Genomic DNA, 112,599 nt, shown 5'->3' with positions numbered 1-112,599 from the left:
TCGTTATGTGGAAAATGTGATCCCTTACGACCTTGTGTGGAACATATCCGCTGTGCTTATGATTGCTGCCGGTCTTTTCCTTCTGAAACGTACCAGCAAAAAAGGAGCACCATCCCATGCATGAGCAACATTCAAGCGGGGGTGGACTCCTTTTTGATTTGGTTCTGTCGTTACCATTCCTGCTTGCCATCCTTTTGTACATAGGGGCAGGCATCGTTTCTAATCGTTCCCGTCATCTGCAGGAATGGCCGGTTTGGCGACATGTTTTTTGGTCCATCGGAGTGTTATGTGCAGGTATAGCTGTCATCGGCCCGCTAGCAGACCAAGCGCGCATCGACTTTCGCGCCCATATGATGGGGCATCTGCTTTTAGGCATGCTCGCCCCACTCCTGCTCGTTCTTGCTGCACCGATGACCCTGTTGTTAAGAACACTTCCCGTTTCTGCTGCCAAAAAGATATCTTCTCTCATGAGAAGTTCTTATGTACGTGTCATCAGTCACCCCATCACAGCTTCCATTCTCAACATCGGCGGGTTGTGGGTGCTTTACACAACAGATTTATATCACATGATGCACGACAACCTATGGATTCACATTCTCGTCCATCTGCACGTGTTCCTGGCCGGGTACCTTTTTACAATGGCTATGATTTACATTGACCCTGTCGCTCACCGCTACAGTTATTTGTATCGGGCAATCGTATTCATCTTCGCTCTTGCAGGACACGGAATCCTGTCGAAATACTTGTATGCCTCCCCGCCAGAAGGAGTCAGTCAAAGCCAGGCAGAGGCAGGATCCATGCTTATGTACTACGGGGGCGATGCGATCGATGCCATTCTTATTTTCATCCTTTGTTGGCAGTGGTACAAAGCTACTCAACCAAATAAGAGGCTGGCAGCAAGTCCATGAAAAGAAACCCCTACCAAGTTTGATCTAGTTGAGCCGCATAAAAGGAAATGGCTTTTTTATACTTTTCAATCCAGGGACTGTCTGCATGAGAACCCAGCACCGCCAGCAATTGTTCCACCGCTTGGGGGGACTGCTTCAAGTTGTATAAGGTCATCGCGTGAAACACCTGAATCGCGGGATTCCCTGGAAATTCCTGCGCTCCCTTTTCCAGGACCTCCCTCGCTTCATGATACTTCCCGATGCACCTTAGACTGCTTCCCCACTGAATATAGGTCTGAGTTCTACGGTCGCCTTGTATTCCATGGTCAATGGCTTTTTCATAAAAGGGGATGGCTTCCCGCTCCATCCCTTGCGCATCATGCGATACCGCACACAAATAATTCAAATCTGCGTTTTCCTCGTCCCGTTTCAAGTGGTTCAATGCTTCAACTCTAGCTTTCTCGCTCTCTCCTTCATCCAACAAGAACTGGATTTGATTCATAAAATCCCCCTTCCTCCCTTGATTAATTGATATATTCTTCATTTGGTTGATATCTTTAGATTTTAATTGATATATTTTCAATTCAGCCGATAAAATTTCATTTTGGCCCATATCCCAACAATTGACTCAAAGCTTCTGCAAATGATCAATCCAGGCATCCAGCCGCCTGCGATCCCCCGGCCCTTCCAGCAGCTTATCGTAAATCCGGTACCCTTCCACATCGTGCTCACGTAACCAGTTCAGCGACTTTTTCGGACCGAGGTACCAGCGTCCGATCATCTCAAAATAAATTTCAAGACTTTCCTTCACTAGCCAGTGAAAGCGATAGCGGCCCTCCATATCCCCTTTTCTCGAGCGTATTTTCATCTTAATCAGCCAATCTTTCAAAAACTGCTTCTCCTTCGGCTGCAAAGACGACGGTCCCTCGTTGAAAATAGAATCAATCTCTGTCATCCATTTTTGGGCAAGGTCATGATCATCGACGAGGACCTCGGCACGATGGACTTTCAAAAAGTTGGCCGGCTCTTTCATATCATCCGTCTTGTGGACCCACACATCCAAAAGCTTGCCACTGAACGTTTCCACTTTATTCTGTGTTTCCAGCTCATCGGAAAAACCAATCAAATCGACATCACTTTCATTCGTAGAGTCCCCGGTTTGATAGGAACCGTACAAGAATACGGTATGACACTTATAGGTCTCTCTCATATGTTCGGTTGCTTTTTCTATAAATGCTTCTCTTTCCATCACTTCATTTCCCCTTTTCTTCTCCAATCAGGATGAACTTCTTAGCCTTACAAACTTCCGTTTCCCGACTTGAACCACTACCCCGTCTGTCACTTGCACCGTTTGATTGACATCCGTCACTTTCTCCTGGTCGATCCGGACCCCGCCATTTTTGATCATCCTTCTCCCTTCACTCTTGGAAGGTAAAAGTCCGAGTTCCTTGACGAGGTCGACAATGAGAAGCTCCTCTTCTCCTTTCCACATCACTTCAGGAATCTCATCCGGCATCGCTTTTTTCTGAAAAACATTGATGAACTGTTCTCGGCTATGACGAGCTGCCTCTTTTCCATGAAGCATTTCGACAAAAGAAGCGGCAAGCTTCATTTTGGCATCCCGCGGGTGAAGCGTACCTTCATCAAGCTTCCGTTTCATTTCCTGCACTTCTTCTATGGATAACGGAGACACGAGTTCAAAATATTTCATGAGCAACGCATCAGGAATCGACATCGTTTTTCCAAAAATGTCCTGCGGCCGCTCATCCACACCGATGTAATTGCCTTTCGACTTCGACATTTTCTCCACACCGTCAAGCCCTTCAATCAAAGGCATCAGCAGGACGACTTGCTTTTCCCTGCCGTAGTGCTCCTGAACTTGCCTTCCGAACAATACATTGAATTCTTGATCGGTCCCTCCGAGTTCGATGTCTGACTCCAAAGCATACGAATCATATCCTTGCATGACGGGGTAGAAAAACTCATGGAGGTGGATCGGCTTATTCGCTTCGTACCGGTTATGAAAGTCATTGCGCTCGAGCATCCTTGCCACCGTCACCGTACTCGCCAGTTTCAACACTTCTGAGAACCCAACTTTGGAAAGCCATTTCGAGTTGTAATGGAGCTCTACTTTTTCCATGTCGATTACTTTGCCGAACTGTTCAAAGTAAGTTTTTGCATTGTGCTCCACTTCTTCATCCGTCAAAGCAGTACGGGCGATTGACTTACCCGTCGGATCACCAATCTTCCCTGTGAAATCGCCGATGATCAGCTGAACTGTGTGCCCGAATTCCTGAAACTGTTTCAATTTATTCAACACAACCGTATGGCCGAGGTGGACATCAGGAGCAGTCGGATCGAGCCCCAACTTCACTTTCAGTGGCTTCTCATTTTTAATCGACTTCGCAATTTTCTCTTTGAACTCATCTTCCGGAATGATCGAGGAGACACCATAAGATAGAACCTCCCTTTGCTTTTCCAGTTCTCTTTTTTGCACATCATTCAATTGTTCGATCATCTTACAGCCCTCCATTTTTTAGAATATAAAAAAGACACGCCCCATCATGGGACGTGTCTTCTACACGCGTTACCACCCAAGTTGAAGATGAATGTCTTCATCCTCCCCTCAAAAAGATAACGGATTTACCGTCTTCCACTACTCACATGAGTTTTCGTAAAAGAAGCTCCAGAAGGTAATTCATGAAGAGGTGTGTATCGACTCGCAGCAACCGTCGACTCTCTGACGACAGGGATCTCTTCACTACTGGGTTTCTGTCATTGCCGTAGGTATTAAAGTTAGGATTATGTTACGCGGAAAGGAAGAAGATGTCAACGTTTTTCTGAATATTTTATTTCTTATGAAACACACTCCCTACGTTTTTTCTTTGGAGGAAAAACATACCTCCAAGATTGACCGCACCTACGAGGAAAAGGATGCTTGTAGAAGAAGTAGAGTCTTCAGACACGGGAGTTCTCTTTTCTTTAGATGGATGTTCCTTCATAAATTCAGTATAGAAAGTTTTGTCTTCACCCTCATCTTGAACCGAGTCACCCATTAATTGGACCATCCCATTTGCAGCCACCACTGGTGTTAGGAAATCAGTCTCCGGGATATTTTCCAAAAGAAGCATGAACCTGCCGCCTTTCTCTTGAAAATCTTTCGCCCAGCTGACATCAAACCGATCGATTCCGGCTGTAATTTCCTCTCCAACCTTTCCCTTAAGTACTGCTTCCACATCAAAAGGATAACCATCAAAGACAAATTCACTACCTTCAGATCGATGACCAAAATCGTAAGTCCCGATAACGATGACTTCCGCCCGGTCAACAACCTCTTGAGCATCAAGTTTTTCGTAACTGGTGGCAGAGACCTGCAAAGGAAGGCTGCATAGAAAAACAACGATAAGTAATCCTATGAAATGTCTCATCATACCCTCCTTCATTCATTTATAGTTTAGATTCATGACTGTTTCCTGCATTTCCCCCTATATGGTTGAATAGTAGCTGTACAGAGATCACCGACAAAAGGAAAACAATTTCCGGTGCCGAAGAATCCCAAATGGACGTCACAATAATAAACAAAAGTGATGAAACAAGAGCGATTAAAAATATGTATAAAAACAAGCTGATGATGTAATTCATTCTAAATCCTTTCTCTACGATTTCCGTCATAAAAATACAGGAATGGAACAGATGAAAACTACCTTTTTTCCATCTTAACCCAACCACCACTACATTCACCCTATCATATTTTCATGTAAAAAAGGAAAACGCCCGTAAAAACACGCACTCAACGAGCTTTTTTTTCTACGGGCACTTCCTAAGGAGAGCTGGTCAACATTTAAAATGTCCGGGCTGCGTCTTTCGCCCTTGCCATCGCATGTTCTCTAATGTCATCCGCCTGACCCGGATTCGCCGCATGTCCTTCGACAAAAAGACCATCGAAGGACGGTACGCCGAAAAATTGCATAATGATGTTCAAATACCGGTGCCCCATTTCCATTCCAGCTGCAGGTCCTTCCGAATAAATCCCGCCACATGCCTGGATGTGGAAAGCTTTTTTATCCGTCAATAGACCGACCGGACCCTCTTCTGTATATTTAAATGCTTTGCCCGCCACGGCCACCGCATCAATATAGGCCTTCATTACAGGAGGAAAAGAGAAGTTCCACATCGGGGTGACAAAAACGTACTTGTCTGCGGAAATGAATTGATCACTCAACTCTCTCAGTCGTTCGACCTTCCTATTTTCTTCGTCTGAAAGGTTATCTCCCGACTGCAATTTCCCCCACCCGCTGAAAATATCAGCATCTATGTGCGGAATATCTTCTCTATACAAGTCGATATGAATGATTTCATCGCCTGCATTCACTTCTTTGTATGTGTCAATAAAAGTCTTCGCCACCCTCATGCTGTAAGAGGCCGTTTCATCGTGTGGATGTGCCGTGATGTATAAAACCTTCGCCATAGGATCCTACCTTTCCATTCAAGATAGTATAGTTTGTATAGAAACGACCATTCTTACTAATAAATGCAGATAAAAAATAGAATCCATCTTGGTTGAGATGGATTCTTATCATTTTCCATTATTCCTGCTCCGTAGTAACATCATACTGATAAGGGTTTGCCGCTATATTTATTCTTGCTTCATCTGTAAGGACAAACACTTCGTCCGACGCAACTTCTTGGTTCACAGGGGAACGTCCATCGTAGTGGAATGGGGTGTCTTTCATTCTGCCGCCTCCTTCACGCCTTTTTCATTAGCATCCGCTTACGAATTGCGATTATTCCATACTCTTGTTAAAAAGAGCTTCAATTCGGTCCTCAAGCCTCCCCTAATCTGGATGGTGAAGGGGTTTGTTGAAACATTCCTTAACTATTATACCGCATCCAATTCGCCTCTCACTCCTACATCTATTCAGATATTACACTGTATAATACTCATTTGAAGAAGTGACTACCATGATTCGTTTGAAGCAAAAAGGAAGGATGTGGATTATGAAAAAGTGGCTCAAGTATATGCTTCTTAGTCTCCTGGCCCTGATCAGTGTTGGAGTTCTCTTCTTTTTCATCTGGACTCAACAAACCTACGAACCATCGGAAGAGATGACCCGTCTGGTGAAAGAGCCCAATCAAACAGACAGTTGGGTTGTCCATGAACCCAGAGGTAATGCTAAGGGTGGAATCATCATATATCCTGGAGCAAAAGTCGAGCCAGAAGCCTACAGCTATCTAGCTCAACAACTAGCAAGCAACGGGTACATCACAGGGATTCCTAATGTAACTTTGAACTTACCCATATTGAACACGAACAAAGCTAAGGAAATGATGGACCGCTATCCTGAAGCTGGAGAATGGTATGTGGGAGGTCATTCACTCGGCGGGGTCGCCGCTGCCTCTTTTGTAAAAGAACATCCTGACAAAACAGACGGTTTGATACTCCTCGCTTCCTATCCGACTGAAGGAAAAAGCTTCGCAGATACTGAAACTCCGATCCTATCGATTTATGCGGAGAATGATGGGTTAACGACAGAATCAAAAATTAAAGAAACGAAGCCATTGCTTTCGAAGGAAACGACTCTTCATAAAATTGAAGGAGGCAACCATGCCCAATTCGGTATGTACGGCTCACAAAAAGGGGATCAGCCTGCTGAAATCCCAGCGAAAACACAGCAAGAAATCATTGTCCGTACCATCCATAAGTGGTTGGAAGATCAATCCTGACAGGAAAAACCCGGGGCTCCCTCGGAAGAAATCCCGGGCTTTCTTCTTTATTTCACACGGATGGTTGAACCGATTTGGAGATTTCTCGCATCAATTCCAGGATTCAATTCGTACAAATCCTCCACGGTTACGCCCTGGTGGATACCAGCTATTCCATATAGAGTATCGTAAGGAGCGATCGTATGGTAGTGGACATTCACATCTTCAGCCGGTGAAACCCGGACTTCCTGACCTGGTTGCAAGTTCCAAGGGTCGATGCCTGGATTTAATTCAAACAGTTCTGTGAGCGTCACCCCTTCATGAAGATTTGCGATGCTGTACAACGTACTTCCTGGTGTAACGGTATGAAATTCTTCATTCGGATATTCATCTTCATGAAATGTTTCCTCTGTTTTCACTGTAATTCGAGACCCTGGTTGAATGATGTCTGCATCAATCCCTGGATTCCATTTGTATAAATCATCAACGGTCACATCATCATATTGTTCTGCAAGGCTCCAAAGCGTGTCCCCTTTTTCGAAGGTCACTTGATAAGTTTCCGCCGAAACACTATAAGCTCCAGCCCCAAGCGTCATCCCTAAAGCGAGTACAGGTGCCAAAATCTTCTTTTTGTTCATCCATGGACCCTCCTTAAGGTTAAAAATGCTTTCAGTATTTGTGTTTCGGTTTCGCTTGTCATCTAAACGTAATATTTTGAAAAAAATAAAGTTTTCAATGACCCCCTGATCTACGTAGGACAAAACAAGAACCTGTAAAAAAAAGTACGTTATATTGTTGAAGGAGGAAATCAATGTTGTGGTTGATTTTCACTGATCCAGGTAATCGCTTCCACTCCCGTGATACTCGTTGATTTACTCTCTTTACTTCAGTTCCATAGTGCACCGAAGCCAACTCTCTTTTTCTATTTATTTCCCCTTCCTATCCATACAAATACAATCTTCCAAGTTTAGAAAAAACAATCATTACCATGAAAAAAGCCAGCACTCCTGCTGGCTTTATAACCTTCATCTTTCAGCAAGGTTTCTATTTTATTAATGAAACCCTCCGAACCCTCCGTGGTTACCCTGATTTCTAGCTTGCTGATGAACTTTCCCCTTCCGAATTTCTGCTTTATCATACCGTTTTTCAACAGAAGTACGCTTTTGTTTATTCATTTCATCTCCGTAAAATTTGTTCCTGTTCCATCCGAAAGCATCGCGCAAAAATCCGTACAATAGTGGCACAACCAACAAACCGACAAGGCCGAGAAAAAACCACATGTGCGAAACCCTCCTTTTCGTCTTATTACATGTACGTAAAGCCATCAGGATAAGTTTCATAATTCTTCTAGAGCCGTAGCTTCAGCCTATGTTACAGTGGGAGGGCATGTCGTTTTGTTAGGAGGTTTAGGAATGAACATTCAGAACCCTGCAGGTCTATGGGTCCGTGTTTTTGCAAGAGTCATTGACGGAATTCTCATCACCGTAACTTTAGGTATTCTTTTCTATCTCTTTTATGGAGATTTCTTCTATCAAGGATTAACATGGGTGGATATCGTTGGCATTGCTTACGTTGTAGGCTTACCTGTCCTATGGTCCGGATATACCCTTGGAAAACGGGCGGCCGACAATCGGATTGTCCGTGTGGATGCTAGTAAAAACGTACATATTGGAACTATGCTTCTGAGAGAAGTCGTCGGAGGCATAATCTATTCCTTCACGTTTGGCATCGCCTTGGTGGTCAGTGCCGTTATGGTCGGGGCACGCAAGGATAAGCGAGCGATCCACGACTTCCTTGCTGGTACCTATGTAACCGAAAATAAACCGGAACAGGCCTAATGTCCAAAGCCCTCCTTATTATGAGGGCTTTTTTCTATTCATCATCCGGATTAATGATTGCAAGAACTTGATGATCCTCCCACTTTCCATTGATTTTCACATTCTTTTTCGCCATTCCTTCTTTATGAAAACCTGCTTTTTCTAACACACGGATGGATGCTTTATTTTGAGGCATGACTCCTGCTTCAATCCTATGTAAATGGAGATCAACAAAGGCATGATTAACAAGAAGCCTTACCGCCTCTGTCGTAAAGCCTCTTCCATTGTAGTCTTTATCGAGAAAATAACCGATGAACGCACTTTGCAATGAACCACGGAGGACTTGGAACAGATGGACTGTTCCAATAAGCTCATCTGTGTCTTTATGAAAAATACCGAAAAAGTACTCCGTGTCCTCGGCAGCTCCTTTTTTAAAGGTTTCCATACGCTCCCTCTGTCCTTCCACCGTATAAAAGCCATCCGCCCTTCCCATAGAATACTGTTCAAAAAATGAGCGGTTCTTCTCTTCAAAAAGTAGCAAATCTCGGGCATTGAGATTTGCTACTGTTTTAATATAAATAGACGTTCCGATCATCACATGCCTTCTCCTCCCCCTGGTCCGCCACGCCAGCCTTTTTCCCGTGCCACCGCGCGCTCCACTTCTTTTTCCTGTTCCGTCTTTTGCACGGGAGGCTGCCCTTTGCGTTTTTTTCTCTTTCTCCGGTCCATGTAAACCATAAAAGCAATGAACAAAACAAGAAACAATCCCCATAAAATGTTCGCAAGCATGGAACCTCTCCTTTCTTGTTCTGATCTTAGGAAAATACTACCTTTTTCTATTATTTCAAAACGTATCCATCCCTTCAATAAATAGACGCCACCATCATGGTGACGCCTGTATCATTGGATGTTCTTCTTGTCCTTACTAAGAACATAAACCTCATATTCATCTTCTCTAATCGGAGCGGTTTTCTCTCCGGTTTGAATAAAGAGGTCAATCTCTTCTCTAATTTCTTCAGCAATCTCCTTCGAGCTTTTATCAGAACGATCAAGGGAAGTTTTAATTTTGATTTGCAGCGGATACGGATGGAAAGAAAAAGCAAAGCCTGTGACTGGATATTGTTCAGACTCCATCATTGCCTGGGCAATATCATGGATAGCTCCCGTTTCTCCCCAACGAATTTCCTGTTCCCTTGCTTTCTTTTCTACTTGCCGAATATCAAGTTCAGGTTCTTCGTTATATACATGCCCTTCTTCCAACATGATTTCTTCCAATAGGCTTAATCGCGTTTCTGTTTTTGGAACGATCACATTGATATACACTCCCCGAGTCGGGTTCATCTGGACTTGGACAGGGAACATGAGCTCAAAATTTTCCTCTTTCAATCGTGTTGTTAGCTTCTCTTCCAGCTCTTTCGTATTTTTATAGTACTGTTCCATTTCCTCTTCGGTCACATCCGACTGCTGGACTCTTTCTTCAAAAGGCTGCACGGAGACCTCATAGTCATGAAAGCCGTTCTTTTCTAAATGTTCTTCAACAATGGTTTGGACCTTCTGTTTCCCATCCTCCATCTCGATCAGTTCAACAATCACTTCCTTGTCATCCCTGCTGACCTGCATGTTCCCGATCTGATATCCTTCTTTTTCAACCGTTTGAGTGGCTTCACTGAAAAACGTCTCCATCTGTTCCATTCGATCTTCTTCCTGCTCGATAAACTGACTGATGTAAGGAATTTTAGCAACGACGTGTTCCATCGCAGGTGTGAACAACAATCCACCTAACAAAAGAACAACGACAGCAGCCGCCATCCACAAACGCCCGATTGTTCTCTTCTGTTGGGGTGTAGAACTCTGCAAATGGTGGAACACCTGGCTCTGATGCTCTTCTTTGAACTTCATCTGCTGGACCTTTTCAGGATACTTCCATCGGTTACTCAAATGCCTCTCCTCCTTTCAACATTCTTTTCAAACTGTTCCGCGCCCTGTGCAGCCTTGTTTTGACTGTATTCACATTGATTTCTAACAACTCAGCGACTTCCTCCACGATAACTCTTCGTAATAATAAAAGATGATGACTTCTCTCAACTTCACGGTAAGTTTCAACACTTTTTGAAAAAGAACCTCATTTTCCTCTTCTTTTAACACTTGTTCAATAATACTGTTAGCTTCCTCTCCTTTTTCCATCTTCATCGGTTCAAATGGAATCAGGTTCCGAAACGACCAGCTTCTGACGTGGTCTTTGCAATGATTGACCGTTATGCGATACACCCAAGTCTTGTAGCTCGATTGATGTTCAAATGTATGTAAATGTTGATAGCAGCGGATAAATACTTCCTGCGCCAAATCCTCTGCTAGTTGCTTCTCCTTCACATATGTAAAAGCAATTCTCACGACCATGTCCCCATAGGATTCCATTAAGCCGGCTAACATCTCTTTATCTGTTCTTCGCTTCATGTGTTCCTCATTCATAAACGTTCTCCCCCCTTTTTCATTATCTTTGACGAAATCGGACGTCACGAGGTTCCATAAAATTCTTATGTGCTCATCTGAAGGTTATTCTTTTTACATACATGCGGAAATTTCTTACTATGAAAGTCATAAGGAGTGATAAGGATGAAAGAACAAGCGTGGACAAAAGAAGACATTCCTTCTTTGAAAGGTCAAACGGTAATTGTAACCGGAGGGAACAGCGGTTTAGGATATGAATCAGTGAAAGTTCTTTCCAAACGGGGAGCGACCGTCATTCTTGGCTCAAGGTCGATGGAGCGTGGACAGGAAGCCTATCTGTCCATTCAAAAGGAAAACCCGAACGCAGATATTGACGTCATGGCACTAGACTTAAGCGATTTACAATCAATAAAGACATTTACAGACGCCTTTAAAGAAAAGTATGACAGACTGGATCTTCTGCTTAACAATGCTGGTGTGATGACCACCCCTTATGGAAAAACAAAAGATGGTTTTGAACAGCAGCTGGGCATCAATCACCTCGGGCATTTCGCACTGACAGGGCAATTGTTCGAAACGTTAAAGAAAACGCCAAACGCTAGAATCGTCAATATCTCAAGCAATGCCCATAAATCCGGAAAAGTGAATTTCGATAACCTCATGTTTGAAGGTGGAAAAGGCTACACACCAATGAAGGCTTATGCCCAGTCTAAGCTTGCCAATCTATTATTCACTCAAGAACTGCAGCGGAAAATCGATGAGAACGGTTTAGACATGACCGTAACGGCCGCCCATCCCGGCATTGCTAGCACCAATCTCATGAGACATATTGAAGATAAATTCCTTTACAAAATCCTGGGGCGTTTGCTTGCACCGATGACTCAGGGAGCTTCAGAAGGAGCGCTTCCTGGTTTAAGAGCAGCAACAGACCCTGACGTCCAAGGAGGAGAATACTTCGGCCCAGGAGGCAGATGGGAAATGAAAGGTAGTCCAATCGCCGTCTCTCCAATTACAAAGTCGTACGATGTCATGGACGCCGATCAATTGTGGAAAATATCCGAAGAGCTTACCGGAGTTACCTACCCTCTTAATAAATAATCATAGATGTTCAAAGCTGAAGAAGCCGTCCTCTTCAGCTTTTTATTTGTTAAAAATACAGACTTTCAGTTGAACACTCTTCCTATATTTGGAATAATAAAAGGTATATAAATCCACGGAGAGGAGCATCAGCATGGCTAAGAAAAAGGTTTGGGGTCTCGCTTTTTCTATTAGTCTCCTATCCATGCTTGCCATCTACGGACTGGCGATGGACTTCGAATTTTTGAAATATGAAGTCAATGAAAAGAATCAATTGGTTATGTACGATGGCTTAAACGGACCAAATCCGATCATCAACTCTGATGTAAGCGAGGAACAGGAAAGCCTGTCTGTTTTAGGTTCCTATATGAGTCAATTTAATCGTTGGTTTCTTGCAGGAATACTGATCGCCCCGTTTTTCATCGCCTCTTATTATCTGCTGTTCAGTGAAAAATGGATGGGGAACCACCCGAAGAAAAAGAAGTACCTTTCTTGGACACTCTCGGCGAATGGAGTGGTCATTGCAGTGGCAGTTCTTGTGTGGAACCGGTATATCGAACTCGTGAACGAAGCTTATCATCAAGTTTTATTTTGAATCACCTGTGAAAGGCGTAAGATGACTGTTCGATCGTTGATTTTAATATTAAAAAAACGGAAGAACTTATATAAGTCTTCCGTTTTTTCCTGTTTAACCCGTCAGAATATCTTCCTCCGGATGTTTCACAAGATCAGGCGATTGTTTAGCAAAGGCAAAGGCGAACGTCAGCGGCCCGAGCTTACCGATCAGCATGGTGCCTATAATAGTTATTTTCCCAATAAGACTCAAATCCCCTGTAAGCCCCATAGAAAGACCGACGGTTCCAAAGGCAGAAACACTCTCAAACAAGATCATTAAAAACGGAGCTTCCTCCGTTAAATTCAAAAGAAATGTCGTAAAAATAACCACACATATTCCTGCAATCGTCAGTGCCAGTGCTTTAAGAATAATGTGGGCGGAAAGACTTCTGTTATAAATGGACGTTTGCTCTCTTCCTTTAAAGAAGGAGAACGTGGCGAGTAAAATCGCCAAAGCTGTCGTAAGCTTGATTCCTCCAGCAGTTGAGGCACTTCCTCCCCCAATGAACATCAGGGTAATCATATAAAACAAAGAAGATTCTTCCATCTGCCCTATATCCAGTGTGTTGAACCCTGCCGTTCTAGGAGTCACTGCTTGAAAATAAGCGGCTTGAAGCTTTCCGAATGTCGAAAAGTCTGCAATGGTTGCCGGATTATTAAATTCCAGAACAAGAATCACAAGGAAACTAACAGTGTTCAGAATCAACGTACCGACTATCATTAACTTGGTCTGTAAAGCCAAGCGATTGAACTCTTTCGTCCTCCACATATCAAAAACAACAGTGAACCCAATTCCGCCTACAATAAACAAAAACGTAATGATTATATTGACAGCAGGATCGATGACATGGGCAGATAAGCTGTCTGACCAGATGGAAAAACCGGCATTATTAAAGGCAGAAATGGAATGAAAGACACTAGCATAAATGCCTTGAAACCATCCGTACTCGGGAACCCATCTTACGGACAGGAACACAACAGCTATGAATTCTACTATCAATGAAAAAACCAGCAGCCGCTTCGCCAGCCTCACCACTCCACCAATTGCCGATTGATTTAATGCTTGTTTAATAATCAGGCGATGCTTTAATCCAATTTTCTTACCGACCGTGATATAGATGAGAACGGCGAATGTCATAATGCCAAGTCCTCCTAGCTGGATGAGAAGCATGATGACAACCTGTCCAAAAAGCGTGAATGCTGTCGCCGTATCGACTACGATCAGACCGGTCACTGTCATTGCAGAAGTGGATGTGAAAAGCGCATCAACAAAGCTTATGCCACCTGTTGTTGCGACGGGGAGCATAAGTAACCCCGCTCCTAATAAAATAAGGGTGACAAACGTCACAATTAAAATTTGTGGTGGGCTCCATGAATCACGTTTCATTTTTCCGACCGCCATTTCTTTTATAGATGATACTTATTGTATAGCGGGTCCCTTGTTTTTTAAACACTTTTCTTGCAAGTTTTACAATCCACTCTCTTTAGAATCGACGATATAAGCCCTTCATTCCTTTGTTTCTAGGCTCGAACGGGTGAAATCACATGGACCTGATCATCACTTTCCGCACTCCGAATAACCAGCGGACTCATCTTTCCATTATAGAAAAGATGAATATGATTTCCCTGTGTCGCTTTTAATGCTTCTGACAGAAACTGACTATCAACATAGACATCCATCGATCCCTCACCTGACACTCTTTCTACTCCTTCTAGAGGGATATTTTCTTCAATCGTTCCTACTTGTTGTGAAAAAGAAGATATGTTTAGTTTCTTTTCTTCCGAAAAACGTAACTTCACTTGATGATTGCTGGTATCTTTCGCAAACAAACCAGCTCTGTCTACACTATTTATCAAACGCTTTTTATCTATGAGCAATTCTGCCTTTGATGATTTTGGTAAGAGAGCTTCCATTTTGGGAAATACTCCTTCAAGCAACTTGGAAACCAATGTTGATTCACTCGATTCTACTTTGAATAGTTGGTCGGTCATAGATATCCTCAAAGGACCCTTTACATTCTTAAAAAGTTTTATCAGCTTACTCAACGTTTTCATTGGCACCGTACAGGAATGATTCTTCCCACTCCTTAACCTTTTCCTCACGAAAGCTAAGCGGTGGGAGTCCGTAGCCACAGCTTGCACATCGTCCTCTGAAAATTCGAAGTGAACACCTGTTAACACGGGCCGACTTCCTTCTTTTGCTGCAGCGAAAAGTGTTTGGCGTACCAACTCCACCAAGTCCTTACTATCCATTAAAATAGATCCATTCGATTCAATATCCGGGATCCGCGGATATTCATCGGTTGAAAGCGCGGATAAGGAACTTTTCACTTCACCGGATTCGATCAGCATACGGCTTCCATCTTTCATCATGTGGATGGGTCCAGGCATTTTCTTTACTAAATCATGAAGAAAAGCTGCTGGCAGTACACAAGCACCTGTTTCCATCGATTCGAACCCACCTTGTTGGACAGGTATGACTTTCTTTGTCATGAGCTCCCCATCACTTCCCACCAGGACAAGCCCCTGTTCCCTCACTTCCATCTTTATTCCATTCAGGACCGGAAGCAGCGTTTTTTTGCCAAAAACAGAGGCTGCTTCAGACACAGCTTCTTCCAAACTCCCTTTATGTATTCGTAATTCCACGGAATGAACCTCCTTTTTTTCTACTCTGTTAATTCGACACGAACACACGTTTGTCCTCCTTCACAAAAAAAGAACTCTCTATTTTGTATAGAAAGTTCTTCTGAATCCCGTTTTTTTACTTAAATCACTATCCTACAACAGGCGTTTCTCGTTGATTCTTTACATCGTCGATAACTTGCTGATGATCTTGAAATATGTAATCAGGGAGATCATCGAGATCAAAGAAACGATTACTCAGAGATTCTTCATTCTCATTAACCAATTCCCCTTCATAAGACTGACAACTAAAACAAATTTCTACAACCGCGGCCTGGTCTCCATTTCCAAAGACTTTATGCTTTTGAGGACCAGAGTAGATGCCGAATAGTTCCATTTCCTTTAAAATCAATCCTGTTTCTTCAAAAACCTCTCGCCGTGCTGTATCCTGAACCGACTCATCCAGTTCCATAAAACCGCCAGGCACTCCCCAGCTTTCTGAATCTGTCCGCAATTGCAGCAATAATTGGTTCTTTTCGTTAAAAACAAGCGCGCCTGCGACGACCATCAGCACCTTCTCATGGCCGACCATGGAGCGCAAATGACGAATATAATTCATAGCTTTCTCCTTTTTTATGAAGATTCTCTTAATGCCCTATGCACCACATCGACCTTCTGCATCCGTCCGGATACACGATAATCATTCGTATTTAAGCGGAAATAATGGCGGGCACCAGTATAAGTGGTGTACCAGAGATTGTTAATGATGACCATTTCTTTTCTTTTCTCATCCGCCTGAATGGGATGATAGGAAGACCCAAACCGTTCGTCTTTCCGTTCAATGACGCCAAGCATGCCTTTTTCATCTAACCACATCGCTAATATATCCTTCATCATTTCCGCCCCCTTATTTAAGCTTGAACGACTGTTAACCGACCATGTTTATCAACTGTGATGGTTCCTATGTTTTTAACGACCACTTCAAGGGGATGAACCTCAGAAACTTGAGTAGAAAAAATCCACCGTCTTTCTGGTTCAACGAGAAGGAGATAAGAATCACTTCCATCATCTCCCATAAAATTCAGATATGCCCTGTTTATCGGATCGTTGTCTCTGGATGTTAAACCGATGCGCTGCAATTCTTCACTAGCTTTTAAAACATGGCTCACCGTCAAACTCATTTCACTAATGTTCAAAAGCGTTTCTGTACAAAATGGACCTGAGTGAAGAGGGGATTGCTCTCTGGAAATGAACTCCACAATGTTCCCCCCTGGGTCATTAAAATAAAAAGAACGGCCACCAAGCCTCTCAAATACGATTTCATCCTTATCGCCTTCCGTATTCAGGCATACTTTATCCCTCACCCAGTCCTTTGCTTCTTTAAACTGGTTGGAAGGAATATTGAATGCAAAGTGATAAAAAGGCTTACGCGCTTCTTTTTCTTCCAAGAACTGAAGGACACTATGGCCAACCTTGATAGATAAACATCCTTCTTGTCGTTCGATTTCTGTGAAATTTAAAAGGTCAATATAGAAACGTCTCATTGAATCTATATCTCTCGCTTTCAGTATTACAGATTCGATCTCCACATCGCTCACCTTCCTTATACATCAAGGATAGCGATTCTTCGCAAAAATCACCTCAGGTAGCAGAATGATTTCATCTACGACTTCAGATGGATAAAAGTTCCTCTGGTAGAATTGTCCAGGTACACATGGGGTCCAGTGATGGCCAGTATGACTCAATTCAAAAACTTTCAGGAGAAGAAGCAGTTCGATGCCGCTATTTCTTGAAACTTCATTCCATCTGTGTCCGTAACTATAAAAGAGAGGAGGGAATCAGGATGTATTTCCCATCAAAAAAAGATGTCTTTTACACCATCACCATCTGGGGCGTCGTCCTTTTTATTGTTTTCATCTACGTCTTCGGAGAAGAGCCCATCGGTTTTCAACTCGTTTCTTACCGTGATCCTTTAGGTTATGTATTGGCAGGGCTGACCATTGGTGTTTTATTGTGGATCTGGTTCCATACAGGATACAAAGTGAAAGATGGGTGCCTTTTCATCCACTCCGGCCCCTTAAGAAAGCGTATTAAAATCGAGGACATCACCAAAATCAAACCAACCAAAAGTCCGATGTCTGCGCCATCCTTATCTTTAGATAAACTCGAAATCTTTCACGGAAATTATAAATCCACCTTAATTTCACCACAGAATGAACAAAAGTTTGTTGAGGTTTTATCAAAAGAGAATCATCAATTAGAAATTGATTGTACACTAAAAAAATGAAGTCACCTTTTTCTTCTTTTCATATGGATAGGAATGTTCCAAGAAAATCTTCATACAAAGAAACTTAATTTTCTAGGCCCTAAAAGCTTTGCCGTGATAAACGAGAGAAGCACAGAGCCCCCCTTACCGGATGACCATCTTTCCGCTCGATTCCTGCAAGATGGATAATTCGATATATGTCCATAGTCGATTCAACCAATAAAACAGCATCATCGCATACGCGATATGCTTCCTAGCGAAAGGTCTTCCAGCTTCGTATATGTATTCGGACTCCTTTCCTCATAAACTCTAACCCGATTGACCTCAAACGCTGGAAAAGGACGAAATTCCTTATCCGCAGCCGGCGCCATATCGATCAGATCTTGTTTAGACAAACCATGGCTCGTCTTCGCCAGTGTCATATGAGGGACGAAATGATTCAACTCAAAATAAGCGTCGATTTGCTCCTGTGTCGGGGCAGCGACTCGTACCATTTGTTTATGTAGACCATAAAGTTTGTCCGAGCGCACACTCAAATAAAGCACCTCTTCACCAAAAAAAGCGGGTGCGCCTAATTGAATCCGGAAAGGTTTCGTTCTCCGACACGTTTCTCTCACATGATCCAGCCATTTCCGGTCTCGAGTTAAGCCTCCTTGAGCCTTCAAGGTGATATGAGGTTCAACCACTTCTGTGATCGTATTTCCGGTCCACCTCTTTTGAAAGTGGATGACCTTTTCTTTAAAATCTTCCGGTGGTACCAAACCGATGATGTGCTGCATTTCCGATCCCCCCCCTAATCAGGTACATACTTATTTTATGCAACAAACGGTTATTCCTAGCACTTTCCCGTACCCCTATGATTACGATGGAGTGACCTACAAAGTTTCACCAATTAAAAACAAGTAAACTTATGGAGAATACCCCATGTGTTTAAAATCCTCAATATCTCCAAAGGTCCTCCTCTGCTTTTCACTCCCATTTCCCATCCGTTTATAAAGGGTATTCATACATTCCTATCCTACTTTCAAATCGCCTGAGCTCGTCTCAGCCGTTAAATGGAACTCACCTTCTGCTTTCGTCCCCCGCACTTCATTTTCCTTTTTCACTTCATAAACAAGGCCCGTCCAATTAATCTGCGCTTCCCCCGAATTCGATTGGTAAAGAAGTTTACAAGAGACCGGTTCTTCCTCATAGAAAAAGCGGATGTCCCCGCTTGAAGTAGAAGCTTTCACATCTCCAAGCATTTTTGTTGCTTGGATGCGGATTTCCCCCGACGAGGAACCAAACACACCTGTGCCGTAATCAAACTTCTCCCCAAACATTTCCCCACTGCTTGTATGGATTTCCGTGTTCCCGCTACGGACCTTTTTCAGTAAAACATCACCACTGGACGTTTGAATTTTCAAATTCTCGTGAACCACATCTGCAATCGTCACATCCCCGGAACTCACGGTAAGCGTGGAATGATTGATTGCTATGCCTTTGATGTCGATGTCACCGGAAGACGTTTCTACCATTAAAGATCCTATGGTTTCCACTGGAACTTCTATTAAAAGTTTCATATCTTTCCGCATTTGAATGCCGAACCGCTTTTTTTCTTCCATCAACTTTACGGTCAAGTTCTCCCCTTGTTGATCATGGGAAAGGGTGAAGTGCTCTTTGTCCTTTTCAAAAACGGAACCAGATAATATGACACTCCACTCCTCACGGTCCACTTTCACGACTTCCACGTCCACAGACGTCGATTCCACCTGAAGATTCTTAATACCTCCAGAAAACCTTTCCTGTTTATGTATCTGGTAGGTCTTCCCTCCATTCGAGCGCTGGTAGAGAAGCGCTACACCAACAATGGCAATAATTAAAATAAGTAGAAATTCCATAAAAATGACTCCTTTATCTATTAGATTGACTCCTACCCCCTCCTAAAAATTCGACAAAACTTTCCAATTCCCTCCCAACTCCAGTAAAAATCCCTGGTCCATAACGACCAGGGATTCATATTCTATGATTCTGCTTCCGTATGTTGTTTCAACGTGCTCTAACGCATAAACACACGATTTTTCACCCTCATCATCCGGACGCGGTTATACCTTTGCACGATTATAAAAGGAAGGTTGAACAAAATCGCATAAACAACCATGATCCATCCAGCCCACGGCGGGTTGAACAAAAAGAAAAAAGGGGCAGCGAGCATCTGGACCCAATGAGACAGCTCCGAACGATTCGTCTGCTTTTCAAAACGATCCCATTGCGAAGGGTTGCGCAAATGTGCTGCTGTTTTCCCTCTTCGAAACCACTTCCGCGCTTCAGGAAGCCGATCTTTCCACTTTTTCACCCCCAGACGCTCATAAACCTTCGCCTGCGTTTCCCACCTTCGAACACGATATATTCTTGCGAAGGCATTCACAAAAGCCTCCGGAGCAACAGACACAAAACCGCTGACACCAAGATGGATGCACAGCCAGGCGACTATATTGACGACCATTAAGAGGAACTCCTTTTCTTATCAACGATCGCTCGGCCTTTCCATGTCGTTTCCTTCATGAAAAAGGTCTTCCACAACGAGTAAGCAAAAACGAATACAAAAAAGAAGAAGTGTAGCGGAAACAACAGGGCATCATACCACTTGAAGTTGCCAATCCCGCTCCAAGTTCTATGCAACAGGACAACTAAGGCCACATACCCTGCAGCCCCCCACCACCCGAGAGCAGTAAGGTTTACCAAAAAAGATAAAACGGCGGTGAGCCACACGACGTTCGCCATCGTCATAATCGGTGACGCTGTTTTTGCCCCTGTCGAAAAACTTTTCGCCCAGCCCTCAATCACTTGTTTCAGATCCGCATCATACATCCGCATCTTCAAAACACCACGCCCACTATAAGCTTTCGCTTCTATCCCCTTGGAGGATGCTAATCTGGTAAATGCCAGGTGTTCGACAATCTCTCCTCGTATCGCCTCATGACCTCCAAGCTTCCAATAGGTATCAGCAGCTATGACGAGACAGGGACCGAAACCGCCTTGGGTCCCGAGTTTATCTTTAAACACCGTCGTCAGACCGGAGGATGCCATAACGACCAGATGAAAAACACCGGATAACTTTTCCCAAAACGAGCGCATTTCATGATAAGGGTGAACGGTCAGGACGAAACCTTCGCCGTCAAAAGCATTCACCAGACGATCCGCCCCTCCATCAGAAAACCATGTATCTGCATCCAAGAACACAAGTGCCTTTCCTTTCGCCACTTTCGCTCCGTTATAGCAGGCCCATGATTTCCCCATCCACCCGGAAGGTAAAGGGGGATTGTCCACCACTTTTACGCCAAAAATTTCAGCGACATTTCTCGTCTCATCCTCTGAATCATCGTCGACGACAATGATTTCCCGTTGTGGATCTGCAGACACTAAACTCGGCAGCAGACGTTTCAAGTTTTCCGCTTCATTACGGGCTGGAATAATCAATGTGTACATCTCTGTATTCTTACGTTTTCCTTTAGGAAACGATAATTTATGCCAAAAAAGGAGCAGGGTTGATAAAACTGCCAGGATCATCACCCACATTCCGACCACCTCCCGATGTACTTCCATTGTCACCTCATGAACTCTTGATTATACAAGGACAAGAGCGGGTACAATGGTTATTAAAAAAAGAGGGTTCAATGATGCTTAAATTATGGATGGCACGATTACTGCGACTTTTCCCCAATCAGGCGGAAAGAAACCTGATGGTCCCGTTTCAATATGTACATAAGAAAGTAGACTTGATTGTCGATACCGGGGTGAAACCGACGCCCATCAGCTTGTACTATCCTGCTGTACCTGATGGGAAGCGATTCCCCGTTTATATGAACATGCACGGAGGTGCCTTCATTATGAATGAAAAAAGAATGGACGACCCTTACTGCCGTTTTCTTGCGAATGAAACGGGGTGCGTCATCGTCAATGTAGATTATGCAAAAGCGCCCGAGTATCCTTTTCCAAAACCTGTCGAGCAGTGTTACGAAATTTACCAATGGCTCAAAGCCCATGCAGAAGAGCTCCATCTTGATCACGGCCAAATGATGGTCGGCGGGCAAAGTTCAGGCGGGAATATGGCCGCTGCCCTTTGCCTTCTATTGAAAGAGCGCTCCGAACGACAGCCGCTTCTGCAAGTGCTGTCCTATCCGATGCTCGACTTCGTCACACCGCACGGCGATAAACCAGAACCGGATAAATGGCGGGCGAAGTACCCGGAGGCGGCCCATTTTCTCAACTATTGTTATGTCCCAGAAAAAAATCAAGCGGAGCACCCGCTCGCATCCCCTGTAAAAGCAGAAAAGGTTGGTGGTCTGGCTCGAGCGCTTTTCATCATCCCTGAATATGATGCTTTTACAATGGAAGGAAAAGCCTACGCGGAAAAGTTGAAACAAGCGGGTGTCGATGTAGACGTACATGTATTTGAAGGCTGCTCCCACGCATTCACCCACCAGGGGCCGCGGGATCAAGCAGAGGAAGCCTGGCGTATGATTGCTAAAACAATACGCCAGGTCACAGAATTGTAACAAAACCAGACCGATTATCCTTTGCCACCCCCTGCTTTTTGACTTATAATGACCGTTAGTGTCGTATTGAGTTTTATTAAAGCAGGTGATCCATTGTTAGAATATAAAGTGTTAGGCTCCGACCCGTCCAAGGAGTATGTCATCTTCCTCCATGGCATCGGTGGAAGCGTCAACATCTTTTTCCCACAAATGAAAGCATTCCGAAAGTCTTTCAATATCATCGTTGTCAATCTACCCGGTCACAAAAATTCACCAAGCGTGTCCAGTTACAAAGAGACGTTTTCCTTTGAAACCGTGACAGACGAAGTTCTTGGTGTCCTAGATGACCTTGGAGTGGAAAAGGCACATTTCGTAGGGATTTCTCTAGGTTCCGTCGTCATTCAGCACGTCTTGTCCACCGCCCCTCACCGCGTCCAAACCGCTGTGTTAGGCGGAGCGATCACAAGAATCAACCTTTTAGCGAAATTCCTTCTTGTATTGGGGACGATGCTGAAAAATGTCACGCCACACTTGTATTTGTATTCGTTGTGCGCACGCATTTTAATGCCGAGAAAGAACCATAAAGAGTCAAGAGACGCCTTTATCCATGAAGCCTCCCAAATGAAAAGGGAAGATTTCTTAGGGTGGTACAACATCGTTTATTCGGTTCCGGACACGTTTACACACGTGAATGAGAACGCCGCCTCCGTCCCGAAATTGTATATTACAGGGGAAGGCGACCACATGTTCAGAGATGATGTGATGAAAGATACACGGCACATGCCGAACACATCCTTCCTCCTTTTATCTGAGAGCGGACACGTCGTGAACTTAGATAAAACCGAGTCCTTCAACAAACTGGCCATTTCCTTCATTCAGTCGGAAGGTCAGATGGATCTGACGGACGTAACGGAAGAAGTCATAAACTCCAATCACTAAGAAAAGCGCCGGCATCACGCCTGGCGCTTTTCTTTTATTTGGACTCTAAATGCTTGACCCATCGAATCGCCCAGTACAAAACAATCCAGGGAAGGATGAACTTTGTTACCCATTCCACAATCGTCATCAAGGTGAGCAAAACAAAATAAGGGTTCACTCCAAATTGCGGGAGCGTAAAATAAAGGACGACTATGAAAGCCAGACCAATGATTATATCTTTCCACTCTATTCTCTTGCTCCCTATTTGCATCAACTCCCACCTCTTTCCTAGTTAAATATTCTTCCAATATCTTAGCGACGTGTATTTTTCTGCTTCTTCACTTCCATAGCCTTTTTGTTTATGAGAAAAAGCGAACCCTTTGGCTTCATAAAAAGGAATACCCTCATGGTTTCCTTCCTGAACAGAAACCCACAGCTTCTTTGCTCCATACTCTACTTGTTGCTTTGTAAAAGCTTCCAGAAGTTTAGTCCCGATCCCTTCATTTTTTCTGACTGGATCCAAATACATGACGTAAAGCTCAGAGGCATCTTTTGCAATCATCCCGCCCCCACACGCTCCGACAACCTCATCACCGTCAACGGCGACGATATATCCGCCCCATTCTTTCCCTGTATGTGTGACCTCACCCAGAATCCTTTCCTTTGTGTAAAACTGTTGGATGATCTGCTCTATGTAATCGGCGGGGTATAAATCCGCGTATGTGGTTCGGTTGCCTTCTGAACAGACACGAACGATTCCTTCAACATGCGCCTGTTCGGCTTTTAAGATTCTCATGATATTCTATCTCCTTTCTATTTAATGAATAGCAGAATCGTTCACTCATCCATTGCTCTGTATTGAACATTACCTTTCCGAATAAATGGTAAAAACTTATTTCAAATATGATAAAAACTACAACAAGACTTCTCAAATATGGAGAGGGAGAGTCGATGGCTAAGAAAACAATGAAACACAAAACAAAAGTAACCAAACCTGTAAGTAGTGAAACCTTCATATATTTACACACCACGCATCCCCCTTTAGTAGGTATGATGAACAATTTCTCTATGAATATTTTCATAAAGTTACTGCCAATGATTAAGGCAAGACCTAATAAGGTCAGCGTCCACCCTAAATAACCAAAATGATAATCCACTAAATTGATTACTTCTATAACACCAAATGCGAAAATAAAAATACCAATGGCCCTCCATCGAGGCCTATTCAAAACATTCCCCCACAACTTTTATGTCTCTTATTATTGGATACGATTATGGTGGGGGTTAAGTTCCATACAAAGCCAATCACCCAGAAAAAATGGCGTTTCCTCTGCATGATAATTATGTAATGAATAAAAGCCCAATATCTCAAAAAAATTGAGCTATCGAGCTTCCGTTCGTTTAAATTCTGCATTAATGGTAGGATATACAGCCACAAGCTAGTCTTAAATTAATCCTCAAAATATGATGACTGTCGATCCAACTACACCCTCTACTTCCATTATACAGCCAATAAAAAAAGATTTATAGACTACTCTTTCTGCCTTTCATCTCCTATACTGTTATATACAAAATCTGAATAAGAGGTGTTTCTGTATGAATGATAAACAAGAGGTCATCGATCGTGGTCCTTTCTTTCATGGTACTAAAGCGGAACTGAAAATCGGAGACCTATTAAAGCCACAGCACTTATCCAATTATCAAGACAAAAAATCCAACTATATATACTTCACAGCTACATTGGATGCGGCTAAATGGGGGGCTGAATTAGCGCAGTCTCCCTCTAAAGAGCGAATTTACATTGTAGAACCATTAGGGGAGTTTGAAAATGATCCGAACCTGACGGATAAAAAATTCCCCGGAAACCCAACACGTTCTTATCGATCAAAATCATCTTTGAAAATAACAGCTGAGTTGAAATCATGGGAACGACATTCCGATGATGAAATAAATCAAATGCTTACCTTCTTACAAAAGTTACGTGAACAAGGAGAAGATGTGATCTACGATTAATATTGATCTTTATAATTCCGGGGAAGACCTACTGCTGAAATGACTGCCCCCACCTTCCCCGATTTCCTCTCTTACCTTCCTAAGAGGTACTTCTGAATTCTTCCTCCTCTTCGAAGTACCCGGCTTTGCTTGGCATAAGAACCAACTTGATCTGCCAAAAGCTCAGCACCAGCAATAACATCGAAGCAGCAATAATACTGTATCGAACCGGAATCATCTCACCCGTAAATCCAATCAATAAAATAAACATGACTTGAAGAAAACTTTGAAAGATTCCGTATATGCTGGAGATCCTCCCCATCATTTTCACCGGAACGTTATTTTGATAAAAAGTCATAAACCCAGTACCAGAAAAGGAGTTGAAAAATCCTAACACCATAAATCCAATGGCTACGGTCCAGAATGATACGGAAAAAGCATAGACTAAATAGCCAACCGATACCAGCAAATACCCGCTTGTCATTAGAGCTTTTATAGACAATTTTTCAGCCACAAGCGAAACAGTGGCCGCTCCTAAAATAGAACCTACTCCTGTGAGACTTATGAGCAAGCCGTAGTCTGTTTCAGATAGGTGTAATACCTGTTGAGTAAAGACCACCTCTTGAGCATCCATGCCAAGGGCAACAATCATAAATAGTTGAGCTAAGAAGTACACTTTTACAACAAAGAGGTTGCTCTGACTGAAGCTAAACACTTCTTTCCAATCGCTTCTCAACATGGTCAAACTAAATTTATGTACAGTTTGTTCATCCTCCGTCTTCACGTTTGGTAATAAATACATCATAATACCAGAAACAACAAAAGAAAAAGCATTCAGCCAAATGGATATATGTACAGTGGTTATGAGCAGTAGTGCTCCAGAGACAGCCGGGCCGATCAAAAAGGCACTTGAAGTAATCAAACTTCTAAAAGAATTGAATTGTTTCCGCCCCTTCTCAGGAACAACATTTGTAATATAGGTAATGGCTGCCGGTTCAAAGAACGCTTTTGAAATGGAGAGGAAAAATAGGCACACATAGATCGGCCAAATCAAGTTGAAGAAAGGAATGATCGCAACTAAAACTGCACGAATGAGGTCTGTGCCAATCATTATTCTTCGAATGTTCAAACGGTCGATCATACTTCCAGACCAAAATTTCGTGACCATCGAAGCGATCGGTCCGATAATCCATAATCCAGCTACTGCAGCAGCTGACCCTGTTAGTTTTAAAACTAAAACATTTATGGCAACGAGATAAATAAAGTCCCCTAGAGTAGATATGCCCAATCCAAACAGTAGCAAAAACGAATTCTTCTTTTGGGAGAAGCTTGGTTGACTAATAATAACACCCCGCTTAAGAATTCCTTCTACAAAAATTGGAAATAACCTGCGGATATGAATAGTTGTCACAAAACCTTCATAACTAAAAAAAGTACACCTCCGTTCAGCAAGCTTCCGTACTCCTGGTCTGAAGATGAATCTCCTGAAAAATTGTATATTTTTTATTTTTCCACTTGTATAACAGGTAAATGACCTGCTAAAATTAGGGAACATTTGTTAATGATTACCAAACAAAAGTGTATGAGGATGCTAGTATGGATTGATCTTTCTAAAAGGAAGCAGTCTTCTCGTTATACTTCTATCAGTCTCATCTTTTATGGTTTTATCATGAACCTCTGCACGCAAAGCTCCGTATTCTATGAAACTATCATTTCCCATTGATGTTGAACGTTAAATCTATAGGAACTCTTTTATGCCTCTTTATAAATATATTTGATTAGCAACGAACAGAAAATGTTTCGGCTCTTGAACTTCCGTCATTATTAAGCCCTTTTAAATTTTAACCAAGGGATTAAAAGTTGCATCATCACTATTTTAAGGAGGCATACAAAAGATGAGATCTGTAGGTGTAAGCTTAGTTATTCTTGCAGCTATATGCTGGGGAGTTAGTGGAGGAATTGCAGATATCTTAATGAATAAGGGGTGGGATCCTATTGTGATCTCACTCTATCGTGGGGCTGTTGGCTTTGTATGTTTTTTTGTATGGTTTCTTTTAAGCATTAAACAAAACTGGAGCTCCTCCACTCCAATATACATATGGTCCTTATTGGCTGGCGTAGGTGTGGCCGGGAATTTCACTTTTTATTTTCTTACCATCCAGGCTTCAAGTGTGGCTGTTGCTTCTACTTTAATGTACACAGCACCGGTTTTCGTCCTTGTCATCTCTTTTTTATTACGAATTGAACGTTCGACTTGGTTTAAATGGGGATGCATATTAGGAGTGCTTATGGGGATTATTCTGCTTACAGGTGCTTACAACACCGATTCGATATCCGTGGGTATTCTAGGGGTGGCATTCGGGCTTGCTGCTGGCCTTTCCTATGCATTATTTATCTTCGGATTTAAAAACGCCTCTTCCATCGGCAAGCCACAAACCACTTTAACCACCGCATTCTTCTCATTCTGTCTTATCCTTTTGCTTATCGCGGACATGGGTGAAGTCGCTAGAGTGATGACCTCAAACGACATAGGCTGGTTTCTTTTATTGGGGATATTGGGTGCTGGGATTTCGTTCATCTTCTATGTAATCGGCATTCAGTGGACGGCTCCAACGACAGCTTCAATGGTCGCTATGGTTGAGCCGGTTACCGCTTCATTATTTGGCTTTCTGCTAATCGGAGACCACTTGACCCTCATTCAACTTATTGGAATGGTGCTCATCCTGTTTACGGTTATCGTGCTTAGTTTAAGAAAACCTCCTCAACCTTCAGAGGAAAAAATAGCGGTAAATCAACATTAAATATGCCACCCTATCATTACTGACACAACCTCATTGACGGCCATGTTCCTTCAGATGAACGAACCCCTTCTTTTTTCATAGCACCAACTTACCATTTTACATAAAAATCCAATTTTTACATTCTATTTACTGAACATTCACATAACCATCAAACTTCTCCTCTACTCTTTGGACAGTGTATTCAAAAGGAGGATCTAAATGAAGAGGAGAAATAAGAACATGGTTAGAAGTTTTGTGATGTCGAGTTTGCTTTTAGGCGCAGCACTAATAGGTGATCACTCCGTCATAAAGGCAGAAGAGACTCAAAGTTTACTGGTGACTGAAATAGCTCCAAATATTGAAGGGCCTGAGGATTACGAGTATTTTGAAGTATATAATTCCTCTACAGAAAAAATCAATCTGGAAGATTACTCTTTCCAATATGTCTACACAGATGGAAGCTATGATGATATTACTCTTTCAGTTCCCGACTACACGGTCGCATCGAAGGAAACGGTCGTTTTATGGTTTAACAAAACGGGAGCGACCACCGAATCCTTCCGAGAGCATTTCCCTTCTACACGTGAAGACGTGACGATTTTAGAGTTTAGTGGAGAAGGATTCACCGGAATGTCGAACGGTGGGAACAGGGGGATTACGATTACTGACGCCAATCAAGGACTTGTGAGTTCTGCCGTTTATTCGAAAGAGGAAGTTTCCGAAGATCTCTCTAAACACTTCCAAATTCAATCAGGAAATGCAGAAATGAATACATATCAAACGTCCTCACATGCTACGCCGGGAGACATTCATGCAGAACAGGTAGTCATCCCATCTGAGGATAATTCTGCACCCGTCATCACTCATACTCCAGTCAACACTGTCGATGGTGGCCAGAATTTAACCATCCAAACGAAAATAGAGGATGATCAGGATGTCATCACTGCAACGTTGCACTACCAGACTCATCCGCAAATGAACTGGCAGTCTGTTTCGCTTACAACAGAAGACCAAACCAACTTTGCAGCCGAAATTCCTTATGAGCAGTTTTTAGGAGAGTCACTTACTTATTTTATTGAAGTGACAGATGGGTCAAACACCGTTACCTACCCTGAAGATCGAACAAAACCCTTTTCAGTAGCGGTAACCATCGAAGATTCAGCAGATCCTCAATCCGTGCCAAAACTGTTACTGACCGAAGTCACACCGGATACGGTCAATGTAGGTGGCAGTGACGGGTATGAGTTTATCGAAGGTTACAACAATACCAGCCAGCCTATTAATCTTAAAGACTACCAAATCATCTACCGGTATCCCAGTTCTTCCCAGCTCGAATGGGATTTGACAGAAGACCTTACCATTGGACCTCAGCAGCCCTTTGTTATATGGATCAAAAATGGGGCCAATGATGATCTCACCATTGATGATTTCAATGAAAACTTCGGAACGGAGCTGACGAAAGAAGAACTGACGACTGTCTCGTCTGATGGCATGGCAAATGGCAGCCAGCGTTCCATTATTATTGCCGATGACCTCGGAACAGAATTATCCGTCAGTACATACAACGCGAATGAAATGGATACAGCAGAAAATCAAGGCATCACTTACAAGTACCCTTCTTCCGGCACATCCATGGTAAAAACAGGAACCGCCCCTTTGGGAACCCCTGGAATCCTGTTAAATGGACAGACGCCTGCTGAACCGGTAGAAATTTCCGATGATACAGAAGCGCCGTTCATCAGCCATGAACCGATCGATTCTGTGAAAAGTGGTAATGACCTGAAGATTGAGGCTCAGGTCACAGATAATAAACAAATCAATACCGTCTCCCTTTCTTATAAAAATGTAGAGGCAGAGGAATGGATGCGCCTTGATATGAAGGCTGTCCAAGGAAAAATGGATGTTTATGAAGCTGTCATCCCTTCCAGAGATAAAAGAACAGGAAACCTTACTTACAAAATTGAAGCTACAGATGGGGTCCATGTGGCAGAAACAGAAACGTACACGGTAAATGTACAAACAGCGGACTATGACGCCGAGCAGGTGCCGACACTTCTAATCACAGAAGTCGTTCCTGATTCAGTGAACGTCAATGGACTGGATGGTTATGAGTATATTGAAGTGTATAACAACAGCTCTAAAGATATGAATTTCAAAGATTATAAGCTTCGATACCGATACCCAATGGAAGGACCTGCTGCCGACCTTCTTTGGAGTCCTGAGCAGGAAGATGTCATAATACCTTCTGGCCAGAGTGTCGTTTTTTGGATAAAAAACACGGGAAATCAAGGTCAAACTGCCGATGATTTCAATGAGAACTACGGGACAGATTTAGAAATCGGGCAGAACCTCTTTACTATCCAATCTAATGGCATGTCAAACTCAGGGAATCGCGGGCTCGTTGTAGCAACCAACACGGGACATGAAATCATTACGACCGAGTACAACGATGAGGCAAATAAAAAAGATCCATCTTCCAACAAGGGCATCGTTTACGCCTTTCCCACCGATGGTTCCAACAAGATGGTTAAGGTTAGCAGCGCTGTTAAAGAAGCAACGCCTGCTTCCGTAGAAACCTATCAGATTCCAGAGATGTTTATAGAGACGATAGAAGATCAGGAAGACCCCGAACTGGAAGACCTGACAAACATCAAAGAAGTCAATGAACAAGAAAACCTTGAACTAAGATTTGACGCGAGGGATAACCAAGAAGTAAAAACCGTCACTCTCTACTACAAAAACAATACCCAAAAGGAATTCACGACCGTCGACCTTCAGGAGGATTACGATGATGGTTTTTATCATCATACGATTTATTCCCCTATCATGATCGGCAGAGAGAATATTGAATATTATCTGGAGGTTTCCGATGGTACAAACACCATCACAACAGAGAAGAAAACCGTCCAGATCATCGGAAACGACCAGCAGACAGGTCTTCGCCTAAATGTGGAGGATGAAAAGGTCTTAACAGGAGAGACGCTCTTGAAAGCAACCTCTTCAAGTGAAAATTATGATCAAATTGAACTGAGCATTGACGGACGTTCGGTTACATCAGAAACGTACCGATCTCTAGAACAACCAGCCTATTTCGCTTTTGATGTAAAGAAAACAAATTTGTACTTCAAGAATGGGGTAACGATGAACGACGAAACCCTTCTTATTTTTGATGATACCGTCAACACGTATCAGACCATGACGGTCTCTATTGAACCAGAAAACATTCCATACGGGGAATCGACAACGATTGCCATCAGGTCCGGAACAAAGGTCTCCCCTTTTGATCAGGAATCTGAGGAAAACCGGGATGATTTTTATGTTAAAAATGTCCGGATGGTGTTGAGTGACGGTACCGTCATTTATGATCCGAAATACAATAAGCCGGACCAAGAGCTGTCAATTGGAGATGGCGGGGCGTCCATCCCCACCCTTGAATTCAGCTTCGATCTTCCAGAAGAACCGTTCATTTCAAAAACATATAAGTGGGATACCACCGCTTACGAGGAAGGAAACCACACCATTGAAACATCTGATGGTGGGGACACCAAACAAGCAGAGGTTGTCATCGATAATTCTGCGCCGGTAATCACTGCTTCCGTGGACGAAAATACAGAGTACAAAGGAGCATTCACACTAGATGCGGACATCGAAGATCAATGGTCCGGCGTGACAGAGGTAACGGCTCTCCTTGATGGGGAAACGATCGAGCTTCCGTACCAGACATCGTCAGCGAAACTCTCTCCGGGGGAACATAGCTTTGAAGTAACAGCTACAGACCTCGTCGGAAACCAAGCGGAGGAACAAGTAACCTTTAAGGTTGTTGAAGAACACCCGTATCAACCTGAAGTCCTATCTCCAGCAGACGGCGCTGAAAATGTAAAAAACAACGCTTCTCTCTCTGTGAAAGTGAGCGATCCAACGTCTGATGATATGCTGGTCGAATTTTATAAAGGAGATGAATATGAGCCAGGTGATTCGGAAATCCAGGTATATTCAAGCAGTTCAACGACAGAACCTCCTACAGAACTCAGCAGCAGTAGCGACAAATTGCTACAGGAAACCGATATAGAAAAGATCAATTCCAACGATCAAACCTATTTCACGACGACTTCAACAGAAAAGTTCCCTTATCACCGCTTTGAAGTGGAAGTCGGGCAGGAGTTGACGGAGTCGGATCGTTTGGAGCTGAACTGGGAAGGAAAGTCACTCCCAGGAAGAAAGGTCTCCATGTACGTGTGGAATTTCTCTACCAGCGAATGGGACTTAAAGCAATGGAAAGTAGCAGAAGAGCAGGATTTTGCACTCACTGCCCAGCTTAAGGACATGAGCTATATTTCTGACGGAAAAGTACAAGTGCTCATTCAGGATGAAATCGCAAAAGAAACACCATTTGATTACACCCTCGTTTGGATGTCGGATACCCAGTATTATTCAGAAAGTTACCCTTACATTTATAAAGATATGGTCGACTGGGTAGCAGCGAACAAAGAAACACTCAACATCCCTTACGTTTTCCATACCGGAGACCTGGTGGATGAATGGGATGATGATCAGCAATGGAGCTATGCTGATGAATATATGAATGTGCTTGAAGGTGCCGGACTTCCTTATGGTGTTCTTGCTGGGAATCACGATGTCAATCAGAAAAACAACGATTACTCCCAGTACTCCAAATATTTTGGGGCATCTCGATTCGAAAACCAGCCCACTTATGGTGAATCATACAAAGACAACCGCGGCCATTACGATCTCGTAAGTGTAAACGGCAATGACTTTTTGATGCTTTATATGGGCTGGGGCGTCATACAGGAAGACCTGGACTGGATGAACAGCGTTCTAGCTCAATATCCAGACCGGATGGCATTCCTGAGCTTTCATGAGTATCTCCTAGTTTCAGGAAACCGCAGTCCGCTTGGAGAAGACATCTACAAGCAAGTCGTAGAACCAAATGAGAATGTGGTTGCTGTGTTGAGTGGCCACTATCACGACAGTGAAACACTTATTGATGAAATTGATGACGATGGGGACGGTACGGCCGACCGGAAAGTATATCAGATGCTTGCCGACTATCAAGGCGGGCCAGAAGGCGGACAAGGGTATTTGCGACTTCTCCATGTCAATCCGAACGAAAATAAGATTTATGTAAAAACATACTCGCCTTATCTGGATAATTACAATTACTATGACGCCGCCACTTACCCAGGTAAAGACGAATTCATTATCGACCTCCCTCTTCAACCAAAAGAGAAAGAGGTTTCAACAGACACATTTGAAGTCAATGTTTTCACGGATCAGGAAGTTGGAAAAGCAAGAACAGCGAAGTCCGATCATAAGGCCAAGGTTTTATGGAAGGATCTGAATGAAGAAACAGAATACAGCTGGTATGTTAAAGTCTCCGACCAATTTAGTGGAGAAACGATATCGCCCGTCTGGTCTTTTACAACAGAGGCCAATCATAAGAAAGATAAAGGAGAAGATGAAAAAGAGAAGAAAAACAAAAATGACCAAGTGAAACCTTTGAAAGTGAAAGAGAAAAAAGGGAAATGGGTAATCAAACTTCCGAACACTCTAAAAAATGAAAACATAGGGGAAGCCTCCATCAGGATTAAAAATGAAGAAGACAAGAGAATCAAAGGAACAATCCTGATGAAAAAGAATGGGAAAAAGATTGAATTCACACCTGACAATGCTGTATTAAAAGACGATACGTATGTTTTATTAATAGCAGGGTTAGAAAAAGAATTCGTTTTTAAACTTGATTACTGATTATAGAGAAAGGGCCTGCGGAATTATAGCGCAGTGCCCTTTTTCAAATTCACATAGGGAAACACACAAACTCCACCGATTGATAAGTTTGTGTATTCTTCACCTTAATTACACCCATGAGAAGATCGCATCGAAAATGGCATAACACATGAAATATGCCTCGCCATCCTTACTGAAAACATAGGTTGTGATTTAATTAAGAAGTCATACATAAAATAGCATAGCTTATCTATAATTATGGGGGGGTTCTATGCATAATGTTTTACTGTTCTGCGACCCAGGAATTGATGACTCACTAGCCATCATGTATGCACTTTTAAATCCAAAAATAAATGTGGTCGGTATTGTTTCAAGTTATGGGAACGTTCCTCAGAAACAAGCCATTCAGAATGTGTCGTACCTTTTAAAGCTGGCTGGTAGGGAAGATATCCCTATGATTGGCGGCGCAAAAAGTCCACTCAGTGGGGAAGTAGCTGTATTTTATCCGGAAATCCACGGAGAAGAAGGACTCGGACCCATACGTCCTCCGGAGACAGTAGAAGGAGAAGTCGTAAATTTCGATAAGATCTTTAAAATTATCGATTCATACGCTGACAATCTAGTCATTCTGGATGTAGGAAGGTCTACATCTTTGGCTATTGCTTTTTTATTGGGAGGACAAGAGAAATTACGAAAGGTTAAGGCCATTTATTGTATGGGAGGGGCCTTTTTAGTCCCCGGGAACGTTACCCCTGTTGCAGAAGCTAACTTTCATGGTGACGCAATCGCTGCCAACCTCGTTTTAAACAAATTAAATCATATCTATATCACTCCATTAAACGTTACCAACCATGCCTTCATTACGCCTGAAACCATTCAAAGCATTACCTCCCAGTCTTTTAATGCGTTCACCCACCTTATCAAGCCGATCTTTGATTACTATACCACTGCTTATAAAAAATTAAATCCAAGCCTTTCGGGCAGTCCTTTGCATGATGTATTTACTGTGTTTGCCTTAGTAAACCCAGAACAAGTCCGGTATATCGAACGCCAGGCTTCTGTATCCATAAACTTTGATAATACAAAAGGTGAAAGTATAGCCGACTTCAGGGCGAATTCCAGTGAACAAGCGACAGAGAATACAGATCATATCGCCATATCGTTCAACTACAAGGCGTTTGTAAAAGATTTTGTCACGGTGATGACTACTCGATATATATAAAACTGTTATAACCTTTTAAAATGATCAACCTCTCTCCAAAGTCCTTCTGCCATCAAGTCCCAACTATTAATGCTTATACATAAGGACAGGGCCCCTTTGCATATCTTCATAAAAAAGCGCAAAAAAGGAGGGGCGAAATGATCATTCATGCTGTAGAAAACGGTGACTCCCTATGGAGGATCGCTCAGCGATATGGAGCCGATATCAATCAAATCATCCTTTTGAACCAACTGAACAATCCAGATGTGGTCGTGATCGGTCAGGCGCTCGTCATCCCCGAGCCGAATAAAGAATATGTCGTCCAGCCGGGAGACAATCTATGGAACATTGCGAACCGCTACGGTGTTCGTGTACAGGACCTTGCTGAGAAAAACAACATCGCGAATCCAGCGCTCATTTTTGTCGGGCAAATGCTCCTTCTTCCTTTTACGAACTATACGGTACAGGCAGGCGACAGCCTCTGGAAAATCGCCAACCAGTTCGGCGTGTCAGTTTCTGAGATTGCGGAAGCGAACGGCATTGAAAACCCATCGCTCATTTCTGTCGGTATGACACTCGCCATCCCTTCCCCTCTTCGTCCTGTGAAAGAAATCAACGCTTACATCACGAGAACGAATGCAGAAGGAGCAAGAGAAGTAAACACACTCGGCAGCCATTTCACCTATCTCTCTCCTTTCACACGCACCATCCAGACAGATGGAAACCTGACAGATTTGGATGACGCAGCGATTTTACAGGCGGCCGCTGCCCAAAACATATCCCCGCTGCTGGTGGTCACTAATTTCGTTGGAGGCAGTTTCGATTCAGATCTTGCAGCCACTTTTTTACGAAACCCTGGGATTCAGGATACCTTTATCGAAAACCTATTGGAACAGATGCGTGCGAAAGGCTATTCAGGAGTAAACTTCGACTTTGAATATGTGTATCCGGAAGATAAAGAAAATTACAATGCTTTCCTTAGAAAAGTCGTCGGCCGTTTGCGTCCGGAAGGTTTCAGCGTCTCCACCGCCCTCGCGCCAAAAGTACGCGAAGATCAGCAAGGACTGCTCTATGAGGCCCATGATTATGAAGCCCATGGGGACATTGTTGATTTCGTTGTGCTCATGACATATGAATGGGGCTGGTCAGGAGGAAGACCGTGGGCCATCGCACCAATCAACAAGGTCCGTGAAGTGCTCGACTACGCCATCACCGTCATTCCACGTGATAAAATCCTGATGGGCATGCCTTTGTATGGACGTGAATGGGAAATCCCATGGGTGCAGGGCACCTACGCCCGAACGGTCAACCCTCAGGAAGCGATCCAGCTCGCTGCAACATACGGGGTTCCCATCCAATACAATGAAGAATATCAATCCCCATTTTTCCGATATACCGATGAAAATGGACAGCAGCATGAAGTTTGGTTTGAAGACGCAAGAAGTGTGCAGGCTAAATATGATACGCTGGAAGAGTACGGTCTGAGGGGAGCAAGCTATTGGGTGTTGGGCAGTCCCTTCCCACAAAATTGGCCGGTCCTTCAGCGCAATTTTAAAGTGAAAAAAATGTGAAGCCTCCTTTCTTAGGGAGGCCTTTTTTTAATTCGAGTTTTTTCAAAGTGAATCCGCCAAGGAAAGTTTTACAGAAGACCCGCCCTCCTCTTCTATAAAACTCTCACAACCTAGAAAACAACCTCCTTCATTGTTCTTCCTTTTACGTGGCCGGAACATCATCCATAAACTACGAAATCATGGTACAAGATTATGTAAAAGTGCTTCACTCTCTTGAACTAGTCTAACGTAGTGAGCACCGATCCGAAACGCTGCAAAAGCATATAAAGATATGACTATACCAATCATCACTGGTTTCCATTTTTCAGGAATTTTAATTATCCCTTCCAGAGATACTTTCCATACCCTCGATAACCACTCCAACACGATCGAGTACACAAGCACTAAAAAAATCAGCACGGCTGCAGCAAACGTCCGCTTAAAATCACTTTCTAAAATAAGGATTTCGACCTCTTCTTTTGAAGTAATACTTTGAATAGGAAACTCATCGAGAACATTCCCCCTCCAACCGTACCTCTCTACCATACGCTCGTCCTCATTTAGTCCAACCCCAAGAGGAACAGCATAATCTCCAATAGATAGGAACATGTTGATCCCCAAAATCACAGGCATCACGAAAAGAGGAGAAAATCGTAACCATGTCTTCTTCACAATGAGCCCCCTTTACTCTTTCTTCTCAGCGAGCAATTCCTTGATTTCTTGTAAATGTACAATTTGCTCATCTTGCTTATCTGTTATCCGCTTCGTCATTCTTTCCAACGTTTTTGTGATTGACCACAAGGAAAGAATGATGATCAAACTTATGAAAACAGCCACTTGTTCACCCTCCTTCTCATTCTTTTACGGTGCGGAATTTTATAAGTTTCATAAAAAAGGAGGCCTTTTTCCCATCAAGGGATTATAGTAAAATGATAGCCATACAAAAACCAGGAGGATCTTATGAATAAAAAAGAAGGACTCGTCATTTCCTTGATTCTACTTTCCTTTGCCGGCCTGTTTATATGGTACAGCTCGGGAGCGAAATCACTCACAGGACAGTCCAAAAGTTGGTCAGGTCAATATGTAGGTGATGAAGAAAACGGAACCATGTTCAGAGAGCTCATCCTTACATACACGGGTGATTCGGATATTGACGACCTCCCTGTTACCTACACAGTGGACACAGAATCCACGTGGGGAGGGAAAGAGATCCACTGGAAAGGAACGAAGCGGCTCTCCGGCCAACAACTATACCTGGAGTCGAAATGTAATGATTGTCGCATCGCACTCAAAAGTGATATGACGATCACCTTACAATGGGAAGATAAACAGGAAAAACTCGTGTTGTCCAAATAAAACGTCTAGAGAGTTTTCTCTAGACGTTTCTTCAGTTGCTTCAGATTCAGAATCTCATTATTCCTTATTTCGTAAAGTCTCCTGCTCTTTCCTGACATTCTCTTTGTGAAAAGGAGAATTCAAGTCCTCATCCACTACACTGAACACATTTTGATCGGGATCAAAGAAGTCAAAATGCTTCATCCCACCAAATTCTTGGATGTCCGTCGTCTCAACCCCTGCATCATTCAACCTCTTGTAAGCGGCTTTGATATCGTTGACAACAAAATTGAAATAACTATTCTTTTCGCTCTTGTTTATCTCGAATTCTGTAGGCTGTGAATGGGAAACTTCAATCAGTCCGAACTGCACGAAGCCTTGAGGAAAGAAAAACCCCGCGCCCCCTTCCCATGAATCGATTTCCTGCACATCCAGGTGTTCTTCATACCATTTTTTCGATTGTTCAAGGTTCGTCACTGGAACGAATACACTTCCCACTTGAAACATGCCAAACTCCTCCTTTTTTAAAATGGAACCAACATTCAGAAAATCTCCCGTTAAGCAAACGTCCTTATGTATTCCCCTGATGATCCTTGTCATTATCCACCTTGATTTTCAGTAAAAGCACCGTCGTATCTTGCTTAATCATACGCTTTACTTGTGCCGCATTCTGCAAATCAAAAGCTTCCATCGTACCTGAAGATGACTGACGATAAGCTCCCAATAAGACTTCTTCGCCTAATACAAGCTTTATTCCTTCTTCCCCAATGGCATATTCCCATGTACTGATTCCCGGGTCATTCAGAGGAAGCGGACTCTCCCTTGGCATTAAAGATACGCCTGGAGCATACAAGTGCAGCAACGTCCCATCTCCCCCGCCTCTAATGATTCCGATTCCCATCTGCCCTTTTTCAGTTTGATCTGGATTTTTCCCATAGGAAATTTCAACTAATGGTTCTTCTATTTTCTTACCATCGTGATAGCCTTCCACCCAGACTCTTACCCATCGTTCACCTGCTTTTGGGAGCGTGAATTCAAAATCGTGGATTTGACCTATTCCTAGATCCTTGTAGGTCTTTTCATAATCCGATTCAGGATTCGCTTTAATAGAGGGATCCGTTCCCCCGGCCACCGCACAGCCGGATAAGATGAACAAAACGACAAGGATAAAGACCTTTTTCATGCTTCACCTCCTTTCTTTAGGGGTGACCCAGCGACGACTCAGGAATATAAAAAAGAGAAGTGCGATCACAAATCCACCCATGACCAACACCCCTAAGTTTTCATTGAACGTCTCTTTGGCTGCATGCGTCTTAGGTTCTGGGATCGGCTCTTTACGATCTTCCACATAACTCAAATGCTCAACCGTATTTCCTGCCGCTGCAGGCTCCCACCCGTATTCCCCTTTATCCAACCAGAGTTCAATTTCGTCTCCTTCATATATATCCATCCTACTTCCGCCTGCCATGGCGACCCATGAGGGAATGTACGTGTAAAACACTTCTATGGAACGCTCGCGATTTACAGAACCGGGAGCCTTCCTATATTCCTGAACGCTCAAGCGCATTTTTCTTAATTGCTTAGGAGAGTTATCTGTAGATAAGTCTTTCACGAGTACATCGCTCTCCACACTTCCGATGACATGCAGAGGAGCTTCCCTCTTAATCCCTTCCACTTCTTCAGGATCCATCGCGCCATAAGCTGTATCGGGCATTAAAATAAGAATCATACAAAACAACAGCAGTGGATGAAAAGACCGGCTTTCCAAAAGGCTCCCCCCTTCCAGTTAAAAACTGTTATATTTCATTGTCCCACTTTCTTTATTTTATGTAAATTATATCCAAGTCTTTTATTATCCTATAAATGGTGAAAGGAGTTGTAAAATGAAGAAAGAAGATATAAAATCCATATATAAATTGATATCCTTACCTGAAGGAGTATTTATATATGTTCAAGACCCTAAAAACTAAATTCAATCAATACTTTGACCGTTTGACTCCTTTTCAGGTGATCGTATTGTTCTACGCTTCCGCTGTTATCGTTTCAACGATTCTCGTAAGCCTTCCATTTCTACATAAAGAAGGAGTAGAACTCAGTTTTATTGATTCTTTGTTCACTGCTGTAAGTGCCGTCAGCGTGACAGGGCTTACTGTTGTATCAACTGCTGACACGTTCAATACACCGGGATATTTTGTCCTCATGTTTATCCTCCAGTTCGGAGGCATCGGCGTTATGACGCTGGGAACGTTCATCTGGCTGATGCTCGGAAAAAAAATTGGTTTGAAAAGAAGACAACTCATTAAAACAGACCAGAACCGCTCTACGTTTGCAGGAATGGTCAAACTGATCAAGCAAATCCTATTGATTATTCTTTTGATTGAAATAGTAGGTGCAATCATTTTAAGCATTTACTTTACTCAATACTTCCCTACAATAGGGGAAGCTGTTGTCCAAGGAATGTTCGCCTCCGTCAGTGCAACTACAAATGCAGGCTTTGATATCACTGGTGTTTCTCTCGTGATGTTTGAAAATGATTATTTCGTCCAATTCATTAACATGCTTTTATTGACTCTTGGTGCGATTGGTTTTCCTGTTCTTATTGAAATTAAAGATTACCTCACTCATCAACAGAAAAACGTCATCCACTTTTCACTGTTTGCTAAATTGACATCCGTCACATTTGGGGCCCTTGTGGTGGTGGGGACGGTTCTTATTTATATATTGGACAGAAATCATTTTTTCGCAGACAAGTCCTGGCATGAGGCTCTTTTTTTCTCCCTCTTTCAATCCGTAACCACACGGAACGGTGGACTTGCGACTATGGATGTGGCGGAATTCAGCGTACCGACTTTGCTCGTCATTTGTATCCTCATGTTCATAGGCGCGTCTCCAAGTAGTGTAGGTGGAGGAATTAGGACGACAACCTTTGCGATTAGTTTGTTAAGCGTCATCTCATACGCTCGAGGGAAAAGTCATGTGCGTGTATTCAGGCGTGAAATCGATCCGGATGATATCTTCCGTTCGTTCATCGTCATTAATACAGCCATTGCGATTACAGGCATCGCGGTGATTTTATTGAATTATTTCGAACCGCAGTTTTCTTTGATGCAGATTTTATTTGAAGCGTGTTCGGCATTTGGTACGACCGGGCTGTCGATGGGCATCACCCCTGACTTGCATACAGCCGGTAAAATCATTATCATCACTCTCATGTTTATCGGAAGGATCGGCATTTTTTCCTTCTTGTTCATCATTAGAGGGAAAGGCATCAAAGACAAATATCATTATCCGAAAGAACCGATGATTATCGGCTAACAGGAGGAAACCAACGATGAAGAAAACATTTGCTGTTGTAGGACTCGGCCGTTTCGGCGGGAGTATTTGCAGGGAACTGAGCCGCGAAGGCATGGAAGTGCTTGCTTTAGACCTTGATGAAAACAAAGTCAATGAATACCGGGACATCGTCTCTCACGCTGTCATGGCTGATTCTACCGATGAACTCGTACTCAAAGAGTTGGGGTTCAGGAATATTGATCACGTCATCGTAGCGATCGGTGATAACATCCAAGCAAGCATGCTGACGACATTAATTTTAAAAGAGATGGGCATAAGCATGATCACCGTCAAAGCCCAGAACGATTACCACGAAAAAATATTGAACAAAATCGGGGCCGACCAAGTCGTCCACCCAGAAAGAGATATGGGAAAACGTATCGCTCATCACATCATATCTGATAATATTCTTGATTATATCGAGCTATCGGATGACCACAGCGTCGTCGAGGTAAAAGCAGGAAGGAAGATGAGTGGAAAGACGTTGATCGATTTAGATATCCGCGCCCAGTACGGGTGTAACATCGTAGCGATCAAACGCGGAAAAGATGTCATCGTCTCCCCAATGGCTACCGAACAAGTGAATGCCAGCGACATTCTGATTGTCATCGGAGCCGATAAAGACGTCAACCGTTTCGAAAAAAACCTCGTCGTCGAGGATTAATAAAAGCAGCAGCTGTCAGACAGCTGCTGCTTTTTTTCATGATTGAATATCGCTTGAGTGATGCGTGTGACCACCCCGTAAACAAGGCGGAACATAATTGGAAACATAACAAGAACCATAATGAAACTGAGCCAAAATTCTCCGTCACCAGTTAAAATAGCTGCGGTCAACAAAAAGACAGCAGCTATTATGTATCCAAACGGCCATCCAATAATACAAAGTCATAAGCTTTTGATTTCCTGTAAGGGTGACCAAACTAAACGGAACGATGCTTTTCATCAAACATTTCCTCCAATATTACAAACCAAACGCTTCTTGAATCTTCTTTGCAACAACATAAGGATCAAGTCCTGAATTATTGATCTTGATGTAGTTCTTCTCTTTAATTTCACCATCTCTTGTATTCATACGCAAATGTTCCATCGAAGCAATCATCCTGTCTTCCGATGCTTCTACATCTCTCTTGGAAGGCTTATACTCGAGTCTGTTCTGCGTACGGTTTCCTTAATCCTTTCATCCATATCCGCCTGCAGTTCAACGCACTGAAGGAACTCCTCATCATTTTTATTAGTCTCTTCCTATCTGAGATTGTTTCTGAATGGATCCATTCTTTTATAGGCTTTGATTATAGTTGGGTTACGGATCGATTTGATATGCTCTTGCTATTGGCTGATTTCAGTATTTCTTTGATTATCTTAGACCTCATTTGGTTTTTTTTATTCACGCTCCTCTTCACCTTGAGTCTATTACTTGTCACTCCACTTGAAGTAACGCGAAGCAAGCACAATCGAAACGACCGAAATTGCTAGAAGGATCCCGACTTCAAAGCCGAATTCAGAGATTGGAGCCTCATTCCAAGTTCCACGCAGCAACTGAATGACATAATACAAAGGCAAAACTTTCGCTACGTACTGAAGAATCGTTGGCATCATCTCCAGCGGAAAGGTGGCACCAGATAGAAAAAGCATCAAGTTTAGAAAAAGCGAACTGATGGCTGCTGCCGACTGAGTGTTTTTAGCCAGAGAAGTAACGAACAGCGCAAAAGGGAAAAACGCAAGAATGCTGATGAATAGAGCCAAAAGCGTACTCCCGATATACATTGGGGGCTGAAGGTCGTACATGACCATTCCGAAAACCATAAGCAATAGGGCAGAAATGATGAAGATTACCGTTCCCTGCATCGTGTGAGCGGCGAGGATCTTCCACGGTTGAAGGGGAGTCGATTGATACCTGCGGAGTACACCGGTTTCCCGGTAACCTGCGAGAACGGTACCTAAAGTGAAAAACGAAGTGGTGACAATATTGACACCGATCCAAGACGGGATGAAGACTTCAGCAAAGGTAAAAGGACCAGGCATGTCGCCACTGAACATCGAACCGAACAACCAGATCATCACAACTGGAAATAGGAACGTCCAGAAAACACTGAGACGATCACGGAAAAACATTTTCGTTTCCAAGTTTGCTAGTTTTACAACGGTATTCATCCAGTTTTCTCCTTTTCTAAATATTGAACGAACAAGTCATCCAGCGATCCTCGATCAAATTTGAAGTTCTTCAATTCGATATTCTCTTCATGGCAGTATGTGAAAATTTGATAAGCGGTATGTTGGAGGTCCTCACTGAACACTTTGAAATCGGCTTCGTCTTTTTCCACCCGAACCACATCACTCAGCGTTAACAGGTACTCATAGGACATTCGTTCACTTTCAAACCCGATATAATGGGTCGCCACATCATCCAGTAGAGCATCCGGATTGTTCAATGCCTTCAGCTCCCCACTATAGATCATCGCAACACGATCGCAAAGCTTTTCCGCTTCCTCCATGTAATGGGTTGTCACAACGATCGTGCTGCCATTATCTCTTAAGGTGCGGATCATCCCCCACATTTCGCGTCTTGCATGTGGATCGAGGCCCATACTCGGTTCATCCAGAAACAACAGTTCAGGCTGGTGCAGCGTAGCCAAAGCAAGGGTGACCCGCTGTTTCCAACCACCAGAAAGATCTTCGAAATGGACATTAAGTTTCTCACCAAGACCGAGCATATCAATCAATTGATTCTTTTGTGTTTTTCCTTTATAAAAGCTTGAAAATAAATCCAGCGCTTCTTTCACCTTCATCTTCTTCTGAATAGAGGTAGCCTGGAACTGCACCCCAATCCTTCGATTCAGTTCGCGCAGTTGTTTCTCAGGATTCAGCCCAAGTACTTCCACTTCACCTGACGTTGGTTTCTGAATCCCTTCTAAAATCTCAAGGGTCGTCGTTTTTCCTGCTCCATTCGGGCCGATGATGCCGAAGATTTCTCCTTTTCTTACCGTAAATGAAAGGTTCTTAACCGCTTGAGTGGTGCCGAACGACTTGGATAAGTTTTCAACCTGGATGACGTGTTCGATGATGACCGCTCCCTTCTGCTAAGCTTTATATATGTATGTTCGTGTGCAGAGTTATTTTTCCTCTTTTTTAAAAGTTTTCTTTATTCCAAGTCCTATTAGGGTACCAATGAGGCCGCCGATCCCCAGATTAATGAAAAGACTCCAGTCTAAGTTCCCACCATTCCATAGACTTATAATGAATATTCCTGCAAGAACACCGACCATCCAGCCAATCCAGGACTTAAAGAATCTTTTAATAAAAGTACCCCCATCCCATTCGGTATGTATTTTAGTTTTTATTATCCACTATGGGGTTTTGATATGGTTGATAAAGCAGAAACATCCAACTCTTCACTTTCAATGACAATCGCTGTCAAACCGGCTTCCGTTTTCGTTTCATGCCACTCGCCTTTTTCCCAATAGACGGCATCCCCACTACTTACAGGAGTAACCCTCTTCTCTTCACCTTTGACCATCCCTTCTCCTTCGACCACAAGCAATAGCTGAGGAACGACAGCTTGATGGTAACCGATCACTCCATGTTCTTCTAAATGCATGCATCCGATATGAACGTCTTTTTGAGTCTTGGTTATGCGTGACATGATGAAATCCGATTGGAACTTTTCAACCTTTTTACCCGTTTCTTTTTTAAAAGAGTAAATATCCATGTTTACCTCCTGATCAAGTTTGATGAATGAATAAGCTTCTTATGAGTTCATCCAGACGATTGGGAAGCCGCCGGCATATACCTCGTATAATACGCGCCTAACATGAGGAGGAAAATCGTGAGGACCCAACTAATGATGCCAAGACCATCCAACCAGTAAGCCACAAGGTTCAGTACAGCAATGGCGTAGAAGCAGATAGACGTGAGGGCTGTTTTCCATCCCTTCACTCCTGCCTTCTTACGCTTATGTACAAATACAGCCACCGATACAAAGAGCCCTAGAAGCAACAAGCTTGAGAGAAGTATTTTCACCAAAATCAATCCTTTCTTCTTTCTTAATAATTTTCCATATAAGCCGTAAACTGAATGGAAAATCCGATTAGAAGCAGAATGCCTACAAGAAGACAACCGATATGGATCACTCTCTGAAATAACGTTTCTTCCTTCACTTTTTTAATCGTCACAAGCGGCAGTAATGTCAAGAGAACGCCAAATAGTAAAGCTAAATCCATAACTAATCCCCCTTATTATTGAAATAAATGATGAAACAAACGATCTTTATCATCAAAAAACTGCTTCATGATGGTGTAGTGGTTCGTCGCTTCAAGCGAGGTCTCCTTCATTCCGTTTTCCGTCAACTCCATGATTTTTGCATCAGGATAGGCCATCAACAACGGAGAGTGTGTGGAGATAATAAACTGGGAGCCTTCAACAACAAGGTCATGAATTCTTCGAAGCATCGACATTTGCCGTAGAGGAGAAAGAGCAGCTTCCGGCTCATCGAGAATGTATAATCCTTTTCCTTGGAAGCGCTCGGTGAACGCTGCAAAAAAAGATTCGCCATGTGACTGCTCATGCAGCGATTTTCCTCCGAACGAATCGATGATCTTCCTTCCACCTATCTCTCTATCCAGTTCTTCAATGTTCGTCGCGACATTATAAAAACTTTCAGCTCGGAAGAAGAAGGAATCCTTCGGTCTATGCACTCCTTTGGCGAGACGGAGATATTCATCTAAATTCGAGTGGGAGTCATAGCTGGAAAAATTGAAGTTAAGTGTCCCGCCCTCCGGATTAAAACCGAGCGCAATCGCCATCCCTTCAAGCAAGGTCGATTTCCCCATCCCGTTTTCACCGATGAGATAGGTGACATTCGGATGTAGTTGTAACCGTTCAAAATTTCGAATCACGGGGAGATTGAGTGGGAAATTCCTGTAGGACTGTATTTTTTCACTCTTTAATTCAATGGAACGAATATACTGGGTATGGCTATTTAGTTTTGTCATTCTACCACCTCTAAAAATAAATGTTTTGCCTATTTTTGATCAATGCTTTTAAGATGATGATGGCTCCCGCAGAAACGAAGAACATAAGAATCATGTTTTCCGTTGATTCATGAACAACTCTTATGTTTGCAAGAATCATGCTTGCATATAAGATAAATTTCATCACATCATGCTTCTCCTTTTACTTCCTAAGCTGTCGATCGGTCGGCATGACCATCGCGGCTATAATGTAAATAAGCCACGTCAATCCTCCTGTGAAAAATCCAGATACCACCACAATAATCCTCAGGATGCTTACGTCAATGTTATACGTTTCACTTAGACCGCCGAGAACTCCAGACAATTGGCTGTCATTTGTAGAGCGATATAATTTCTTCAAATTCGTCTCTCCTCCTTCATCATTATTCAAAGATCCACTCAAAAAATGTGATTACGTAGTACATACTGAAAAAATACAATACTTGAAACCCTAAAGATAATAGTAGTACCGCTACCACACGTTTCATCGTAGGTTGTTTCAACTGAATGAAATATCCGAGTCCCCAGATCACATAGACCAGTAGAATACTAAGGTTTTCACCTACATACGGATCATCCTGTTCTACGAAGTGAGTACCGAAATAAAGAAGAAATCCCCAGGCTAATAAAAGTACGAATAAAATCAGATTTGTCATATGAATCTTTTGACGAATGGTCACCACTCCCTTCCTTAAGGTTCACTGATTCCCATCGCAAGAAGAAGAAAACCCATAACAATCAAAACACCGCCGTTTAATACGAACCCAGCCGTACCTGCGATGATTTTTTTAGATAGCACCGCACAGACGATGCCTATGATGGAAAGGGAACTTTCAACGGCCACCACCAATGGCAGATTGACGTTTGGCCCTCGCAGCAATAGAAACAAAATAAAATTAACGATAACCATCCCTAAGGACATCCAAGCCCACTTGTTCATGATTCGTCTCTCCTTCCTTTACAAAATGAACTTCGTTTTTCCTTCCTGTGTACCATTGATAGGCTGTTTCCGCCCAGTGTGCTGGGACATCCGCCATCGACGTATGCCGGACAGGGTTCGCCTGATTGACTGTATTGATGGACGCAAGCCCCAATAACTTTTGAAAGAGTGTTTGTGAAGCTTCCAACTCAATGATTCTACTTCTTTTAGACAAAAAGAGACTTGTGGTAAATCCTCCGGTACGAAACTGAATGTAATGATCATGAATAACATAATTAGAATGGTAAAAGTTCAGAGCACGTGAAGCCATGATGAGCACCAACAAAATGACGGAAAAAACCCACCAGGCTGATGATAGACCGAACGGTTCAGGTTTTAAGTAGAAAAGGGCTCCTGTCGAAATCATCCAAAGCCAGCTCGGCTTCAGCATCTGAATCCAAAATGCTTCCCTTGGCAATCGTTCCATTTGTTTTGATAATTGATAATCCGGAAGTAATTCCTCTATTAGGGAACAGGCACGCCTCACAGGCAGGAATGGATAAAGCGCGCTTACTTCCGATTCCTCTCCATTCCCTCCAGCACAAACCAATTTCACTGTGGCAAGCCCCATCATCCGTTTCATAAACGATTGTTCAATAAGAATCGCCTGAACTTTGTCTTTTGAGATCGATATATAATTCTCATCCACCATGCCTTTAGTAATGAAAATCGTTTCTTTATCAGAGGCAATTTCATATTTCCCGTATTTTACAACCGTCCTCACAATCCCAAACCCACCTGAGAGTAAGACAAATAGAATGGTAGTCGTCACAAGCATCGTCGTCGATCCAAACAGGAAAGAAAGGAAACCATCCACTTGTTTTTCAAAATGAAAGTCATCTAACTTCGACAATAATGAACCGAGAATAGGAAGGAATGCTAAAAAACTGAGAGATGCAAACGCCGCCTTCATGATTTCCTTTTTTGTTGGAGTGAAATGCACCGTTTTTTTGGAAGCTGGTTGATTTGTTACTTTCTCATCCTCCACCTTCTCTTCTTCAAATACCGGAAGCTCAGTTTCTTGTGCAGCTTCTTCTACGCGAATAACAGGGGTAGACGTCTTTCCTTGAACTTTCGTCTCAATCGACGCTGCTTCTTCCTTCCTCAACACAGGGAAGCGGATTGAATGATCTTTCCCTTGCACACTCGTTTTCAACGTTACTGAAGTCATACCCAGTATCCGGTGGAACCATTTCGTCTCCTTTTGTACATTTTGAATCTTAGTATAGGGAACCGTTTGCTGATTCCTCACGAAAAAGTTACGCGTTATATGTAAAGACGCCACATCTAATTGATATGTACGGGAATACCATTTAATTGGAATACAAAGCACGGTCAACAAAAACAAACCAACGACAGCATAACGTCCATACACGAAAAGCCAAGCTTCAGAACCAGCTTTTACTACAAAGAAAAGGATAAAAAAGAACAGACTATTTTTAATCAGATTCCCTAATTCATAGACCATCATTAGGGGATGGTTTCGTTTTCTACTCATATCTCCACCTCCTCCACTTTGGCATACACAGCAATTCGATCTCTTAATTCAAACGCTTTCGCCCTAGGCAAGGCTGGAATTTCATGATCGGATCCCACCGTATTTATTTTGACAGAATAGAGATTGTACTTTTTAAGTAAGGGACCCTGGTGAGTCGAAACCGATTGGATTTTTGTCATAGGTATGATGTGATGCTGTTCATGCAGGGCTCCAGATTTCAGTTGCAAATATTCTTCATTGACGTCATACCGCCAGTGCTTATATAACAAGGAAGCTCTATAGAATGACCAGATGGTTGATAAAATGGAAAGCACCGTAAGAGCAATAAGGAGCCATTCAACCCAGTCGGGCCAGGAAAAATAATGATCTGTGACGAACAGCGCTGCAAGAATCACGAAACCAATCAGATTCCCTATGGTTTCACTAATGATCCATACTTTCACACTGTCCTTCGATAATTGTTGTTTGGGGGCTTCCATTAACGCCTGCATTTCCATCTCTCCTCATAAGCTTATGATGTAAGAAAGTGTCATTTCTTCCACTATCTTATACGACTGTGCATCCAAACGGTTTCATAATTTCCGTGTCGAGTCTAAAAAAACTACAATGCATGATTGTGTAAGAGCACAAATAAAAAAGCCTCTTCCCTGGGGAGGAGACTTTTGATCAAATTAATTTTCTATCGAACGGTCGGCAAATAGATTTTCTTTCATGGCGTAAATCGCCGCCTGTGTACGATCATGGACCTGCAGCTTGCTTAAAAGATTACTCACATGCGTTTTGACCGTTTTTTCTGTTATGTACAAGTCGCTCGCAATTTCTTTGTTGCTTTTCCCAAGCGTGATTTGATAGAGTACATCTTTCTCCCTGTTCGTCAGCTTGAAATGGACGCCAGGTTCTTTCTTTTCCCCTCCATTACTCATTTGTTCCAAAAGTAGATTCGTTGCTTTCGGGTGCAGAAGTTTTTCCCCTTTGGACGCGGCTCTGATTGTTTTTACAAGTTCATCGGGGTCGACATCTTTCAGCTGATAGCCGACAGCCCCCGCTTGCAGCGCAGGAATAACATGATCCTGATCAGAATAGCTTGTCAGGACGACCACCTTTACTTCCGGATGGGCTGCTCGTAATTTTTTCGTCGCTTCTACTCCATCCATGACAGGCATCATCAAATCCATCAGAACAACATCCGGATTCCATTCTTTATAGGCGTTCAGTGCTTTCTCCCCATTTTCCACTTCACCGACGACCTCGATATCTTCCTGCGTGTTCAGAAAAAACTTCAACCCTCTTAACACGACGAGATGATCATCCACGAGCATCACTTTAATTTTCATCCTCATTCCTCCTCTCCCTCCGGTACGGTAAAAAGACATCAATGGTCGTTCCTGTTTCCGGTTCGCTTCTCACAGCAAGTTCTCCACCTAATAGTTCTGCCCGTTCTCTCATGCTGATTAGTCCGAGCGTCTGTCGCTCGTCATCCGCTTCTATTTGAAATCCACTCCCATGATCCATCACAGTCATGCCCGCTCCTCCATCTGTATCAAAAAGGCGGACCGTGACCTCTTTCGTATTCGCGTGCTTCGCCACATTGTTCATCGCTTCCTGACTAATTCGCCACAGCGTTTCTTCTGCCTGGCGTGACCAGTCGGGGAGACGTTCCATTTCAAACTGAACACAGAGGCCGAGATGCTCTCCATATTTTTTCATGGCAGAAAGCAGTCCCTCTTCCAGTCCCACCGGTCGCAGCTGCCAAATCAATGAACGCATCTCTTTCAAAGACTGCTGGGACATGGACAACATTTCATCCATCAATTCTCCGAGTGACGAGTCATACTTGGACACGATTTCCTTTGCGCCCTTAGCCGTCAACGATAAGGAGAAGAGTTTCTGATTCACAGAATCATGCAGATCGCGTGCCAGGCGTTTCCGCTCTTCATGAAGCAGCAACTCCTGCCGTTTCTCTTTTAGGGCGATGCTTTCATAAACGAGCGTCAAATGCCGTCCCAATGCCATGAAGAATTCACGGTCACTAGGCTGGAACGAGGTGCCCGCTGGTTCGATCCAGACTGCTCCTGTTACAACCTGTTGTCTTGTAATTGGTATGACCCCAAGAGATTCTTCGACTCTGACTTCTTCCGTCAACGCAAAAGCAGGCTTCTTGCCTATTTGATTTTCTATGTAACAACCAACCGAAGACCAGCCAAAAATTCCCCGCCCGTCCTTCTCTAAGATCTCTTGCAAATCATAAAAGTCATCCGCTGACCATAAAAACCCGGCAAGCTGATTTAATTTTTCAAAGCTTTCCGCTCGCCTCCGCTCATCTTGATACAAACGTGTCCTGCGTATGGCTGTCCCGATTTGAAAACCGAGCGATTGAAGCAAAGTTAATTCTTCCTGTGAAAATTTCTCCTTCCGGGGAGAAGCGACGTTCAACAACCCGAAAGAATCCTCCCCGTCCCCAAGAGGGATCGTCGCATGGTGGGTGATGCCATTCGTATCCCCCCAAGCGTGCTGAATCGCTTCATTCAGCCGCTTACATTCAATGATGTTGACCGGCTGCGTCAGCTTCCCATTGCGATAACGGCTCAAGCAGTAACAATCCCCGCTGCACATCGGCTTGTACGCCCCCCACGATAAAGCTGGAGGAAGCCCATGATGAGCAGCGAGCACATACTCCTCAGGGCTGTCGATGAGAAATATCCATCCCGCTTCAAGCTTTGTCAGCTCAAGCAACTTTTCCAACACGGTCTGAAGCATCATCGTCATGTCATTACAACGGTTAAGCGTTTCAGCGATCACTTTCATAATGTTCAATTCTTCGACGCGTTCATATCCACTCATGGCTCTACCTCCTTCCGCTTAGTTGTGTCGAATTCTAAAATTCGTTTGTCGAATCCCTTATTAACCCGCTCAGATTCTTAAATAACGGAGTCGAATACTTAAATAACATTGTCGAATTCTCAAATAACACCCATTCAACTGCTCTTTATGTCCAAAAAGCGACCCGCCATAAATTCCGCTAACAACAAATCCAGCTTTTCTTCCATTTCCAACCTCAAACGATTCCCCTCAAAGTGTTCCGGATCAAAGATCAACTGCCCGGGAGCGACGGCTGCGTAGAGTCCACGCCCGACCGTGCGCATTTGATTCAGTGCATTAATGCCGCCTTTCCCACCTCCAGATACAGCAAGCAGTAACGTCGGTTTCCTTTTAAAATGCGCACCACTCAAAAACTCCAACGCATTTTTCAAAGCACCGCTCATACCATTATGATATTCCGGCGACACCCAAATAAAACCTTCCGCTTCTGCGACAACCCTCCGCAGCCACTGGACCGATGGATGATCTCCCTGCGTTTCTTCCCCATTGAATAATGGAAGATCCAGCTTGCTTAAGTCGACCAACGTGCCATTCAATTTATGTTCTAAAGTCTGAGCCACAATCTTTGTCCGTCCATTCTTCCTCGGTGTTCCACTAAAAATAACGATACTCATTTTTCATAACCTCCTTACTTCTTAGGTTATGGGAAAAGGCATCGACTTGAATCCGAGATTGGAAGGAATATCATCTACACCATTGGTCTGAAAACGTACGTTCGTTTATAAAGGAAGGAAGTCATCTGGTTGAACGGTTTGGCCCGGCGGAAGGGGTTGAACATCCCCACCTTCACCTGGAGGAAGCGGGCGAGTGTGAATGGAAGGATAAAAGAGAGAGAAGAAGTCTTTTCTGGACATGGACATCGTTTCTGCGTTTCCAAGCAGATAGACGTTCTCTCGATCCTTACCATAATAAACATCAATCAGTTCTTCATTTCCAAAATCCAGGGTACCCAATTTTTCCCCTTTCGCCCATTCTCCTTTAACAGATGAGGCTCCCTTTATCCCTTCAGTAATCGTCATAATCTCCTTTATAGATTCGACCTCTATCTTTCTTTTCATCTCAGAATCATAAAGAATGACGATTGATGGAAGTTGGGTGGCGTCTAGGTGGTTCGATTTCTCTACCACTATAGTGTCCTCTTTGACGACATAAGCATCCACAGGCATAGCACCAATCAGCACAAGCATCATGACGAGGGTCAACCTCTTCATCCACTCACCCTTCCTAGGATTTTATACAAAAAACACTTGAACCTTCACTGGATTCAAGCGTCTCTCGCTGCTATTTTTTGAATAAGGACATGATTTTACCAAGGGTTCCCCGGGAATGTTTGACCGAATGTTCCAACCGTTCATTGAACTCACTTTGGGAGCGCCACACTTTCTTCTGTTCTTCCCGCATTTCCTGGAGCTCTTTTTGTAGATACTCTGATTTTTCCTGCTCCTGACGCAGTAATTCATCGTACTGTTCTTTCTGCTGCTGCATCATCTTATCCATTTTCGTATGCGTCTTTTGTGAAAAGTTTCCGACTCCGGAGCTTATGACATGGTGATCCTGTTTTAAACGGGATACGGTCGTTTTCAGTTCATCCATATCATTTTTCAACTGGACGTTCATTTCTCTTGAGGCCGCAAGCTCACTGGCTAGAAAACGGAACATCTCTTTCATCTGATCAGAATCTTGCAAATCCGTTCCGTCATATGTATCCGAAAGTGCGAGTTCCCGAGACTCATAGCCTGCAAGAAGCTCCTTCTGTTCTTCTACAATTTCTTTTATTTTATCTTCTTTCGGCAATTCCGAATCGCGGATTTTTTTGAGAACCTCGACATCTGACCTTACAAAAATCCGCCGGTCGCCATCTTTGAAAAACTCATACCCGTTCTGTTCCAAAAGCTGCCCATACCGTCTGACCGTCGTTGTGGCGATCCCGACTTCTTCAGCTACTTCCTTCGTAGAGAAAGCGCGTTCGTTCGGTTGTATATCGTGTCGCATATCGGGCCTCCTTTTCTTTCTATATAATCGTAAACAAAAGTCACTACTTCTATTATAAGAGTTTTTCGACTTTCTGCCCATCCACATTCCGTTTTATTTTTTCTCTATTAAACTTCCGTGTTTGTTTCTCTTCACAAAAACTTCTCCATACGGATGTCGGCCCACTTGCTTCCGTTCCAATACGTGAAATCCGGGATTCTTGCAATCTCTTTATACCCGAGTTTCCTGTACAGCTTCTGTGCCTTCTCATTGAATTCGAACACCCCAAGCTCAACACGGTCCAACCCAGCCCCTTTGATCCGACCTTCCAGATAACGGATGGCTTCGAATCCGATTCCTTTCCCTCGACCGGCTGCCTCACCAATGGTAATTCCAATCCAGGCTGTATCTTGTTCTTTGCTATGTAAATGACCAGGGTTGACCATGTAATTCATTTCTCCAACGAGTTCACCATCCATATAAATAAGGAAAATCTCATGGTTCTTTAATCGTTGTTTCAAACTTTCCGTTGTCACTTCATACCTTTTTTCCAATGCGTCCTGATCAGGATTTGGTCGGACCATCGGAATGAGCGATGTATCATTTTCCCATCGGTGGTATGCGGATGCGATTTGTGTCGTTGGCTCTGTCAGTTTTTCAAATGTAACCCCCATGACTGCTTCCCCTTTCGCTACATAACCTAAATGATTTTCTCCGCCAAATTTCCCATGCTATAGTTTTCGGAATGTTTTCTATATATATGGGAGTCTCCATCTAATCGTTGTCCTTCTATTAAAACATATTCCATCCCTTTCAAGCATAGATTTGTTGCTTTATACTTAGAAGAGTTTGAACTTCAGGAGGTTACATGTGAGGAAAACAATCATCGTGATCATCGTGATCATCATGCTTCTCCCCTTGTTCACCGGGTGCATGAATGAATCACCAAACAAGGAAGAAACGAAAGAAGAAAATAATAGAGCATACACAGCAGATAACGTCTACCAATGGCTCAACGAATCAAACCTGTTGGAAGGTGAGAAAGAGCCTTTATCTGAAAGTGTCCAGTCACATGAACAATTTGTAAACGGATACTCTACAGGAGATATCGACATCATCGAATACGAAACAGCTGAAGGTACAGAGCAACTCAAAGATCATCCGATCGCCCTTGTCCATGAAAATATCGCCCTTATGTTCCTCGGTCAGATGTCACAAAAAGACAGCTTCAAAGCAGTCCTTGAAGCCAGAAAGCCCCTTGAAGGACTCTATAGAGGCTACTTTAACTCTGCAGAACAACAGTCTTTTGTCCACCAATTACGTGATGGGAAATTCAATGGATTCGAAGAAACGGTCGACCATTTTTACAAGCTGGAAGATTCATTGAAGTCTGATACTTTCACAAGGTTCATGTATCAAAAAGAGGTGACATGGAAAGGCAAGCTCGTCCAAACGTTTCCTGACTTTCTCGTCGTCTTTGCGGGCGGCACTTACAATGGAGAGAATTGGCTGAATATCGAGACGAACAGCACAGAGATGCTGCCCTACACCTTTGTCGTCGAAACCCAGAACCTCAAGGGACAATCATTGGATCTAAAAATGGAGAGAGGAGACTCCATTACTGTTAAAGGGAAGGTTAACAAACAAGGATCTTTAGAAGGGGAGACTCATTGGGGATTAGAAAACGGTATGGTCATTCAATAAAGGGAATTCAGGCATATTGCGAACGGCTTTATACTAACCCATTCAACTTAAAAATGAAGATGATGGTCAGGGTTTATTACTTGGTTACAATCCTCTCCCTCACCTTTTTCACGGGATAGGCACAGGGACGATCTCAAATAAATACGCGAAAAACAACACACATGCCACCAAAGAAACGACTAATTTCCGCTTTTTGAATTCAATGATTGCAAAAACTGCTATCGCGAAGATCGTCAAACCATAAAAAAATAAAATAAAACCAACGCTCCTCTATGAAGAAGGTTTTGGCTGTATATAAAAGCCAGTAAAACACGACTACATAAAGGTACCATTTATTTTGTTCAGGCTCTCTTTTCTCGTCTTTCAATGTCTTCCTCCTCAACAACCATACGTTATAAAATTAAACTCATATAATCTACATAATGACCTTCCACTTTCAAGGCTCTCTGTTCTTTTTTCATTTGGAATGACTTAATTTCAGGACTCATTCGTGTACTTGCGAAAACGCGGCTTGCTGAAATAAGCACCTGTTAGTAAGAACACCAAAGATGCAAGGACCCCTGCTGCCGCCTGGTCAACAAATAAAGAAACAGGAACAATAATAGATGATAATAGAAAAAAGAATTTCATCAATGTTATCCCTCCAAAAAATTTTCTTATGTGAAAAACACCTAAAAGGAAGCACGGTCAGCATCCATCGTATTGGCAAGAATAATGTAAAGGAAGAAGGAGAAAGGAAGTGTAACGATAAACAAAAGGCGAATGGCCATAGGATAAAGACCAAGATAATGAGCAATACCTGCGCAAACCCCATGCAGGGAATGGTTTGTAACGGATCTTTTCATTTTTCATCCCTCCTTCCACCTCGAAAAAGTCTATAAAACTCCTCATTCATTTAAAACGAAATCTCATAGATTCAATGATAACAACAAACTTGAAGTCGATTTCCATCCAAGTCGTAAAAATCGAAATAATAGTTTTCAGAGTCTTTCTGCTTGTCCTCAACGTCCACCTTTTTCTCTTTCAATTGTTCATACGTTTCATCTAAATCCTTCGTGAAAAAGATTGGATAATTTCGACTTGATGATCCCACGTTTTCTTTCTCTTCAATGGTCAAGGGCACCGGATGATCCAGCACCCGGTACCCATCTCCTTTAAAAGAAACGGTAAATCCAAGCTTTTCCTCATACCATGTACCGGCTTTTTCTACGTCCTTCACCGCCAGACACATCGTATCGATCTTTTCAATCATACCGAACCTTCCCCCTGCTCATATATTTTCCTCGCATTCGCCTTTTTCTGCGCCTGCCACGTTCGAATCATATTGGGAACCCCGACGCTCAAACTGACTAATAAACTCCACATTACGTAACGCCACTCCCCTGTAAATAAAGCGACGACAATAAAAAAAGCGAGCTGTCCCACAAGGGCAAACCATGAAGCAATCCAGGCAAACGTCAGGTTTTCTTTCATCCCATCCCCACTCTCTTATGGTAAATGATTCCTTTTACTCATCGTATCATAAAAATGGTCAGACAGAACAAAAAAGCCACTGAATCTTTTCAGTGACTTTACCGGTGTTTACCACCAATATGAATATGGATAATAGTACGGCCACCACCTGCGGATTCCCCAAAACGGAAAGCCAAAAAGCCCGAACGGTCCAAAGAACGGGAAAAACAGACGGCTGTCTTCCTCGTTGATGCCCCTATTCTGCCCCTGCTGGCTGGTAGGCATAATCAAATTCATTTGATTTTGATCATAGCTGTGCAATAGTCCGGTGTGTGTCTGCCCATCAGCCATTTCAATCTGTACCATTTGATAAAGGTTTTGTCTGCAGAAATCATGGACATTTTGAGGCTTGCTGCCACTTCCCTGCACCTGTGTGTTCCCTGTATGGTTCACCCCATCACCCTCCTTCGACTCCTCACATTTTATGCAATGCGCCCAGGAAGGTGATTAAAAAACGTTTACCTTCATGCTCAATCAATGAAGATGAGCGAGTTCCCAGCTACTCTAACCATTCGCAAAAGGCTCGAAACTTAGTTTGAAAGAATAGGCATCGGATGGTTAGTTAGTCATCGTGTATCTGTTCTATTTTCCCGACTTTTCCTTTAGGAGGCTGGCTGTCTAGAATTTCACCCTCGATCCATATGCTATACTCTCGGCCTTTTTCAAGGGATTCTTTTTCAACAGTCACGATGATTTCTTGTACTTTCATCTGTCCTTCTTCATTCCTCACAAGGACTTGATTGGAGGATAGTCTATCCACTACAGGACCTTGAATGTCTGGAGGACGATCATCATTGACTGCAGGACTTCCACACGAGGTTAACAGTATAACGAATAACAACAGCGTCGATAACCGCATATGTCTTCCCCTACAGAAAAAGATTTCTCAAGTACAAAATACCATAAATGGCTCCACCCAGAAGCCCAATAAATAATCCGACCATAATAAATCCATAGGTGAACCCTTTGATCATGGAGATGAAATCAAGGGCCATGTTTTTGAATGTGCGTAAAATAAAACTCATGTGACGACTCCTTCTCTACTGCCATTTCTTAAATGCTTTCCAAAGCTTCTTCCACTTCTGCTCCACAGACTTTTCTGATTCTGAGCGTTGTTTCTGCCATTCATTGTAACTTGCAATCCCGATCAGAACGAGCCCGGCAATCAATAGATAAACCCACCACGGGAGATTGCCCCAATACGGTCGTGTCTGATAAATGATGTTGAAAATAAGGACACCCATCCCGACAAGGAAGTACGATTTGATCCGGAGCTGCATGCCGGCAACCATTGATACTAGTGATAAGCCCCCGATGATCCAGGCATCCCAAATGGTATGGCTCTGGATGGCATCAACGACAAGGTAGCCTGAGATCAAAAGCAATGCAGCGAACTGAACGTAACTCATCATCTCTGCAGACGCAGACCAGATGTTTTTTCTTACAAAAGCGAGGACAATCAGAACCGGTAAAGCTTGAACCTCTGCAATGATCAAGTCAGGGATGTATTCACTATACGCTGCAGCGATCATCAAGTAAGCTCCATACAAACTGACTGCCGCACCTGTATAAAAGACGTTCTGAAGAAATTTTTCGGAACATTTCTTTCCGCCAAGATAAAACCACAAGCTGAGCAGCACAACAGGGAGGATGCGTATCCAGACACTTTCATCCCACAAGGTGTACAAATTCAAATAACCGATATACAAGAGTGCTGTCCACGTATAGGCATCAGCATCGACCCCAGGGCCAAACAGTCTTTTTTGCAAAATCTTCCCTGATCCTAGAAGACCGAGGATACTTAAAACAAGGACAAGGGTCATGTCCATATCGGTCCAAAACACCCGCAGCTTTTCCCATAACCCGAAGGTCAAGATCAATGGAACGAAGCGGACGAGCGGCCATGACCTCTGATGCAGGAAGAAAAGGTTGAAAACAGTGTAGCCGATCACCAGCAGCCATTCTCCTTCCGCCTCTAAAGGAACGTCACTGATCACGACGAACAGACCTAAAATGGAAAATGGAATGATGTACCACTCGATGCGCTTTTTCCACTCGCCAGAGACGAAGAACCAAAGAACCGCATACAAGAAACTGCTGGCCAAAAACGCATCTTCATAAGAGACCTCATCCCACCCGAGTTCTTTCGATAGTGTGACAATAAAAAGGTACCCAGTCGTCAGAGCAGCATACAGCATTGTTTTTGTTCCCGATTCTCTTCCTGCTTTCAAAGCACTGAAGACGTACACCCCTAATGGAATCATCAAAAGAGCGGGGTGAACATATTCCGTCCCCAGCTGATCCAGAAGAATGAGAAGGACGATGAACGGCTGAACGATATGTCCCAGCATATAGAAATGCGGCCGCATCCCTTTGGATTTCTTTTCTCCCCATTCTCCGATGGCAATCAAGACCACAGGAGCGAAGATCATATACATCAGTACGTTAGAAAATGAATCAATACCGAATGGGTCGATCAATGATGTATAAAAAGCAAGTGACGCGACAGATACGAAACTCCAGTAGTACGTCTTTTTTGAATAGCGGACAAGCAGGTACATCATCCCGATGCCTGTGAGCAACAAGAGCGGCCGGACAACCATCGGGTCCACTCCGTCATCCACGAGCAGGAGCATTATTGCAGCCACATAGGTGCCCTCGGCGATATAAAAAGTCGACATCGCAAAATCGTCTTCTTCCGCCTTTTCCCATACATAGTGGAGACCGAGTAGAAGGACGCCTGTCAAAGCGATATGGAATGAAATCGAATACCCTTCACTGTAAGCAGGCACCCATTCGAGAAGCTTTTGATAAAAGATGGCGGAAGCAGCCACCAAGCCTGACGGAAGCACCCAGACCGCCGTACTCTTCATATCGGCATGGGCGGAACTCTTTTTCACAAAATAAGAAAGCAGACTGACGGTGAGCAGCATGATGGCACTATACCCATATTGCAAGTCATAAAGGGCGTAATATAAACATCCCGTCAACACAAATAAAGACGTGTAAAGATTGCTATCCTTCAATACCTGCAGCCACTTGACTTTTGTCCAGATTCCTCCGTAGAGAAAAAGGAGAGATGCAGCTGTGTACAAGAAAAAGAACCAGGGGCCCGTTTGAGTCAAATCCCATAGCTGGGCCATGGAAACAAAAAAGAATACAGGTGCTAAATACGTAAAAATCACATATTTTGTCACATTAGATAGGACGAGATAATTGACCATAATGACAACATAGGCGGCGAGCAAGAGCCATGAGCTGCTTTGATCCTGGATCAAAATGCTTTCATATGTGATATAGATGAATGCTAAAAAGGAGACAGCCCCGCTCGTTAACCGGAATACCTTTTCAATGAACGTATGGTTCCTGAACGCGTACGCAAACCCGATGTAAAGTATGCCGACAAGCGCATATACAAGCGAATCGACGGCATACAACGGCGTATTTTCAACGAGTTGATACACGGCATACACAAGCATCACAGAAAAAACAAACTGATATTCTTTCGTTTTGTAAACAAAAACCATCGCCATATAGACACTGGCTGTGAGCAGCAGGTTGAAACTGTAAAACACTTCATTTTCAAAGAAAAACAGCATCAACAAGGTGGAAATGACTAGATTCAACTGGGCGAATAATGGCACCTCTTTGATGAATAACTGAAGGTGAGTCCTATTTTCAAACCGGATATAGGCGACAAGCAACCCGGCATTATACAACATCAACCCAAGATAAAAAGCATCAAGGGATAACGGGAGAGCTCCAAGCATGAACCCTACAGAAAGCGATAGAAACAAAAGCGCAATCCATACATAAAGGCGCGAACGATGGACGAACGCATGCCTTACGTATAAAGGAAGCGGAATCGCCGTTCCCATCAAACCGAGCAAGTGCCTCCCTACTCCATCAAGTGATAAGTAGGGCCCGAAAAGCTCAAAGTAACCAATAGCAACAATGATAATCGGAATGAGCAGACTTCCGAGTGTCAAAAAGGCAAAAGCTGTCTGCTTGATTTTTAAGAATCGGCCGGTGCCATAGCTCAACGCAAAGAAAAACAGCGAAACAAAAGAAATAGAAACGACTTTCGTCGCCGCTCCCATCTGGTCCCACTGACTTGTCGCAACGATCAAGCCTGTGATGAGCAGGATGGAAACACCTAAGATAAGCGTCCATGTTATGTTCCTTTCACGGATTTGTTCTGGAGAGCGTTCTTTTTTCTTTTTGACAGGCTTCGGTTTAGGTGCTGGTTTCGGCTTATGAGCTGGTTCTGGTTGAGCTTCTTTCTGGTACACCTCTTGTTCTCTATCTAAAGATTCATAGTCTGCAAGATACGCCCCCTGCGCCTGCAGCAGTCTTATGTACTCCTGATCTGTTATGTATCCATTTTCCTTCAGGTGATTCAACTGTTCACGGAATACCCTCTGTTTCTCTTCCTTGGATAAGGCGCTCATTTCTTTTCCCTCCCCCATTGTTTCAATGGTGTAATTTTACACCTTCTTTTATATTTATTCAACATTTTTCCATTCATGTCCCAGCAGGTACGTAAATTTCCCCATCGATGATGATGGATAACTTCATTAATAAACCTTATAACATATCCATTCTAAGGAGTCTGAATTCATTTGTACAATTTTTCCAATTAAGTGACCGCACTCATCATACCACTCACCCTCTCCACTTTGCCACTTACCTGCCTTTTCATGACAGAAATCACACACACGTCTATACTGACAATAGAAAGAATGACGGGAGGGAAAGGGGAAATGAAACTGATTGTGGATATCAATGACGCGCATAAAGAAACAAAGGTGACCGTCGAGTGTAAGGAAGTTGATTCATCCATTAGAAAAATTCTGGATGCTTTGGAGGAGGAAAAACATGATTTGGTGATTGGTTATAATGAAGACCGGCAGCATCTTCTTAAACCTCGGGACATTGAGTGTTTCTACACGGAAAAAGAAATCGTCTACGCCGCTCATAAAGAAGGAAAGTACAGATTGAGAGAAAAGCTTTATGAGCTGCTCGAAACTCTACCATCTGACCAGTTTATCCGTATCTCGAAATCTGCCATTGCCAACCTATATAAAATCAGTCATTTTGAGCCGTCGTTTCACGGCACGCTGGTCGTTCATTTTCAGACAGGAAGCAAAGAATATGCGTCGAGGCATTATGTGAAGGAAATCAAAAATATGTTAAAAATGAACAGGAGGAAAGAAAAATGAAAACCTTTTTATTCAGAACCATGATCGGAATCTTCTTCGGCGCTTTTCTCGCCCTTGTTATGACTTACGCCGTCATTTGGTTTGGGGATGTAGAAACACTTTCGAGTGAAGCCTTCGTTCGTAACTCGCTTGGCAGTATGTTTTGTGGCTGGTTTTTCTCTGTGACACCTTTGTATTTTGAAATCACAACGCTCAAACTATGGCAGCAAACCCTCTTACATTTCATCACGGTCTCCCTGCTTTATTTCATCATCAGCTTCGGCATCGGATGGATTCCTTTTCAAATGACCACTGCTTTGCTCTCCATTCTGTCGTTCTTGTTCATCTATTTCATCATATGGATCGGCTTCTACCTTTATTTCAAATCCGAATCCAGGAAGCTCAATGAAGAACTGAATCACCTATAATAAAAAAATCGACTCGAACCTTTCTTAGGTTCGAGTCGATTTTTTATGCCTTATCAGGAAGAGGATGCAATTAGATCCCCGTCTTCCTCATAATGGTCAAGCACGGCATCGACATAATATATATCTCCGTAACAAGCATCATACTGTTCGGCTTCTTCACGAATACAGCTGTATTTACCTGTATGTTTTAATTCTTCATATTTCTTCGATGAAAATTCGATGGCCAGGTCCTGCGTATATTTCCCACCATTGTTCATCACAAAATCAATGAACCCTGCACCAAAATTGTACGATTGAAGAGCTAGTTTCACATCCCCGTCGGACCGTTCCAACGTTTTTGCGAAATAAGCGACCCCCTGTTCTATGGACAGTTCAGGATTTCCAATACAGCCCACTTCCCCACAATGGGATTCAGACGCCTGCATCGGGTCGTCCCCACGTCCACCAGACTCCTGCATCATCAAAGCCAACAAGATATCCTTGTATTCACCGATGCCTTCCTGCTCGGCGTACGTTTCGATTTCATCTTCATACTGCAGCACCTGCTGAGGAAGATCAGGTTCACTCTCTTCGACTGTTGTCCAGCTACTCATGATTCCGTCTCCAAGCTGACTTTTCATCGTAAAAAAAACGAGTCCAAGTAGAAAGATGGGGAGAAGGAAGGCTCCCCATGAGCGGTTTTTGTTTCTATGATTCTTTTTATTCACCCTTCTCCCCCCTCTCTTCGACGTGATTCTATCAATATCTTACCATGTTCCAAGTCAAATGGCTTTGAACTTGCATGAAATGAGCCGATTCAGGAAGAGGTTTCAAAACTACTTTTATAAAAGGAGTAGATCCATAAAATCAATTCATAAATCAGGGCAATGGCTACAACCCAACCCCAGAGATATAGAAACCATTGCTGGAAGTCGGAAAAGACGGATGTGTACAAAGGACTCTCCAGCATAACCATCGTAAAAGCATAAAACATCCCGAACGTAAAATTCCTCGACCACTGACTTACATGGTATGTGCACACCCCTTTATGCCAGCCTAGTTTTTTCACACGAAGGTAAGCTCTTACCAGCTCCATTCCTTCTACTACTAATAAAATTCCTAATACAAACCACCATAGAGAAGTAACAAGAAAAGAGGAAAAGACTCCTGTCGAAACAGCAGCCAGGCCTGTAATCGAAAGTGCTCCATGTAAAATGCAATTGGTATTTGTCCAATCATCTGTGATGGCCCACGTTTTGTTTTTGTATCGAATGAACAAGAGAGCTGAACAATTCAAATAAATCAAAATCCCCATGATGATTAAACTTGCGACCATGGTTGTGGGGATGCCAGGAAACAAGTTTGCCCATGTAATAACGAGCGATTGGATGGACACCGTCGACAACAGAATGACTCCATGGATATGGTGAAATGTCGGACGAAGCCAAAGCTTTACGAAGTTGAAAAGGCATAGAAAGAAAAAGAATAAACAAAGCAGTGTATTAAGCCCCGCTATTCCAATAACTAAAAACTGCACACGTTCCAAATACTTGAGGATCACTTGGGATAACACAGATAAACCGGCCACCCACGAACCGATAACAAAGGAGTTGACAGGATTGGATAGGAATGGCTTCCAAAAACCTTTTTGCAGACTTTGCCTGATGAGCCTAAGATAAATGATGAGAGTCAGCAGCAAATAGAGACCAGAAACTACAGCTCCATTGGTGAAAAATTGCCGCCAAGCCCCATAAAGAAAGATACCGATGGCCATAACGATGGCACCGGCGGCTGGATTGATGATTTTTTTCTCTTCATATATCATATATTTCTACCTTTCCATCAAACTACATCTATCCATTGTAAGTCGATTGATCGAATATGGAAAGGAGAGCAACAAAAAACCGTCACGAAATGTGACGGCTATTTCTTTTCATCTAAATAGATAAATTCCGGTTCAGGATGGCTCAAAAATTCATGATGGGATATCGTCCATGCATAAGCACCAGCATAGTCAAAAATCACAACATCTCCAACTCTTAGTTCTTCCACATATTCACTTTTCACAAGGACATCATTAGGCGTACATAACTCTCCGGCAATGGTCACTTCCGCCTTCTTCATCCCTGGCCTTTCGTAAGGAGCACCCCACCCTTCGACCGGATGAATACGGAAAGGATGGCTCATTTTCCAGGCAGCAGGCAGTCTGAGGTGGTGCGACCCTCCTCGGATGAGGGCGAAATGATGATCATGGTTGGCTTTCACATCTAACACCTCGGTCACGTACGAGCCCGCAGCGGCCGTCATGAACCTTCCAAGTTCAAGCACTAAACTCAGCCCGTCCATTTGGGCTTCCAGTTGATGAAGTCCGGAAGCGAACGTGTCCCACTCAAACCCAACGTCCGGGTCCCAATAATTGATGCCGATACCTCCGCCGATATCGACGGTTCGGATCTCCAACCCAAAATGGTTCCGCCAACTTTTGGCTTTTTCCAAGCACATAGCCACAAATTGCACATGAGCTTCAGCATTCAGATTGTTAGACATCGCGTGGAAGTGGAATCCTTGCACACTCACATGATTCATTTGAAGAGCTTTTTTTAAAATCTCCGGCACATCACGTTCATCAACACCGAATTGAGTCGGGACGCCGGACATCATATGATGACTTTCCGGGATATCACGACTCAAATTGACGCGGATCAGTATTGGCGTGACGACATCTTTTTGTTTGGATAGCCATTCGATGCGGTTCAAATCATGGAAGCTTTCAACGTTGATGGCTTCCACTCCTGCATCGATCGCTTCCTCTATTTCGGCTTGCTTTTTTGCGGGAGCCCCAAACAGCACCGGGTTATTATGGGGAACTTTCTTCAACTCCCCACCGGAAGCGACTTCGAATCCATCAACTATCGTGGCGAGAGTTCCTAATATGCGCGGATCAGGATTCGCTTTCACCGCATAAAAAAGCCGGCAAAAATCCGGAAGACTGCTTTTCAATGTATCCACATGCTTCCGTAACTGACCTAAATCATAAACATAAGCACAGATAGGCCCATCATGCTTTCGTTTTTTATTCTCAATATATTGTTCAATTCTCATGGCTACATCCTCACACTTTCTTCAAGCTAAAGGGTTCGGCACTTCCGTGTAAGCGTCCCCTTTACTATTGCTCAGCCTCATTTGGGTCAATGACTTATGCATGACGGTCGGCTGGAATAGAAACGTTCGATCTTCTGCTACTTGGACGGCTAAATCATCCACCAGAGACAATCGATCCAACTCTTCCTTTACCACTCTTTTTACTTCCATCCAAAATGTTTCTTCCAGCAGTCCGGAATATGTGACGAGCTGACGGATGATTTCTCCCAAATGGTTTTGAAAAACGGTGTAATACAACTTGTTATGCACCTGAGAACGATCATTCGTCACACTGACCGAATCAGCGGCGAACTTCGGAGAAATCCCTTGATTCCGAAGACGTTCCGCATAAACCCTTGCTCCTCCCCAGTCCCGGAAAAAGAATCGGGTCAATCGTCCATTCTTGAACACAGGCAGGCTGTTCTGCAGATGCCCCTCCAATGCCACTCCATACTTGACCATCATCGTCATATAACCCGGGAGCACCTTTTGTATATAATGACAGAAAAACTCTTTGGCCGCTTCGGTCCGACTGAGATGGTGTTTCGTCTCATATTCCTGGACAAGCTCATGAAGGATTGTCAAACCACTGATCGGGGATTGCGCGTACAAGCTCATCCCAGCAACCGCCACTTCCCCTTCTTCCAGATGCGGATGAAGAGATTCACGAATTAACATCGTCAAATTACGGCTTTTCAACCGTTCCTCAGATCGGAAAGCGGTCCCTCCCCATTCATTTAAGGGGACAAAGGAATGCAAGTGAGGCTCTCTATCTTTGATTTCCTCCATCATTTTTGAAAAAACGGTGGAGTTCATCGCTGTGTGTGTAGAAATCGAACGGACGGTCGACGTCATCTGGCTGTTCACAGCAAGCTTCAACACAGGCGCTTCTTTCCTTTTAGGAGCTACCGTCCGGAACGAAGAAGTCGCCTCTGCACCCATGGGTCTTGAAGATAAAAGGATTACTTCTTCATCCTCGATTTCCTTTTGATAAATCTCAGGGATCGCATGTTCGAACTGCCAGGGGTGCACAGGTAAAATCGTATACGAATCCTCCACGTATCCACGATCCTTTAACTCCTTTTTCCCTGCCTCAGCGGTTTCTGGAAAACTGGATTCGAACGTTGTTCCAGTGCTCAATACCAATGTCTCCTTAACGGCAGCCAGACGGATGGGAAACGTCTGATGAAATTCCGGGGAGTAACGGAACGTATCTTCATAGGTTAATCCGATTTTCGTCTTAGCCCCAGGATGAAGATGGTGCCCTTCAACGACAAGCTGTTCGAAAAATAAATGGGCGTCCTCCCCTTTTTCCAACACATAATCAATAGATGTTTCCACCTCAAGGTTCGCAGCTTCCGAGCGTACCGCCTGTTTCCATTCCTCATGAAAAGTTAAGGCGAGCGCAAGGTTTGCCGTTCCATTATTCAATTCCAGTACAAATGTGTCCCGATTTGGGTAGTCTTCCTTTTTAAACAAAAGAAACACAAGCTCTGATGCGGAAGATACAGGACGGACGCCTCGCCCTTCAACCAGCAATGGCACATCCACTTCAACAAAGCGGAAAGCCGATCTGTTTAAAACCGGGAATAAGATTTTGTTCCCCTGCTTTTGTACCAGCAAATATGTTCGGTCTTTCTCTAGTGGAGAATCTCCGCCTTCAAAAATGGTTCTACCTAAATATGAATTTTCACCATCCATAGGAATAGCACCGGAATAAAGGTCATCAATATTTTCACGAATAATGGAATTGGCAAGCTTCAACAGGATGCCTTTTCTTGCTTCAGCCCGGCATTCAAAGAAACGTGCAGTATAAGCAGGATAAGCGCTATTCAAGAATTGAAATGCTTGGTCTTCTTCTTTATGCAAACCAGGATTTCGCGCGTTCATACGTTCAGTTAAGGGCAGGATCATTTTGTTTCACCTCTTTTCTTTCAGCAAAAGGATGAGGGATTTCCACATAAAGATTTTCCGTATATTGATCAGACAACCGCATATTCACGAGGGCCTTCATCTTCGTCGGTTTCGTGAGAATCTCCTCTTTATCTAACAGAGCTTCCGTTAGAATTTGTTTATCCTGTTTCATATGTTCATACGTTTCGTGGATCACCTGCTCTACTTTACTCCACATCACTTTCTCACTGACAGCTTTTCGTCTAGCGAGCGCGACGATAATCTCCCCTAAATGATTATGGAAAAGCGCATGGGAGAACACATCCAATAACTCAGACCGATCTTTTGTCAATAAATTCGTGCTTGGATCGATCGGCTGTTGGTCAAAATACTGTTCTAAGCGTTCGTTCATGATCCGGATGCCTCCGTAATCACGGAGAACCGCCTTTTTAGGTTTCCCTTTTTCAAAAATAACGACACAATTCTGGAGATGGGCCTCCATGCTGATGCCATATTTCGTAATCAACGTAAGCACACCGGGCAGTACCGTCTTGGCATAGTCATAGATGAATGCTTCAGGTGAAGGATAGGCTGCCGCCACTTCTTCTACGACCAGCTTTCCTGAAAATGGCGAAGGCGCAAGCAAAGAAGCTGCTGGCAGCGCTACCTCATCCCCTCCTAAATCTTTCTCTGGATTTTCTCTTAAAATCGCCGCCGCATTTTTCTGCAGGAAATTCTGGTTCTCTTCTTGATAGGGCTTATAATGAATACCGACTTCCTCTCCCATGATGGAAAGTGAGCGTGATAGATCCTCATCGCGACAAAAGATCGTTTGCAAGAGTCGGGATAATGTGGGACCGTTTTTAGTCGATGCCGCTGAAACGGTTCGAACCGCGCTCGTCATCTGTACATTGACAGCCGTTTTAATGTGATGCTTGGTCCGATCGTCCAGAGGTGCAAGCGACCGGAAAGAAATCAGTGCGGATGTCGGGATCGTGAATTCATTGACCGGAATTAGTAATTTTTCTTCCAATTCATCCTTATAATATTTTGTGATGTTGTGTTCCCATTGCCATGGATGGATGGGAATAATTTCATAGTCTTCCTCAACTACATCATGAGTTTTACAGACGTGTTGGAATGCTTCTTTAAGCTGCGGGTATTCCTGCAAAAGGATGGACTTCATGCTTTCACCATTTTTTGAAGTCATATGATATCGGTCTTTATGAACAAGCAGTGGCAGTACGCCTGGTTTCCCTTGCCATTCTGGAGCGTACCGGGCGACATCCTCAGGTGTCAGGCCCATTCTTGTTCGACTGCATGGGTGAATGGTATGCCCTTGGATGACCCACTGTTCAAAAAAAGTCAGCGGGCTCTTTTGAGAAGCTGCATAAGAAAACGCATCTTCTGCCAGGTTTCCGATTTGTCTTCTTCTATGCTCCGCTACTGTAAGTGCCAGGGCCAGATTCGTCACACTGTTCAGGATTTCTTTATAAAAATCAGATCGATTATTTCCCGGGAAAAGCAGTTGTAAGCAAGTTTCGGACTTATCGACCAAGGATTGATTTCCCTCTTGATCCACAAACCTTATGTCTCCATCAATATCGATGTGTTGAAATATGTAAAGATTAGAAACAGGTACGTGAAGTTCTCCATCGTTCACTAAAAGAACCAATGTATTTTTACGGTTCCTCCATTCATAGGGAACGACACGCTCCCGAAAAATCGCTTGAATCAGTTGATGTAAAGTAAGAGTATCCGCTTTTTTTACATTTTCTAAAAATGTTGATTCATAACCCGGTAATTTCTTTTTTATTAAATTCATGGCTTCCATTTTGTTCACCTCCGTGGAGGAATGATATTGTATTGTAAATCTGTCTATTCCCTAAAACCTCGAATCATAATCGGACCTACTTGTGTTCATAACCTTAGCTTACTCCCAAGTCCATGTCCATTATGCTTCTTAAGTTGTTGTATGCCTGGTTTTATTTTATAATTGAAAACAGTTATCAGCAAAAATAAAGCTTACAAACGGGAGACATCGATATGAAACGAGTATTCGAACAAATTCAGAACGATCATCGCATCTTTGTTGGTTCTGAGTACAAGGACCGTTCTCATTACAAAGTCGATGATCTCATTCAAAATAAAAAAGCGATGAAAGAATTACTGACGAAACAAAAGGACCAGCTGGATGCCCCGAACTTGGCCATCACTGGTTTGCTATTCGGAAAAATGTATTCCGTTCTCACCATGGGTTTGTTTGAGACGATGATCAGACATGGGGTCGTCATTGATGCAAGTCCTGAAAATATCTGCATTGAACTAAAAGAAAAAAATGCCATGAATTATATCGTAGACGAGAATGCCGTTCACAAAATCTCGGACTTGCCTGAAGAAGAAGTAAAAGAATCTATTCACACGTTCATTACTCAGCACTTGCAACCATTGTTCCAAACCGTCGCACAAGTGTCCAAGTGTAAGACGACACACATGCGTTCCATCGTCTCTCACAACCTCCATCAACGAAAATGCGTCCTTGTGAAAGACCAGGCAGATGAATGGGCAGAGACCGTCTTCCGCTGGTTCACCACACATGAACTGTTCAAGGAAAACAAGCGAAACCCGCTGCATTTCAAATTCCGCTTTTACCAGGCGGACAACGGAAAAGAAACCTATGTCAGACGTCACTGCTGTATGAAATACATGCTTCATGACGCAGACAAAGCCAAATGCTGCCCCACCTGCCCTCTCATCCCCGACGAAGAGCGCGACGACCGCATCAAATAAAGCCCGAGCTTATCAGAAAAGCTCAGGGCTGCTTTTTTGTGTATAGATGGAATAATTTGTATGACCTGGTACACCAACATTTCCCATATCAACTACTTATTCAGAAACAAGCCATTAGTAGATAAAAAAAGATCCCCACAGGATTTCCTGTGGGGAGTTTGGTTCGTTAGTTCATCTCTTTATACTTTTGTTCTACTAATTGGACTAAGCGGTGATTAGCATTTAGTTCGGAGATATCCTTAAAAGCAGCTGTAGGGCCATGGTCTAAGACTTTCTCCTGCAGCTCTTTCGCTTCAGAGTCTGCTTCATTTTTATAACTTAATGCAGCTGCAATCACTTCTACTAAATAATGCGGATCCTCTTCTACCCGTTCTAAATATTCGACAGCTGGACGTACAAGACGGTCTTTCGGTCCAAGCTTACGGATCGGGCCACGTCCTACACGTGTAACTTCATCCGACAAGTCCGGGTTCAAGAAACGGTTGATGATCTTGTCCACATAGCCTTCATGCTGCACCTTGTCAAATCCATACTTTTCTATGAGCACAGCACCTGTTTCCTTCAACGCGCCTTCCACTTTCTCCTTAACTATAGGGTCATCCATCGCTTCTTTGATTGTGGAATGTCCATAATAGCTTCCAAGATATGCAGTCGCTGCGTGACCTGTATTGACCGTGAACAACTTTCGTTCAATATACGGAGTAAGATCCTCTACATAGGTGATTCCTTCCACTTCCGGCTGCACCCCTTTGATGGCAGGCGTTTCTACTACCCATTCATAATAAGGTTCAACTTTAACGGTCAAAGGATCTTCATTGTGCTGGTCGGGGACTATCCTGTCCACGGCTGCATTTGGAAATCCGATCAAGTCTACCAATCGCTCATGCAAGGACTCATCCATGTTTTCAAGCACATGCTGTTTCAACGCTTCGGATCCGCCGATCATGTTTTCACAAGCGATGACATTCAAAGGTCCCGCTTGTTCCTTCATGCGCTTTTCTAATCCTTCTGCAAGAAGCTTTGAAATGACAGGAAGGATACTAGGTCCAACGGCGGTCGTGACAAGATCCGCATGAACGAGCGCGTCCACCACCTCATGTGGCTGTTTCATACTATTCAACCCACTGACATTCTTAACCTCAATTGTAGAATCGGCGCCAGCCAATTCCACATGGTACTGATTGCGTTCATTCAATAGATCAATCAACGCTTCATTCACATCAACAAAAACTGTCTCATAGCCGGACTGATCGAGAAGCGCGCCAATAAAACCCCGCCCTATATTTCCTGCTCCGAAATGAACAGCTCTCATCTTACTCCACCTCGCTGAACGTTTGAAGAACTTCTTCTTTCGTTTCCGCTGCAATCAACTTTTCAACATTCTCCTCTTCAGAACAAACGATAGCGATTTGAGAAAGGATTTCCAAATGCTCATCCCCTTTACCAGCAATTCCGATCAGAAGCTTGACGATATTGCCACCTCCGAAATCGACGCCTTCCGGTACAGTGACGACAGAAATTCCTGTTTCGTTAACAGACTTTTTCGCATCCTCTGTCCCGTGAGGAATGGCTACGAAGTTCCCCATGAATGTAGAAGTGATTTCTTCACGCTTCAGCATTTCTTCAATGTATGCTCCATCCACATACCCTTGTTCGTTCAAAATTCCACCAACATAGCGGATCGCTTCTTCTTTCGTTGCTAGACTTTTGTTCAGTTCGATGTTTTCCTTTTTCAAAATGTTTGTAGACATTATAAAAACTCCCTTATCCTTTAGATTTTAAAAATATATAAAGTTTGTTCGCTAAATAATGAAGGATGTTATCTTCATTTTCTGATTCTAAGATCGACGTGCATTCTTCATCTTCTATAATGAGAGAACTAATGAAGCTCAACGTTTCCAGCCCTTCTTGACTCGGCGCTTCAGGTGCGAGCATGAGCAGCATCGTTTTGATGTCCATCTCCTCGCCATCCATTCCCTCAACCTTCAAGGGATCATCCAAAATATGAACAGAAAAGGAAGGTTGGTCGATGGAAGAACTTCTCGCATGATAAAGCGCAAGACTTGTCTCTGGAATCCCTAGTCCTCCGATTTTTTCCCGTTCCAGCAAATGGCCAACGATGTCGTCCACTTCAGAAACAGCCCCGGCCTCTTTCAAATGGTGAACCGCCTGATCCAGTGCACCATCCACATGAGTAGCTTTTATATTCGTCACATGCAGGTGGTCGAGAACCTTACTAATGTTACGGGCATAGCATTCATAAGCCCCGATTTTCTCTTGAATGGCTTGGAACGACTTTTCATCTTCATCCTTCGGTTCCGTAACCGGCTTCTTCATCTGCTTCGTCACACGTACCCTTCTGATCGCATGCTCGATTTTGTGAATATCCTTTTGAGGTAACACAGGACTCACTTGGACGTATGCCTCTACATCAACAAGACGAATGGTTGATACGATCAAGTCGTATTGCGAAATATCCATTCCCTTAAGATCAAACAGAGAATGATGTTCAATCTGTTCAATTTCGTTGAACTTCTTCTTCAGTTTGGCAGCCAGAATTTTGGCCGTGCCGATTCCACTGGAACAGACGACAAGGACATTGATTCCAGCCACACCTTCCATGTTCAGAAGCGCAGATGCAAAATGCATCACGATAAAAGCGGTTTCTTCACGGGGAAAATGCAATCCTGGAAATACTTCCTGAAGCGACTTTTCCACTTCTTCGAACAAAACAGGATAATCTTCTTCCATTTGATCAGTAAATGAGTTTTCGATATCCATGTTATGCTGTAAACGGTAAACACTTGGTTTCAAGTGAACGACAAGGTCATTCAATAAACGGTCATACTCGTTGAAGTCCATCCCTACACGCCGGGAGACTTTTGCGATCAGCTGTTTCGCTTTAAACGCAATGCTCATACTTGATTCTTCGAGCAAAGAATCACGATTGTACCTCGCCTTCGCCCCCATTAAATGCATCGTAATATGCCCTGTTTCAGCTTCTGGTATAGAGAGTTGAAACGCACCTGCTAATTGTTCGATCAAATCCTCTGCAAAAGAATACTCTTTCGTAGCACGGAGCTTTTCCAACTGTGTTTCATCAATATGAATCTTTTCCCCTTGCTGCATGCGTTCAATCGCTAAAGCAAGGTGCACGACCAACGCAATGTAAGCACTATCCGCCAGAGGATACGATAAATCCTTCCGCAACTCATCGACGTGATGTTCAATAAGTGCAAGAGTTTCTTTATTAACGATGTCCAGCAGCTGTCCGGATAAAGAATCTTCAACCACTTGATTCCCCTCCTGGATGTTCTGCCTCACCATTGTGAAAAAATCAAGCTCATTCATATGGGTCATAATTAATTGACTAATGGCTTCTCGTATGCCCGATTCTTCTCCGACTACTTCGACGCCATAGCCTCTTTTTCTAACAAGTTTCAACTGAAAGTCCTTGAGGTGATCTTCAATTTTATCGAGGTCATGACTGATCGTTGCTACCGTGACACCAAGATCATTCGCAATCGCCACCAGCTTGACAGGTTCACGAGTTTCCAAAAGCTTAGATAAAATCAAAACGTGCCGTTCTTCCGGCGTATAATCCACCGAGGCCTGCTGACTTAACTCCATCTTGAGCGTTTTCTTCTGATTCACGAGCCCTTTTACCAAAAGGACGCCCCCGGATTCTTTCTCAAGCGACAATTCCCTTTCGGCCAGGATATTTTCAATCCCTTTCAAATCCCGATGCACCGTTCTTGTGCTGATATCTAGCTCTTTGGCCAATTGTTTCACCGTCACTTGATCATCCTGACCAAGCAGGCGATCTAAGATCTTCCTTTCACGACCTGTCACATACATTCATGATCCACCTCCTTCAAGGACAAGATTTAATAACTATTGTTTCTATATTTCCATGATAGGTTTCATCGTAAGGGTTTTCAATGATTAGAAAAGTCATCTTCGTCACACCACCTGCGACAAAATTTAATAAGCTATGCTTCATTAAATTTTGTAAGTGATCAACGTCTTAGGAACATATATCAGTGGGTTTTGAACATTTATCAATGACTTTTAGACTTTTATCAGTGTCTTTCAATCATTTATCGGCGTCTTTTAAACTTTTATCAGTATATTCCTGGACACCTATTAGCGGTTTCAGTATTTTTATTAGCACCTTTTGAACATTTATTAGAGACTTTTAAGCTTTTATTATCATCTTCGAAATGTTTCCCAACCCTCTATATTTTCCTTGCTCTTTCAATTGCACCGCAGGAAAGGTCTCATCTGCTCAAGCTCCCACAACTAACTGCAAAAGTCTCGAAACTAGTCTAGAGGGGCCATATTCAGAAAAACAAAGGCCTGATCGGAGTGATCAGGCCTCTAATGGACTTATTCAGATTTAAGTTCATTTACGAGTTCATCATACTTCGGACTGTTCAAGAAATTATCAACAGAGATGTGGTGAGCATTTGGTACTCTTTGTACTGCACGTTCCGTCAAGTCTTTGTGAGTAATGACGATGTCTACGTCACTTGGCAGATCATTGATCGCCATGTTCGTCACATCAATTTGGATTCCTGCTTTCTTGAACTTGTTCTTCAGGAGGGAAGCTCCCATCGCACTGGACCCCATTCCCGCATCACAAGCGAAGATGATTTTATCGACATTACTCCGGTCTACGGATGGAACGACGTCTGTATTCCTTTCTTGAGCGGCATTCTCTTGAGTTTCTTCTTGTTGCTCTTCTTGTTGAGAATTCAACTGTCCAGAAACAGAGCTCTTCTTCCCTTTCATTTCTTCCATTTTAGCTGTAGCTTCATTCAAATCTTCTTCTTCATCGTTCTTACTGAATTTAAGAATCAAGGAAGCGACAATGAATGAGGCCAGTGTCGCAAGAAGAACACCTGCAATTACACCGAGGTGATCACCTCTGGCTGTCAAAGGCATAAGCGCGACAATACTTCCTGGAGAAGGAGTGGCTGTCAAACCGACACCGAAAGCTACGAACGTTGTTGTTCCGGTTACACCACCGGCAATAGCTGCCAAAATCAAGGCAGGTTTAGATAAGATGTAAGGGAAATATATTTCGTGAATACCACCAAAGAAGTGAATGATGGCAGCGCCTGGTGCCGTCTGGCGGGAAATTCCTTTTCCAAAGATACTGAATGCCAAAAGAATTCCTAAACCAGGACCAGGGTTTGTTTCAAGTAAGAATAAAATCGATTTTCCTAATTCCTGTGTCTGATCCACAGCAATCGGACTTAAAATTCCGTGGTTGATCGCATTGTTTAAGAATAAGATTTTCGCTGGTTCTATGAAAATGTTAACAAGCGGCAATAATCCCGCATTCACTAACGCTTCAACAGCAGAACCTAAGATGTTCGTCAGTCCCGACATAATCGGGCCGATCACATAATAGCCGATCATCGCAAGGATTGCTCCAACAATCCCAGCAGAGAAGTTGTTGATAAGCATCTCAAACCCAGACTTGATCTTGCCTTCAAAAAGTTTATCCACCCATTTGATCGCTAGACCGCCTAGGGGGCCAATCAGCATCGCACCCAGGAACATCGGGATGTCCGCTCCGACGATGACACCCATCGTAGCTGTCGCACCTACGACACCTCCGCGAAGTCCGTGGACCAATCGTCCACCTGTAAAACCGATCAGTAATGGCAGCAAGTAGGTGATCATCGGACCGACCATTTCTGCTAAATCTTCATTAGGAATGTATCCATCTGGAATAAATAAAGCCGTTATAATACCCCATGCAATGAAAGCCCCGATGTTCGGCATAATCATTCCGCTCAAAAAGCTTCCGAACCGCTGAACACGAGCTCTTGCACCTGTTTGTTTTTTCTCACTCATGAGATTTCCTCCTCGTCTCGTTTGTTCTCTTTTTCTGTACTTTCATGATAAAGCGGTTACAACCCTATTCTCAAGACAATCTAAATGCAGCTTTGTCAAACGGAATGTGACAAATCTAAAATATGCTCTTGATCCCTTGCTAAATAGAAATCCTTTTGCTCATAAGTTGACTCGTCATAACGCAAAATAAGAACGACAAGGAGGAAAAGACATGAACGTTGCGCAACTATTGATCAAATGCTTAGAAAATGAAGGCGTCGAATATATTTTCGGTGTCCCAGGGGAAGAAAACATCGACGTAATGGATGCCCTTCTGGACTCTTCCATCGAATTCATTACGACTCGTCACGAAACAAGTGCTGCTTTTATGGCCGGCACCTACGGAAGGTTGACGGGTAAACCTGGTGTCTGCCTGGCCACACTCGGACCAGGAGCGACCAACCTTTTGACCGGTGTAGCCAATGCGAATATGGACCACTGCCCACTGATCGCGATTACGGGGCAGGCGGGATTGAACCGCCAACATAAAATTTCCCACCAGTACTATGATCTCGTTGACATTTACGCCCCTGTAACGAAATGGAATGCACAAATCAAAACAGGGGAGATTGTTCCTGAAGTCGTAAGAAAAGCGTATCAATTAGCGATGCAGGAAAAACCGGGAGCGACTCATATTGATTTGCCTGAGGATGTGGCGAGCATGGAAGTGACCGCCCAACCACTCCCGATCACCGGCCATTCTCTCCCACAAGCCGACGAAAAAGTCATCCAGGAAGCAGTGGATTTGCTTTCCAAGGCAGAGAAGCCTCTGATTTTAGCAGGGAACGGAATTACTCGTGAGCAAGCAACAGGTGAACTTCAAGCGTTAGCAGAAAAAGCGGACATCCCTGTCGTTCACTCGTTTATGGGGAAAGGCGCTCTGTCCTGGAAGCATGAACTCAGCCTCCTCACGGCAGGTTTGAGTGGGAAAGATCATATTACATGTGGATTCCAACAGTCTGACTTGATCATCCCGATCGGTTTCGATATGGCCGAGACGCCACCTCAAAACTGGAACCCGACCGGAGAGACACCCATTTTGCATATCGATACAGAAGAAGCTGAAATTGACGCTTATTACCCGGTCGCCTTGAACGTGGTCGGGAATATCAAAGAGAACTTGAAACAATTAATAGAAGCGCTGCCGGCAAAAGAAAGAAACCTCGGCTGGGCCTCATCCATCCGGAAAAATATCCTCGATGAGTATGCGCAATATCAACAGGATGAGGCCTTCCCACTTAAACCGCAAAAAATCATTGCGGACTTGCGAAATGCCATGGGAGAGGAAGACATCGTTATTTCCGATGTCGGAGCCCACAAAATGTGGATGGCCCGCATGTACCATACATCCAAGCCGAACACCTGCCTCATCTCGAACGGTCTTGCTTCCATGGGAGTAGCGGTTCCGGGTGCGATTGCAGCTAAAATGGCCGCACCAGACCGTAACGTTGTCGCTGTCTGCGGGGATGGATCTTTTCTAATGACTGGGGCAGAGCTCGAAACCGCGGTCAGACTGAACCTCCCGATCATCATTCTCCTTTGGAGGGATGATGGCTACGGGTTAATTGAATGGCATCAGATGAAAAAATTCGAGCGTCCATCCTACATTGAATTCGGCAATCCGGACTTTATCAAATTGGCCCAGTCTTTCGGCATGGAAGCTTTCCGTGTTGATCAATCGACAGACCTGCAAAAAGCACTGGACAAGGCGATTTCCATGAACAAACCTGTGTTGATCGACTGCCCTGTCGATTACAGCGAAAACATGAAGCTAACGGAAAAACTAAAAAATATTACATGCGAATGAGGTGAACACATGAAAATCGGCTCCATTATCAATGGTGAAGAATATCTGGAAGAAACAAGGGAAACCATTACGGTAAAAAACCCTTACAACGAGGAAATGGTTGCTGAGCTGGCCTTAGCTAAAGAAGATGATTTAAATAGAGCCATCGATATTAGTTACGACACTTTTCATCAGACGATGAAGAAAATGCCGGCGCATGACCGGGCAGATATTCTTTTAAAAGCATCGAAACTTTTAGAGGAACGTAAGGATGAGTTCGCTGAAACTATCACCAAAGAAGCCGGGAAACCCCTTCAATTCAGCCAGGGTGAAGTGCAGCGTTCGGTCCAAGTCCTGCGCTTTGCGGCAGAAGAAGCGAAGCACATTGAAGGGAAAGTCATTCCGATGGATGCAGCGATTGGCGGGGAAAACCGGATTGGATTCACAAAGCGCGTGCCGCTCGGGGTTGTGGCAGCGATCACACCTTTCAATTTCCCTTTAAATTTAACGCTGCATAAAGTGGCTCCTGCCATTGCCGCGGGTAACACGATCGTATTGAAACCAGCGGAAAAAACACCGGTTTCCGCCTACAAACTTGTCCAGCTTCTTCATGAGTCCGGACTCCCAAAAGGCGCCCTTAACTTTCTGCTTGGAACAGGAAAAGAAATTGGAGACCCTCTTGTGAAACACGATAAAATTCATAAGGTCACGTTCACAGGAAGCCTGCCTGTCGGGCGAACGATCCGTGAAAATGCTGGATTTAAAAAAGTGACACTTGAACTCGGCTCAAACAGTCCTAACATTCTTTTTGAAGATGCAGACCTGGACTATGCGGTTTCGAGTTTAGTCAAAGGCGCTTTTGCTTTTTCAGGACAGGTCTGTATATCGGCCCAGCGTATCTATGTGCATCAGAATATCTATGATCGTTTTTTAAAAGCGTTTATTGAGAAAACAGAAGCACTGAAGATTGGTGATCCGATGAGCGAGGAAACGGAGTTCGGACCGATGATCAATGAAGATGAAGCGAAACGCGCAAAGATGTGGATTGATGATGCGGTTGACAATGGCGCGAAATTGGAAACTGGTGGTGAGCGGAATGGGACGTTATTAAAACCGACCATCATGACAAACGTCAAAAGCGACATGAAAATTATTGCAGAAGAAGTGTTCGCCCCCATCGTTTCTGTTATTCCATTCTCATCAGAAAACCAGGTCGTCCATCAGTCCAATGACTCCATATATGGACTTCAGGCCGGCATTTTCACAAGAGATATTGATCGAGCATTTCGAGTCGCTGATCAACTCGAAATGGGTGGGGTTTGGATCAATGAAATGTCCACCTACCGTCAAGACAACCATCCATATGGTGGTGTGAAAAAGAGTGGCATCGGACGGGAAGGCGTCCAATATGCACTTGAGGATATGACAGAATTGAAGTTTTATGGCATAAGGCTGAACGGGTAAAACAAAAGCTGCTGTCCGACAATCTGGACAGCAGCTTTTGTTATGAATCAAGCTCTTTTTCTCCGATCCAACCACGAGCATCCATCGCTTTGACGAGATGGCTGATGCCGACCATATACGCCGCATCGCGCATCCGACATCCTTTTTCTTCTTTCATCTGAATGACCTTTTCAAATCCTGAAAGCATTTTTTCTTCCAATTGTTTATTGATTTCATCGACTTTCCAGTAGTAATTCATATTGTTCTGAACCCATTCAAAGTACGAAACCGTCACACTGCCAGCATTGCAGAGAATGTCAGGGATGACGAAAATCCCTTTTTCCTCAAGGATTTGATCACCTGCCGGGGTCGTTGGTCCATTCGCCGCTTCGGCAAGGATTTTCGCTTGAATCGTCGGGGCTGTTTCTTTTGTCACCTGATTTTCAATTGCAGCCGGGATGAGAATGTCAACAGGAAGGCTGAACATCTTTTCGTTCGTGATCGGTTCTGCTTTTTCATAGGAAGAAGCATAATTTTCTCCTTTGTTTGTGAAGGCTAGCAAATCCGGAATATCTAGGCCACCTTCTTTATAGATGCCGCCTTTGGCGTCCGTGACCGCTACGATTTTTACACCAAGTTCGTGCAAAAATTTAGCCGTCATGCTCCCTACATTTCCGAAGCCTTGTATAGCTGCCGTGGCCTCTGTCATCTCGATCCCGAGCACTTTACAAGCTTCACGGATTGTGAATACAACCCCACGCCCCGTCGCTTGCAGGCGTCCAAGCGAACCGCCTAGAACAACAGGCTTGCCTGTCAGCATGCCGGGGATATTATATCCACGAAGCTGATCGAACTCATCGATCATCCACCCCATGACTTTCGGATTTGTATTTACGTCCGGGGCCGGGATGTCTTTCTGAGGTCCGATGATTGGTGTGATTTTCTTGATGTAGTTTCGGCTCAGAAGCTCAAGCTCACTCTCAGATAATTGATCAGGATCAACAATCACTCCGCCTTTACCTCCCCCTAAAGGAAGATCGATAATCGCTGACTTCAAAGACATCCAGATGGATAGTGCCTTCACTTCATCTAGATTAACATCCGGATGAAAGCGGATCCCACCCTTTGTCGGTCCGAGGATATCCATATGCTGAGACCGGTATCCCGTAAAATTTTCAATCCGCCCATCATCCATCCTTACCGGAATGGAAACTTCAAACACCCGCATCGGTTTCTTAAGAAGATGATAAATGTTTTCGTGAAGGCCAAGCCTCTCCACAGATTCTTTCAGTAACCCTTTCACAATCTCATAAGGATTATGCCCATGCGTCATAATATCCGACTCCACCTTATCGTACCTTTCCTTACCCATACTCCCACCTCATCCTTCCATATTTTTCTACACCACGTCATACATTTTCTTCCAGACCAGGTCATACAGTAATTTCCAAATGATTACACTTCATTCTTTCCTGGATCCCACGATAATTGGTCATCATCTTTATCTGATTCAATGATGACTTCTGTTACACCGCGCTGGTTAAGGATTTTCTTCTCAATTCCATCGAGCACGTGGTCGATCGTTTCTATGGACATTTCCGGATCGAACTCCAATTTCAATTCCACATGCAGCTCTTCTCCCTCTTTCATAACCATCAGTTTTTTGATATCCCGCACTTCAGGGTGCTCAAAAACAAATTCACCAATTTTCTTTTCCATTTCTTCATCCGCTACCCCTAACACACCAGCTGCATTGTCTAAGAAAATACGACCGACAACATAAAACAGCATCACACCGATGATGACGGAAGCATATCCTTCAGCTGTATGAAAAGGCGTATAGGTGGCAATGAGGATGGAAATCATCGCAATGAGTGCACCTGCGGTCGCGACCATATCTTCAAGGAAAACCAGCTTTGTTGCCGGTTTTGCCCCTCCGAGATTTGCGAGGCTCACTTTTACAACCTCCATCCCTTTGACATTCTCCTGACCGATATCTTTGACAACTTCTTTCATTGCTTTATACAACACAAAAGACTCAAGAATCGCAGCAACCCCAAGTACCGTCAAGTTCAGCCAGAGCCAGGAACCTGCTTCTGGTGGATGAAGGATATGATGGATCCCTTCTTTGATCGTTTCATAAGCCAATATGCCAACGATAATGACAGCACCAAGCAATACAAGGTTTACAAGCCGGGCAAAACCATTCGGAAATTTATCGGTCGGTGCTTTTTTACTAAGGGCTGAACCAATGAACACAAAGAATTGGTTGGCCATGTCACCAATGCTGTGCATCATTTCCGCAAACATCGCCACATTCCCAGTAATGAAGTAAGCAATGCCTTTAATCAATGAAATCGTGGCGTTTATGATGCTTGCCCACAATGCCGGTTTATTACCTTTCTTCAACAAGACGAATAACTCTCTCATCCCTTACCCCTTTCCGTCCCCAGCTTCTCCCCATAGTTTCCCAAGACCAAGCGGAAATCATTCCATAAAATGTCTGACCAGGTCTTACATATTCTTCCGTACCAGGTCATACACTTTCTTCCATCTAAATCCGAACACAAAAAAAGCACCCCATTGGGATGCTTTTTTGTTCTTTGAGATGAATTAGAATGCCGCAGCTGCAGATGCAGCTTCTTCAAGTCCATTTTCGATAATTTTTTCTGCGCGATCAGGGAACTGGTTATGACCTTCGACCACGAGAGTCGTAATATCTTCGATTCCCCAGAATTGCAGGATGTTTTCTACATAATTAACGGCCATCTCTGCGGATTTCGCAGGATCTTCAGAGTAAACGCCGCCACGGGCATTCAAAATGGCTACCTTCTTATCAGGAAGCAAGCCGACAGGTCCTTCTTCTGTATAGCGGAACGTTTGGCCAGCCTGAGCCAGGTAGTCGAAATACGTATGCAGAACTGCTGGAATGGTGAAATTCCATAGCGGGAATGCAAATACGACTTTGTCTGCAGCAAGGAACTGATCCAAGTATGCTGTTACTGTATTCGTCGCTTGGATTTCAGCTTGAGTAAGTTCCATACCTTTAGAAAGCTTAAACATGCCATTGATTTTGTCATTGTCATAATAATCCAGGTTTTCCTCAAACAAGTCGAGCTCTTCTATCTCGTGATCCGGGTGGACCTTTTTATAGTTATCCAAGAAAGTGTGGTAAAGTTTGACGCTCACAGACTGCTCCATCGGTCTGGAATTTGCTTTTACGAAAAGTACTTTTGTCATCGTGTGAACCTCCATTTATATAAATTAGTTGTTGTAGCAACCATAGATTATAAAAATAAGCCTAATGATAGCTGTTCGGACGTAGGATTGGTTTTATGTCCGTAATTCAAGATGTTGCTACACAAACTATTCAACGTTGTATATATTAATAACTTATCTTCTACTTGTCAAACTACAAGTCTTAGAAAATGGAAACTCCTTCAAATGTAACATTTTTACAAAAAAGGGTTTTCACTTTGGCGTATGCGGTTATATAGCTTATGTGCGCACAACTAAAACAAATTCGAAAGGATGTTTTTCTCAATGGCTGATCGTTACAAAACAGGTGAACAAGCTCCAGAAGCAGGCACTTACGAATTTGATGGTTTAGTGGATGGTCGTAAAAACGACAATGTGACAGAGGATGAGAAACATATCGAGTTGAGCAATGGCGATACGTTCCCACCTCTACGTTCCAGTAAAGAAGCTGCATACTGGAAAAAAGCATAATCATACGCACGTCAACACATAGAAAAGTCCTGGACATCCCCCTGCCCAGGACTTTTCGTCATTTTTTCTTTCCATTAATCACCTTAAATACGGGTGCTTGTTTTTCATCAGGCTGGCGTTCAAATGACGTGATCGTCGCCCCAATCCCGATCGTAAGTGAACCATCTGTCTCCACACGGAACAACGTGCCGGGCTCTTTGACGCGGATGGATTGGACATTGTGTCTGGCAAACACCTGCTGCAAGTCACCAATCAGTTCATCTTTTCCATATGTGAAACCCATTTTGTCACTCCCTATGTGATCCTCTATTACTAGTAGGATATGTAAAAAGAGAGACAAACATGCCCAAGAATTGTGCGAACCTTTTAAAGGCGCTATCCTTTGGATCGATCACTTATAGAACTGTACCATAACGCGTTTGATATAATTCCAGAGCGTGAAGATGTGTGACTTTCGCTCTATGTTGCGTTCTCTCCTTCACATCAGGGAATTCCTCTGCTTCTACATAATCGGCAAGCACATCAATGATGCCATCTAATAATTTCGCCTTAAAATAAAGTCCCATCCGTTCAAACCGCTCATCTCCTGCAAGTACTCTCACTCTTTCCTCCCACATCGACCATTCCTCCGTATAAACCCAAGGCCAAAGCAGCGATGCATAATCTGCTGCGCCATCTCCAAGAGTAAGGTCATCCCAATCAATCATGCAAAACCCGTCCGCATTCACTAAAATATTTTGCTGGTTCAAGTCATTATGAACAACATCATCAGCTGGACGATCAAAATGAGGGGAATGTAGCACTTCCTCTTCCAACTGATCCGTCACATCATGAAACCAATCAAAGGTTTCCTTTTCTACAAAAGAAAGGATTTCTCTATTGGCATCAATAATTTTCATATCTTCTCTGAACCGACGAATATATGTTCCGACGAAAGCATCTGCGCACCTTTTTTCTGCTGCTCCAAGCATACGTTTAAGCTTTTGATCACCGTGTAACTGAGATACCTTCGAAAAAATTTCATCCGTCCAAGCTTGATTTTCCCATACCTCCCCAGAAAAAAATTCGAACACAAGACCATAAGGGTGATCAGGAATCACCGATTCATGAATGTCCATAACCAACGTTGGTGCTTGATAATGTTCCGTCAAATATTTGTGATGACACGCCCATTGTTGTAACTTCGGTTGATGGTCCCGCTTTGCAAACTTCACATGCAAGTGTTTCTTCTCATCAGAAATTTGATAGGACTGATTAACAAAACCACCTGGATTCCATATGTACTGAATGTCGGTATCATCTATATCCAACCCAAGACCAGCTTTTTGCGCCCAATCTATCAAACGACTTTTCACCCATTTTTGATCCATCCAATCATCCTCCTACGATTATATTCTTTTTTAAACCCATCCCTTCCTGCTGGATCAAAGCTGCTATATCTCAAAAGCACCAGCATCCAACTTTTAGTAGGTCATTCATTCTTTCCGAAAAATGAATGAATGACCTCCACATCCGACATCTTGTACAAAAAACCCCCTCCTGTCCAATCTTCCCCGCCTATGATTTAACGTTTTGTCAATTGTCAGACAATTATGAACTTGATATAGTTAGTAAAACAAGGAGGAGATCCAACTTGAAGATCAATCAAAAAAGATTTCAGGAACACATCGAAACCTTAGCCAAAATTGGGAAGATTGGAGAAACCGGTGTCTGTCGACTCGCTCACTCGAAAGAAGACAGAGAAGCCGTTGATGTTGTACGCCTTTGGATGGAAGAAGCCGGCCTTGATACACATATTGACGGATTCGGGAACTTAGTTGGTCGTGTCGAAGGAAAAGAAAAGGACAAACCGATTCTCATGTTAGGTTCCCATATTGACTCCCAGCCCTATGGCGGTCGTTTTGACGGAACATTAGGTGCTTTAGGTGCCATTGAAGTTGTACATACAATGAAAGAAGAAGGCATCACCCCCAATCGCTCCATAGAGGTGATCTGCTTTGCAGATGAAGAGGGTTCCAGATTCAATAAAGGTGTCTTCGGTGTCCGCGGAATCATTGGTCAATTGGAAGATGGTGAACTCGAACGTAAAGATAAAAATGGGGTGACCCGATTAGAAGCACTTAGAGAATTCGGCGTAGAACCAGATTTGAGTCAAAGTCCTGTCTACAAGCCTGGCGATATTGAAGCCTTTCTTGAGCTTCATATCGAGCAGGGTCCTGTACTCGAGTCGCAAAACAAACCCGTCGGAATCGTATCCGCCATTTCCGGTCCGATCTGGCTTACAGTGACATTGGAAGGGTTTGCGGGACACGCAGGGTCTGTTCCGATGAACTTAAGGCAGGATGCGTTTCTAGGAGCCTCCATCATCACAAAAGAATTCAATGAACTTGTCCTTAAAGAAGGCACGCCGAATACTGTAGGAACGGTCGGCAGTGTCCAGACCTTCCCGAACTCCCGCAACATTATCCCTGAAAAAGTCGAGTTCACGATCGACCTTCGTGATATCGATTTGGATGCCCGCACAAAACTCGAAAAGAAACTCTATGAAATCATTGAACGTACAAGCAGAGAACACAACCTGGAATTCTCCATCAGTGAAGATACACGCAGTGATCCCCGCTACTGTGCCGATTGGATCAAAGACATCATGAAAAAGGAAGACGAACAGCTCGGTTATGACTCCCCAACCTTGATGAGCGGCCCTTTTCACGATGCCTTATTCATGTCCTACATCAGTGATTACGCGATGATTTTCGTCCGGTGTGAAAAAGGGATCAGCCACAACCCGCTGGAATATGCCGAAATGGAAGACATGCAAAAAGGAGTCGAGCTCCTCTACCACACCGCGTTAAAAATCGCTCAGTCCTAAATGGAGGGAGAAAAGATGGAAGCAACAACCGTATTCATCAACGGAGAAGTTATAACCGCAGATCAACAGGGCACCATCCAGGAAGCCCTTGCTGTCAAAGGGAAGCGGATTCTTCAAGTAGGATCGACGGCTGAAATAATGGAACGGTGCAGTTCTCACACAGAGGTCATTGATCTGAATGGAAGAAGTCTGCTGCCAGGATTTAATGATGCCCACGCCCACCTCGAGTTGTACGGAACCAATCAGCTCGGCGTCAACCTGAAGCAGGAGGATTCCATAGATTCTATCATTGAAAAACTTCATATGCGGGCAGAGAAAACACCTCAAGGAGAATGGGTCCGCGGCTGGGGGTACAATCAAAACGCCCTGCTTGAGGAACGCCATCTAACCAAATGGGATTTGGACAAAGTGTCCACGTCCCATCCAATCATTGTCGTACGGACCTGTGGTCATATTTCATGTGTGAACAGCAAAGCTCTCGAAATGGCAGGCCTCACTTCACAAACACCAAATCCACCCGGGGGAACCTATCACAGGGATGGTGACGATCTTACCGGTTTATTGTTGGAAGCCGCCCATATGGAAATGTTCCAGCTTGCCGATTATTCAGAGGCGGAAGTGATGCTTGGATTACAAATGGCCTCAAGTCACTTTTTACAAAATGGGATAACGAGCGTCCATGATGCCGGAGGATATGGCACGAAACACATCCGCTACTTACAAAAGGCTGCTCAGAAAGGAAAAATCAAACAGCGGCTTTATATCATGTATGGTTCCCTCTACGATTCTCCATCCGTAGTCAAAGCAGGTGTAGAAAGCGGGATCATGACAGGACTCGGTAACGATTGGTTTAAAATCGGTCCTGCGAAAGTTTTCATTGATGGAAGCAGCAGCGGCCCCACATGCAAAACCCGAAAGCCATATACGAGTAATCCAGATGATTCAGGTATTCTATATATGGATCAAAAAGAACTGGATCAACACCTCCTCCCTGCACACAAACAAGGGTGGCAAATTACCGCTCATGCCATGGGGGATGAAGCCGTACATATGCTGTTGACCACAATTGAGCGAGCGCTCAATCACAAAACAGGCATGAACAATCGTCACAGGCTTGAGCATGCAGGAATCACTCCCCCTGACCTTGTAGAAAGGATAAAAGCCACCCATTCCATTCCGATTCCGAACCCTGCTTTTCTTTACGAATTCGGAGACGGGTATATCAACGATTACGGGGACAGAATCCACCACTTTTTCCCGTTAAAAAGTTATCTGGAACAGAACATTCCGTTTGCCATCGGTTCCGATAGCCCCATTACATCGGTGAATCCGCTGATTGGCATCCACGCAGCCGTCAATCGAACAAGTAAAAACGGACAATCCGTCGGACCCGATCAGGCTATTACGGTCGAAGAAGCGATCCGCGCTTATACGTGGTCAGGGGCTTACGCAAGCGGCGATGAACATTTGAAAGGAACAATCGAACCAGAAAAGTACGCAGATCTCGTCATACTCGACCAATCGATCCTGCATTGTCCCTCTCATCAATTAAAGGACATCCAAGTTGAAATGACGGTCCTGAATGGAGAGATCGTGTATGAAAAACAAAAGGAGGATGCTCATTGACCAAACAAAAGTTTGTTAAAATTTACTGCCTATCCTTAACCATCCCATTTTTACTCCTGGTCTTCCCTCTATTCTCCATCGCCAACAGGGAAACGCCATTCATTATCGGGTTACCTTTTTCGGTATTCTGGGTCATTTTTTGGATCGTAGTCACATTCATCATCGTCCTATTCCTGTACAAAATCGATCCTGACAAAGACGAAAAGGAGGTCCACTAAATGGCACAATGGCAAATTGCAATGATCATGATGATTGGTTATCTTGTCGTCGCTTTATTCATCGGGGTTTTAGCTGGCCGTAACCAGGACAAAAGTTCACTGGAGGAGTTCACAACAGCAAAAGGGAATCTCGGTCTGTTCGTCATGTGGTTCCTCATGGGTGGAGCGGTCTTCAGCGCCTTCTCTTTCCTTGGCGCTCCGGGATGGGCCTTTTCCCGCGGTGCTCCAGCTTTGTACATCATCACCTATACAGCCTTCGCCATCTTACCTTGGTATATCATTGGACCGAAAATCGGAGCTATCGGCCGGAAGCACAACATCTATACGGTCGCCGGATTTTTACAGCTGCGCTACTCCAGACGTGTGATCGCCATGATCATTGGAATTGTCGCTTTACTGGCCTCTATCCAGTACTTGGCCACACAAATGAAAGGGATGGCCTATATTTTCAACATCATGACAGAAGGACGGATCCCCTTCTGGCTTGGTGCCCTGCTTTCTTACGGAATTGTTGTCGTTTACGTAGCTACTGGCGGGCTTCGGGCTGCAGCCTGGTCTGATGTGTTTCAAGGGATTCTCATGATCGTCATTTCCTGGACGGTCGGTCTGACAATCGTGAATCAGCTTCATGACAGTGTCCCGAACATGTTCCGTAATTTGACACAGGACAACCCAGGCTTTCTGCAGATCGGTGCAGAAGGTTCAACGATGTCCACGATGGCCTACACCACGACTATACTCGTATCGACCATCGGGTTTCTTATGTGGCCGCACTTGTTTTCAAAATCCTATGCTACAAAAGCACGGACGATCAAGAAAACCGTGCTCGTCTATCCTATGTTCGCCTTGTTCTTAATCCCGCTCTTGTTCGTCGGATTTTCTGCCGTCAACGTCATCCAATCCGACCAAATCGGTTCACCTGATGAAATTCTGCCATACCTGATTACCACCGTTCTCACTTTGCCGGGCTGGGTGTATGGCCTTGTCGGTGCTGGTGCCCTGGCAGCCGCCATGAGTACCGCGGATGCCATCACACACAGCGCTTCCCTTGAATTCACGGACGGATTGATCCGCAACGTGAAAAGGGACCTTTCAAAGAAAGCGACGCTTTTAATCATGAGAATCGGCGTGTTCGTAATTGGCGGGCTGGCCTATTTCATCACTGTGTTTGGTGGACAGGGGTTGATCGCCCTCCTCCTCGGAGCCTACGGATCAATCGTCCAATTCGCACCTGGGGTATATGGTGCTTTGTATTCGAAAAAAATCACCGCACCAGCTGTCATTACAGGATTAATCTCAGGAACCGTCGTCAACTACTACTTCCAGCTTGTCGCGGAGTCCACCCCTTTGGATATCAATCCAGGGATCCTCGGCTTGATTGTTAACGTAGGACTTGTCGTTCTAATCAGTGCTTTTACTCAAGGAAAAGAGATGCCAATGGCAGAGGAATATAGAAAAATAGGGTCATAAACAAAAAGGCACAGCGTTTAATAAACGCTGTGCCTTCTCAATGAAGAAATACATGCACGAGGAGTGCAGAAAGAATGATTTCCATAACCTTAATCGAAAAAGGAGGCTCCCTTTCGCACCTGAACGATGACTCTCCACATGTTGTTTATGTTTTATAACATCATTGATGGGCTTCTTCATTCCACCTTAACCCTTACCCAGTCCGTCTCTTTCGGAAAATCCTCACGAGTTAATGGTCTCCCTTCGATCCATTGCCTGTATGCTGTCATCGTACCATCATGTGTAACGACAAAAACACGGTCTTTCCCTTGCTGCTTACACCAATGAATCAGTTCAGAAGCAACGTCCACAAATTCCTTTTCAGGGATAGCATTGATCCCCTCTTCCCATCGTTCGCCAATCAAATGAAAGTCCGGGAATTCAGCAGAAACCCGATCTTTACCCAATGTCCGGTCACACGGTAAAGTTTTCCACTCCTTCTTCTGCGGAAACATGCGGGGGCCAACGGCAGGAGACACAACTCTACGGCATGAAATGTCTTCAGTCCACCGTTCAGCCGTTTGTAAAGTTCTTACCGTCGGACTGACGATGAGTAGATCTTCAGAGGATAGGGACCATGTTTCTTGTAATTTTATTACCTGTCTTTCTCCACGGGTTGTCAATACAGGGTGGAGGGTATGTAATCCATCAGGTTTTGCCGTATGTTCTCCTTCCCCATGACGCACAAATACAAGCTCCATCATTGTCCTCCTTTTATTATCCTTTCACTCCCATTTTTCTTACATAACTAAGAACCGTAAGTACAATGAAGTACAACCAAGCACACCCGATGATAAAAGCCGAAACCACAAGCTCTTCTCCCCTTCCTAGAGAGGAAGTAAACACAACGCCCCCACTTAACCCCAAACCTATGAGCGTATAATAAGGAAAGGTTTGCCACCATTTCCGCGTAGGCCATACACGATCGATGATAATAGACAAGAGAATTCCCACAAAGAGGTAAACAGGAAATATGTACAAAAATATAAGAGCTGAAACATCCCCATCACCGGGAGATAAGACGTTCACCGTGATTGATACGATGATGGATGAAAAGAAGGCGGCTATCATTCCCGTATATATTTTCATCATGCGTTCACCCTCCGTCCTGAACTTTTGAACCTAAAGTTATTTCCCGAGCAATATTCATTCATACCGTAACACAGTCTATGATTTGTTTACTAACAAAAAAAAGGATGGAGCATCCTCCACCCTTTTTGCTATTTAAGCACTCCACAACTTTTGGAACACCTGCTCCTGAATGGTCTCATGCCGTTTCACCGTCAATAAACTAAACAGGATATAAGCAAGCAGACTCAAAAGTACAGGCAGTACTACTGTATGCATACCAAGCGCTTGAGGCATAAAGCTATGAAATAAAATATAGCTTCCTACCCCTGTTAAAATAGAAGCAATGGCTCCACTGGCATTGCCTTTTTTCCAATATAACCCCATGATGACAGGCCAAATGAAAGCTGCTTCCAACCCACCGAAAGCAAATAAGTTCAACCAAATCAGTAAATCCGGCGGCTGAATTGCCATGGCAAATACGAGAATTCCAATGATTGCGGTAACTGAAATACTCAGTCGTTTCACCTTCTTCGCACTTGCCTCAGGGTTCACATAGTTCATATACACATCTTTCACTACAGCTGAACTGACAAGCAGAAGGAGTGAATCGACGGTCGACATGATTGCGGCCATCGGGGCTGCAAGTACAATGCCTGCCAGCCATGCCGGCAGCACCTCCATAGCGATTCGCGGCATCACTGTATCTCCGACTTCAATTCCAGGAAGGACAGGTCTTGCAAAGACACCTGTCAAGTGCATGCCGAGCATGATGACACCGACCACAACAGTACCGATAATCAAAGCCCTGTGCATCCCGCGTGAGCTCTTATAGCTCATGGCACGGACAGCGACTTGCGGCAGACCGACGACACCCACACCGACAAGGATCCAAAAGGACGATACATACACCGGCGTAAGGGAACGGTCCGCTCCATACGGCGAAATTAGATCCGGGTTCTCTGCAGCAAGATCGGAGATAATGTTCTCAATCCCGCCCCCTGCGATAATCGTACCGATCAAGATGATCATCGTCCCGAAAAACATGATGACCCCCTGCACAGTATCCGTAATCGCTACAGCACGGAATCCTCCGATAATGACATAAACAAGCACGGAAACAGCGAAAATGAACAAGGCTGCCGTATAGGAAAGACCTGTAAAGGATTCAATCAGGCGCGCACCTCCGACCCACTGGGCCGCCATAGCCGAGAATAAGAAAATGATGATGCTTGCCGCTGAAAGAATGACTACCCATTTACTTTGATAACGTTCCCTTAAGAAATCCACAAGTGTGACAGCACGAATCTTCCTAGCCATGATGGCAAATTTCTTTCCAAGTACCGACAGTACAAAATAGCCCGTCGCAAGCTGTGTCATGGAAAGCAAAACCCAGCCCAGTCCGACTGTGTAAGCGACTCCAGGGCCGCCGACGAAGCTGCTCGCACTTCCATAAGTGGCCACCATCGTCATCGCTAAAATGAAACCACCAAGCTGACGGCTTCCTAAAAAATATTCCTGCAGAAAATCCGTACTAGACTTTAAGTATTTCGAAGCATAAAAGCCGATGAAGAAAATGATCACTAAAAATAATAGCAGTGGTATAACAACGCCCCAGTTCATTTTTCATCCTCCTCATCCAGCGGTACTTCCTTAAATAAAAACTTGACCGCAAAAATCACGAGAAGGAAGATAAAAACCGTGACGGCGATACAACTATAAAAAAACCAAGCAGGAAAGCCGAAAATGTAGTCGTACTCCTCCACAGGCCCTGACCCGAGACCATAGGCAAAGCCATACCAAAGAATGAAGTTCACGACAACAAGCGCGACTCCGATCAACGCTTCTTTATTCGCAATTTTGTATCGCGGATCTTCCATACGCTTTTCTTGTTGATTCATAGATTATTCCCCCTTGCTCAACCGAACGTCTACTTATTTCTGTCTGTATTTGTTCTTTGCTGCATTCTTGTTTTCTTCTTTTCCAAGCTTACCGAAAAATCACTCGTCTGTCTGCACCCTTTTTTCACAAAAACGTGCTACACCATCCCTTCCAGACATAAAGTATGAATGGTCCTTTTTTGAATATTAACCCCCGATTGTTGAAGGCTCAGTTTCGAGACTTTTGTTGGGTGGGTAGGGGCTGCGGGGAATAGCTCGCTTTCCGCGGGAGCGCGGTGAGCACATTCCGCGCAGCCTTAAGGTCAGCATTGCCTAGTTTAAATAATGAATGACAATCCCTGGCCATGGATACGGGGTCAGGGAAACGACGATTTGCAGTGGTTTGAATCAGTTTGTACAAAAACACACACGTTCGTGTCTCCATTCGCTTTTCATGCGGACGTTTCCCAGACCCTGTTCCCACACCTTATTCGAGCAGTATCTATGGTTAAAACGACTTTATAAAAGCGTGGGTGAGCAGGTCTTCATTACCGAACTTGGCAGGTTACTGCTAGAGCAATTTCGAGAACCTCATAGGGTAAAGGGGCGTAGGGAAACGGTGAGACTCCTGTGGGAACTGCGTGGTAGATGAGACCCCGCAGAGCGTTAGCTCGAGGAGGCTCATCACTCGCCCACGGAAAGCGAACCTTTTCCCGGAGCCCCTAAACACTCACAAAAGCCTCGAAATCAAGTCTTAAGCAATCCTGCCACATGCTTTAATAACTAGTAAACATGACTACCTTTTGATTAGAAAAACTTTTGCTTGCGTTACCGGCTGCATCATGTAGAATGGATATATTCATAGATACAAAGGGAGTGCGCCGAATGAAAAGACACTCAGCCTTGTTCATAGTCATCCTGCTTCTCAGTTTTGCATTGCCGTTCACATACGGCGAACACCAAAGCGGCTATTTCAAAGGCGACGTCCAGGAAAGCACTCTACTTGAAACAACGTCCTCAAACGATGATCAAACAGACAAAACGTTTGTAACTCCAGCTTTGTTTGGTTTTCTGTTGATCGTACGCTTATGTACAAAAATTACATCAACATCCATGAGGGCCTTTCGCAAGTTATTCTTTCTGAACCCTGTGTTCTATCAATCCAATTATGTGATTCAATACCTTTGATGTTGCTCCAATCAGCCAACAATCAAAGGAGGGTTCACCTATGTTATGGTTCAGAATGATCATGATCGGTATGTTCTCATTGACAGCTTTGTCTCTCTTATCTTATCAGGGAACAGAGATCTATCATGCTTTCCTCGAGTTCTTTAACAAAAAATAACCTTAGACCCATACGCAGTTTCATGCGTATGGGTCTTTTTATAGAGGGAATTCCAGTTGAATATCTCTAGGTTCACGCGAAAAAATAATAGAATTGACCTCCTGAGCGAGCACACAACCCATCTTCTGATAAAACTTCTGGGTGTCGACAGAGGGATGGGCACCAATATACAGTTTCTCCGCTCCCAATGCTTTCGCAACCGCTCCCGCTTTCTGGAAAAGCAATCTCCCTATCCCAGTTCCTCTAAGGTTCCGGCTCACGTGTATGTACGATAATTCTCGGTACATGGCCTTTTCCCCAAAAGTAGTCGCTTCAATGACAGCGAACCCGTAGACTTTCTGCTCCTTCACAGCCGCTACTACGGCTCCGCCATTTTCTATCACCAACCGAAAGTGATGAATGATTGTCTGTTTGTTTTCTTCGGTCCAATCCTCTTCAAAAGAATCGCGTTCTTCATTAAATACGCCTGATTTCAACACCCATACGCGGTCCGTTTTTTGATATCGATCAAAAGCATCCAGCATGCGATTGTTAAGATCAAAATATTTCAATGGAATGATGTTCATTTCTTTCCTCCAGTCTTCACGTCAAAAAAGAGCCCCTTAATGGCGGCCCCATCGCGCTTATTTGTAAAGAAGGTTTAAGCGTTCTTCCTCTTCTTTTTTATCATGATACTCATAAAAACCTACCCCGTTGCCCCAAGGATCTTCAAAAGTCCCCCACTTGACGGGGACCTCTTCACGCGAATGGATGTCAAAAGGGGCAATGCCTAATTCTTCAATCAGAAAGTCTTTTGTCGCTTCAAGGTCTGTAACGCCAATACGGAAAGGTCCACTGTTTTCAGCTGGCGTTCCCTCCGCCAGCTGCAGCCAGAATCCAGGGATGACCTCCCACTCGACAAAACCTTCATGAGGAATGAAATCAGGCTTCTTCCCAAGTAGTTTTTCATACCATTGCTGCCCTTCTACAAGGTCGGGGACACGTATTTGATTGGTCACTTCGAATAACACGAGCGTTCCTCCTTAGTATTCAACTTTTGCAAAAGTGGTGGGAGTTCACTCAAATGAAAGATAGAATAGCGAGCCAATGATTCTTCCTCTTGTCTATCCTTTTTCCAAACGGGTGTCATCCCAATATTTTCTGCTGCTTGCACATCTTTTTCCATATGATCTCCGACATATATACATGCTTCAGGCGGTTGATTCATCCGTTCCATCGCTCGTTCAAAAATCGCTGGGTCAGGTTTTTTTACCCCTTCCAACTCTGAGATGAGGATGGTTTTGAAAAAAGGTTGAATGCCTAAGGCCTTCATGTTGTCCATTTGGAAACGACTTTTCCCATTTGTGATGAGACCCAGATGGTATTTGTTCGCTATTAATTGCAGCAAGACTTCCTGTAGTCCTTGAAAAGGAATACAATGATGTTTAAAAGAGTCCTGATAATCTTGATAGAGCTTTACCTCTATGCCTTTCCCTAAAGCCAGTTCATGTACAAGTTGTTGATAAACTTGATCCTTAGGCCGATACCCTTGCTCATCCAATTCAATGAATCTTGAGGTGAAAGCTTCTCTTGATACAGAATTGAGAGACTTCTCGAATCGAGCGAATTGATCGTTAATAAAATGCTCAACAGAAGCATCGCGGTCCAAAAGCGTCCGGTCCAAGTCAAAAATGACAGCCTTGATCATATTCGATGCCCTTCTTCTCTCGTTTTTCGATAACCGTAAAAGGAACAGTTTTCCTCTACATGAAAACCACAAGACTCATAGAATGAGAAATTCTCTTCCGATGTATGCGCAAACCAATCCCCATGCGGCAGTTTTTCCATACATAAAGAAATCAGCTTATGGGCGAGTCCCTTTCCTCGGTAAGGTTCCGAAACGACCAAGTCCATGATCGTCGCCATCATGATTTGATCAGAAACGACTCGAACCATTCCTACCATTTCTTCTTGATCCCATACGGTAAACGCCCATGTAGAGTTCTCAAAGATGAGAGAAAATTTTTCTTCCTGCCACAAAGGAACACCTTGTGACCAACCGACCTCTTCAAACAGCTGTTTTGCACGTTTGGCAGGTACTCCCTTTGTGCCTTCACGAATCGTCAATCCTCGGAAATACTGATACATCCCTTACTCCTCCGGAAACGTGCGCTGCAAGAAGGTGACAGATTGAAGGATAAGTTCTTTTAAAACCTCTTCATCAATGTCATCCACCTTGTTGATATACACACACGCTTTTCCACTCTTGTGTTTCCCAAACTTCTCAAGAAGCTCTTCACGTCCCGGATCACCCGTTGCGAAATAAAGGCTGATTTTCGCTTTGCGTGGAGAAAAGCCTACAAGTGGAGCATCCCCTTCATGGCCCGTCTTATATTTGTAATGATAAGAACCGAAGCCAATGATGGACGGTCCCCACATTTTGGCTTCATACCCTGTCGTTTCAGTGAAAATGTCCAACAACCGGTAGGCATCTTCCTGCTTTTTCGGATGGTCCACTTCTTCAATGAATGCAATCACGCTACGATCACGCTACGATCGTTCTGCTTAGTTTTTTGTTCATAAGCCATCTCTCCGACTCCTTTCCCCTGTGTTCTATACTAGTTCCACTATCCCGCCTTCATTTCCTTTTAAAACCCTAAAGAAAAAAGGAGGACCTGCAAAGGAACATCCTTTCCTTCATCGAGCCGAGGACTTCCGAATTCAGTTTTTCCTGAACCATTTTTGTCACACTCTTTTCTTCATCAGCAATAGAGATAGGGGGAGGTGACTAACCTCCATCCCTCTCACACCACCGTACGTACGGTTCCGTATACGGCGGTTCCAATCATGTCTGACGAATAAATTTGTATCTTAAGACAATACTCTTCAGCCCTAGGCGCCACCAATAGGTGGTGCCTAGGGTTTTGTGTAAGACGGGACTTCTCGCAATTCGCCAGTAAGCCTTCCGTGAGTTTCCCCATTCGTGGGCTTTCTGCGGAGAGATTCCCAGTTTGATCAGTTTCCTGATTTTCGTTTTGGGAAGTCTCCATTCTTTCCAGCGAATCATTCGAAGTCTTCGATGAAGCCATGATTCCAACTCTTTCAATACACTTAGTGTGTCAATTAGGCTATAATAATTCATCCATCCTTGTAGGAATAGATTAAGCTTCCTCACTCGATTCTCCATCGATATTCGTTCTTTTCGTGAAGTAAGACTTCGGACTCGGTTCTTAAACCGTTCGATGGAACGCTTAGCTAATCGAATCTTAGGGATTCGATTAGGAGTGAAGCTGAACCCCAGAAGTTTTCTCTTCCAAGGTCGGTCCACGGCACTCTTCTCGCGGTTTACCTTCAGTCGTAACTTCTTCTCGATGAAAGATGTGATGGACGCCATCACCCTTTCCCCTGCACGCTTAGACTTCGCGTAAATATGAAAGTCATCCGCATACCGAACGAACTTGTGACCACGCTTTTCCAGTTCTTTATCCAGCTCGTCTAATACGATGTTGGAAAGCAACGGACTGAGGGGGCCTCCTTGAGGAGTCCCTTCCGTATTTGGGCTTACAAGACCCTGTTCCATAATACCTGCTTGAAGGTATTGTCGGATAAGGTAGAGAACGTTCTTATCCTGGATACGGTTGGATAGGGTTGCCATAAGTCGGTCATGGTTGACTTTATCGAAGAACTTCTCCAAGTCCATGTCCACGACCCAGCGGTATCCTTCTTGGATGTACTCTTTTGCCTGACGGACAGCTTGGTGGGCATCTCGATTTGGACGGAACCCGTAGCTGTATTCCGAAAAGGTCGGGTCATACATCTCGGATAGTTGTTGGGCGATTGCCTGTTGAATAAATCGGTCTGTCACCGTGGGGATGCCCAGCTTCCTCTTTCCGCCGTCTGGTTTCGGGATTTCGACTCGACGTACCGGTTGAGGTTGGTAGGTTCCCGACCGCAGGCTTTCCACTAATGATGTCCACTCTTCTTTTAAATGCGGACGTAGGGATTTTACGGGCATTTGATCGACACCGTGGCTTCCTTTATTCTTTTCTACACGCTTGAGCGCTTGAAGTAAATTCGGTCGTGACAGTACACGATTTATCATAAGATACATTCCTCCGTGAATGACGTTTCCCCTTGTGCCATCCTCGCCTCTCCACCCTGTCTCAGGTCCCCCACGGACTTCACCATTTCCTCCCTGAGAAGGTGTTTCGTTTTCTGCTTCAACGAGGGGATGAACGCCTGGACGTCATTCTCCATAATTGATTCAGTCCTTCTTTGGCATCTTAAGCTACCAAATACTACGACTTCGGCTGACTTCTGCCGGTTCAGCTCCTCATCACTGAGAAGGTTACGAAGAGTCCTTCGCTTTCCCGACAGACCTCCCCGGGTAAGAGCATAAACTTCCCTTCCATATCCCCGCCTCATTTACTGCCTACCCCTTTGGTCGTTGGGACTTTATCTTGTTATGCAGACTCATCCCAGATAGACAGCCTTGTATGAGATTTGTGTTCCTCGGGGCAGAAGTTTGCCTCCGGCTTCCTTCAGGTTCCAGGTCGCCCTGGACACCCTTGCCTTTAGCTAACGGCTACAACGACCTTCGCCGTTCGGGACTTGAACCCTAGAGTTTATGCCCATGCCGGGCACACACAAAAAATAAACCTCCCTAATGGGGAGGTTTATCATGATCCTTTAAGTTCTTCGTATATTTCTGTGACCCAAAAGTGCCGCGGGAAAATGAATAGTGTCCAATAATCCTGCCAGTCCGACTTTTCGACCTCTGTCTTTTCCACAGGAGGTTTCGCTTCTTTCTCCACCTTTTCCATCTGTGCTGAAAATATCTCTTTTCCATCTGAATTGGTTACAGAAAGCGTCCCTGCCCCGTCCATTTCCGCGTTAACAGGATCTCCTTTTAGGTGAGTGTAGGAAATCTCCTCAGGGAGTTGATAGTCTTCTTTTACACCTGGAAATTCTTCGTTGGGTTTTAATACCGATGTTTCATAAAATTCAAATCCATAGTCCAGCAGTTTCTTCGTATCTTCATAAGACAAATCTTTCGTGCGGCTTTTCATTGTAATTACAATCAAATCCATATTCTCCCGGCTCGCACTCGTTGCCAACGTGAAACCAGACTGAGGGACATATCCTGTCTTCCCACCAGTCACACCTTCATACGGGTCTTCTCTCATTAAACGGTGATGAGTGTATAGCGTAGCATCCCACTTCTCCCCATCCCAATCCAGGGTCTCTAACCCATAAATCTCTTTGAACGTCTCATTTTCTTGTGCATACTTCGTAATTTCAGCCAAGTCTTTCGCTGTCGTCCGATGCTCCGAGTCGAACAAACCATGAGGATTCTTGAAATCCGTCTGCTCCACACCGGCTTTTTCTTCAAGGTAAGCATTCAAGTCTTTAGAGAACTGCTCGACACTCCCACTTAAATGCTCGGCAATCGCAACACCAGCATCATTCCCGGAGTTTAAGAGCAGCCCTTGGACGAGCTCTTTTAAGGTTGCCTGGTCTCCCTCTTCAAGAAAAACACTGGAACCTCCTGTTTCATAAGCCCTTTCACTAACCGTTACAGTCTCATTAAGGTCTCCGTTTTCTATGGCATAGATCGCTGTTGCAATCTTCGTCAAACTGGCCGGGTACATGCTCGTCTCAGCATTCTTCTCATATAAAACTTTTCCTGTATTCGCCTCAAGAACGATGGCCGCTTCACTATTGATCAACGGAGAATCCGGTTTGGAAATGGACATCACTATGTTTGGGTTTATATAAAACGTGGTATATAGGACTATAATGATTATCATAAGTTTCTTCATTTAGATGACGACTCCCTGTACACAGTTATTGATCTTATACATTCGCTCTTTTTAACCATGTATCAGTATATACATAATTGTCGCAATTTGAAGAAAACCCACGAATTCTTAAATAAATTGTAATACCCTTGTAAACTACTTGGATATTTTCTGAAAATTTTCCAACTGCTGTTTCTTTAATAATATGGAAGAAGTCAAGGTCCTACGGGAAAAGGGTTGCTTTCCGAACCACCATAACCACCATAAAAAAGTTCCTAAACAGCTCCTTAGGAGTAGGCAGCTTTTACAGTAAAAGGAGGGCCTCTACATTAAGAGACCCTCTTTTTTCTTGTGTTTTTATCCTATGTGATTGTCACTTTCAAGACAACTTCGCCCCACATGACTTCTCCTGTTCTTTCAAAACCAAGAGATTCATAAAGCCCGATGGCACCTTCATTCTCGGGTTCTGCACTTGTGTAGAAGTCTACAGGACCATACGTTTCCTTAATAAGAGCAAGCAAAGCGGTCATCGATGCTTTTCCGTACCCTTTTCCTTGATGATTTTGATCGATCATAAAACGACTTACTTCCAAACGTTTTGTTTCAGGATCACGGTCGTACATAAGAAAACCAATCATCATGTCGCCATCATAAATACAAGTAGGAAAAAACTCCTTTTCAAAAGAAGCTTCAATGATCGAATACCAATTCTCAGCAACAAAGCCTTTTTGGCTTTCATCGACCTTCAGGCTGACACATGTTTCCCAATTTTCTTTTGTTACCGGCTTGAATAATAGATTCATTTCCAGCACCTCCGCTTTCTATTATATAGAGGGATAAGGAAGATAAACAGAATAGTGGGATGAAGCTTTCTAATATTGATCAGTTTTAAATGGCGGAGACCGGGAATATTCTTCATAACATAAAAAAAGGGGTTTTTATTCAAATGTCACTCTATATCGAAGTGGATCATGACCGCCATATTGACTTATTCGTGCAAGATATCGGAGAAGGACAGCCGATCGTATTCCTTCATGGCTGGCCCCTGAACCATCAAATGTTCGAATATCAAATGAACACATTACCCCGAAAAGGCTACCGCTTCATCGGCATCGACCTGCGGGGATTCGGAAAATCAGACAAACCGGCTTTCGGCTATGATTACGATACACTTGCTCATGATGTGAAAACCGTTGTGGAATACCTTCAACTGGAAAACTTCTATTTAACCGGTTTTTCCATGGGCGGGCCGATTGCGATCCGCTATGCTACGAAATTTGCAAACAAAGAATTGGCGCAGTTGATTCTGGCGGGACCGGCCGCTCCAAGTTTCACTCAAAGAGAAGGCTACAACCACGGCATGAAGAAAGAAGAAGTCGATGGTCTGATCGAAGCGCTCCAAAGCGACCGCCCAGCTGCATTGAAAGATTTCGGCGAAGGATTCTACCATTCTGATATCTCGGAACCTTTCGGAGAATGGTTCCACAGCCTCGGCCTTAAAGCATCGTCTCACGCCACCATTGCTTGCGCAGAGTCACTAAGAGATGAAGATTTACGGGAGGAAGTCAGTCAGATTGAAGTACCTACCCTCCTCCTTCATGGAAAACACGATGAAATCTGTGATTACGCATTTTCCGAGATTTTGAATGAAAAAATTCCGAACAGCACACTCGTTCCTTTTGAAAACAGCGGCCACGGAATGGTTTATGATGAAAAAGAAAAATTTAACCAAACGCTGCTTGATTTATTGAAATAATAGAAAAGGAGAACCGGCTACATGTGCCGGCTCTCCTTTTCTTTTTCCCTGAATGAATATCCAAAGATGGTAATAATAGTTCCAAAGTCGCTAATAAATACCCCAAAGGTGCTGAAATTTTCCCAGAAGAATATTGAGGGCACACCTATAAAAGCATCGAACCCGCTGATTAATGATTAAAAGCCACTGATAAATGCATCAAAGTCACCGTTAAATATTCAAAAGCTACCGATAAAAGTCCCAAACCGACTGATAATTCCTCATAAGGCAGGTACAACTTAAATTCTAATGCTAACTTTTACACCCTTAAAATGATACAGCTATATTCCTCTATAACTATCACACCCAACAAAAAAAGCCAGGAAGAGCTCAAACACTCTTCCTGGCTGTCACCTTAAGCGATGACCACTTTCTTCGGATTGGCTAGCTTCTGGATCAGCGGCAATCGGGATAGATCCATGTTTCCTCCACTCAAGACAACACCGCATTGCTGCTGTTCAAACGTGTCACACGTGCTGAGGAGACCGGCAAGCGCAGTGGCTCCCGCTCCTTCAACCAGTGTTTTTTCACGTTCAAGCAGCATCAGCATGGCTTTTGCGATTTCATGTTCTTCCACCGTAATCACTTGATCCACGTATTTTTGGATACACGTGTAGGTGAGTCTTCCTCTTTCCTTCACGGCGATTCCGTCAGCAATCGTCGAGACAGATGTCAGTTTTTCAGGTCCTTTTTTGTACAAAGCATTGTACATGGAAGGGGCTTTCGCTGATTGGACACCGATGACTTTAATGTCCGGCTTCAGCTGTTTGGCTGCGAACGCAATACCAGCGATCAGCCCGCCACCGCCGATCGGTACGAACAGACGGTTCAAATCCGGCTGTTGCTGCAGCATTTCAACGGCGACTGTCGCTTGTCCCGCCATCACATCATAGTCGTCAAACGGATGAAGAAAAGTAGCACCTGTTCTTTCCTGTTCAAGCAAAGCGGCCTGGTAAGCTTCCTGGAAGGACTCGCCGGTAAGAACGACTTTCGCTCCGTACCCTTGTGTCGCTTCCACTTTCGCTCTCGGTGTTCCTTCCGGCATGAAAATTTGTGCCTGAATGCCACGCTTCGCTGCAGCAAGAGCGACGCCCTGGGCATGGTTCCCGGCAGATGCTGCGATTACACCGCGGGACGCTTCTACTTCCGTCAGGCATGCCACCTTATAGGAGGCTCCCCGCACTTTGAAAGCACCTGTTTTCTGCTGATTCTCCATCTTCAAATAGACGTGCTGTCCGGTTTTTTCATTGAAGGTTGTTGATGTTTGCAGCGGGGTGCGGTGCACCACCTCCTGCAACTGTTCCTGTGCATCCATGACTTTAGCTAGCGTTAAGAAATCCCCAACGTCTTCACTCCTTTGTTTTGTTTTTCGTACTGGTCGATTTTGTCTTCATACGTCAAAGTGACGGCAATTTCGTCCCAGCCATTCAAAAGCATTTCTTTATGGTAGGACTGGATGTCGAAGGACACTTCTAAGTCCCCGTCATCAATGATCTGCTTTTCCAAATCGACCTTCACTTCATACTTTTCTTTCGTAGCCTTTTCCATCAGCTGATCCACAACCGGCTTCGGTAACTGAATCGGAAGGATTCCGTTTTTGAAGCAGTTGTTGTAAAAAATGTCGGCGAAACTCGGGGCAATAACCACTTTAAAGCCATAGTCCTGAATCGCCCATGGTGCGTGTTCCCTGGAGGAACCGCACCCGAAGTTTTCACCGCCGACAAGAACAGAAGCACCATCATACTTCGGGTCATTCAAAGAGAAATCTTCCCGTAGTGTTCCATCCTCGTTGAATCGCCAGTTGTAGAAGAGAAACTGGCCGAACCCCTGTCGTTCAATCCTTTTCAAAAATTGCTTCGGAATGATCTGGTCGGTATCGACATTCGATCGATCCAATGGGTAGACCAGACCACTGTGTTGTTTGATCGGTTCCATCTCTTCACCCTCCTACTGTACTGGCGTATTTTCTGACATCGACAAAATGACCTTCCAATGCAGCCGCTGCTGCCATTTCCGGACTGACGAGATGGGTACGGGCACCATTTCCCTGACGCCCCTCGAAGTTCCGGTTGGAAGTGGAAGCACAGCGTTCCCCAGGTGGGACGATGTCATCGTTCATCGCAAGACACATGCTGCAGCCGGCATCGCGCCATTCAAATCCTGCGGTCAAGAATATCGTATCCAGCCCTTCCGCTTCTGCTGCATCTTTCACAGATTTAGAACCAGGGACGACAAGAGCTCTTACTCCTTCATGAACACGGCCGCCACGAACGATTTCTGCCGCTTTACGCAAATCGCTCAGCCTGGAGTTTGTGCAGGAACCGATAAACACATGCTCGACAGGGATCGATTCAATACTCTGGTTCGCCTCAAGACCCATATACTCAATCGCTCGTTCAATACCGTCACGATCATCTTCCACCGATTCTGGATCGGGTACACGACCGCCGACAGGAACACATTGAGAAGGGTTCGTTCCCCATGTGACCTGCGGTTCAATTTCATCCGCATGAATCGTAAGCGTCTGGTCATATTCTGCTCCTTCGTCGGAAGCTAAAGCGAGCCACTGTTCAGCCGCTTCATCAAAAGCTTCTCCTTCCGGTACATAGCGCTTGCCCCGCATGTAGTCGATCGTCGTTGCATCAGGACTGATCAACCCGGCTCTTGCTCCTGCTTCAATGGACATGTTGCATACCGTCATCCGTTCCTCCATCGAAAGATTACGGACAGCTTCCCCGGTGTACTCGATCACATGACCTGTACCGAAGCGGACCCCGTATTTACCAATGATCGCGAGGATTAAGTCCTTCGCTGTGACGCCTGTTCCAAGCACCCCATCGACGTTGACTTGAAGAGTTTTCGGAGGTGCCTGCCATAAGGATTGGGTGGCAAGCACGTGCTCCACTTCACTCGTTCCGATTCCAAATGCCAATGCTCCAAAAGCGCCGTGTGTAGAGGTATGGCTATCCCCGCAAACGATCGTTTTACCCGGCTGTGTCAGACCAAGTTCCGGTCCGATGACGTGAACGATCCCTTGATCCGGGTGGTTGATGTCCGCGAGGCGGACGCCGAACTCTTCACAGTTTGCCTTCAAAGTTTCCATCTGCTTTTTGGAAACTTCATCTTTAATGACGTTACGATGGATCGTCGGGACGTTATGGTCCATCGTCGCATACGTACGATCCGGTCTTCTCACTTTCCTTCCGGCCATTCGCAATCCTTCAAACGCCTGGGGAGAGGTCACCTCATGAATCAGATGCAGGTCGATGTAGAGGAGGTTCGGCTTCCCTTCTTCTTCATGGACGACATGCTGATCCCAAATTTTTTCTACAATGGTTTTTGGATGACTCATTCCGTTCCGCTCCCTTCGTGTTTATACGTAACAACGCATGATATTTTCTGTGGTATCACTTGTGCTGATCTGATCGACCACTCTTCTTGCCATTTCACTTCCACTGACGACTGTACCGCCGATAAGGTCGATGTCTGCCGTGTGGTAGCCTTCATCCAACACTTCCTGTACAGCCGCTTCGACTTGCTCTGCTTCCTCTTCCATACCGAACGAATGCTTCAGCATCATCGCCACAGAAAGAATACTAGCCAGTGGATTCGCTTTATTCTCTCCAGCGATATCAGGGGCAGAACCGTGAACCGGCTCATAAAGTCCAACGCCTGTTTCGTTCAAACTGGCGGATGGCAGCATCCCGAGCGATCCTGTCAATACAGAAGCTTCATCACTCAGGATGTCCCCGAACATATTTTCTGTCACGATGACATCAAAGTAAGCCGGATTCGTCACAAGCTTCATCGCAGCAGCATCCACAAGCATATGTTCAACCTTTACATCTGGATACTGCGCTTTTTTCTCTTCCACGACTTCACGCCACATGCGGCTCGACTCGAGAACATTGGCTTTATCAACAGAAGTAAGGTGCTTTCTCCTCACTTGCGCACTTTGGAAAGCCTGCTCTACGATTCTTTCAATCTCACGACGTTCGTATGCCAGCGTATCGACGACAGCTTTCCCGTTGTTGCGTCGTTCTCTCGGTTCTCCAAAGTACAACCCGCCAGTCAACTCACGGACGATCAATAGATCGCTTGCCGCGACGACCTCGTGTTTCAAAGGTGATGCATGGAGCAACTGTTGAAACGCTTTGACAGGACGAAGATTCGCAAACAAGCCGAGTTGTTTGCGGATCCCAAGCAGCCCTTTTTCCGGCCTCATATGACCGGGAAGCTGATCCCATTTCGGTCCACCGACCGCTCCAAGAAAAATGGCATCTGCTTTTCTCGCTGCTTCGACCGTATCCTCCGGGAGAGGCGTTTCGTGATTGTCGATCGCCACTCCCCCGATGTCATGACTCTCGAAAGTGAAGGTATGTTGAAATCGATCTGCGACCGACTGCAGTACGTTTTTTGCTGCTTTTGTCACTTCTGGACCGATCCCGTCTCCTGGCAAAAGTACGATATGTTTTTCCATGTGCATCCCCCTTTAGTTATACTTGCACTCTTTGATAATTCTCGAATTTGCTTCTATATAATGTGCGGTTTACGGCGTTCAAAAAGGCGTGGGCAGAGGCTTCCAATACATCCTGTGCCGATCCTCGACCAGATGCTTTGATTCCATCTACCGTCAATTGGACGTGGACTTCTGCTAAAGCGTCGCGTCCTTTACCGATGGAACTCAATTGATAGTCTTGCAGATGAACATCGGCATCAATCAGATCATCGAGCGTGTTGTAGATGGCTTCGACGCTTCCTTCTCCAGTATTGGCCTTCTCCACTTCTTCTCCATCCGGACGTGTCAGAAGGACGGTCGCTGTCGGACGGTTGATGCTGCCATATTGAACCTGGAAGGCTTTCAACTCGTATTTAGGCTGATCTTCGTCTTCCGTCTGAGTGTCTGTCAAAATGGCGAATAGATCATCATCCGTCACTTCTTTCTTCTTGCCTGTCAATGTCTTAAATGATTCAAAAGCTTCCTTCAGCTTGTTTTCGCTGAGTTCGAACCCAAGTTCTTCCGCTTTTTGTTTGAACGCATGCCGTCCGGAATGTTTCCCTAACACCATTCGATTGGAATCGATGCCAACCATCGCTGGGGTGATAATTTCATAGGTTGTCGACTCCTTCAGCATGCCGTCCTGGTGGATCCCGGATTCATGGGCAAAAGCGTTGCGTCCTACAACGGCTTTGTTGCCTGGCACCTGCATCCCTGTCAGGCGGCTGACGAGATCACTGGTCCGCTTGATTTCTTTCAAAACAAGGCCTGTTTCAAAATCAAAACGATCTTGGCGGATCTTCAATGCGACAGCGATTTCCTCAAGCGCTGCGTTTCCGGCACGCTCGCCAATGCCATTGATCGTCCCTTCAATTTGCCTTGCTCCGTTTTCAATCGCAGCGAGGGAGTTGCTTACAGCCATTCCCAAATCATCATGATTGTGCGTAGACAAGATCGCCTTGTCGATGTTCGGAACGTTCTCTCTTACATAACGGAAAAGCCGGCCGATTTCGTCAGGAGTTGTGAATCCTACGGTATCCGGAAGGTTGATGACACTCGCTCCAGCGTCAATCACTTTTTCGATAATGTGTACGAGAAAGTCTTGATCGGACCTGAGCGCATCTTCCGCGGAAAACTGGACGTATGGAAATTTCTCCTTCGCATAGGCGACCATTTCCACAGCTTTTTCTACCACCTCATCTGGTGTCTTTTTCAGCTTGTGTGTCATATGAATCGGAGAGGTAGCGATGAATACGTGCAGCCTCGGCTCCGCTCCGCCTTTCAATGCTTCCCACGCAATGTCTATGTCACGTTTGTTAGCTCGCGCTAAGCCTGTGACCGAACAACCGCGGACGGTATCAGCGATCTCTTTGACCGCTTCAAAATCGGCTTGAGAGGAAGCGGGAAAACCCGCCTCCATAATATCTACACCTAAACGTTCCAGCTGTTTGGCAATTTCCACTTTTTCCAAACGATCCAAATTGACACCAGCGGATTGTTCTCCGTCTCTCAAGGTTGTGTCGAAAACGTTAACGTGAGCCATGTGTGACCACATCCTTTTCTTTGGATTGGGACTTCTTGACGAACGGCATCAGTTCACGGAGCTCTCTACCCACCTTCTCGATTTGATGATTGTTTTCACGGGAATTAATGGCGTTGAACTCTGGACGGTTCACCTGGTTCTCAAGGATCCATCCTTTGGCAAACTTCCCTGTTTGGATGTCTGTCAGTACATCTTTCATGCGAGCTTTCGTACTCTCATCAACGACGCGTGGGCCTGATACGAAGTCACCCCACTGGGCTGTATCAGAGATGGAGTAACGCATGCCTTCAAGTCCGCCTTCGTACATCAAGTCAACGATCAATTTGAGCTCGTGCATACATTCAAAGTACGCCACTTCCGGCTGATAGCCAGCTTCTGTCAACGTTTCGAAACCGGCTTTTACAAGGCTTGAAAGTCCACCGCAAAGGACGGCCTGCTCACCGAATAGATCGGTTTCTGTTTCTTCTTGGAAGGATGTTTCAAGAACCCCTGCACGGCCGCCGCCGATTCCTTTCGCATAAGCAAGAGCGATCTCTTTCGCTTCCCCAGTGACGTCCTGTTCAACACCGATCAGTGCAGGTACACCAGCGCCTTCTTCAAACGTACGGCGGACAAGGTGTCCCGGTCCTTTTGGTGCGACAAGGAATACATCCACGTCTGATGGAGGAACAACCTGGTTGAAGTGAACATTGAATCCATGAGCGAAAGCAAGAGCTGCGCCGGACTTCAAGTTCGGTTTGATGGATTCTTCATACACTTTCGGCTGATACTCATCCGGAAGAAGAACCATGACAACATCGGATTCTGCTACAGCATCTGCAACATTTTTCACTTCCAACCCGTCTTGTTCCGCTTTATCCCAGGACTTTCCTTTACGAAGACCAACAACGACGTTATGGCCGCTTTCCTTCAAGTTTTGAGCGTGTGCATGACCTTGGGATCCATAACCTACAACAGCGACCTTCTTATTTTTTAGTACCTCGTCTTTAATATCGTTGTGATAGTATACGTGTGCCATTTTTACATCCATCCTTTCGGGAAATTATTTTAATAGAGAGTAAGATTTGAATTCTGCTACTTGCGGCTGATGACCGCGGGTGAATGCGGTTAAGCCTGTTCTGGCAAGTTCTTTTATGCCATAAGGCCTTAATAGATCGATGAGCGCATCGACTTTATCTGACTTACCTGTCACCTGAACCGTGACGCTTTCTTTACTGACATCAATAATTGATGCACGGAACGGTTCGATGATGCCCTGGATTTCGCTGCGGATCTGTGGGTTGCTTATCACTTTCACCATCGCTAGCTCCCGGGCGACAATTGCTTTGTCTGTGATGTCTGACACTTTCAAAACATCAATTTGTTTGTTCAGTTGTTTGGTGAGCTGCTCGAGCTTACGGTCATCTTCGACTTCCACGACGAACGTCATCTTTGAGACGCCTTCCGTCTCTGTCCGCCCGACGGAAATACTTTCAATGTTGAATTGCCTTTTGGCAAGTAATCCAGTCACTCGGTTCAGCACCCCGCTTCGATTATGAACGGTAGCTGTGACGATTCGCTTCATCGTTTCACCCCAATCATTTCGTGTAATCCTTTTCCTGGTGCAATCATCGGATAGACATTCTCTTTTTGAAGGACGCGGCAATCGATGACCGCCGGCTGATCATCCCCCAGTACTTTCGGCAATACTTCCAAAAGTTCTTCCTGGGTTTCAATCTTATAGCCGGGAACTTGGTAGCTTTCCGCTAGTTTCACAAAGTCCGGCTGCACATCGATGATTGATTCTGAGTATCTTTCACTATAAAACTTTTCCTGCCACTGTCTTACCATCCCTAATGCCTGGTTATTGACGATTAACACTTTGACAGGTAATCTCCGTTCTTGTAGAACAGACAGTTCCTGAAGTGTCATTTGAAAACCACCGTCACCCACAACAGCGACGCAGGTGGAATCCATGTCGGCCAGCTGTGCTCCGATTGCTGCCGGGAACCCGTAGCCCATCGTTCCAAGACCGCCAGAAGTGACCCAGCGGTTTGGCCGGTCAAATTGATAGTATTGTGCCGCCCACATTTGATGCTGCCCGACGTCTGTCGTAACGACCGCTTCTCCACTTGTGTATTCATAGACTTTTTGCATGAGCCATTGAGGGACGATGAGTTCATCCGGCTGATCATGCCAGAGTGGATAATCGATTTTGTTTTGGCTGATCGCATCCATCCATCCCTTGTGGTGCAGCCCTTTCACAGTCTTGGCATTCAAAGCTTCCAGCGCTGCTTTGGCATCCGATACGATAGGAATGTGCGTCGGAATGTTTTTTCCAATCTCAGCAGGGTCGATATCAATATGGGCGACCATCGCGTTCGGTGCGAAGTGCTTAAGATTACCCGTCAGTCTGTCATCAAAGCGGGAACCGATATTAATCAGCAGATCGCATTCATAAAGGGCGGTGTTTGCCGAATACGTCCCATGCATCCCAGCCATTCCGAGGGACAAATCACAGGTGCCCGGGTAACTGCCAAGCCCGAGAAGCGTAGTCGTAACCGGCAGTTGATAGTTTTGGACGAACGTTTTTAACTCCTCCGAAGCACCTGCATGAATGACACCGGATCCTGCAAGTACCACCGGTTTTTTCGCTTCCACAAGAGCGTCGTGCAGTTTGCTGACCTGAAGTGGATTCGGCTTGACGGTCGGCTGATAGCCCGGCAAATGAAAATCACTCTTCACTTCCTTTGCATAAACCGTTGAACTGATGTCTTTCGGAATATCCACAACGACCGGCCCTGGTCTTCCTGTCGTCGCAATATGAAAAGCTTCATTCACAATTCTCGGCAGGTCCTCAATTTCCTGGACTTGATAATTGTGTTTAGTAATCGGCGTCGTGATCCCCATGATGTCTGATTCTTGGAACGCATCCGTTCCGATGACGCCTTTCGCTACCTGACCGGTAAAAATAACGAGTGGAATGGAGTCCATCATCGCATCCGCAATACCAGTAACTAAGTTTGTTGCTCCTGGTCCTGATGTCCCGATTACGACTCCGGCTTTTCCTGAAACCCTTGCATATCCTTCCGCTGCGTGGATCGCACCTTGTTCATGTCTTGGAAGAATATGATCAAAGCTGCCTTCCGCCCGGTAAATCGCATCATAAATTGGTAAAACCGCGCCACCTGGATATCCGAATAACGTTTCGACACCTTGACCGATTAAAGCTTCTACGAGCAAATCGGCTCCTGTCTTTGTCGCGGTCTCTTGTTCCGCACTTGCCTGTGCCTTCATTTTTCATCCCTCCTGTGTTGAACATATCTTTTATGAAAAGCGGATGTTTTCAGTGATGTTTTTCCGCTTCAAACCTTTCGCCTTTCGAACAAAAAAGAGACCTTCTTCCTCCTCAAATTCCTGCAACACAACAACAGTGTCGTAAGAATGTGAGGGGTGAAAAGGTCTCTCTTTACTTCCACGGTACCACCCTCATTCGTGAAGCTCTATAACAAGCTCCACCTCATGGGATCCAAAATATGAACCCCTTTTGATAACAGGTGCGGTGAAACACCTGGTCCCGCCTACTGGATGAACGTTCGGCGTGGACACTCAAGGATGATGTCAGAATAAGATGTATTTCCGGGCTTCCAGCAACCCCGGCTCTCTGGGAATACAAGCACTTATTCCTTTATTCCTTTCATCGTGTTCGTGTGATTTATTTTTCAACTGCCTCAGACTCTGCTCAGCTTTCCTCTACTAACTGACGTGCGCTTGATCTTTGCTGTACACTTTGTATCCGTCTGTTGTCGTTACTTTTCTGAATTCTGAAAGCAAGTGGTTTGTGACAACGCCAGGCTTCCCATCTCCAACTTTTCGCTGATCGACTTCCACAACGGCAATCACTTCTGCCGCTGTACCTGTCAAAAATACTTCATCTGCGACGTAAACATCATGTCTCGTAAACGGCTGTTCCTTGACTTTGTAACCTTTTTCTTCGGCTAAATCGATGATGGCGTTACGGGTTATCCCTTCCAAAGCACCTAAATAAGTCGGCGGTGTTAAAATCGTTCCATTCTTCACGATAAAGATGTTATCGGCAGAACCCTCGGTTACATAGCCTTGATCATTCAGCATAAGAGCTTCATCAACGCCTGCTTGATTGGCTTCCATTTTCACGAGAATGTTATTTAAGTAATTCAACGATTTCACTTGGGGCGGTAACACGTCCGGACGATTTCTTCTGCTTGAAACAGATGCAAGCCGGACCCCGCGTTCATATAGTTCTTTCGGGAACAAAGCGAGTGCTTCAGCAATGACAACCAAGCGAGGATTCGCACAGCTGGCCGGGTCCAGACCCAGATTGCCGGCGCCTCTAGAAACGACGACGCGGATATAAGCGGTTTCCAACTGGTTACGGCGGACCGTTTCAGCAATAATCTCTTCGAGTTCCTCCTTGCTATGTGGGATCTCGAGCATGATCGACTTCGCTGAATCATAAAGACGGTTTAAGTGTTCATCAAGCTTGAAAATGTTGCCTTCGTATACGCGAATCCCTTCGAACACCCCATCTCCATATAAGAAACCATGATCATAAACGGAAACGACAGCTTCTTCTTTCTTCACGTATTCGCCGCTCATATAAATCCATTGGCTGCTCATTTTCAGCACTCCTTTCTTTTATAGTTTAATGTTTGAAATGATTAAAGAATGATAAAGAAAATGTGGACCCTTCTGGTAAGTGGTGATCTTACATTTTCAGGGTCCCAATCTCAGGTCTTTCGCATGAACCAACCAGACGATTGAAGTGATCGATGTGGTTGATTGAGGACTACTTTAAACCCATTTCGAGGGAAGGTCAACAGGTTTTTAGTAAATTTTCTGAACACTCAAAAGATTCGATGAATGAGTTAAGCGCTTACACCGTTGAGAGGCTTGACATCCCGTTTCTTTTTCTCTTTTCTTTTTTTCTTTTTTATCTCAAATGAGCATCGATTCAGTGTGAAAAAGTTCAATAAACCGCAGGCGATCATTCGTAATTTTTCTTCAAGAAAACCACTTTTTTTGTTCACGAAAGTCTCTAATAAATAAATGTGGACATTCGCCCTGCCTTCAGAGCCCGTCCCCTCATACTGTGTCATATAGGATTAAAAAAGGTGGTGAAAGATATGAGCTGGTATGGTGGCTGCGGCGGATATGGCGGCGGATACGGCGGTGGATACGGAAGCACTTTCGTTTTGATCGTTGTATTGTTCATCCTTTTGATTATCGTAGGAGCTTCCTTCTACAACTAATAAACCTTTTCGTGTGAACCACCGTTACCCGTAATAAGTGGTTCACACAAACGTGGATGGTCAGTCAACGACTTTCCACTATTCGGGTGTGCATAAAAAAGAACCAGAGGTCATCACCACCTTCTGGTTCATTGTTCGTTATCTTTGCAATTAAAAGAATTCTAGAGAAAAATTGTTTTCTCAATATAGGTTTGGTTATAATAGACGGCGAGACATATTCTCTACAACCTCTACCTGTAGAATGTCTCCCTCTTTCAATTCCAGAGCGTGCTCGCTCTGGCTTTTTTTTGTAGACAAACGTCTATTATATCAATATAATGAGCACACTCTTTTTTGGGGCCGGTTTCATCATGTTTTTCATCGCCGCACACCGGTCTGCCTAAAAAGTCATTTTCAGACCATTAAGATTTCTAATAATAATGCATAAAGAAGCGAGTCGCCTATGTAAGATAGCCGGTTCGCTTCTTTTTAGCTGTAAAGACTTTTTCAATCCGGAATTTCTTCGTTTTAATTTTCCAGTGCACATTCTCTTTGATACTCCAAGT

General features: G+C 44.2%; 125 protein-coding genes and 1 other annotated feature (2 of these 126 only partly in view). Of the genes, 32 read left to right on the top strand and 93 right to left on the bottom strand.

Translation table 11 applies throughout. The features are described 5' to 3' along the window. Both ACJA3J_RS07600 and ACJA3J_RS07595 read left to right on the top strand, forming a co-directional pair. Positions 1 to 124 carry the final stretch of a DUF2243 domain-containing protein gene (locus ACJA3J_RS07600; protein ID WP_406945906.1) on the top strand. It extends 356 nt beyond the left edge of the window, so the window shows 124 of its 480 coding nt (coding positions 357-480); the start codon falls outside the window, past its left edge; the stop codon is at positions 122 to 124. Beyond that, on the top strand, positions 117 to 908 hold the full coding sequence (locus ACJA3J_RS07595) for a cytochrome c oxidase assembly protein (RefSeq protein WP_115894029.1): 792 nt from the start codon (positions 117 to 119) through the stop codon (positions 906 to 908). Before ACJA3J_RS07600 ends, ACJA3J_RS07595 begins: the two co-directional genes overlap by 8 nt. Positions 909 to 918: 10 nt before the next feature. Here ACJA3J_RS07595 and ACJA3J_RS07590 read toward each other — a convergent pair whose 3' ends face one another. The 6 genes from ACJA3J_RS07590 to ACJA3J_RS07565 form a co-directional block, all read right to left on the bottom strand. After that, positions 919 to 1,389, bottom strand: a complete 471-nt coding sequence (locus tag ACJA3J_RS07590) for a tetratricopeptide repeat protein (protein ID WP_167355982.1) — start codon at positions 1,387 to 1,389, stop codon at positions 919 to 921. A gap of 126 nt (positions 1,390 to 1,515) precedes the next feature. Continuing rightward, positions 1,516 to 2,136 carry a nucleotidyltransferase domain-containing protein gene (locus tag ACJA3J_RS07585; protein ID WP_143015209.1) on the bottom strand — a complete coding sequence of 207 codons (621 nt, stop codon included), beginning with the start codon at positions 2,134 to 2,136 and terminating at the stop codon, positions 1,516 to 1,518. Between the two features lie 27 nt (positions 2,137 to 2,163). Beyond that, positions 2,164 to 3,405 carry a tyrosine--tRNA ligase gene (gene tyrS, locus ACJA3J_RS07580; protein WP_406945905.1) on the bottom strand — a complete coding sequence of 414 codons (1,242 nt, stop codon included), beginning with the start codon at positions 3,403 to 3,405 and terminating at the stop codon, positions 2,164 to 2,166. Between the two features lie 44 nt (positions 3,406 to 3,449). Next, positions 3,450 to 3,675, bottom strand: a binding site (T-box leader). Positions 3,676 to 3,736: 61 nt separating this feature from the next. Further along, positions 3,737 to 4,315: a hypothetical protein gene (locus ACJA3J_RS07575; protein ID WP_406945904.1), complete on the bottom strand. Its 579-nt coding sequence runs from the start codon at positions 4,313 to 4,315 to the stop codon at positions 3,737 to 3,739. Between the two features lie 413 nt (positions 4,316 to 4,728). Further along, on the bottom strand, positions 4,729 to 5,355 hold the full coding sequence (locus ACJA3J_RS07570) for an FMN-dependent NADH-azoreductase (protein ID WP_406945903.1): 627 nt from the start codon (positions 5,353 to 5,355) through the stop codon (positions 4,729 to 4,731). Positions 5,356 to 5,473: 118 nt separating this feature from the next. Then, positions 5,474 to 5,620: a hypothetical protein gene (locus ACJA3J_RS07565; protein ID WP_406945902.1), complete on the bottom strand. Its 147-nt coding sequence runs from the start codon at positions 5,618 to 5,620 to the stop codon at positions 5,474 to 5,476. 265 nt (positions 5,621 to 5,885) lie between these two features. Between ACJA3J_RS07565 and ACJA3J_RS07560 the strand changes: the two genes are divergently transcribed. After that, complete coding sequence (locus ACJA3J_RS07560) at positions 5,886 to 6,611, top strand: alpha/beta hydrolase (protein ID WP_406945901.1); 726 nt, start codon at positions 5,886 to 5,888, stop codon at positions 6,609 to 6,611. 47 nt (positions 6,612 to 6,658) lie between these two features. On the opposite strand, the gene ACJA3J_RS07555 is transcribed toward ACJA3J_RS07560, so the two are convergent. Continuing rightward, positions 6,659 to 7,228, bottom strand: a complete 570-nt coding sequence (locus tag ACJA3J_RS07555; RefSeq protein ID WP_406945900.1) for a LysM peptidoglycan-binding domain-containing protein — start codon at positions 7,226 to 7,228, stop codon at positions 6,659 to 6,661. Between the two features lie 414 nt (positions 7,229 to 7,642). Then, positions 7,643 to 7,870, bottom strand: coding sequence for a hypothetical protein (locus ACJA3J_RS07550; protein WP_089650890.1), 228 nt, complete (start codon positions 7,868 to 7,870; stop codon positions 7,643 to 7,645). Between the two features lie 132 nt (positions 7,871 to 8,002). Between ACJA3J_RS07550 and ACJA3J_RS07545 the strand changes: the two genes are divergently transcribed. Next, positions 8,003 to 8,428 carry an RDD family protein gene (locus tag ACJA3J_RS07545; RefSeq protein WP_406945899.1) on the top strand — a complete coding sequence of 142 codons (426 nt, stop codon included), beginning with the start codon at positions 8,003 to 8,005 and terminating at the stop codon, positions 8,426 to 8,428. A 34-nt stretch (positions 8,429 to 8,462) separates the two neighbouring features. Here ACJA3J_RS07545 and ACJA3J_RS07540 read toward each other — a convergent pair whose 3' ends face one another. The 5 genes from ACJA3J_RS07540 to ACJA3J_RS07520 all read right to left on the bottom strand — a co-directional run bounded on the left by ACJA3J_RS07540 (position 8,463) and on the right by ACJA3J_RS07520 (position 10,876). Continuing rightward, the gene (locus ACJA3J_RS07540) at positions 8,463 to 9,005 is read right to left on the bottom strand and encodes a GNAT family N-acetyltransferase (RefSeq protein ID WP_406945898.1); all 543 of its coding nucleotides are present in this window, start codon (positions 9,003 to 9,005) and stop codon (positions 8,463 to 8,465) included. Beyond that, positions 9,002 to 9,196: a hypothetical protein gene (locus tag ACJA3J_RS07535; RefSeq protein WP_089650887.1), complete on the bottom strand. Its 195-nt coding sequence runs from the start codon at positions 9,194 to 9,196 to the stop codon at positions 9,002 to 9,004. Before ACJA3J_RS07535 ends, ACJA3J_RS07540 begins: the two co-directional genes overlap by 4 nt. Positions 9,197 to 9,307: 111 nt before the next feature. After that, entirely contained in the window at positions 9,308 to 10,345 is a 1,038-nt protein-coding gene (locus ACJA3J_RS07530; RefSeq protein ID WP_089650886.1) for a DUF4179 domain-containing protein, read from the bottom strand. Continuing rightward, complete coding sequence (locus ACJA3J_RS07525; protein WP_406946282.1) at positions 10,338 to 10,418, bottom strand: hypothetical protein; 81 nt, start codon at positions 10,416 to 10,418, stop codon at positions 10,338 to 10,340. The genes ACJA3J_RS07530 and ACJA3J_RS07525 overlap by 8 nt, the downstream gene beginning before the upstream one ends. Before the next feature lie 8 nt (positions 10,419 to 10,426). Continuing rightward, on the bottom strand, positions 10,427 to 10,876 hold the full coding sequence (locus ACJA3J_RS07520) for a sigma-70 family RNA polymerase sigma factor (RefSeq protein ID WP_406945897.1): 450 nt from the start codon (positions 10,874 to 10,876) through the stop codon (positions 10,427 to 10,429). Between the two features lie 144 nt (positions 10,877 to 11,020). On the opposite strand from ACJA3J_RS07520, the gene ACJA3J_RS07515 reads away from it, so the two are divergent. Both ACJA3J_RS07515 and ACJA3J_RS07510 read left to right on the top strand, forming a co-directional pair. Continuing rightward, on the top strand, positions 11,021 to 11,953 hold the full coding sequence (locus ACJA3J_RS07515; RefSeq protein ID WP_406945896.1) for an oxidoreductase: 933 nt from the start codon (positions 11,021 to 11,023) through the stop codon (positions 11,951 to 11,953). A gap of 133 nt (positions 11,954 to 12,086) precedes the next feature. After that, positions 12,087 to 12,527, top strand: coding sequence for a hypothetical protein (locus ACJA3J_RS07510; RefSeq protein ID WP_089650883.1), 441 nt, complete (start codon positions 12,087 to 12,089; stop codon positions 12,525 to 12,527). Between the two features lie 93 nt (positions 12,528 to 12,620). On the opposite strand, the gene ACJA3J_RS07505 is transcribed toward ACJA3J_RS07510, so the two are convergent. The 5 genes from ACJA3J_RS07505 to ACJA3J_RS07485 all read right to left on the bottom strand — a co-directional run bounded on the left by ACJA3J_RS07505 (position 12,621) and on the right by ACJA3J_RS07485 (position 16,758). After that, a complete protein-coding gene (locus ACJA3J_RS07505; protein WP_089650882.1) occupies positions 12,621 to 13,949 on the bottom strand; it encodes a TrkH family potassium uptake protein in 1,329 nt (442 codons plus the stop codon). A gap of 119 nt (positions 13,950 to 14,068) precedes the next feature. Beyond that, complete coding sequence (gene dnaN / locus ACJA3J_RS07500; protein ID WP_406945895.1) at positions 14,069 to 15,193, bottom strand: DNA polymerase III subunit beta; 1,125 nt, start codon at positions 15,191 to 15,193, stop codon at positions 14,069 to 14,071. 127 nt (positions 15,194 to 15,320) lie between these two features. Then, a complete protein-coding gene (locus tag ACJA3J_RS07495; RefSeq protein ID WP_089650880.1) occupies positions 15,321 to 15,788 on the bottom strand; it encodes an NUDIX hydrolase in 468 nt (155 codons plus the stop codon). Positions 15,789 to 15,802: 14 nt separating this feature from the next. Further along, complete coding sequence (locus ACJA3J_RS07490) at positions 15,803 to 16,063, bottom strand: hypothetical protein (protein ID WP_089650879.1); 261 nt, start codon at positions 16,061 to 16,063, stop codon at positions 15,803 to 15,805. 17 nt (positions 16,064 to 16,080) lie between these two features. Then, the gene (locus ACJA3J_RS07485) at positions 16,081 to 16,758 is read right to left on the bottom strand and encodes a VOC family protein (protein WP_089650878.1); all 678 of its coding nucleotides are present in this window, start codon (positions 16,756 to 16,758) and stop codon (positions 16,081 to 16,083) included. A gap of 254 nt (positions 16,759 to 17,012) precedes the next feature. On the opposite strand from ACJA3J_RS07485, the gene ACJA3J_RS07480 reads away from it, so the two are divergent. Beyond that, positions 17,013 to 17,456 (top strand): PH domain-containing protein, encoded by a 444-nt coding sequence (locus ACJA3J_RS07480; protein ID WP_167355980.1) that lies wholly within the window; start codon positions 17,013 to 17,015, stop codon positions 17,454 to 17,456. 209 nt (positions 17,457 to 17,665) lie between these two features. Here the strand turns inward: ACJA3J_RS07480 and ACJA3J_RS07475 are convergent, their stop codons facing one another. The 4 genes from ACJA3J_RS07475 to ACJA3J_RS07460 form a co-directional block, all read right to left on the bottom strand. Further along, the gene (locus ACJA3J_RS07475) at positions 17,666 to 18,214 is read right to left on the bottom strand and encodes a 2'-5' RNA ligase family protein (RefSeq protein ID WP_089650876.1); all 549 of its coding nucleotides are present in this window, start codon (positions 18,212 to 18,214) and stop codon (positions 17,666 to 17,668) included. A gap of 234 nt (positions 18,215 to 18,448) precedes the next feature. Continuing rightward, on the bottom strand, positions 18,449 to 19,315 hold the full coding sequence (locus tag ACJA3J_RS07470) for a DUF4097 family beta strand repeat-containing protein (RefSeq protein ID WP_406945894.1): 867 nt from the start codon (positions 19,313 to 19,315) through the stop codon (positions 18,449 to 18,451). A 158-nt stretch (positions 19,316 to 19,473) separates the two neighbouring features. Beyond that, entirely contained in the window at positions 19,474 to 19,920 is a 447-nt protein-coding gene (locus tag ACJA3J_RS07465; protein WP_115894012.1) for a glycosyl-4,4'-diaponeurosporenoate acyltransferase, read from the bottom strand. After that, a complete protein-coding gene (locus tag ACJA3J_RS07460) occupies positions 19,920 to 20,993 on the bottom strand; it encodes a glycosyltransferase (RefSeq protein WP_406945893.1) in 1,074 nt (357 codons plus the stop codon). Before ACJA3J_RS07460 ends, ACJA3J_RS07465 begins: the two co-directional genes overlap by 1 nt. A gap of 101 nt (positions 20,994 to 21,094) precedes the next feature. Between ACJA3J_RS07460 and ACJA3J_RS07455 the strand changes: the two genes are divergently transcribed. Both ACJA3J_RS07455 and ACJA3J_RS07450 read left to right on the top strand, forming a co-directional pair. Beyond that, positions 21,095 to 21,973 carry an alpha/beta hydrolase gene (locus tag ACJA3J_RS07455; RefSeq protein WP_406945892.1) on the top strand — a complete coding sequence of 293 codons (879 nt, stop codon included), beginning with the start codon at positions 21,095 to 21,097 and terminating at the stop codon, positions 21,971 to 21,973. A gap of 93 nt (positions 21,974 to 22,066) precedes the next feature. Further along, complete coding sequence (locus ACJA3J_RS07450; protein WP_406945891.1) at positions 22,067 to 22,891, top strand: alpha/beta fold hydrolase; 825 nt, start codon at positions 22,067 to 22,069, stop codon at positions 22,889 to 22,891. A gap of 34 nt (positions 22,892 to 22,925) precedes the next feature. On the opposite strand, the gene ACJA3J_RS07445 is transcribed toward ACJA3J_RS07450, so the two are convergent. Both ACJA3J_RS07445 and ACJA3J_RS07440 read right to left on the bottom strand, forming a co-directional pair. Continuing rightward, entirely contained in the window at positions 22,926 to 23,141 is a 216-nt protein-coding gene (locus tag ACJA3J_RS07445; protein WP_089650870.1) for a hypothetical protein, read from the bottom strand. 21 nt (positions 23,142 to 23,162) lie between these two features. Beyond that, positions 23,163 to 23,666 (bottom strand): GNAT family N-acetyltransferase, encoded by a 504-nt coding sequence (locus tag ACJA3J_RS07440; protein ID WP_406945890.1) that lies wholly within the window; start codon positions 23,664 to 23,666, stop codon positions 23,163 to 23,165. A gap of 155 nt (positions 23,667 to 23,821) precedes the next feature. On the opposite strand from ACJA3J_RS07440, the gene ACJA3J_RS07435 reads away from it, so the two are divergent. Both ACJA3J_RS07435 and arr read left to right on the top strand, forming a co-directional pair. Next, positions 23,822 to 24,010 (top strand): hypothetical protein, encoded by a 189-nt coding sequence (locus ACJA3J_RS07435; RefSeq protein ID WP_406945889.1) that lies wholly within the window; start codon positions 23,822 to 23,824, stop codon positions 24,008 to 24,010. Positions 24,011 to 24,466: 456 nt separating this feature from the next. After that, positions 24,467 to 24,883, top strand: coding sequence for an NAD(+)--rifampin ADP-ribosyltransferase (arr, locus tag ACJA3J_RS07430; protein ID WP_089650867.1), 417 nt, complete (start codon positions 24,467 to 24,469; stop codon positions 24,881 to 24,883). Positions 24,884 to 24,962: 79 nt separating this feature from the next. On the opposite strand, the gene ACJA3J_RS07425 is transcribed toward arr, so the two are convergent. Next, positions 24,963 to 26,165 carry an MFS transporter gene (locus tag ACJA3J_RS07425; RefSeq protein WP_406945888.1) on the bottom strand — a complete coding sequence of 401 codons (1,203 nt, stop codon included), beginning with the start codon at positions 26,163 to 26,165 and terminating at the stop codon, positions 24,963 to 24,965. 592 nt (positions 26,166 to 26,757) lie between these two features. On the opposite strand from ACJA3J_RS07425, the gene ACJA3J_RS07420 reads away from it, so the two are divergent. The 4 genes from ACJA3J_RS07420 to ACJA3J_RS07405 all read left to right on the top strand — a co-directional run bounded on the left by ACJA3J_RS07420 (position 26,758) and on the right by ACJA3J_RS07405 (position 36,159). Next, the gene (locus ACJA3J_RS07420) at positions 26,758 to 27,663 is read left to right on the top strand and encodes a DMT family transporter (RefSeq protein WP_406945887.1); all 906 of its coding nucleotides are present in this window, start codon (positions 26,758 to 26,760) and stop codon (positions 27,661 to 27,663) included. 198 nt (positions 27,664 to 27,861) lie between these two features. Beyond that, positions 27,862 to 33,408: a lamin tail domain-containing protein gene (locus tag ACJA3J_RS07415; RefSeq protein ID WP_406945886.1), complete on the top strand. Its 5,547-nt coding sequence runs from the start codon at positions 27,862 to 27,864 to the stop codon at positions 33,406 to 33,408. 250 nt (positions 33,409 to 33,658) lie between these two features. After that, entirely contained in the window at positions 33,659 to 34,609 is a 951-nt protein-coding gene (locus tag ACJA3J_RS07410; protein WP_406945885.1) for a nucleoside hydrolase, read from the top strand. A gap of 137 nt (positions 34,610 to 34,746) precedes the next feature. After that, positions 34,747 to 36,159, top strand: coding sequence for a LysM peptidoglycan-binding domain-containing protein (locus ACJA3J_RS07405; protein WP_406945884.1), 1,413 nt, complete (start codon positions 34,747 to 34,749; stop codon positions 36,157 to 36,159). Positions 36,160 to 36,336: 177 nt separating this feature from the next. Here the strand turns inward: ACJA3J_RS07405 and ACJA3J_RS07400 are convergent, their stop codons facing one another. Together ACJA3J_RS07400 and ACJA3J_RS07395 are read right to left on the bottom strand one after the other, a co-directional pair. Then, positions 36,337 to 36,810, bottom strand: coding sequence for a hypothetical protein (locus ACJA3J_RS07400; protein ID WP_115894006.1), 474 nt, complete (start codon positions 36,808 to 36,810; stop codon positions 36,337 to 36,339). Positions 36,811 to 36,822: 12 nt separating this feature from the next. Further along, complete coding sequence (locus ACJA3J_RS07395; protein ID WP_167355977.1) at positions 36,823 to 36,975, bottom strand: hypothetical protein; 153 nt, start codon at positions 36,973 to 36,975, stop codon at positions 36,823 to 36,825. Between the two features lie 123 nt (positions 36,976 to 37,098). On the opposite strand from ACJA3J_RS07395, the gene ACJA3J_RS07390 reads away from it, so the two are divergent. Beyond that, the gene (locus tag ACJA3J_RS07390; RefSeq protein WP_089650862.1) at positions 37,099 to 37,494 is read left to right on the top strand and encodes a hypothetical protein; all 396 of its coding nucleotides are present in this window, start codon (positions 37,099 to 37,101) and stop codon (positions 37,492 to 37,494) included. 57 nt (positions 37,495 to 37,551) lie between these two features. On the opposite strand, the gene ACJA3J_RS07385 is transcribed toward ACJA3J_RS07390, so the two are convergent. The 3 genes from ACJA3J_RS07385 to ACJA3J_RS07375 all read right to left on the bottom strand — a co-directional run bounded on the left by ACJA3J_RS07385 (position 37,552) and on the right by ACJA3J_RS07375 (position 39,241). Continuing rightward, the gene (locus ACJA3J_RS07385; protein ID WP_115894005.1) at positions 37,552 to 37,980 is read right to left on the bottom strand and encodes a VOC family protein; all 429 of its coding nucleotides are present in this window, start codon (positions 37,978 to 37,980) and stop codon (positions 37,552 to 37,554) included. Positions 37,981 to 38,044: 64 nt separating this feature from the next. Beyond that, a complete protein-coding gene (locus ACJA3J_RS07380) occupies positions 38,045 to 38,656 on the bottom strand; it encodes a hypothetical protein (RefSeq protein ID WP_115894004.1) in 612 nt (203 codons plus the stop codon). 3 nt (positions 38,657 to 38,659) lie between these two features. Beyond that, a complete protein-coding gene (locus ACJA3J_RS07375) occupies positions 38,660 to 39,241 on the bottom strand; it encodes a hypothetical protein (RefSeq protein WP_406945883.1) in 582 nt (193 codons plus the stop codon). Positions 39,242 to 39,420: 179 nt separating this feature from the next. On the opposite strand from ACJA3J_RS07375, the gene ACJA3J_RS07370 reads away from it, so the two are divergent. Together ACJA3J_RS07370 and ACJA3J_RS07365 are read left to right on the top strand one after the other, a co-directional pair. Continuing rightward, complete coding sequence (locus ACJA3J_RS07370; protein ID WP_406945882.1) at positions 39,421 to 40,788, top strand: TrkH family potassium uptake protein; 1,368 nt, start codon at positions 39,421 to 39,423, stop codon at positions 40,786 to 40,788. 16 nt (positions 40,789 to 40,804) lie between these two features. Next, on the top strand, positions 40,805 to 41,470 hold the full coding sequence (locus ACJA3J_RS07365; RefSeq protein WP_089650857.1) for a TrkA family potassium uptake protein: 666 nt from the start codon (positions 40,805 to 40,807) through the stop codon (positions 41,468 to 41,470). Positions 41,471 to 41,767: 297 nt separating this feature from the next. On the opposite strand, the gene ACJA3J_RS07360 is transcribed toward ACJA3J_RS07365, so the two are convergent. The 19 genes from ACJA3J_RS07360 to ACJA3J_RS07270 form a co-directional block, all read right to left on the bottom strand. Further along, a complete protein-coding gene (locus ACJA3J_RS07360) occupies positions 41,768 to 41,893 on the bottom strand; it encodes a hypothetical protein (RefSeq protein ID WP_258871325.1) in 126 nt (41 codons plus the stop codon). Between the two features lie 323 nt (positions 41,894 to 42,216). Then, a complete protein-coding gene (locus tag ACJA3J_RS07355) occupies positions 42,217 to 42,957 on the bottom strand; it encodes an ABC transporter permease (protein ID WP_406945881.1) in 741 nt (246 codons plus the stop codon). Continuing rightward, positions 42,954 to 43,865 carry an ABC transporter ATP-binding protein gene (locus ACJA3J_RS07350; protein WP_406946281.1) on the bottom strand — a complete coding sequence of 304 codons (912 nt, stop codon included), beginning with the start codon at positions 43,863 to 43,865 and terminating at the stop codon, positions 42,954 to 42,956. Before ACJA3J_RS07350 ends, ACJA3J_RS07355 begins: the two co-directional genes overlap by 4 nt. 278 nt (positions 43,866 to 44,143) lie before the next feature. Further along, positions 44,144 to 44,512 carry a cupin domain-containing protein gene (locus tag ACJA3J_RS07345; protein ID WP_089650853.1) on the bottom strand — a complete coding sequence of 123 codons (369 nt, stop codon included), beginning with the start codon at positions 44,510 to 44,512 and terminating at the stop codon, positions 44,144 to 44,146. 47 nt (positions 44,513 to 44,559) lie between these two features. Continuing rightward, positions 44,560 to 44,823: a hypothetical protein gene (locus ACJA3J_RS07340; protein ID WP_406945880.1), complete on the bottom strand. Its 264-nt coding sequence runs from the start codon at positions 44,821 to 44,823 to the stop codon at positions 44,560 to 44,562. 23 nt (positions 44,824 to 44,846) lie between these two features. After that, positions 44,847 to 45,023, bottom strand: coding sequence for a hypothetical protein (locus ACJA3J_RS07335; protein ID WP_167355976.1), 177 nt, complete (start codon positions 45,021 to 45,023; stop codon positions 44,847 to 44,849). Positions 45,024 to 45,038: 15 nt separating this feature from the next. Further along, a complete protein-coding gene (locus ACJA3J_RS07330) occupies positions 45,039 to 45,794 on the bottom strand; it encodes an AAA family ATPase (RefSeq protein WP_089650851.1) in 756 nt (251 codons plus the stop codon). A 10-nt stretch (positions 45,795 to 45,804) separates the two neighbouring features. Next, entirely contained in the window at positions 45,805 to 45,960 is a 156-nt protein-coding gene (locus tag ACJA3J_RS07325; RefSeq protein ID WP_167355975.1) for a hypothetical protein, read from the bottom strand. Positions 45,961 to 45,975: 15 nt separating this feature from the next. Beyond that, the gene (locus ACJA3J_RS07320; RefSeq protein ID WP_089650850.1) at positions 45,976 to 46,173 is read right to left on the bottom strand and encodes a PspC domain-containing protein; all 198 of its coding nucleotides are present in this window, start codon (positions 46,171 to 46,173) and stop codon (positions 45,976 to 45,978) included. A 22-nt stretch (positions 46,174 to 46,195) separates the two neighbouring features. Further along, positions 46,196 to 46,492, bottom strand: a complete 297-nt coding sequence (locus tag ACJA3J_RS07315) for a hypothetical protein (RefSeq protein ID WP_089650849.1) — start codon at positions 46,490 to 46,492, stop codon at positions 46,196 to 46,198. Between the two features lie 11 nt (positions 46,493 to 46,503). Next, positions 46,504 to 46,752 carry a hypothetical protein gene (locus ACJA3J_RS07310; RefSeq protein ID WP_089650848.1) on the bottom strand — a complete coding sequence of 83 codons (249 nt, stop codon included), beginning with the start codon at positions 46,750 to 46,752 and terminating at the stop codon, positions 46,504 to 46,506. Then, entirely contained in the window at positions 46,709 to 48,289 is a 1,581-nt protein-coding gene (locus ACJA3J_RS07305; protein ID WP_089650847.1) for a PH domain-containing protein, read from the bottom strand. The genes ACJA3J_RS07310 and ACJA3J_RS07305 overlap by 44 nt, the downstream gene beginning before the upstream one ends. After that, positions 48,286 to 48,780, bottom strand: a complete 495-nt coding sequence (locus ACJA3J_RS07300; RefSeq protein ID WP_115893995.1) for a PH domain-containing protein — start codon at positions 48,778 to 48,780, stop codon at positions 48,286 to 48,288. Before ACJA3J_RS07300 ends, ACJA3J_RS07305 begins: the two co-directional genes overlap by 4 nt. A gap of 180 nt (positions 48,781 to 48,960) precedes the next feature. Next, a complete protein-coding gene (locus ACJA3J_RS07295; RefSeq protein ID WP_089650845.1) occupies positions 48,961 to 49,623 on the bottom strand; it encodes a response regulator transcription factor in 663 nt (220 codons plus the stop codon). After that, the gene (locus ACJA3J_RS07290; RefSeq protein WP_406945879.1) at positions 49,613 to 51,130 is read right to left on the bottom strand and encodes a GAF domain-containing sensor histidine kinase; all 1,518 of its coding nucleotides are present in this window, start codon (positions 51,128 to 51,130) and stop codon (positions 49,613 to 49,615) included. The genes ACJA3J_RS07295 and ACJA3J_RS07290 overlap by 11 nt, the downstream gene beginning before the upstream one ends. 134 nt (positions 51,131 to 51,264) lie before the next feature. Next, positions 51,265 to 51,783, bottom strand: coding sequence for an NADPH-dependent FMN reductase (locus tag ACJA3J_RS07285; protein ID WP_406945878.1), 519 nt, complete (start codon positions 51,781 to 51,783; stop codon positions 51,265 to 51,267). A 105-nt stretch (positions 51,784 to 51,888) separates the two neighbouring features. Continuing rightward, positions 51,889 to 52,380 (bottom strand): hypothetical protein, encoded by a 492-nt coding sequence (locus ACJA3J_RS07280; protein ID WP_089650842.1) that lies wholly within the window; start codon positions 52,378 to 52,380, stop codon positions 51,889 to 51,891. A gap of 70 nt (positions 52,381 to 52,450) precedes the next feature. Next, positions 52,451 to 53,161, bottom strand: coding sequence for a hypothetical protein (locus ACJA3J_RS07275; protein ID WP_089650841.1), 711 nt, complete (start codon positions 53,159 to 53,161; stop codon positions 52,451 to 52,453). A 131-nt stretch (positions 53,162 to 53,292) separates the two neighbouring features. After that, the gene (locus ACJA3J_RS07270; RefSeq protein WP_089650840.1) at positions 53,293 to 53,814 is read right to left on the bottom strand and encodes a GNAT family N-acetyltransferase; all 522 of its coding nucleotides are present in this window, start codon (positions 53,812 to 53,814) and stop codon (positions 53,293 to 53,295) included. 196 nt (positions 53,815 to 54,010) lie between these two features. Between ACJA3J_RS07270 and ACJA3J_RS07265 the strand changes: the two genes are divergently transcribed. Continuing rightward, a complete protein-coding gene (locus ACJA3J_RS07265; protein ID WP_406945877.1) occupies positions 54,011 to 54,844 on the top strand; it encodes a hypothetical protein in 834 nt (277 codons plus the stop codon). 477 nt (positions 54,845 to 55,321) lie between these two features. Here the strand turns inward: ACJA3J_RS07265 and ACJA3J_RS07260 are convergent, their stop codons facing one another. From ACJA3J_RS07260 to ACJA3J_RS07225, 8 genes are all read right to left on the bottom strand, one after another. Then, entirely contained in the window at positions 55,322 to 55,477 is a 156-nt protein-coding gene (locus tag ACJA3J_RS07260) for a hypothetical protein (RefSeq protein ID WP_167355974.1), read from the bottom strand. Positions 55,478 to 55,515: 38 nt separating this feature from the next. After that, the gene (locus ACJA3J_RS07255) at positions 55,516 to 55,689 is read right to left on the bottom strand and encodes a PspC domain-containing protein (RefSeq protein ID WP_406945876.1); all 174 of its coding nucleotides are present in this window, start codon (positions 55,687 to 55,689) and stop codon (positions 55,516 to 55,518) included. A gap of 71 nt (positions 55,690 to 55,760) precedes the next feature. Next, on the bottom strand, positions 55,761 to 56,096 hold the full coding sequence (locus ACJA3J_RS07250) for a VOC family protein (RefSeq protein WP_406945875.1): 336 nt from the start codon (positions 56,094 to 56,096) through the stop codon (positions 55,761 to 55,763). Next, the gene (locus tag ACJA3J_RS07245) at positions 56,093 to 56,317 is read right to left on the bottom strand and encodes a hypothetical protein (RefSeq protein ID WP_089650835.1); all 225 of its coding nucleotides are present in this window, start codon (positions 56,315 to 56,317) and stop codon (positions 56,093 to 56,095) included. Before ACJA3J_RS07245 ends, ACJA3J_RS07250 begins: the two co-directional genes overlap by 4 nt. 108 nt (positions 56,318 to 56,425) lie before the next feature. Next, positions 56,426 to 56,749 carry a hypothetical protein gene (locus ACJA3J_RS07240; protein ID WP_406945874.1) on the bottom strand — a complete coding sequence of 108 codons (324 nt, stop codon included), beginning with the start codon at positions 56,747 to 56,749 and terminating at the stop codon, positions 56,426 to 56,428. 169 nt (positions 56,750 to 56,918) lie between these two features. Next, positions 56,919 to 57,215 (bottom strand): DUF3221 domain-containing protein, encoded by a 297-nt coding sequence (locus tag ACJA3J_RS07235; protein ID WP_089650833.1) that lies wholly within the window; start codon positions 57,213 to 57,215, stop codon positions 56,919 to 56,921. Positions 57,216 to 57,225: 10 nt separating this feature from the next. Next, positions 57,226 to 57,381, bottom strand: a complete 156-nt coding sequence (locus ACJA3J_RS07230; RefSeq protein ID WP_167355973.1) for a hypothetical protein — start codon at positions 57,379 to 57,381, stop codon at positions 57,226 to 57,228. Positions 57,382 to 57,396: 15 nt separating this feature from the next. Continuing rightward, complete coding sequence (locus tag ACJA3J_RS07225; protein ID WP_406945873.1) at positions 57,397 to 60,807, bottom strand: hypothetical protein; 3,411 nt, start codon at positions 60,805 to 60,807, stop codon at positions 57,397 to 57,399. A gap of 312 nt (positions 60,808 to 61,119) precedes the next feature. Here ACJA3J_RS07225 and ACJA3J_RS07220 point away from each other — a divergent pair, with 312 nt between their 5' ends. Together ACJA3J_RS07220 and ACJA3J_RS07215 are read left to right on the top strand one after the other, a co-directional pair. Beyond that, positions 61,120 to 61,578 carry a LytTR family DNA-binding domain-containing protein gene (locus ACJA3J_RS07220; protein WP_406945872.1) on the top strand — a complete coding sequence of 153 codons (459 nt, stop codon included), beginning with the start codon at positions 61,120 to 61,122 and terminating at the stop codon, positions 61,576 to 61,578. After that, positions 61,575 to 61,985 carry a DUF3021 domain-containing protein gene (locus tag ACJA3J_RS07215; protein ID WP_089650831.1) on the top strand — a complete coding sequence of 137 codons (411 nt, stop codon included), beginning with the start codon at positions 61,575 to 61,577 and terminating at the stop codon, positions 61,983 to 61,985. The genes ACJA3J_RS07220 and ACJA3J_RS07215 overlap by 4 nt, the downstream gene beginning before the upstream one ends. A gap of 53 nt (positions 61,986 to 62,038) precedes the next feature. On the opposite strand, the gene ACJA3J_RS07210 is transcribed toward ACJA3J_RS07215, so the two are convergent. From ACJA3J_RS07210 to ACJA3J_RS07190, 5 genes are all read right to left on the bottom strand, one after another. Further along, the gene (locus ACJA3J_RS07210; RefSeq protein ID WP_244157027.1) at positions 62,039 to 62,692 is read right to left on the bottom strand and encodes a lysozyme family protein; all 654 of its coding nucleotides are present in this window, start codon (positions 62,690 to 62,692) and stop codon (positions 62,039 to 62,041) included. 89 nt (positions 62,693 to 62,781) lie between these two features. Continuing rightward, positions 62,782 to 63,789 carry a hypothetical protein gene (locus ACJA3J_RS07205; RefSeq protein WP_406945871.1) on the bottom strand — a complete coding sequence of 336 codons (1,008 nt, stop codon included), beginning with the start codon at positions 63,787 to 63,789 and terminating at the stop codon, positions 62,782 to 62,784. A 98-nt stretch (positions 63,790 to 63,887) separates the two neighbouring features. Further along, positions 63,888 to 65,066 (bottom strand): type III PLP-dependent enzyme, encoded by a 1,179-nt coding sequence (locus tag ACJA3J_RS07200; protein ID WP_406945870.1) that lies wholly within the window; start codon positions 65,064 to 65,066, stop codon positions 63,888 to 63,890. A 21-nt stretch (positions 65,067 to 65,087) separates the two neighbouring features. Next, complete coding sequence (locus ACJA3J_RS07195) at positions 65,088 to 67,019, bottom strand: IucA/IucC family protein (protein ID WP_406945869.1); 1,932 nt, start codon at positions 67,017 to 67,019, stop codon at positions 65,088 to 65,090. Then, complete coding sequence (locus ACJA3J_RS07190) at positions 67,000 to 68,832, bottom strand: IucA/IucC family protein (protein ID WP_406945868.1); 1,833 nt, start codon at positions 68,830 to 68,832, stop codon at positions 67,000 to 67,002. The genes ACJA3J_RS07195 and ACJA3J_RS07190 overlap by 20 nt, the downstream gene beginning before the upstream one ends. A gap of 212 nt (positions 68,833 to 69,044) precedes the next feature. Between ACJA3J_RS07190 and ACJA3J_RS07185 the strand changes: the two genes are divergently transcribed. Then, complete coding sequence (locus ACJA3J_RS07185; RefSeq protein WP_406945867.1) at positions 69,045 to 69,788, top strand: IucA/IucC family C-terminal-domain containing protein; 744 nt, start codon at positions 69,045 to 69,047, stop codon at positions 69,786 to 69,788. 166 nt (positions 69,789 to 69,954) lie between these two features. Here ACJA3J_RS07185 and ACJA3J_RS07180 read toward each other — a convergent pair whose 3' ends face one another. The 4 genes from ACJA3J_RS07180 to ACJA3J_RS07165 all read right to left on the bottom strand — a co-directional run bounded on the left by ACJA3J_RS07180 (position 69,955) and on the right by ACJA3J_RS07165 (position 75,656). Continuing rightward, positions 69,955 to 71,100, bottom strand: a complete 1,146-nt coding sequence (locus ACJA3J_RS07180; RefSeq protein ID WP_406945866.1) for a mannitol-1-phosphate 5-dehydrogenase — start codon at positions 71,098 to 71,100, stop codon at positions 69,955 to 69,957. 1 nt (position 71,101) lies between these two features. Then, the gene (locus ACJA3J_RS07175; protein ID WP_115893982.1) at positions 71,102 to 71,539 is read right to left on the bottom strand and encodes a PTS sugar transporter subunit IIA; all 438 of its coding nucleotides are present in this window, start codon (positions 71,537 to 71,539) and stop codon (positions 71,102 to 71,104) included. Between the two features lie 13 nt (positions 71,540 to 71,552). After that, a complete protein-coding gene (locus ACJA3J_RS07170) occupies positions 71,553 to 73,646 on the bottom strand; it encodes a BglG family transcription antiterminator (protein ID WP_406945865.1) in 2,094 nt (697 codons plus the stop codon). A 531-nt stretch (positions 73,647 to 74,177) separates the two neighbouring features. Next, on the bottom strand, positions 74,178 to 75,656 hold the full coding sequence (locus ACJA3J_RS07165) for a PTS mannitol transporter subunit IICB (protein WP_406945864.1): 1,479 nt from the start codon (positions 75,654 to 75,656) through the stop codon (positions 74,178 to 74,180). Positions 75,657 to 75,867: 211 nt separating this feature from the next. Between ACJA3J_RS07165 and ACJA3J_RS07160 the strand changes: the two genes are divergently transcribed. Both ACJA3J_RS07160 and ACJA3J_RS07155 read left to right on the top strand, forming a co-directional pair. Then, the gene (locus ACJA3J_RS07160) at positions 75,868 to 77,502 is read left to right on the top strand and encodes an acetolactate synthase large subunit (RefSeq protein ID WP_406945863.1); all 1,635 of its coding nucleotides are present in this window, start codon (positions 75,868 to 75,870) and stop codon (positions 77,500 to 77,502) included. 9 nt (positions 77,503 to 77,511) lie between these two features. Next, entirely contained in the window at positions 77,512 to 78,945 is a 1,434-nt protein-coding gene (locus ACJA3J_RS07155) for an aldehyde dehydrogenase family protein (RefSeq protein WP_406945862.1), read from the top strand. A gap of 40 nt (positions 78,946 to 78,985) precedes the next feature. On the opposite strand, the gene ACJA3J_RS07150 is transcribed toward ACJA3J_RS07155, so the two are convergent. From ACJA3J_RS07150 to ACJA3J_RS07140, 3 genes are all read right to left on the bottom strand, one after another. Then, on the bottom strand, positions 78,986 to 80,296 hold the full coding sequence (locus ACJA3J_RS07150; RefSeq protein WP_406945861.1) for a Glu/Leu/Phe/Val family dehydrogenase: 1,311 nt from the start codon (positions 80,294 to 80,296) through the stop codon (positions 78,986 to 78,988). A gap of 83 nt (positions 80,297 to 80,379) precedes the next feature. After that, a complete protein-coding gene (locus ACJA3J_RS07145; protein WP_406945860.1) occupies positions 80,380 to 81,354 on the bottom strand; it encodes a cation diffusion facilitator family transporter in 975 nt (324 codons plus the stop codon). A 183-nt stretch (positions 81,355 to 81,537) separates the two neighbouring features. Continuing rightward, positions 81,538 to 82,164 (bottom strand): FMN-dependent NADH-azoreductase, encoded by a 627-nt coding sequence (locus ACJA3J_RS07140; protein ID WP_406945859.1) that lies wholly within the window; start codon positions 82,162 to 82,164, stop codon positions 81,538 to 81,540. Positions 82,165 to 82,467: 303 nt separating this feature from the next. On the opposite strand from ACJA3J_RS07140, the gene ACJA3J_RS07135 reads away from it, so the two are divergent. Next, the gene (locus ACJA3J_RS07135) at positions 82,468 to 82,653 is read left to right on the top strand and encodes a YjzC family protein (RefSeq protein WP_089650817.1); all 186 of its coding nucleotides are present in this window, start codon (positions 82,468 to 82,470) and stop codon (positions 82,651 to 82,653) included. 58 nt (positions 82,654 to 82,711) lie between these two features. On the opposite strand, the gene ACJA3J_RS07130 is transcribed toward ACJA3J_RS07135, so the two are convergent. Beyond that, positions 82,712 to 82,936, bottom strand: coding sequence for a hypothetical protein (locus ACJA3J_RS07130; RefSeq protein WP_089650816.1), 225 nt, complete (start codon positions 82,934 to 82,936; stop codon positions 82,712 to 82,714). Between the two features lie 112 nt (positions 82,937 to 83,048). After that, the gene (locus ACJA3J_RS07125) at positions 83,049 to 84,023 is read right to left on the bottom strand and encodes a phosphotransferase (RefSeq protein ID WP_406945858.1); all 975 of its coding nucleotides are present in this window, start codon (positions 84,021 to 84,023) and stop codon (positions 83,049 to 83,051) included. 263 nt (positions 84,024 to 84,286) lie between these two features. Between ACJA3J_RS07125 and ACJA3J_RS07120 the strand changes: the two genes are divergently transcribed. The 4 genes from ACJA3J_RS07120 to ACJA3J_RS07105 are packed head-to-tail and all read left to right on the top strand — an operon-like array spanning position 84,287 to position 88,836. After that, positions 84,287 to 85,522: a Zn-dependent hydrolase gene (locus tag ACJA3J_RS07120; protein WP_406945857.1), complete on the top strand. Its 1,236-nt coding sequence runs from the start codon at positions 84,287 to 84,289 to the stop codon at positions 85,520 to 85,522. Positions 85,523 to 85,537: 15 nt separating this feature from the next. Next, positions 85,538 to 87,148 (top strand): amidohydrolase, encoded by a 1,611-nt coding sequence (locus ACJA3J_RS07115; RefSeq protein WP_406945856.1) that lies wholly within the window; start codon positions 85,538 to 85,540, stop codon positions 87,146 to 87,148. Continuing rightward, positions 87,145 to 87,366 (top strand): DUF3311 domain-containing protein, encoded by a 222-nt coding sequence (locus tag ACJA3J_RS07110; protein WP_115893975.1) that lies wholly within the window; start codon positions 87,145 to 87,147, stop codon positions 87,364 to 87,366. Before ACJA3J_RS07115 ends, ACJA3J_RS07110 begins: the two co-directional genes overlap by 4 nt. Continuing rightward, complete coding sequence (locus ACJA3J_RS07105; protein WP_406945855.1) at positions 87,367 to 88,836, top strand: sodium:solute symporter; 1,470 nt, start codon at positions 87,367 to 87,369, stop codon at positions 88,834 to 88,836. It abuts the gene before it with no gap. A gap of 176 nt (positions 88,837 to 89,012) precedes the next feature. Here the strand turns inward: ACJA3J_RS07105 and ACJA3J_RS07100 are convergent, their stop codons facing one another. The 4 genes from ACJA3J_RS07100 to ACJA3J_RS07085 all read right to left on the bottom strand — a co-directional run bounded on the left by ACJA3J_RS07100 (position 89,013) and on the right by ACJA3J_RS07085 (position 91,823). Then, positions 89,013 to 89,576, bottom strand: coding sequence for a histidine phosphatase family protein (locus tag ACJA3J_RS07100; protein WP_406945854.1), 564 nt, complete (start codon positions 89,574 to 89,576; stop codon positions 89,013 to 89,015). A 16-nt stretch (positions 89,577 to 89,592) separates the two neighbouring features. Further along, complete coding sequence (locus tag ACJA3J_RS07095; protein ID WP_406945853.1) at positions 89,593 to 89,967, bottom strand: hypothetical protein; 375 nt, start codon at positions 89,965 to 89,967, stop codon at positions 89,593 to 89,595. A gap of 132 nt (positions 89,968 to 90,099) precedes the next feature. Then, a complete protein-coding gene (gene panF, locus ACJA3J_RS07090) occupies positions 90,100 to 91,566 on the bottom strand; it encodes a sodium/pantothenate symporter (RefSeq protein ID WP_406945852.1) in 1,467 nt (488 codons plus the stop codon). Beyond that, the gene (locus tag ACJA3J_RS07085; RefSeq protein WP_089651121.1) at positions 91,563 to 91,823 is read right to left on the bottom strand and encodes a YhdT family protein; all 261 of its coding nucleotides are present in this window, start codon (positions 91,821 to 91,823) and stop codon (positions 91,563 to 91,565) included. The genes panF and ACJA3J_RS07085 overlap by 4 nt, the downstream gene beginning before the upstream one ends. Before the next feature lie 885 nt (positions 91,824 to 92,708). Between ACJA3J_RS07085 and ACJA3J_RS07080 the strand changes: the two genes are divergently transcribed. Next, positions 92,709 to 93,011, top strand: coding sequence for a hypothetical protein (locus ACJA3J_RS07080; protein ID WP_406945851.1), 303 nt, complete (start codon positions 92,709 to 92,711; stop codon positions 93,009 to 93,011). A gap of 195 nt (positions 93,012 to 93,206) precedes the next feature. Here the strand turns inward: ACJA3J_RS07080 and ACJA3J_RS07075 are convergent, their stop codons facing one another. The 8 genes from ACJA3J_RS07075 to ACJA3J_RS07040 form a co-directional block, all read right to left on the bottom strand. Then, complete coding sequence (locus tag ACJA3J_RS07075; RefSeq protein WP_406945850.1) at positions 93,207 to 93,734, bottom strand: GNAT family N-acetyltransferase; 528 nt, start codon at positions 93,732 to 93,734, stop codon at positions 93,207 to 93,209. 57 nt (positions 93,735 to 93,791) lie between these two features. Then, complete coding sequence (locus ACJA3J_RS07070; RefSeq protein WP_115821881.1) at positions 93,792 to 94,178, bottom strand: VOC family protein; 387 nt, start codon at positions 94,176 to 94,178, stop codon at positions 93,792 to 93,794. After that, complete coding sequence (locus ACJA3J_RS07065; protein WP_406945849.1) at positions 94,163 to 94,855, bottom strand: HAD family hydrolase; 693 nt, start codon at positions 94,853 to 94,855, stop codon at positions 94,163 to 94,165. Before ACJA3J_RS07065 ends, ACJA3J_RS07070 begins: the two co-directional genes overlap by 16 nt. Continuing rightward, positions 94,852 to 95,295 (bottom strand): GNAT family N-acetyltransferase, encoded by a 444-nt coding sequence (locus tag ACJA3J_RS07060; RefSeq protein ID WP_406945848.1) that lies wholly within the window; start codon positions 95,293 to 95,295, stop codon positions 94,852 to 94,854. Before ACJA3J_RS07060 ends, ACJA3J_RS07065 begins: the two co-directional genes overlap by 4 nt. Before the next feature lie 3 nt (positions 95,296 to 95,298). Further along, complete coding sequence (locus tag ACJA3J_RS07055) at positions 95,299 to 95,685, bottom strand: DUF1801 domain-containing protein (protein WP_406945847.1); 387 nt, start codon at positions 95,683 to 95,685, stop codon at positions 95,299 to 95,301. Between the two features lie 307 nt (positions 95,686 to 95,992). Further along, positions 95,993 to 97,249, bottom strand: coding sequence for a group II intron reverse transcriptase/maturase (gene ltrA, locus ACJA3J_RS07050; RefSeq protein WP_406945846.1), 1,257 nt, complete (start codon positions 97,247 to 97,249; stop codon positions 95,993 to 95,995). 577 nt (positions 97,250 to 97,826) lie between these two features. Continuing rightward, entirely contained in the window at positions 97,827 to 98,969 is a 1,143-nt protein-coding gene (locus tag ACJA3J_RS07045) for a D-alanyl-D-alanine carboxypeptidase family protein (protein ID WP_406945845.1), read from the bottom strand. 341 nt (positions 98,970 to 99,310) lie between these two features. After that, a complete protein-coding gene (locus ACJA3J_RS07040) occupies positions 99,311 to 99,751 on the bottom strand; it encodes an N-acetyltransferase (RefSeq protein WP_115821876.1) in 441 nt (146 codons plus the stop codon). A gap of 143 nt (positions 99,752 to 99,894) precedes the next feature. Between ACJA3J_RS07040 and ACJA3J_RS07035 the strand changes: the two genes are divergently transcribed. Then, positions 99,895 to 100,704: an alpha/beta fold hydrolase gene (locus ACJA3J_RS07035; protein WP_406945844.1), complete on the top strand. Its 810-nt coding sequence runs from the start codon at positions 99,895 to 99,897 to the stop codon at positions 100,702 to 100,704. Between the two features lie 394 nt (positions 100,705 to 101,098). On the opposite strand, the gene ilvA is transcribed toward ACJA3J_RS07035, so the two are convergent. The 9 genes from ilvA to ilvE all read right to left on the bottom strand — a co-directional run bounded on the left by ilvA (position 101,099) and on the right by ilvE (position 111,422). Further along, the gene (gene ilvA, locus ACJA3J_RS07030) at positions 101,099 to 102,028 is read right to left on the bottom strand and encodes a threonine ammonia-lyase (RefSeq protein ID WP_370551086.1); all 930 of its coding nucleotides are present in this window, start codon (positions 102,026 to 102,028) and stop codon (positions 101,099 to 101,101) included. 44 nt (positions 102,029 to 102,072) lie between these two features. After that, positions 102,073 to 102,678 carry a 3-isopropylmalate dehydratase small subunit gene (gene leuD / locus ACJA3J_RS07025; protein WP_089654008.1) on the bottom strand — a complete coding sequence of 202 codons (606 nt, stop codon included), beginning with the start codon at positions 102,676 to 102,678 and terminating at the stop codon, positions 102,073 to 102,075. A 4-nt stretch (positions 102,679 to 102,682) separates the two neighbouring features. Beyond that, complete coding sequence (leuC, locus tag ACJA3J_RS07020; RefSeq protein WP_089654007.1) at positions 102,683 to 104,095, bottom strand: 3-isopropylmalate dehydratase large subunit; 1,413 nt, start codon at positions 104,093 to 104,095, stop codon at positions 102,683 to 102,685. Positions 104,096 to 104,116: 21 nt separating this feature from the next. Then, positions 104,117 to 105,223, bottom strand: coding sequence for a 3-isopropylmalate dehydrogenase (gene leuB / locus ACJA3J_RS07015; protein WP_406945843.1), 1,107 nt, complete (start codon positions 105,221 to 105,223; stop codon positions 104,117 to 104,119). 16 nt (positions 105,224 to 105,239) lie between these two features. Next, a complete protein-coding gene (locus tag ACJA3J_RS07010) occupies positions 105,240 to 106,784 on the bottom strand; it encodes a 2-isopropylmalate synthase (protein ID WP_089654005.1) in 1,545 nt (514 codons plus the stop codon). Next, positions 106,771 to 107,802: a ketol-acid reductoisomerase gene (ilvC, locus tag ACJA3J_RS07005; RefSeq protein ID WP_089654004.1), complete on the bottom strand. Its 1,032-nt coding sequence runs from the start codon at positions 107,800 to 107,802 to the stop codon at positions 106,771 to 106,773. Before ilvC ends, ACJA3J_RS07010 begins: the two co-directional genes overlap by 14 nt. Positions 107,803 to 107,826: 24 nt before the next feature. Beyond that, a complete protein-coding gene (gene ilvN, locus ACJA3J_RS07000) occupies positions 107,827 to 108,348 on the bottom strand; it encodes an acetolactate synthase small subunit (protein ID WP_089654003.1) in 522 nt (173 codons plus the stop codon). Then, positions 108,345 to 110,060, bottom strand: coding sequence for a biosynthetic-type acetolactate synthase large subunit (gene ilvB / locus ACJA3J_RS06995; protein WP_089654002.1), 1,716 nt, complete (start codon positions 110,058 to 110,060; stop codon positions 108,345 to 108,347). The genes ilvN and ilvB overlap by 4 nt, the downstream gene beginning before the upstream one ends. A gap of 459 nt (positions 110,061 to 110,519) precedes the next feature. Continuing rightward, the gene (ilvE, locus tag ACJA3J_RS06990) at positions 110,520 to 111,422 is read right to left on the bottom strand and encodes a branched-chain-amino-acid transaminase (RefSeq protein ID WP_089654001.1); all 903 of its coding nucleotides are present in this window, start codon (positions 111,420 to 111,422) and stop codon (positions 110,520 to 110,522) included. Between the two features lie 506 nt (positions 111,423 to 111,928). On the opposite strand from ilvE, the gene ACJA3J_RS06985 reads away from it, so the two are divergent. Then, positions 111,929 to 112,054 carry a YjcZ family sporulation protein gene (locus tag ACJA3J_RS06985; RefSeq protein ID WP_089654000.1) on the top strand — a complete coding sequence of 42 codons (126 nt, stop codon included), beginning with the start codon at positions 111,929 to 111,931 and terminating at the stop codon, positions 112,052 to 112,054. A 507-nt stretch (positions 112,055 to 112,561) separates the two neighbouring features. Here the strand turns inward: ACJA3J_RS06985 and ACJA3J_RS06980 are convergent. Continuing rightward, positions 112,562 to 112,599 carry the 3' end of a hypothetical protein gene (locus ACJA3J_RS06980; protein WP_089653999.1) on the bottom strand. 148 nt of this gene lie beyond the right edge of the window, so the window shows 38 of its 186 coding nt (coding positions 149-186); its start codon lies off the right edge, out of view; it ends in the stop codon at positions 112,562 to 112,564.

This window comes from Halobacillus sp. SY10 (assembly GCF_045401165.1).
GTDB lineage: Bacteria > Bacillota > Bacilli > Bacillales > Halobacillaceae > Halobacillus > Halobacillus aidingensis.
This window is presented reverse-complemented; position numbering and strand designations above follow the sequence as displayed.

Excerpts from the sequence above, each read along its gene's own strand:
- ACJA3J_RS07595 (WP_115894029.1), top strand. The coding sequence starts at position 117 with ATGCATGAGCAACATTCAAGCGGGGGTGGACTCCTTTTTGATTTGGTT.
- ACJA3J_RS07590 (WP_167355982.1), bottom strand. The coding sequence starts at position 1,389 with ATGAATCAAATCCAGTTCTTGTTGGATGAAGGAGAGAGCGAGAAAGCT.
- ACJA3J_RS07585 (WP_143015209.1), bottom strand. The coding sequence starts at position 2,136 with ATGGAAAGAGAAGCATTTATAGAAAAAGCAACCGAACATATGAGAGAG.
- tyrS (WP_406945905.1), bottom strand. The coding sequence starts at position 3,405 with ATGATCGAACAATTGAATGATGTGCAAAAAAGAGAACTGGAAAAGCAA.
- ACJA3J_RS07575 (WP_406945904.1), bottom strand. The coding sequence starts at position 4,315 with ATGAGACATTTCATAGGATTACTTATCGTTGTTTTTCTATGCAGCCTT.
- ACJA3J_RS07570 (WP_406945903.1), bottom strand. The coding sequence starts at position 5,355 with ATGGCGAAGGTTTTATACATCACGGCACATCCACACGATGAAACGGCC.
- ACJA3J_RS07565 (WP_406945902.1), bottom strand. The coding sequence starts at position 5,620 with ATGAAAGACACCCCATTCCACTACGATGGACGTTCCCCTGTGAACCAA.
- ACJA3J_RS07560 (WP_406945901.1), top strand. The coding sequence starts at position 5,886 with ATGAAAAAGTGGCTCAAGTATATGCTTCTTAGTCTCCTGGCCCTGATC.
- ACJA3J_RS07555 (WP_406945900.1), bottom strand. The coding sequence starts at position 7,228 with ATGAACAAAAAGAAGATTTTGGCACCTGTACTCGCTTTAGGGATGACG.
- ACJA3J_RS07550 (WP_089650890.1), bottom strand. The coding sequence starts at position 7,870 with ATGTGGTTTTTTCTCGGCCTTGTCGGTTTGTTGGTTGTGCCACTATTG.
- ACJA3J_RS07545 (WP_406945899.1), top strand. The coding sequence starts at position 8,003 with ATGAACATTCAGAACCCTGCAGGTCTATGGGTCCGTGTTTTTGCAAGA.
- ACJA3J_RS07535 (WP_089650887.1), bottom strand. The coding sequence starts at position 9,196 with ATGCTTGCGAACATTTTATGGGGATTGTTTCTTGTTTTGTTCATTGCT.
- ACJA3J_RS07520 (WP_406945897.1), bottom strand. The coding sequence starts at position 10,876 with ATGAATGAGGAACACATGAAGCGAAGAACAGATAAAGAGATGTTAGCC.
- ACJA3J_RS07515 (WP_406945896.1), top strand. The coding sequence starts at position 11,021 with ATGAAAGAACAAGCGTGGACAAAAGAAGACATTCCTTCTTTGAAAGGT.
- ACJA3J_RS07510 (WP_089650883.1), top strand. The coding sequence starts at position 12,087 with ATGGCTAAGAAAAAGGTTTGGGGTCTCGCTTTTTCTATTAGTCTCCTA.
- ACJA3J_RS07505 (WP_089650882.1), bottom strand. The coding sequence starts at position 13,949 with ATGGCGGTCGGAAAAATGAAACGTGATTCATGGAGCCCACCACAAATT.
- ACJA3J_RS07495 (WP_089650880.1), bottom strand. The coding sequence starts at position 15,788 with ATGAATTATATTCGTCATTTGCGCTCCATGGTCGGCCATGAGAAGGTG.
- ACJA3J_RS07490 (WP_089650879.1), bottom strand. The coding sequence starts at position 16,063 with ATGAAGGATATATTAGCGATGTGGTTAGATGAAAAAGGCATGCTTGGC.
- ACJA3J_RS07480 (WP_167355980.1), top strand. The coding sequence starts at position 17,013 with ATGTATTTCCCATCAAAAAAAGATGTCTTTTACACCATCACCATCTGG.
- ACJA3J_RS07475 (WP_089650876.1), bottom strand. The coding sequence starts at position 18,214 with ATGCAGCACATCATCGGTTTGGTACCACCGGAAGATTTTAAAGAAAAG.
- ACJA3J_RS07470 (WP_406945894.1), bottom strand. The coding sequence starts at position 19,315 with ATGGAATTTCTACTTATTTTAATTATTGCCATTGTTGGTGTAGCGCTT.
- ACJA3J_RS07465 (WP_115894012.1), bottom strand. The coding sequence starts at position 19,920 with ATGGTCGTCAATATAGTCGCCTGGCTGTGCATCCATCTTGGTGTCAGC.
- ACJA3J_RS07460 (WP_406945893.1), bottom strand. The coding sequence starts at position 20,993 with ATGTGGGTGATGATCCTGGCAGTTTTATCAACCCTGCTCCTTTTTTGG.
- ACJA3J_RS07455 (WP_406945892.1), top strand. The coding sequence starts at position 21,095 with ATGCTTAAATTATGGATGGCACGATTACTGCGACTTTTCCCCAATCAG.
- ACJA3J_RS07445 (WP_089650870.1), bottom strand. The coding sequence starts at position 23,141 with ATGCAAATAGGGAGCAAGAGAATAGAGTGGAAAGATATAATCATTGGT.
- ACJA3J_RS07440 (WP_406945890.1), bottom strand. The coding sequence starts at position 23,666 with ATGAGAATCTTAAAAGCCGAACAGGCGCATGTTGAAGGAATCGTTCGT.
- ACJA3J_RS07435 (WP_406945889.1), top strand. The coding sequence starts at position 23,822 with ATGGCTAAGAAAACAATGAAACACAAAACAAAAGTAACCAAACCTGTA.
- arr (WP_089650867.1), top strand. The coding sequence starts at position 24,467 with ATGAATGATAAACAAGAGGTCATCGATCGTGGTCCTTTCTTTCATGGT.
- ACJA3J_RS07420 (WP_406945887.1), top strand. The coding sequence starts at position 26,758 with ATGAGATCTGTAGGTGTAAGCTTAGTTATTCTTGCAGCTATATGCTGG.
- ACJA3J_RS07415 (WP_406945886.1), top strand. The coding sequence starts at position 27,862 with ATGAAGAGGAGAAATAAGAACATGGTTAGAAGTTTTGTGATGTCGAGT.
- ACJA3J_RS07410 (WP_406945885.1), top strand. The coding sequence starts at position 33,659 with ATGCATAATGTTTTACTGTTCTGCGACCCAGGAATTGATGACTCACTA.
- ACJA3J_RS07405 (WP_406945884.1), top strand. The coding sequence starts at position 34,747 with ATGATCATTCATGCTGTAGAAAACGGTGACTCCCTATGGAGGATCGCT.
- ACJA3J_RS07390 (WP_089650862.1), top strand. The coding sequence starts at position 37,099 with ATGAATAAAAAAGAAGGACTCGTCATTTCCTTGATTCTACTTTCCTTT.
- ACJA3J_RS07385 (WP_115894005.1), bottom strand. The coding sequence starts at position 37,980 with ATGTTTCAAGTGGGAAGTGTATTCGTTCCAGTGACGAACCTTGAACAA.
- ACJA3J_RS07380 (WP_115894004.1), bottom strand. The coding sequence starts at position 38,656 with ATGAAAAAGGTCTTTATCCTTGTCGTTTTGTTCATCTTATCCGGCTGT.
- ACJA3J_RS07370 (WP_406945882.1), top strand. The coding sequence starts at position 39,421 with ATGTTCAAGACCCTAAAAACTAAATTCAATCAATACTTTGACCGTTTG.
- ACJA3J_RS07365 (WP_089650857.1), top strand. The coding sequence starts at position 40,805 with ATGAAGAAAACATTTGCTGTTGTAGGACTCGGCCGTTTCGGCGGGAGT.
- ACJA3J_RS07360 (WP_258871325.1), bottom strand. The coding sequence starts at position 41,893 with ATGGAACATTTGCGTATGAATACAAGAGATGGTGAAATTAAAGAGAAG.
- ACJA3J_RS07355 (WP_406945881.1), bottom strand. The coding sequence starts at position 42,957 with ATGAATACCGTTGTAAAACTAGCAAACTTGGAAACGAAAATGTTTTTC.
- ACJA3J_RS07345 (WP_089650853.1), bottom strand. The coding sequence starts at position 44,512 with ATGGATATTTACTCTTTTAAAAAAGAAACGGGTAAAAAGGTTGAAAAG.
- ACJA3J_RS07335 (WP_167355976.1), bottom strand. The coding sequence starts at position 45,023 with ATGGATTTAGCTTTACTATTTGGCGTTCTCTTGACATTACTGCCGCTT.
- ACJA3J_RS07330 (WP_089650851.1), bottom strand. The coding sequence starts at position 45,794 with ATGACAAAACTAAATAGCCATACCCAGTATATTCGTTCCATTGAATTA.
- ACJA3J_RS07310 (WP_089650848.1), bottom strand. The coding sequence starts at position 46,752 with ATGAACAAGTGGGCTTGGATGTCCTTAGGGATGGTTATCGTTAATTTT.
- ACJA3J_RS07305 (WP_089650847.1), bottom strand. The coding sequence starts at position 48,289 with ATGAGTAGAAAACGAAACCATCCCCTAATGATGGTCTATGAATTAGGG.
- ACJA3J_RS07300 (WP_115893995.1), bottom strand. The coding sequence starts at position 48,780 with ATGCAGGCGTTAATGGAAGCCCCCAAACAACAATTATCGAAGGACAGT.
- ACJA3J_RS07295 (WP_089650845.1), bottom strand. The coding sequence starts at position 49,623 with ATGAAAATTAAAGTGATGCTCGTGGATGATCATCTCGTCGTGTTAAGA.
- ACJA3J_RS07290 (WP_406945879.1), bottom strand. The coding sequence starts at position 51,130 with ATGAGTGGATATGAACGCGTCGAAGAATTGAACATTATGAAAGTGATC.
- ACJA3J_RS07285 (WP_406945878.1), bottom strand. The coding sequence starts at position 51,783 with ATGAGTATCGTTATTTTTAGTGGAACACCGAGGAAGAATGGACGGACA.
- ACJA3J_RS07280 (WP_089650842.1), bottom strand. The coding sequence starts at position 52,380 with ATGAAGAGGTTGACCCTCGTCATGATGCTTGTGCTGATTGGTGCTATG.
- ACJA3J_RS07275 (WP_089650841.1), bottom strand. The coding sequence starts at position 53,161 with ATGCGACACGATATACAACCGAACGAACGCGCTTTCTCTACGAAGGAA.
- ACJA3J_RS07270 (WP_089650840.1), bottom strand. The coding sequence starts at position 53,814 with ATGGGGGTTACATTTGAAAAACTGACAGAGCCAACGACACAAATCGCA.
- ACJA3J_RS07255 (WP_406945876.1), bottom strand. The coding sequence starts at position 55,689 with ATGAAAAGATCCGTTACAAACCATTCCCTGCATGGGGTTTGCGCAGGT.
- ACJA3J_RS07250 (WP_406945875.1), bottom strand. The coding sequence starts at position 56,096 with ATGATTGAAAAGATCGATACGATGTGTCTGGCGGTGAAGGACGTAGAA.
- ACJA3J_RS07245 (WP_089650835.1), bottom strand. The coding sequence starts at position 56,317 with ATGAAAGAAAACCTGACGTTTGCCTGGATTGCTTCATGGTTTGCCCTT.
- ACJA3J_RS07235 (WP_089650833.1), bottom strand. The coding sequence starts at position 57,215 with ATGCGGTTATCGACGCTGTTGTTATTCGTTATACTGTTAACCTCGTGT.
- ACJA3J_RS07230 (WP_167355973.1), bottom strand. The coding sequence starts at position 57,381 with ATGAGTTTTATTTTACGCACATTCAAAAACATGGCCCTTGATTTCATC.
- ACJA3J_RS07225 (WP_406945873.1), bottom strand. The coding sequence starts at position 60,807 with ATGAGCGCCTTATCCAAGGAAGAGAAACAGAGGGTATTCCGTGAACAG.
- ACJA3J_RS07220 (WP_406945872.1), top strand. The coding sequence starts at position 61,120 with ATGAAACTGATTGTGGATATCAATGACGCGCATAAAGAAACAAAGGTG.
- ACJA3J_RS07215 (WP_089650831.1), top strand. The coding sequence starts at position 61,575 with ATGAAAACCTTTTTATTCAGAACCATGATCGGAATCTTCTTCGGCGCT.
- ACJA3J_RS07205 (WP_406945871.1), bottom strand. The coding sequence starts at position 63,789 with ATGATATATGAAGAGAAAAAAATCATCAATCCAGCCGCCGGTGCCATC.
- ACJA3J_RS07200 (WP_406945870.1), bottom strand. The coding sequence starts at position 65,066 with ATGAGAATTGAACAATATATTGAGAATAAAAAACGAAAGCATGATGGG.
- ACJA3J_RS07195 (WP_406945869.1), bottom strand. The coding sequence starts at position 67,019 with ATGATCCTGCCCTTAACTGAACGTATGAACGCGCGAAATCCTGGTTTG.
- ACJA3J_RS07190 (WP_406945868.1), bottom strand. The coding sequence starts at position 68,832 with ATGGAAGCCATGAATTTAATAAAAAAGAAATTACCGGGTTATGAATCA.
- ACJA3J_RS07185 (WP_406945867.1), top strand. The coding sequence starts at position 69,045 with ATGAAACGAGTATTCGAACAAATTCAGAACGATCATCGCATCTTTGTT.
- ACJA3J_RS07180 (WP_406945866.1), bottom strand. The coding sequence starts at position 71,100 with ATGAGAGCTGTTCATTTCGGAGCAGGAAATATAGGGCGGGGTTTTATT.
- ACJA3J_RS07175 (WP_115893982.1), bottom strand. The coding sequence starts at position 71,539 with ATGTCTACAAACATTTTGAAAAAGGAAAACATCGAACTGAACAAAAGT.
- ACJA3J_RS07170 (WP_406945865.1), bottom strand. The coding sequence starts at position 73,646 with ATGTATGTGACAGGTCGTGAAAGGAAGATCTTAGATCGCCTGCTTGGT.
- ACJA3J_RS07165 (WP_406945864.1), bottom strand. The coding sequence starts at position 75,656 with ATGAGTGAGAAAAAACAAACAGGTGCAAGAGCTCGTGTTCAGCGGTTC.
- ACJA3J_RS07160 (WP_406945863.1), top strand. The coding sequence starts at position 75,868 with ATGAACGTTGCGCAACTATTGATCAAATGCTTAGAAAATGAAGGCGTC.
- ACJA3J_RS07155 (WP_406945862.1), top strand. The coding sequence starts at position 77,512 with ATGAAAATCGGCTCCATTATCAATGGTGAAGAATATCTGGAAGAAACA.
- ACJA3J_RS07150 (WP_406945861.1), bottom strand. The coding sequence starts at position 80,296 with ATGGGTAAGGAAAGGTACGATAAGGTGGAGTCGGATATTATGACGCAT.
- ACJA3J_RS07145 (WP_406945860.1), bottom strand. The coding sequence starts at position 81,354 with ATGAGAGAGTTATTCGTCTTGTTGAAGAAAGGTAATAAACCGGCATTG.
- ACJA3J_RS07140 (WP_406945859.1), bottom strand. The coding sequence starts at position 82,164 with ATGACAAAAGTACTTTTCGTAAAAGCAAATTCCAGACCGATGGAGCAG.
- ACJA3J_RS07135 (WP_089650817.1), top strand. The coding sequence starts at position 82,468 with ATGGCTGATCGTTACAAAACAGGTGAACAAGCTCCAGAAGCAGGCACT.
- ACJA3J_RS07130 (WP_089650816.1), bottom strand. The coding sequence starts at position 82,936 with ATGGGTTTCACATATGGAAAAGATGAACTGATTGGTGACTTGCAGCAG.
- ACJA3J_RS07125 (WP_406945858.1), bottom strand. The coding sequence starts at position 84,023 with ATGGATCAAAAATGGGTGAAAAGTCGTTTGATAGATTGGGCGCAAAAA.
- ACJA3J_RS07115 (WP_406945856.1), top strand. The coding sequence starts at position 85,538 with ATGGAAGCAACAACCGTATTCATCAACGGAGAAGTTATAACCGCAGAT.
- ACJA3J_RS07105 (WP_406945855.1), top strand. The coding sequence starts at position 87,367 with ATGGCACAATGGCAAATTGCAATGATCATGATGATTGGTTATCTTGTC.
- ACJA3J_RS07100 (WP_406945854.1), bottom strand. The coding sequence starts at position 89,576 with ATGGAGCTTGTATTTGTGCGTCATGGGGAAGGAGAACATACGGCAAAA.
- ACJA3J_RS07095 (WP_406945853.1), bottom strand. The coding sequence starts at position 89,967 with ATGATGAAAATATATACGGGAATGATAGCCGCCTTCTTTTCATCCATC.
- panF (WP_406945852.1), bottom strand. The coding sequence starts at position 91,566 with ATGAACTGGGGCGTTGTTATACCACTGCTATTATTTTTAGTGATCATT.
- ACJA3J_RS07085 (WP_089651121.1), bottom strand. The coding sequence starts at position 91,823 with ATGGAAGATCCGCGATACAAAATTGCGAATAAAGAAGCGTTGATCGGA.
- ACJA3J_RS07080 (WP_406945851.1), top strand. The coding sequence starts at position 92,709 with ATGAAAAGACACTCAGCCTTGTTCATAGTCATCCTGCTTCTCAGTTTT.
- ACJA3J_RS07075 (WP_406945850.1), bottom strand. The coding sequence starts at position 93,734 with ATGAACATCATTCCATTGAAATATTTTGATCTTAACAATCGCATGCTG.
- ACJA3J_RS07065 (WP_406945849.1), bottom strand. The coding sequence starts at position 94,855 with ATGATCAAGGCTGTCATTTTTGACTTGGACCGGACGCTTTTGGACCGC.
- ACJA3J_RS07060 (WP_406945848.1), bottom strand. The coding sequence starts at position 95,295 with ATGTATCAGTATTTCCGAGGATTGACGATTCGTGAAGGCACAAAGGGA.
- ltrA (WP_406945846.1), bottom strand. The coding sequence starts at position 97,249 with ATGATAAATCGTGTACTGTCACGACCGAATTTACTTCAAGCGCTCAAG.
- ACJA3J_RS07045 (WP_406945845.1), bottom strand. The coding sequence starts at position 98,969 with ATGAAGAAACTTATGATAATCATTATAGTCCTATATACCACGTTTTAT.
- ACJA3J_RS07040 (WP_115821876.1), bottom strand. The coding sequence starts at position 99,751 with ATGAATCTATTATTCAAGCCGGTAACAAAAGAAAATTGGGAAACATGT.
- ACJA3J_RS07035 (WP_406945844.1), top strand. The coding sequence starts at position 99,895 with ATGTCACTCTATATCGAAGTGGATCATGACCGCCATATTGACTTATTC.
- leuD (WP_089654008.1), bottom strand. The coding sequence starts at position 102,678 with ATGGAACCGATCAAACAACACAGTGGTCTGGTCTACCCATTGGATCGA.
- leuC (WP_089654007.1), bottom strand. The coding sequence starts at position 104,095 with ATGAGTCATCCAAAAACCATTGTAGAAAAAATTTGGGATCAGCATGTC.
- leuB (WP_406945843.1), bottom strand. The coding sequence starts at position 105,223 with ATGGAAAAACATATCGTACTTTTGCCAGGAGACGGGATCGGTCCAGAA.
- ACJA3J_RS07010 (WP_089654005.1), bottom strand. The coding sequence starts at position 106,784 with ATGGCTCACGTTAACGTTTTCGACACAACCTTGAGAGACGGAGAACAA.
- ilvC (WP_089654004.1), bottom strand. The coding sequence starts at position 107,802 with ATGGCACACGTATACTATCACAACGATATTAAAGACGAGGTACTAAAA.
- ilvN (WP_089654003.1), bottom strand. The coding sequence starts at position 108,348 with ATGAAGCGAATCGTCACAGCTACCGTTCATAATCGAAGCGGGGTGCTG.
- ilvB (WP_089654002.1), bottom strand. The coding sequence starts at position 110,060 with ATGAAGGCACAGGCAAGTGCGGAACAAGAGACCGCGACAAAGACAGGA.
- ilvE (WP_089654001.1), bottom strand. The coding sequence starts at position 111,422 with ATGAGCAGCCAATGGATTTATATGAGCGGCGAATACGTGAAGAAAGAA.
- ACJA3J_RS06985 (WP_089654000.1), top strand. The coding sequence starts at position 111,929 with ATGAGCTGGTATGGTGGCTGCGGCGGATATGGCGGCGGATACGGCGGT.